We start from the raw sequence: 112,664 nt of genomic DNA, 5'->3' as shown, positions 1-112,664 counted from the left end.
CCGAGGGGCAGGTCCCCGCCGAGGTCGGCCAACACCTGTCCGCGCTGGGAGACGACGTCGTGGCACGCGGCTGGAACCTGACCACTCGATTGCATGTTGCCGTCTGGGGCGACAGGAGAGGCGTGTGAGCACAGTGAGCGGAGCCCCCGAACTGGACGTCCTCGACGACTCCGGGCCGCAGGTCCCGGACCCGCTGGAGGACGTCGCGCGCAAGCTGCTGATCGAGATCGGCGAGGACCCGGACCGCGACGGGCTCAAGGAGACGCCGGCCCGCTTCGCCCGCTGGTGGCGGGAGTTCTCCCGCTACGACGCGGGGGTGGTCGACACGCTGTTCCCCCTCCAGACGGAGGGACAACTGGTCATGGTCTCGGACATCAACGTGTGGTCGCTGTGCGAACACCACCTGCTGCCCTTCTCCTGCTCCCTGACCATCGCCTACCGGCCCAAGGGCGACGTGCTCGGACTGTCGAAGTTCGCCCGCATCGCCCATCGCCACGCGCACCGGCTCCAGGTGCAGGAGCGCCTGGTCCGCGACATCGCGGACGAGGTCACCAAGGTGACCGGTTCGGTCGACGTCGCGGTCATCGCCACCGGCGAGCACCTGTGCATGAGCATGCGCGGCATCCGCACCCCGGCGGTCATGACGTCCACGGCCTACTCCGGGGTCTTCGAGGAGTACGGGCCGGCCCGTCAGGAGCTCGTGGCGACGGTGTTCCCGCCGCGCAGGTGACCCGCCCCCCGTCCACGATCGACAGGAGTACGCACGTGGCAGTTCGCGACATACGCACCGGGCTCAGCCTGGACGACGTCCTGCTGGTGCCCCGCCGCACCTCGGTGGTGAGCCGTTCGGCGACCGACACCAGCACCGAGCTGGCCGGGATCACCCTGCGGGTACCGGTCCTCTCCGCCAACACCCCCTGGTGCACCGGCCGGCAGATGGCCGTCGCCATGGCGGTGGCCGGCGGGCTCGGGATCGTCCACCGCATGCAGACCGCCGAGGACCAGGCCGCGGAGGTGGCCGCGGTCAAGGCGACGCCGGTGCCCGAGGGCACGGAGCGGGCCACCGTCGACGGGCAGGGGCGGCTGCGCGCCGGGGCGGCGGTGGGGGTGACCGACGACTATCTGGAGCGGGCCGCCCGGCTCGTCGAGGCGGGCGCGGACGTGCTGGTCACCGACGTCGCCCACGGCCACGCGGACTACGTCCTGGCCTCCGTCGAGAAGCTGCGGGCCCGTTTCCCCGACACGCCGCTGATCGCCGGGAACGTCGCCACCGCCGCCGGCACGAGGGACCTGATCGAGGCCGGCGCGCACGCCGTGAAGGTGGGCATCGGCCCGGGCGGCATCTGCACCACCCGGCTCGTCGCGGGCAGCGGGGTGCCGCAGCTGACCGCGGTCCTCGACTGCGCCGAGGAGGCGGCCGCATCCGGCGTCCCGGTGATCGCGGACGGCGGGATCAAGGCGCCGGGCGACGTCGTCAAGGCGCTGGCCGCGGGCGGCCACGCGGTGATGCTGGGCAGCGCCCTGGCCGGCGCCGACGAGAGCGCGGCCCGCCTGGTGGAACGCGACGGCGTCCCCGTGAAGGTCAGCACCGGCTTCGTCACGTTCGGCATGCAGCTGACCCTCAAGCGGGCCCGCGGCGAAGAGGTCAGCCGCGAGGAGCTGGACGCGTACACCCCCGAGGGCGTCGAGGCGACCTTCGCCCACACCGGGCCGCTGGCCGCCACCCTGCGGCCGTTCGTCGGCGGACTGCGGTCGGGCATGAGCTACTCCGGGGCGCACACGCTGGCGGAACTGCGCGCGCACGCCGAGTTCGTCCGGATCACGCCGGCCGGACTGTCGGAGAGCCGCCCGCACGCCCTGGGGCGGACCCAGCAGGTGGCCCTGGACTACGCCCGGGAGGCCACCGGATGACGAGCCCTTGGGAGGACGGCCGCTACGGCAGCCCGGAGATGCGCCTCCTGGTCAGTGACCGCAACCGCTACCAGCTCTTCGTACGGGTGGAGGGGGCGTTGGCCGCGGAGCAGGGCCGGTTGGGGGTGATCCCGTCCGAGGCCGCCGGGGTGATCGCCGCCCGGGCCGGCGACCACCGGTGCGACCTGGCGCGGATCGCCGAGATCGAGACGGTGAGCCGGCACGAGCTCTACGCCGTCGTCCAGCAGTTCGCCGAGACCTGCGCGCCCCACGGCCGCTACGTGCACCACGGGGTGACGAGCAGCGACGTCATCGACACCGCGCTGGCGCTCCAACTGGACGCGGCGATCGGCCTCCTGGGCGAACGGCTCGGCGTCCTGATGGCCGCGCTGTGCCGGCAGATCGCCGAGGAGGGCGGGCGGGTGATGATCGGCCGGACCCACGGCCAGCACGCCCAGCCCGTCACCCTGGGGTTCAAACTCGCGGTGTTCCTGGACCAGTTGACCCGGTGCCTGGCGCGACTGGCGGAGCTGCGCGAGCGCGCCGTGCGGGGCAAGATCGCCGGTGCGGTCGGTTCGCTGGGCGGGCTGGGACCGCAGGGCATGGCGGTGCAGCGGGCGGTGCTGGCCCGGCTGGGCCTGCCGGAGCCGCAGATCTGCGCCCAGGCGGTGGCGCGGGACCGGATCGCGGAGTTCGTCTCCTGGGCGGCGCTGACCGCGGCCTGCCTGGAGAACCTCGCGACCGAGATCCGCAACCTCCAGCGGACGGAGATCGGCGAACTCGCCGAGTCCTTCGCCGAGGGGGACCAGATCGGCAGCTCGGCCATGCCGCACAAGCGCAACCCGGTGCGCAGCGAACGCATCTGCAGCCTGGCGCGGCTGCTGCGGTCGCTGGTCGGTCCCGCGTTGGAGAACGTGGTGACCTGGCACGAGAGGGACCTGGCCAACTCCGCCAACGAACGCTTCACCCTGCCGCAGGCGTGCGTGCTGCTCGACGAGATGCTCCTCACCACCACCGCCGTGGTGGACGACCTGAAGGTCTTCCCCGAGCGGATGCGGGAGAACCTCGACCGGTCGCGCCACAGTCACCTCAGCGAGGCGGTGCTGTTGGCGATGGTCGACCGCGGGACGGACCGGCTCGACGCCTACCGGGCCCTGCAACGGGCCAGTGCGCTCGCCGCCCGGGACGACCGCGACCTGGTGGCGGTGCTGGCCAACGACGCGTCGGTGACCGCGGTGCTGCCCGCACCGGACCTCGCGGCCCTGGCCGAGGCGGCCGCGGACACCGGCTTCTGCGACACCCTGGCGCAGGAGACCGTGCGCCGGGCCGAGGAAGCGCTCGCAAAGACGACGGAAGGAGCTCGGACATGCCCGGCACGGTGATCGTCGGTGGCCAGTGGGGCGACGAGGCCAAGGGGAAGATCTCCAGCTATCTGGCGATCCGTGACGAGCCCGCGGTGGCGGTGCGCGCCGGACTGGGGCCCGGCGCCGGCCACACCGTGGTGCACGCCGGACGCACCATGAAACTGCGCCAGTTGCCCAGTGCGGTGATCCGCCCGGCCACCCGCCTCCTGCTGGGCGCCGGCGTGTTGATCCGCCCGGAGGTCCTGTTGCGGGAGATCGCGGAGTTCTCCGCCGAGTCCCGGGTCGGCGTGGACTTCCGCGCCACCGTCATCGACCCCGAGCACGTCGCCGCGGAGGCGGCCGACGCGGGGCTGACCGAACGGGTGCGCAGCACCGGCAGCGGCCACGGCCCGGCCCTGGCCGCCCGTGCCATGCGTGCGGCGCGCCGCGCCGAGGACGTCCCGGAACTCGCCCCCTACCTCACGGACACCGTGCGGGTGGTGAACGACGCGGTCGACGCCGGGGACCGGGTGCACGTCGAAGGCACCAACGGTTTCGGCCTGTCGGTGCTGTACGGCACCTATCCCTACACCGTCGGCAAGGACAGCACGGCGAGCACCGCGGCGGCGGACGCCGGACTGGGCCCCACCGCGATCGACGAGGTGGTGCTGGTCTTCCGGGCCTACCCCACCCGGGTGGGCGCGGGGCCGTTCCGCACCGAGATGACCGAGGCGGAGGCCGAGCGGCTGGGCATCGTCGAGTACGGCACGGTGACCGGGCGGCGGCGCCGGGCCGGCACGTTCGACCTGGACCAGGCGCGCGAGGCGGTGCGCGCCAACCGGCCCACCCGGATCGCGCTGACCTTCCTGGACCACGTGGACGCGTCGTGCCGTGCGGTGCGCACCGGGGAGTTGCCCGAGGCGGCGGCGGCGTTCGTGGCCCGGGTCGAGGAGGGCCTGGGCCGGCCGGTCGACCTGCTCGGGACCGGTCCGGGCACCGCCGACGTGGTGGACCGGTGGAACGGCCGGCCCGCCGGCACGGCCCGCAACGTGACGAGCGGCCAGGGAGGCGACCGATGAGCGGCACACCGATGTGGCGGCGGGACCGGCTGTTGACGATCAGTTGGGAGGCGATGGGCCGGATGCTGGCCGGCCTGGCGGACGACGTCCGGGCCAGCGGCTTCGCCCCGACCGTGGTGGCGGGCATCGCCCGCGGCGGGCTGCCACCGGCCATCGCCCTGGCGAACCTGCTGGCGATCGAGGACTTCCGCATCCTCGGCATCCCCCGCAACACCTCCAACTCCCGGTACAGCGAGCGCGGTGCGGCGGTGCTCAAGTACGTCGTCCCGGAGCGGGAGTTCGGCGGCGCCCGGGTGCTGCTGGTCGACGACATCATGGGCGACGGCGGCACCATGGCCCTGGCCAAGCGCACCGTGGAGGAGCTCGGCGCCGCGGAGGTCCGCACGGTCGCGGTGGTACGCAACCTGGGCGCCGCCCAACGGGCCGACTTCCAGGCGGTCGAGGTGGACGACTGGACGGTCTTCCCGTGGGAAGCGCCGCCCGGGGACAACGAACTCGCCGTACCGTTGCGGGTGTGAGCGACATGGTTGAGGAAATGGGTCGGACAGGGCGGACCACGGTCGTGCTGGACCGGGACGGCACCCTGTTGGACTTCTACGAGATGTTCCACCGCTTCGTCCTGGACCTCCACCGGCAGGAGGGGGTGATACCGCCGCCCCGCGAGGAGATCCTCGGCTTCGGCTACTGGTCCTCGATCACCAGCGGGGCGCTGCACATCGGGTCGGTGCGGGTGCGGGACCGGGTCGACGAGGTGGCCCACCGGTACATGGCGCACGGCACGCTCTACCCCGGGGTGGTGCCGATGCTGTCGGCGCTGTCCGGGGCCGGGGTGCGGCTCGCGCTGGTCAGCTCCTGGGTCGGCACCGAGGCCACCGTGGCCCTGCTGGAGCGCTACGCGGTCCGCCCGTGCTTCGGCCCGATCCTGACCCGGGACGACCTGGACGCGGGGGACGGCCCGGTCTCCGACGCCGACTGCAAGACCGCGTTGGCGCGGCGGGCGTTGGACGGGCTCGGCCACGCGCCCGACCACCGGCTCTACGTCGTCGGCGACACCCCGTCGGACATCGCGTTGGGCCGCCGGTTGGGGGCCGTCGTGGTCGGGGTGCGCACCGGCAACGGCGGCGGACTGCCGGCCGAGGGCACGCCGGAGGGGCCGGACGTCCTGCTCCCGTCGGCCGCTGACCTGGGCGGGTTGATCCTCCAGGCGGAACCGGTGGGGTGAGCCCCCGCCGCCCACCGCGGGCGTGCCGACGGGCCGGACTCCGTGCGGAGTCCGGCCCGTCGCGGTGCTCGGCCCGTGGGCGGGGCCGGGCGGGCCCGGGGCGTCAGGGCGCCGGGTACGCCGTCACGTCGTCGAGGTAGCCGGTCGGGTCGGCCAACCCGGCGTTGCGGAACGCCTCCCGCCGCTCGTAGCAGGTCCCGCACGTCCCGCAGTGCCGGTCCCCGCCCTTGTAGCAGGACCAGCTGAGTTCCAGCGGGGCGCCCAGCCGGACGCCGTGCGTGGCGATGTCGGTCTTGGCCCAGGAGAGGAACGGTGCCTCGACCTGGGGGACCGCGAAGCCCTCGTTGGCCGTCGCGACCAGTTCGCGCAGCGCGGCGACGAACTCCGGCCGGCAGTCCGGGTAGATGAAGTGGTCGCCGGCGTGCATGCCCAGCGCCACCACCGACGCGCGGTGCGCCACCCCGATCGACACCGCGACGTTCGCCAGCACCGCGTTGCGGTTGGGCACGACGGTGGCCCGCATGGACTGTTCCGCGTAGTGCCCGTCGGGGACGCTGACCCGGTCGTCGGTCAGTGCCGAACCGCGTAGCAGCGCCCCGTAACCGCGCAGGTCGACCACGTGGTGCTCGGCGCCGAAGTGGGCCGCCACCGCCCGGGCCGCGTCGATCTCGCGGTGGTGGCGCTGTCCGTAGTCGACGGTGACGGCGATCAGCCGGTACTGGAGGGCGGCGTAGTGCGCCATCAGGGTCGTGGAGTCCAGACCTCCGGACAGCACCACCACGGCGGTGAACGGGTCGGTGCGGCTGTCGTCTTGGTCCATCACAAACCTCCGGAGTGGGAAGGGAAACCGAACGACCGGGACGCGGGACGGCCCGGCGCCCGGGGCCATCGTGGGGCCCGGCCGGGCCGCGGGACATCACGGCCGGTGCCGTAGCGCGGGCGCCCCGGTACCGAGGGGTGGGTCCCGCGCGCCGGTCAGGTGGCGGCGGAATCGACCAGCAGCGGCCACAGCCCCGCGGTCCGGAACAGGTGCGGGAAGTCCTTGCGGCCGGTGATGTCGAGCTTGCGGTAGGCACTGGACAGGTGGAGCTCGACCGTGCGGCGGGTGATGTGCAGGGTCGTCGCGATCCGTTCGTTGGTCGAGCCGCGCACGGCGTCGATGAGGATCTGCTTCTCCCGCTTGGTCAGCTTCAGCACGCCGCCCAGCGGCGACCGGTCGGCAAAGCGTCCCTCCGCGGCGGCGAGCCGCTGCCGCACCCGCAGCGCGAGCGGTCGGGCGCCGCAACGGTCCGCCAGCTCCAGCGCCGTGCTCAGCTCCGCCGTCGCCTCCTCGTAGCGCCCGTCGTCGAACAGCAGCAGGGCCAGGTCGGCGGCGGCGTGCGCGAGGTCGAAGTCGGCCTCCGCCGCGGCCAGCAGGCGCATCGCCTCGCGCAGCAGCTCCTCGCCCTCGGGGGCGCCGCCCAGTGCGCCGAGCACCCGCAGGGCGATGCCGCGTTCCCGCGGCGTGCCCATGGCCTCGGCGACCCGCAGCAGCGTCCGGGCGGTCTCCCGGGCCTGCACGTGCCGCCCCACCTGCGTCAGCAGATCGACGGTGTGGACGTAGGTGTGCACGCCGCCGGTGGGTCCCCCCGGGGCGTCGGTGAGCTCGGCCAGGTCCGCCGCCACGCCCGCCAGGTCGCCGCCGTCGGCCCGCAGCCTCGCCCGGGTCAGCCACACCTCGCGGTGCGGTCGGTCCGGTGCCGGGCCGTCCAGGCAGCCGTGTTCGTGCAGCAGCGCGCGGGCCTCGGGGCCGCGCCCCATGGCCAGGCGGACCTCGGCCAGCATCCCCACGAGCCAGATCAGCAACGGGTGTTGGGGCCGGGTCCCGTAGTGCGCCAGGGCGTCGAGGGATGCGCCGAGCCGGTCGTGCGCGGTGCGCAGCCGGCCGCGCAGCAGGGCCAGGTGGGCGGTGACCGGCAGCAGCAGGGCCCGGTGCAGCGGGTGCGCGTGGCAGTGCCCGCAGTCGTGGTGGAGCCGCAGGTGGGACGTCACGTCCCCGTCGCGGCCGTTCCAGGCCAGGATCATCAGCGCCATCAGCCGGAGCACCGGGTGCAGGCACAGTCCGCCCTCCGCCCGCAACGCCTCCTGCGCGCCGTGCACCGCGTCGGCCGGCCGACACGTCAGGTGGCTGCGCAGGGCGCGCACGACGGCGTCGGCGGCCGCCCGGTCCGCGCCGCAGCAGTCGGCCCTGCCGGTCTCGGGGCACCCCGGCCCGGGCTCCTCGGGCGCGAGGCGCTCCCCGGTGCGTCGGGCGGTGTCCGGCAGCGGGTAGGCGGCCAGGCCGTCGAGGAGGGCGTGCACGGGATGCCAGTCGGGCCGGGCGTAGTCCGGGACGGGCGTCGTCCGGGCGGTCGCGCCGGGGTCGGTGCCGAGGTAGCGCGCGGTGCTGATCCTGGCCAGCAGCGGGAGCCGGAGGGCGTCCTCGGTGGTCTCCTCCAGGGTCCGGACCGCCTCCCGCAGCCCCGCTTCCAGGTCGATGCCGATCTCGGCGTCGATGAGCTCCAGCACCGCGGTCCGGCGGTCCGCGCCCGATGCCGCGCGCACGGCGTGCGCCAGATAGCGCCGGGCCCGTTGCGGTTCCCGGGCCGCGAGGGCCTTCTGCCCGGCCCGCAGCAGCACGGGGGCGGCCCATGGCTCGTCCAGGGTCACCGTCGACGCCGCGAGGTGGTCGGCGATCCGGTCGGCGGGCGCCTGCTTGCCGTGCAGGTGGGCGGCGGCCGCGAGGTGGGCGGCGTTGCGGGCCATCAGCGTCATCCGGCCCAGTAGCGCCTCGCGCACGACGCGGTGGCGCAGGTACAGCGTGTCGTCGTCGGCGACCAGGTGCATGCACACCAACAGGTCGACCGCGGCCAGGGTTTCGGCCAGGGTCAGCCCGCTGAGGTGGGAGACGAGCAGGGGCTCGGCGGCGGAGTGGGTCTCCGCGACGGCGATGGCCAGGGCGACCTTGCCGGCGTTCGGATCGAGCCCGGCCAGCCGGGTGCCGATCAGTTCCGCGACGGCCGCGGGCCGCAGCGCGGCGGCCAGCGGCGCACCGGCGCGATCCGCCGGCCGATCGCGCAGTACCCGGGCGACTTCGGTGAGGAGGGCGGGGTTGCCGGCGCAGGCGTGGTGGCACTCCGCGGCGACGTCGGGGGCCGGTGCCCGGCGGGCGACCCTGCGGACCAACGCCGCGGACTGGGACGGGGCCAGCCCGGTGAGCGGCAGTTGCCGTGCGCCGGCGAAGAGTTCGGGCCGCGTGCCGGGGCCGCCGCCGCTGCGGTCCTCGCCGTCCCGGGCGGAGCCGACCAGGACGACGCGGGCGAGCGGCGGGGCGAGCAGGGCCCGGTGCAGGAAGTCCAGCGAGGCGGTGTCGGCCCGGTGGGCGTCGTCGAGGCAGAGGAGCAGGGGTGCGCCGGCGGTCAGCACGGTGAGGGCCGCCCTGACGTGGCCCAGCACCACGTCCACCTCGACCGGTGTCGGGTCGGCCGGTCCGGTGCGGCCGGCCGGCGGGTGCGCGACGGCGTCGAGCGCGGTGCGGCGGGGGTGCTCCGGCGGCAGCAACGCGGCCAGTCGGCCGGCGAGGTGCCGGGCGAGGCCGAACGGGGGCAGGTGTTCGTGCGGCGGGCACCGCACCTCGACGGTGATCCAGCCCCGGGCGCGGGCCGCGGCCGCGCATGCCTGGAGCAGGGTGGTCCGGCCGATGCCCGGTTCGCCGGTGACCAGGGCGCGGACGGTCCCGCCGTGCGCGCCGTCGTCCAGGGCCGCGCCGAGCCGGCGCAACTCGTTCTGACGCCCCGTCATGGATGTCTTCGGTCCGTCGTCTGTGCGATGCATGGAGTTCCCCTGTTCACGGCTCACCGCTCTACCCGAGTAGCACCGTCTCTCTTCTCGGTGCGGCCGCCCGCCGAACGGGTTGCCCCATTGCCTCTCGCAAGAGGCAATGGGGCAACGCGGCGGTGCGCGGCGCGAGCGCCGTCGGCGGGCGGGTGGGCCGTCGCGACGTGCGGGCGGGCCTGAGGGGCGAGGTCGACGCCGTTCCCGGGGCGGTGGAGTGCCCCGTGCTCCGGCCCGAACCGGCCGGTAATCGACGTCGCGCTTGTCACTTACCGTAAGCGTATTGCCGTTACGCCCCTTTGGCTCATGTTTGCCCCTCCGTGCATCTTGCTGCATGGCAACAAGATGCACCTCGCCCCGGCCGCATGCACATGCCCGAAATGGCATTGTGATCCGGGCCTGCCCGCCCGGCACATGCACAGATTCCGGGCCGGCCAGTGAACAGTCAGCAAACCGGGGGTGCACTATGAACCACGCGTCGCAGAAGTTATGCGCTGTGCAGGGGGCGGCGATCCGCCCGCGCGGCACCGACGCCGCGGCCGGCCCGACCGGCGACGACACCGGGTGGGGTTAACCCACCACCCGGGTCCACCAGTTCCTCCACGGGCGTGGAACACCTCCGGACGCAGAACACCTGCGCACGTCGGCTTCCTCCGGGCACGGGTCCGCGTCACGCACAGCTCGCCCTCACGCCGTCTTGCCCCCTCCTGCCCGCCGCGCGGGCGCCGGCCCCTCCCGGCCTCCGCGCCGGCCGCGCCAGGGAGTACGCGAATGGATGACCATGATTCTCACGGGTAACGAGATTGAGCGGGAACGGGCGAACGGCCGCATCACCATCGAGCCGTTCACCCCGGAACAAGTCAATCCGAACAGCTACAACTTCCGCCTCGGGAAGACGCTGCGGGTCTACCAGGACATGCCCCTCGACGCACGGACCATGAACGCGTACGAGGAGATCGAGATACCCGACGACGGGTACGTCCTCGAACCCAACCGGCTCTACCTGGCCCACACCATAGAGGTGCTGGGCAGCGAGCACTACGCGCCGACCTTCGCAGCGCGCTCGTCCGTCGCCCGCCTCGGGCTGTTCATCAACCTCTCCGCCAGCCTCGGCGACATCGGGTACACCGGGCAGTGGACACTCCAGCTCTACTCGATGAACCGGGTGCGGGTCTATCCCGGGATCAACATCGGCCAGATGATGTGGTGGCGACCCCAAGGCGAGATCGTCCTCTACGAGGGCAAGTACCAAGGGGCGGTCGGGCCGCGGTCCAGCGACATCCACGTCGACTTCGACAAGCAGTTCGCCCGCCAGCGCTTCCCCGGGCTCGCCGCCAGCATCGAGGTGTCGGAGGTCGGCCCCAAGTTCGCCGAACTCGCCCGCGCCAACGGCGACTTCCGGGTGCCGTCCGCGTTCTGCGTACCGGCCGGGGAGTTCGTCGACGCCCTCAGCGACGGACAGCGCGCCGAACTCGCCGACGCCTTCGCCGACCTCAAGGCCACCGTCGGCGCCTTCTTCACCGACGCCGTCGAACGGATCGAGAAGATCGGCGGCCAGGTCCGGCTCCCGGAGGACGCCCGCACCCTGCTGCGCGCCCGCCTCAACGAGGTCTTCAAGGACACCCAGACCGACGTCGCGGTGCGCTCCTCGGGCCTGGACGAGGACACCGAGGGCTCCAGCCTGGCCGGCGTGCACAGCTCGATCCTCAGCGTGCGCGGCGCCGACGCGGTGATCGCCGCCGTCGAGCAGTGCTGGCGCTCCCACTACGAGGCGCCGGCGGTGGCCGCCCGCGTGCGGGCCGGCGACTTCGACCCCACCCCCCGCCTGGCCGTCATCGTCCAGCGCATGGTGCACCCCCGCATCGCCGGCGTGGCCTTCACCGGGCTCGACGGCGCCGCCGACCAGCGGGTGTCGATCGAATACGTCGAGGGCCTCGCCGACGAACTGGTGGCCGGCGTCGCCGTGCCCCGGAGCACCGACTCCGACCGACTGGGCGCCGAACCGGCCCCGGACGACGACGCGGACGGCCCGGCGCTGCGCCAGGTCGTGGAGATGGTGCGGGCGCTGCGGGAGCGGCACGGCCACGACGTGGACGTCGAATGGGCCGTCGACGCCGACGGCCCCCACCTCCTCCAGGTCCGCCCGCTCACCGCCACCCGCGGGCAGCGCAACAGCGTCCCCGAGCCGGTGGCCCAGACCCACCAGCTGTACTTCGACGACCTGCCGCCCACCTTCCACCTCGGTGACGTCGCGGGCGTCTACGGCAGCTACGTGGCCAAGCGCGGACCGGCCCACCGGATGGCGCACGACTGCGGGGTCTCGGTGGGCGCCGGCTGGATCCTCCAGTTCAACGGCCGCGGCCTGCGCGACGCGACCACCGCCGACGCCCTGCGGGCCGCGCTGGCCGGCGGTTCCGCGGAGTGCGTCCTGGACCTCGGCGACACCCTGCGCCAGATCGTCGTCCCCAAGGAAGAGGTCCTCGACCGGCTGGCCATGACCGCCGGCGGCGACGGCTCGACCCTGCACGCGGCCGTGGTGCGCGACTTCATCCGCGGCGACCTCGGCGTCATCTCCCGCCGGGCCGGCGACGGACTGATCGTCGAATACACCCCCGAGGGCCTGATGGCGCTCAACCGCGGCACCGCCGGCGGCGAGACCATCGTCGTCACCGACCTCGACCGCGGTTTCGAAGCGGCCGGCAACGTCGTCGCCGCACCGAGCGGCACCGCGCTGCTGACCCACCTCGACGAGATCGCCCGCTTCACCACCGCCATGCACGCCAAGCACGGCCCGGTCACCATCGAGTGGGTCTTCGACGGCGGACGCCTGTACTTCGTGGACTACTCGGTGCTCGGCGGCGACGACGCCGTCGTCCTCGCCCGGGGCGAGGTGTGCATCTCGCCCGGCACCGCGAGCGGACCGCTGCTCCGCCTGGACGACGACGCCCTGCTGCGCCGGCTCTCCATCGGCCCGGCCGTCAGCATCGACAAGTCCCAGGACGTCAGCGAGCACGACGGCCTGGCCCGCATCCTCGACCAGGTCAAGGCGTACGACGAGAAGCCGATCATCTGCGCGGCCCGGCCGTACGCCGTCCTCTCGGTGCTGATCGACCATGTCGCGGGCTTCGTCTTCGACCAGGGCTCGGCCCTGGGGCACCTGGCGATCCTGCTGCGCGAGGCGGGAGTTCCGGCCGTCACCGCCGCCGGCGTCACCGGGACCGCAGCAGTGATCAGCGACGGCACGGTCGCCACCACCGGCCACAAGGGAGACTGACATGACCACCCACCACTCCGACGCCGCCGCCTGGCTCGTCCTCGGGGGCCTGCACCTGCTGAACGGCACCGCGCCGCTCGCCGACACCGACCCCCTGGTGCTGGTGTCGCTGACCGCCCCGGTCGAGGAGCCGTTCCCGGCCAACACCGTCATCGTCACCTGGGCCGACCTCGGCACCGTCACCCTGCACGCCCGCACCCCGTCGGGCCCCGCCGGCCCGGCCGTCGAAGCGCGCGGCGGGGACCTCTTCCCGCGCATGCTGCCCGGTGCGCCGCTCACCGACGCGGTGGCCGCGCTCGGTTCCGGCGAGCCCACCGGCGGGCCCCTCGTCCCGCTGTTCTACGTGACCGCGCGGGACGGCCGCGCCCACGTCCACAGCCAGGTCCGCTTCCTGGCCGAGGACGCCTGCTTCATCCGCCTCACCGAGGAGCCGCTCGCCGCCGCCGACGTGCCGGACCTCGGCTGGCTGCCGGCGGCGGTCGGCCGCCACGCCGAGCAGTTCCTGTTCCTCAACAACCACCAGCGCTACTACCGCAAGTGCTTCAGCGGCCAGGAGCTGGAGTACAAGTACACCCTCCAACCGCCGGTCGACACCTGGACGCTGACCGTGGAGCTGCACCACCGGGTGCTGGACGGCGCACTGCCCGGCTACGTCATGGAGTACCGGGACGAGTTCCAGGCGTGGGACTACCTCAACCACCTCTTCGAGGTCACCGGGCCGGGCGAGGCGGAGCGCGGCTACGCCTCCTTCATCCCCACCACCGACGGCAAGCACCTGATGAAGCGCAAGTGGTACGCCGAGGACGCCTTCCAGCGCCGCGAATCCCACACCTACGGCCTCGACCTGGCCGACGACGGCGGCTTCGAACGGCACCTCACCGAGGAACTGCGGGTCGACGCCGTCCGCCTGCCGTCCTTCCGGCGGGTGCGCTACGACATCAACTTCGAGTCGGTGCGCAGCGGACACGTCTACGGGATCTTCTTCGACCACTGCAGCCTGGTGGACGCCCGGGACGTCACCCTCAACCAGTGCGAGCTGGAGTACCTGCGCAGCCGCACCGCCGTCGAGCCCGACGAGGCGCTGGTCAAGGAGGAGATGGCGCAGCTCGCCGACTGGCTGGAGTCCTTCCTGCGCGAGCACGGCCTCTCCGACGACCGCGGCGTCTACTCCAAGCGCACCTTCCTCAAGGACGCCGTCGCCGCCCGCCCCGAACTGGCCCGGCCGGTGGTTCGATGACGGGCACGCCGATCCGCGCCGCGCTCCTGGACCTGGAGGGCACGCTCTACGCCAACGAGCGGGTCATCGAGGGCGCGGTCGCCGCCATCGGCGCGCTGCGGGAACAGGGGGTGGCGCTGCGCTTCCTGACCAACACCGACTCCCGGATGACGGCGCAGATCCACGCCCGGCTCACCGGCTACGGCCTGCCGGTCCGGCCGGAGGAACTCTTCACGCCCGTGGTGGCGGCGCGGCACCTGCTGACCGCCCCCGGGGTCCGCACCTACGCCCTGGTCTCGCGGGCCCTGCGCGACGGGGTGCCGGGCCTGGTGTCCGAACCGCCGTACACGCACGTGCTGATCGGCGACTGCCGCGACGTGCTGGACTACCCGGCGCTGGACGGCGCGTTCCGGGCCGTGCGGGACGGGGCCGAACTCCTGGCCCTCCAGCGCGGCCGGTACTTCAAGCGCGCCGACGGCGACCACCTGGACACCGGTGCGGTCGTCGCGGCCGTCGAGTACGCGGCCGGGACCACCGCCCGGGTGCTGGGCAAGCCGGCCGTCGACTTCTTCGCGCTGGCCGTCCGCTCGCTGGGCGTGTCCGTCGAAGAATGCCTGGTGGTGGGGGACGACGCGAGCACCGATGTCGCCGGTGGGAACGCCGCGGGACTGCGCACCGTGCAGGTGCGCACCGGCAAGTACGCGGACCAGCATGCCGAGGGGCTGACCGGGTCGGCCACCCACACCTGCGACACCATCGCCGAACTGCCCGACCTGATAGCGAAGTTGGGGGAACGGTGACGGTCTACTGGGTGGTCTGGGACGCCGCCGCGCACTGGGTGGTGGACCGACTCGAACGCGAGGGCGCGCTGCCCGCCGTCACCCGGATGCGGGCCCGCGGCACCTTCGCCGCGGCCCGCCCGGCCCGGCCCAACTGCCAGACGCCGCCCTCACTGGCCACGCTCTTCACCGGTGCCTGGCCGGGCGAGCACGGCGTCACCGGCTTCACGGTGCCCGGCGCCGGCGACGGGCTGGTCAGCCACGTCAGCGGCTTCGCCCCGCGGTTCCCGGCCGTGCCACCGGTGTGGGAGTCCGCCTCGGAGCACGACCGCAGCAGCGCCTTCGTGCACGCCCCCTGGGTGTTCCGGGAGACCGGCGGCACCGGGCACTACGTCGACGCGGCCGTGGAGGCGTACAGCCGTCGGCTCACCCGGCACGCGGTGTGCCCGGTCGTACCCGGCGCCGGCACCCAGACCTGGGACCTCGGCCCGTTCCGCGCCGAGGTGGAAGCGGCGCCGCAGGACGGGCGGGTACGGGTCCGCACCGCCCGCACGGACCTGCGGCTCGACGTCGGCGGCGACTGGCAGCCGCTGCTGCTGGACGACGCCGGCCACGGCACCTGGGTGTGCTGCGTGCGCACCCCGCAGGGCCTGCTGCTGGTGCACACCGGCGTCTGGGACGTGCGCACCGCCGGCCGGAACGCCCCGCTGGTGCAGGCCCTGGCGGCCGGCCCGCCGTTCGCCGGCGAGGGGGTCGGTCCGCTCTACCGGGCCGGCGTCTTCGGGCCGCGGCTCGCCGAAGGGGGCGACGGCACCGCCGAGGAGGTGTTCCTGTCGTCGGTGCGGTGCGTGTCCCGGTCCTTCGGTGCCGCCGCCGACCAGGTGCTGCGCGCCCACGACGCCGACCTGGTCGTCGTCTACCTGCCGATGACCGACGACGTCGGCCACGAACTCCTGGGCTGGTGCGACGAGAAGAGCGCCGCGCACCGCCCGGACATCGCCGACCAGGTGTGGTCCTGCCTCCGTCGCTGCTACCAGGACGCCGACGCGGTCCTGGGCCGGGTGCTGGACCGGGCGGAGGACGACGACACCGTGGTGCTCGGCGCCGACCACGGCATGGTGGGCAGCACCCACCTGGTGCACGTCAACGACCACCTGGTGCGGGCCGGACTGACCGCGACGGACGCCGACGGCGCCCTGGACACCCACCGCTCGTCGGTCCTCTACCACCCGGCCAACAACGGCTCCCTGTGGGCCACCGACCAGGCGGACCCGGTCCGGGCCGGCTCCGCCGTGGCCCGCGCGGTGGCGGCCCTGCGCACTCTCACCGACCCGGACACCGGCCAACCGGTGCTCAGCGCCGTCCTGGACGACCGCGGGAACGTCCTGTCCGAAGGGGCCGCGTTCCCGCCCGTGGTCTTCCTCGCGCTCGCCGACGACTACCAGCCCTCCTCGGTGCTGCTGGGGGAGGGCCCGGCGGTACGGCGGACGCCGAAGTCCGGGGCGCACGTGGTCTACACCGGGGACGGCCGGCTGCACGCCGTGCACGCCGCCGTCGGCCCGGGCATCCCGGCGGGCGGCCAACCCGACGTCCCGGACGTCATCGACAACACCGCGCCGGCCCGCCTGGTCCTGCGCCAACTGGGCGTGGCGCCGCCCTGGGCCGAGTAGTCGTCGCCCGCCCACGAATCCCACCGAAGCAGACCGAAGAAGGACGGACCCGATGGGTGCACCCCCCGGATTCCCGCACGCCCTGTCCCCGGCGGAGCTGACGGCGCGCCGCCACGCCCACGTCGCGGAGTTCCTCGCCGGCCGCGGACTCGACCCGCACTGGCTCACGGCGCTGATGCGCGAGCGGGTCGGCGAAGGGCAGTTGCTGCTCACCAGCTCGCCCGTGCACGGCCTGGCGAACGCCACCAGCGACCTGGACTTCATCCGCATCCAGGCCGACGAGATCCACGGCCCGCGGATCTCCACCAAGATCTTCGTCGACGGGCACCACCTGGAGGTGGTCTCCTTCAGCGAGGCCGAACTCGCCTCCAACCTCACCGAGTTGGACCGGTTGGCCGCCGCGCCGCCGGCCGCGACGGTGGCCGGCTTCCGCAGCTGGGACAAGCAGCGCGAACCGCGCCGCAAGCAGACCGAACGCATCGTCAACGGCATCGCCCTGGACGGCACCGCGCCGCACCTGGCCGCACTGCCCGCACTCAGTACCGTCTGGTCCCGGGCCTCCTTGCACACCGCCCTCGAACACGTCGTGCACACCGCGCTCGCCGAGGCCGCCGGGGAGAGCAGGGGGCGCGTCGGCTACGCCTACAACGCCCTGCTGCACCTGATGGACGCGCTGCTCTCGCACCACGGCGACGTCTACACCACCCGCAAGTGGTACCTGCTGCGCTGGGCCCGGTTCGTGGCGGAGGACGCCTGGCCCGACGACGCGGTGCGCGCCGCCGGCGCGGAGCTGGAACGGCTGCGCAAGGACGTCGCCGCCGCACTCGATCCGACGGCCGGCGCCCGGCCGTTGGCGGGGGAGTACGTGGCGCTCGCCCACGAGTGCCTGCGCGCCACCGGCACGGCCGCCACGGCCACCGTCCGGCTGGAGCTCACCGGCACCCTCCAACCCTTCCTCCCGGGCGCCGCGCTGCTGGTCGCACCCGGCGGCAGCGTCGTCCTGCCCGGTGTGACGGACACCCTCCCGCTCGCCGGCGAGGCGATCGGGCTCGACGCGCTCGGCAAGCTCGACCCGCACGACGCCGCCACCCTGCTGCGGGCCCTGCGGGCGGGCGCGGCGCGACTCGACATCGGCTACCACGGCGAGGAGACCACGGCATGACCCCCAACCGGAACCAGGAACCGGACGCGCCCGGGCGCCCCGGCATCGGCGACCGGCTCCCGGTGTTCCCCACGGTGCGCGGCGGGCACGCCATGCCGGCCCCGCAGTCCGTCGAGGCGTGGGTGCAGGCCGCCTGGCTGATGCTGGCCGAGGGCCGGGCCTACATCGAGGACCTGGAGGGCGGCACCGACCAGCCCCAGATGCAACAGGCCGCAAAAATACGGCTGTTGGAGCAGCTCCTCGACATCGACCAACGGCTCGCCGGCCGCGCCGCGGTCGACGACGCGCACTGCCTGGCGGTGGCGCTGGAGTATGGGATGGGGGAGGTGCTTGACGCCTCCGGTCCCGAGCTGATCGAGGCGTTCGGCCTCGCCGAGGAGTTCGGCGGGGACACCTGCCGGGTCGAGGAGATCCACGCCCTGTGGGAGCGGATGCTGGCGGCCTTCCCCGGCGAACTGCCCGACCGGCTGGTCGCCGAGGGGCAGCGGGACATGCTGCGGACCCTGCGGGTGTGGACCCGACTGGCCCGGGCGGCCGGCCTCGACATCGGATTCCTCGCCCCCTTCATGAAGGCCGCCTGAACAGAGAGGTCTGACCACCGTGCCCGAGATCCATGCAGAGACCCGGCTCGCCGGGCGGTCCGCGGACCAGGCGTGGGCGATCGTCAAGGACGCCCGGACCTTCGCCCCCGCCGCCGACCACGTGCTCGCCGTCCGGCAACTGCCGTCCACGAGCGAACGGCACCGCTCGTCGGAGTGGACCGTGCTGTTGAACGGCAGCGAAGTGACCTGGGTGCAGGACGAGGCCGCCGGCCCCGGCCTGCAACTGCACTTCACCCAGACCGCCGGTGACCTGGAGGCGCTGACCGGCGCGTGGCGGGTCGAGGAGACGCCGACCGGCGCGCGGATCTCCCTCGCCCTCGCCTTCGAACTCGGCATCGACGGCCTCGCGCCGCTGCTCGAACCCATCTGGGCCCAGTCCTTCCAGGCCCACGCCGACGCCCTGCTGCGGGCGGTCGCCGCCCACCCGCCCGCCGACGGAGAGTGAGCTCCACGTGATCCAGTACCTCAACTTCCTGCACACCACCGTGCAGTTCGACCTCGCCGACGACGCGGTGGACGCCTTCGCGCCGATCCACCGCTTCTTCCGCCACCTGATGGGCGACGCCCCCGCGCAGCAGCCCACCTTCCGCATCGCGGTGCACGGCTACGACCCGTCCACCGACGTCGACGCCGAGGTCTGGCGGCTGCCGCTCTCCGTCATCCGTCGCAGCAACGCCGCGGAGTTCAACTTCGACGCCCATGTCGTGGACCGCGGCGGTCGCCGGCTCTACGTCAACCGTGCGACGCTGCTCGACGCCCCCGTCGACGCCCGCAAGGACGACACCTTCCACCTCCGTCTCACCGAGGGCTCGGTGGTGCAGGTCCTCGACTTCGTGCGGGACCTCGTCATCCGCCACGAGGAGGACCTCGGCACGGTCGTGCTGCACGCCTCCGGTGCGCACCGGGACGGCGAAGCGGTGATCATCGCCGGGCCCAAGGGCGCGGGCAAGACCACCACCCTGCTGTCGGTGCTGCGCCGGCCCACCTGGCAGTACTTCACCGGCGACAAGCTCTTCTGCACCCTGGAGGACGGCCGGATCACCGTCCACCCGTGGCGGGACTACCCGTACGTGGGGGTCGGCACGATCCGGGCCGACGCCCGGTTGGAAGCGCTGGTGCGCGAGCGGGTCGACCCGCAGCTCGACGCCCACGAGCCGGGGCACAAGATCCTCATGGACCCGGACGTCTTCGAGTCCTGGTTGGGCTCGGAGTTCTCCGCCGAGCCCAAGCGGTTGACGGTGCTGCTGCTGCCCGAGGTCGCGCCCGGCCAGCCTCTGACGACCCGTCACCTCACCGACGACAACGAGCGCTGGGCCCACCTCAACAAGATCGTCGACCGCCAGCTGGACACCACCTTCTTCACCTGGCAGACCCACCTGGTCCCCGACTACACGCGCTTCTACCAGTCGCTCGCCGCCCTCCGCACCGCCCTGGACTCGATCGACATGGTGCGCCTGCACGGCACCCTCGACGTCGACCCGGACGCGGTCCTGGACCGCACCGCCCACCCCGCACCGTCGAAGGAGACCCGATGAGCACCGCGTCCGGCCGCACCCTGCGGGTGTCCGTGATCGGCCTGAGCGGGGCCGGCAAGTCCACCTGCGCCTCGATGATCGAGGAGTTCGCCCGGGAGCGCGGACTGTCCCACACCCGCGTGAAACTCGCCGCGCCGCTCTACGACCTCCAGGCCGAGGTCTACCGCACCGCCGGCGCGGAACTGGCCGCCGGCGCCCAGGACCAGCTCCTGATGGAGGCGCTGGCCGGCGCCCTGCGCCGAATCCGCCCCGCCTCCCTCGCCGACGACTTCACCCGCCGCCTGGCCGGGACCGACGCCGACGTGGTCATCAACGACGACCTGCGCGACCCGCACGTGGACGCCCCGGCCCTGCGCGCCCAGGGCTTCCGCGTGCTGCGCATCGTCTGCGACGAGGGCCTGCGGCAGAAGCGCCTGGCCGAACGCGGCGACCCGACCCGGGCCGACGCCTCGACCCGGGAGCTCGACCGCATCGAGCCGGACGCCGTCCTCGACAACGGCGCGGACCTCGACACCTACCGCACCGCCGTCCACCAGGTGCTGGAGGGCTGGCTGTGATCCTCAGCGGACCCGAGATCCTGTCCGAGGTGCGCGCCGGACGCATCCACATCGACGACTTCGACCCCGAGCGCCTGGAGCCCAACAGCTACGGCTTCCGGCTGGCCGAGGACATCCTCTGGTACGACGACGACGTCATCGACTGCTTCACGCCGCCGAAGGCCCGGCACGTGACGATGGGCCCCGACGGCATGGTCCTGGAACCGGGGCGGTTCTACCTCGGCGGCACCATGGAGGCCATGGGCAGCCCGCACTACGCGGCCACCCTCTACGCCTGCCGGTCGGCCTCCACCCTCGGCATCTGGATCCAGTTCTCCGCGCCGCTCGGGCACAGCGGGGCGGTCTTCCCGTGGACGCTGGAGATGAAGGTCGCCCACCCGGTCCGCGTCTACCCGGGCATGCTGATCGGGAAGTTGGCGTTCTGGGCGATGCAGGGCGACGCCGTCGGCTACCTCGGCAAGTACACCGGGTCGTCCTCGGCGGTCGCCTCCCGGCTGAGCCTGGAGGACCCGCGTGTCACAGGGTGACCTGTGCCGGGCCCTGGCCGCCCTGCTGCTCCTGCTGCTCGCGGCCCACCTGGTGGGCCGGCTCTTCGCCAAGTTCCGGCAGCCGCCGGTGATCGGTGAGATCCTCGGCGGCCTGCTGCTCGGCCCCACCCTGCTGGGCCAGCTCGCCCCGCAGGTGGAGCAGTGGCTCTTCCCACGCCAGGGCCCGGTGGCCACCTGCCTGGAGCTGGTCTACCAACTCGGCATGCTGCTGCTGATGTTCCTCGCCGGCCTGGAGATGCGGTCCGTCTTCTCCCGCCGGGACGGCCGGGCCGTCGCACTGATCGCGGTGGTGGGCATGGCGGTGCCGTTCGCATTCGGCCTGCTGCTGGCCAAGGTCGTCGACCTGTCGGGCCAACTCGGCCCGGCGCGGAACACCACGGCCCTGACGCTCATCATCGCCTGCGGCATCGCGATCACCAGCATCCCGGTGATCTCGCGGATCATGATGGACCTGGGCCTGATCAACACGCCCTTCGCCCGCGTGATCCTCTCCGTCGCCGCGCTGGAGGACATCGCCCTCAACGTGGTGATCTCCATCGCCGTCGGCATGGTGAGCAGCGCCGGGCCGCGCGCCTTCGGCCTCGCCCCCGAACTGGGGATCACCTCGGCCGGCGCCTCCGCGGCCTACCACTCCGTCGCGTCGCTGGCCTTCCTCGGCGCCGTCGCCCTGCTCGGACTGGTCATCCGCCGGCTGGCGCCCGGCGGCGGCCCGGGCCCGGTGAACGGACTGGCGGTGCGCGTCGCCGCCGTCCTGGCCGCCGCCGCCCTGTGCAGCTACCTCGGCGTGGCGCCCATGTACGGCGCCTTCGTCGTCGGGCTGATGTCCAGCGTCGGCGGGCGGACGGCGCCGGCGGCCGCGGACGCCCTGCGGAGCGTGCGCGGCTTCGCCACCGGGTTCTTCATCCCGATCTACTTCGCGGTGGTCGGGCTCCGGCTGGACCTGGTGCGCGCGTTCAACCCCGGCTTCACGCTCGCCTTCATCGCGGTGGCCTGCGCGGTGAAGGCGGTCAGCGTCTACCTCGGCGCCCGCCTCGCGCAGCGGCCCGCGGCGGACTCCCGGCACCTCGCGGTGGCCCTGAACGCCCGGGGCGGCCCCGGGATCGTCCTGGCCACCGTCGCCCTCGACGCGCAGATCGTCAACTCCGCTATGTTCACCACGCTCGTGCTCACCGCCGTCATCACCTCGCTCCTCGCCGGCTGGTGGCTGGAACGGGCCATCGCACGAGGGCAGTTGACGACCGAACCGACACCACTCGCACCAGCACGGCAGCCACAGGAACAAGGAGTCCCGACGTGAGCCACGCATCGACCCCGCGCCCCGTCGTCGCCCTCGTCGACGCCTACTCCACCGCCAGTCACCTCGCCCCGCTCTTCCACGCCCAGGGGTACGACTGCCTGCACGTGCAGAGCATGACGTCACCGCCGGCCGCCTTCACCGCGTCCTTCCGACCGGAGGACTTCATCGGCACGGTCCTGCACGAGGGTGACGTCGACGCGACGCTGCACGCGATCCGCGCGTACGCGCCGACCGCCCTGCTCGCCGGCGCCGAGATCGGCGTCGAACTCGCCGACGTCCTCAGCGAAGCCCTGGGACTGCGCACCAACGGCACCCGCCTGAGCAGTGCCCGACGCGACAAGTTCCGGATGCAGGAGACCGTCCGGGCCGCCGGCCTGCCCGTCGCCGACCAGATCCTCGCCACCGACCTCGGCGCCCTCCTCGACTGGTACGGGCCCGCCCCCCGCCGGGTCGTCCTCAAGCCGGTGCGCAGCGCCCTCAACGACGGGGTGACCTTCTGCGACGACGTCGACGAGGTCCGCGCCGCCTTCGGCCGCCTCATGGGTATGCAGAGCGCCGTCGGCCAACGCAACGACGCGGTCCTCGCCCAGGAATACCTGGTGGGCGCCGAGTACTACGTGAACACCGTCAGCCTCGACGGCAAGCACTACGTCTGCGACCTGTGGAAGACCCAGCACCTCGGCATCAACGGCGTGCGCGACCTCCTCGGCGGCTCCCAACTGATGCTCCGCGACGGTCCCGAGCAGGAGCAACTCGTCGCCTACGCCGGCGCCGTGCTGGACGCCCTCGGGGTGCGCAACGGCCCCGCGCACACCGAACTCAAACTGACCCCGCAGGGCCCCCGGCTCATCGAGACGGGCGCCCGGGTCTGCGGCGCGATGCTGCCGTTGCTCACCCGCGCCGCGCTCGACGAGAGCCAGTTGGAGTGGACCGTGGCGGCCTACGCCGACCCGGCGGACTTCCTGGCCCGGTGGGAGACCGGCTACGAGGTGAAGCGGCACGCCGTCTGCGTGAACATGATCGCGCCGAGCGCCGGAAAGCTCGCCGGCTACCCGCGGTTGGCCGAACTCCAGGCCCTGGAGAGCTACCACGACGTACTGCTGAAGGTCGCGCCCGGCGAGGAGATCTCCCGCACCGTCAACGACATGACCTACCCGATGCTGGTCCACCTCCTCCACGAGGTCGAAGGCACCGTCACCCACGACTACATGACGGCCCGCTACCTCGACGGGGAGGGCTTCTACGATGTCGTCTGACCGCCCGGCGCCGACGGTGCTGGCCCACCTCAGCGACCTGCACCTGGACGGCGGGCCACGCGCCACCGAACGGACCCGGGCCGTGGTGGCGCACCTGCTGGACCTGCCCGGGACGCTCGACGGCGTACTGGTCACCGGCGACCTCGCTGACCACGGCACCGACGACGAGTACCGGTTGGCCGCGGAGCTGCTGAAGCCCCTGGCCGACCGCCACCCGCTGCTGGTCTGCCCGGGCAACCACGACGCCCGCGAGCCGTTCCGCCGCCTCCTGCTCGGCGGCGGCGAGCCCGGCGACGCACCGGTCAACCAGGTCCGGGACCTCGCCGGCACCCGCGTCGTCCTGTGCGACTCGTCGATCCCCGGGCGCGCCGAGGGCCGGCTGGCGCCCGAGACGCTGGCCTGGCTCGACGCGACGTTGGCCGCCGCACCGCGGCTGCCCGCCCTGGTCGCCCTGCACCATCCGCCGGTCGACCTCGGCCTGCCCTACATCGACCGGATCGGCCTGCGCGAGGCCGAGGGGCTGGCCGCGGTGCTGGACCGCCATCCGCAGGTGACCGCCGTGCTGTGCGGCCACGCCCACACGGCGGCGGCCACGACCTTCGCGGGCCGGCCGCTGCTGTGCGCCCCCGGCGTCGCCTCGACGGCCCTGGTGCCCTGGGAACAGGAGCCGGGCCAGTCGTGGAAGACCGAGGACGCCGATCCGGCGCTCACCTTCCACCTGCTCCACGAGGGGCGCCTGACAAGTCATCACCGGACCGTGCGCACCGCTTGACCCGACTTTCGGACGCCGGCCGCCCCGCACCTTCCCGCACCACCGCACCAACCCCTCTCCTGGAGACTCGATGCAGCAACCCCGACCGCGCGCCGCCGAGGACCGCCCCCTGCTGGTGCTCATCTCGACCGGCCCGCACAAGTACCGGGAATACCTCCTGGCGGCCATCAGCACGCGCTACCGGATCCACCTGGTCAACACGTCCGAGCCCAGCTGGGAGCTGCCCTACCTGGCCGGCAGCACGCTGGTGCCCTCCACCGAGCTGGCCGTGGTGTCCGAGGCGGTCGCCGCGGTCGTCGCGCGCGAGCCGGTGCACGGCGTGCTGAGCTGGGACGAGGCCCGGGTCCACCAGGCCGCCGCGGTCGCGGGCGCGTTGGGGCTGCCGACCACCCCCGCCGACGACGTCTGGCGGTGCCGCGACAAGCACCAGAGCCGCACCGCGCTGGCCGCCGCCCATCTGCCCCAGCCCGCGTTCGCGCTGGTGGGGACGGCCGCCGAGGCGCTGGCGGCGGCCGAGCGGATCGGCTACCCGGTGGTGGTCAAACCCCGTGCGGCCGCCGCCAGTTACGGGGTGTCCCTGGTCCGTTCCCCGGAGCAGATGACCGAGTTCTTCGGCTTCGCGGACCGCGCCACCGTGCCGCACATGCCCGACTACGACCAGGGCGTCCTGGTCGAGGAGTACCTCGACGGGCCCGAGGTGAGCGTGGACTCCGTCGTCGTCGGCGGCAAGGTCCGCCCGCTGTTCGTCGGCCACAAGCGCACCGGCTACCCGCCCTACTTCGAGGAGACCGGCCACGTGGTCACGCACCGCGACCCGCTCCTCGCCGACCCGGCGTTCCTCCAGGTCCTCCAGGACACCCACACCGCGCTCGGCTTCACCGACGGCTGGACCCACGCGGAACTCAAGCTCACCCCCGAGCCCAAGGTCATCGAGGTCAACGCCCGGCTCGGCGGCGACCTGATCCCCTACCTGGGCAGCCTGGCCTCCGGCATCGACCCGGGGCTGGTCGCCGCCGCCGTGGCGTGCGGCCGGGAACCGGAGATCACCGTGGACCGGGACCTGGTGGCGGCCGTGCGGTTCCTGCACGCCGACCACGACGACACCGTCATCGACAGCGTGGACTTCGACACCGCCGCACTGCCGGCCGAGATAGACCGGGCCGTGGTGCTGGTCGGCCCCGGCGACACGGTCTCCCCGCCGCCGCGCGGGCTGCTGACCGGCCGGGTCGCCTACGTCACCGCGGTCGCCCCGACGGCCGAGCGGTGCGAGGCGGCACTCGACGCGGCGGCCGCGGCCCTGCGCATCGTCGAACGCCACCCCGGTGCGGGCCGATGAGCGACGTCACCGAGGCCAAGCCGGCACCGGGCACGGCCGACGCCGGAGTGCTGGCCACCTTCGCCGGCTCGCCGTTCGCGGTGAAGGCGCTGCTGTTCGGCGTCCTGGTCAACAAGCTGGGCGGCTTCCTCCAGGTCTTCCTCGTGCTGTTCATGACCGGCCGCGGCTTCACCGCCGTCCAGGGCGGCACCGCGCTGGGCGTCTACGGCGTCGGCTCGGTGCTCGGCGTGCTCCTGGGCGGGACCCTGAGCGACCGCATCGGGGCCCGCCGGACCATCGTGCTCGGGATGGCCGGCACCGCGGCGCTGCTGGTCGCCGTGCTGCACGTCACGCTGTACCCGCTCCTGCTGGTGTCCGTGGGACTGGCCGGACTCATCAGCCAGGTGTACCGGCCGGCCGCCGCGGCCTACATCGCCGAACTCACCCCCGGCAACCGCCAGGTGATGGTGACCGCGATGTACCGCCTGGCCCTCAACCTCGGCACCACGGCCGCCCCGCTGCTCGGCACGCTGCTGGTGGCGGTCTCCTACGACCTGCTGTTCTACGGGGAGGCCGTCGCGGCCCTCGCCTACGCGGTGGTGGTCCTGGTGGCGCTGCCGCGCACCGCGACCACCCCACCGCAGGCGCCGCCCACCGGATCCGCGGCTCCCGCACCGCCCCGGGCCACCTACCGCACGGTCCTGCGCGACCGCCGCTACCTCGCCTACCTGGTGGCGGTGTTGCTCAACTCGGCCGTCTACATCCAGTACCTGAGCACCCTGCCGCTGGCCCTGCGCGCCCAGGGCTACAGCACGTTCTGGTACGGGGCGATGGTCGCCGTCAACGGAGCGGTGGTCATCTGCTTCGAGCTGTTGATGACCAAGGTCGTGCAGAGCTGGCGCATCCGCACCGTGCTCACCGTGGGCTTCGTCCTGCTCGGCGCCGGCATGGCCCTGTACGCGCTGCCGGGCGGTCTGGCCGTCTTCTTCGTCGGTACCCTGCTGTGGACGCTGGCGGAGATCATCGAGGGGCCCACCATGTTCGCCTACCCGGCCGTGGCCGCCCCCGCCCAGGCGGGCGGCCGGTACGTCGGGGCGGCCCACGCCATGTTCGGCATCGGTACCGCCATCGGCCCGGTCGTCGGTGTCGCCCTGTGGACCGGCATGGGCCGGGCTGCCTGGCTCCTGCTCGGCGCGGTCTCCGCGCTGGCCCTCCTCCCGGCCTGGTTCGGGGTGGGCCGGCTGGGCGCCGTGGCCTCCCTGAAGGACGACACCACCACCAAGGCCGAGGACGACGGCTGACGCCGCGTCCCCTGCGACCACCGCGGAACGCGTCCACCGACGTGCCCTCCGCCATCCCCGCGTCGGCCCCGCGGAGCACCCTGCCGCCGCCGGCCCCACCTCACCCCACAAGGGAGAACGCCGTGTCACCCACCACCGCCACCGAGGCCGGCACCGCAGCGCCCGCGCGGATCGCCACGCCCCGCCGGTTCCTGATGTGCCCGCCCCGGCACTTCGACGTGACCTACTCCATCAACCCGTGGATGGACCCGGGCAAGCCGGTCGACGGCGATCTCGCCCTCACCCAGTGGACCCAGCTCGCCGATCTCTACCGGAAGTTGGGGCACACCGTGGAGGTGATCGAGCCACTCCCCGGGCTGCCCGACATGGTCTTCGCGGCGAACGGCGCCACCGTCGTCGACGGCCGGGTGTTCGGGGCCCGGTTCCGGCACGTCGAGCGGACCGCCGAAGGCCCCGCCTACCTCTCCTGGTTCGTCGCCCAGGGCTACACCGACGTCTACTGGCCCGAGCACATCAACGAGGGGGAGGGCGACTACCTGGTCGTGGGGCGGAAGGTGCTGGCCGGCACCGGATTCCGGACGGACCCGCGGGCGCACGCCGAGGCCCAGGAGTTCTTCGGCCTGCCGGTCATCGGCCTGACCCTGGTGAACCCCGAGTTCTACCACCTGGACACCGCGCTCGCGGTGCTCTCCGACGACGAGGTCATGTACTACCCCGAGGCGTTCACCCCGGGCAGCCAGGCCGTGCTGCGGGAACTGTTCCCCGACGCGATCCGCGCCACCGCCGAGGACGCCGCGGTCTTCGGGCTCAACGCGCTCTCGGACGGCCGGCACGTCCTGCTGCCGGACGCCGCGGTCCACCTCAAGCAGGAGCTGAGCGCCCGCGGGTTCCTCCCGATCGGCGTGGAGCTGACCGAACTGCTCAAGGCCGGCGGCAGCGTGAAGTGCTGCACCCTGGAGCTCCGTCCGGCGCGCTGACCGGCCGCGCGCCGCAGCCCCGTGCACCCCGCCGGGCGTCGCACGGGGCCCCGGCGCGGGCACGTCGCAGGCCGTCGCCCGCTCGCCCTCGGCGATGACCGAAATTCCTCCCCATCCACCGTCACCGCCGAGGCCACCTCGTGCACCGGGCCCGTCCGTCGGCTGCCGTGCCCTCACCCGTGGCACGGTCGCGACGACGGACCGGGGGAACCGATGCGGAAGGCGGTGCGGGGCGCGGCGGGGCGTCGCCGGGCCGAGCACTCGTTTTCCGCCCTATTCGTGCACGGCCAACAGATATCCGGCCTGAAAGCGACTTTCGGCACCCAGCGCGGCCATGATTTCCGCCACGTGTCTGCGGCAGGTGCGCACCGACATGCCCAGCCGCCGGGCGACCGCCGCATCCGTCAACCCGGCGGTGAGCAGCCGAATGATGGCCTCCTTCACGTCATGGGTGATTTCCGGTTGCGTATCCGCGTCGACCGTGAACGGCACGGCCGTCAACCACATGCGTTCGTACACGTCGGTGATGAAGTCCACGACATAGGGATCCCGGACGAGCACCGCCGCGTCCTGGCTCTGCGGAACCGCGAACACCGCGCATTCCCGGTCGAACACCAAAAAGCGCATGAACTGGTCGTCCAGGGTGCGCACCTGCGCGCCGAGCCGGGTCACCTGCTCCACGTACGACTGCGTGCCCAGGCTCGACCGGGCCGTGTGCTGGTAGAGCATGCGCATCGTGACGCCCCTGCGCAGCGTGTCGTAGTCGCGGGGGGCCGCCTCCACGAGGACGTCCTCACGGCGGCCGCCGCCCGGCTGCGCGGTCAGGATCTCCCGCTTGGCCCGCGCGCTGAGTTCGGCGATCGTCCGCCGCACGTCCGCGAGGTCCTCGATCAGCTCGATCTGCCCGCCGCCGCCGCGGGCATGGGCGTCGAACGTCGAGGCGAAGGACATCATGCGCCGCCGCGCCCGCTCGATCTGGAGGCGCCGGGTGTGCATCTCGTGTTCCAGTGGCCCGATGACCCGGCTCACCGCTTCGTGCGGGGAGACCGCGACCCATCCCTGATTCGGTCCGTTCCGCAGTAATCCCAGTGCGGTGAGTTCGGTGAGTGCGGCAGTCGTTTCGGTAAGGGGAACGCCGAGTTCGGTGGCTATTTCCGCGGCGTCGGTTTCCTCGCCGAACGGGCCGCACACGGCGCCGTAGACTAATTGCAGGAATGCGTCATCGGGTGAATTCTGCCCAACGTGCGGCGTGGCGTTCATCATTCCCCTTTCGTGATCGCGACAACGGTCCACCAGGTGGCCTGTGCGGCCTCCTCCCGGTATGCGGACCTCGTTGTTCCGCGGCAGTGGTCAGGGTAAGCGATCATGTTCGAAGGCGATCGGGCCGATTCTGGCCGAGATTCGCCGGCGTTCTGCGGGGCAGGTATCGCCGCCCCGCACGACTCCCGCCACGCACCGGACCGGGATGTCCAAAGGCCACGGATTTCCCAACATCCCACTATGAAGAGGCAGTTAAGTCTCCCTTTCGGCGGCGTGCGGGAGCGCCGTCGGCACCGGTCGGGGCGAGCGCCGCGAGGTGGCGGTCCGACCACCCCGGGGCGGCGCGTACGATCGGCTGCCCGCCCCTGCCCCGCCCTGGAGCCCGCCCGGTGACCGCCGTTCTCCCGCCGCCCCGTACCCGCGCCGGTCTGCTGCCCGCCGGGCGCACGTCCCGCACCGAGGACGGGGAGCGCCTGCACGCGCTGCTGTGGGTCGCCGGTCCGGGCTGGCGGATGATCAGCACCGCCGTGCTGGGCGGCGGCCTCGGCGAACGCGCCTGGGTCCTCAACGCCCAGGTCGCCCACGGCTACCGCCGCACCGACCCGGACCGCCACCTCGCCGAACTCGCCCGCGACGCGGGCGCGCGGGGCGCGGGCGTGGGGCTGATGACGGCCGCCGACGTCACCCGTCACGGTCAGGCGGCGGACGGGGGCGTCGAAGCCGTCGCGAGCGCCGGCATCACGGTCCGCGGCTGGGCCGCGGTGCCGGCCGCACGTGCCACGGCCCCGGCGGGACCCGGCACGATCAACATCGTGGTCGCGCTGCCCGTGCCGCTGACCGACGCCGCCCTGGTCAACGCGGTGGCCACCGCCACCGAAGCCAAGGTCCAGGCCCTGCTGGAGGCCGGCCACGACTGTTCGGGCACCCCCACCGACGCGGTGTGCGTCGCCGCCCGCACCCCGTGCCCCGGAGAGCAGGCGCACGCCTTCGCCGGGCCGCGCTCGCTGTGGGGGGCGCGGCTGGCCCGGGCCGTCCACCGCGCCGTCGGGGGCGCCCTCCCGCCGTCCTGACCCGGTCGGCCGGTCGCCCGGGTGTCACAGGCGGACGACGACCAGGGCGACGTCGTCCCGGGCGCCGCCGGACACGCCCAGCCGCGCGAGCACGGCGTCGGCCAGCCGTTGCGGGCTGAGCCGGCTCAAGTCGGCCAGCGCCGCGGTGAGCTGGCCCAGGCCGGCGTCGATGTCCTCGTCCCGGCGCTCGATCAGGCCGTCGGTGTAGAGCACCAGGGTGTCGCCGGGGTGGTAGGCGGTGCCGGCCTGGGGGCGCGGCACATGCTCGGGCCGGGCCCCCAACGGCGGGTCGGTGGCCTGGTCCAGCAGCCGGCAGGTGCCGCCCGCGCTGACCAGTACGGGCGGCGGGTGACCGGCGCTGGAGTAGACGATCAGCTTCGAGCGGGAGTCGATCAGGGCGGTGACCGCGGTGGTCGCCAGGGCCCCCTCCACCGAGCGGGCGTACAGGCCCAGCACCTCCAGCGCCTGCGCCGGCCCGGACACCGCCCGGCTGGCCGCGGAGAGCGCGCTGCGCAGCATGCCCATGACGGTGGCGGCCTCCAGACCGTGGCCGACCACGTCGCCGACGGCGACGGCGAAGCGACCGTCGGGCAGGTCGACGGCGTCGTACCAGTCGCCGCACACGTTCAGCGAGCCCACCGCCGGCAGGTAGCGCACCGCGACGTCCTCGTGCCGGGCCAGGTCGGGGGAGTGCAGCATCGCCTCCTGGAGGGTGACCGCGACCCGCCGCTCGCGGGCGTGCGCGGCCCGCAGCTCGTCGTTGAGCCGTTGGAGCTCGCGGGCCCGCACGTACAGCTCGGCCTCCATGCTCTGTGCCCGCTGGGCCAGCGGGCCGCCGTGGAAGCGGCGGGTGCGCACGAAGTCGGTGACGTCCTCGACCCGGTGGATGATGTAGGCCACCTCCCCGTCCGATCCGTGGACCGGCGTGTTGATCGGGGACCACCAGCGCTCCTCGAAGGCGCCCGGCCGGTGCACCACCGGGATGTCGTAGCGCTGCACCGGCATGGTGTCCGCCCGGCCGGACTCCAGCACCCGGGCCAGTGAGGCGCCCAGGTTGCGGACCCCGTCGGCCATGCTGTCCGCGGGGTTGTCCGGGAACGCGACGAACAGGTGCTGCCCGACCAGTTGCTCGGGCGTGCGGTTGGTGGCCCGGCAGTACGCGTCGTTGACGTCCACGACGACCAGGTCCGTCCCCAGCACCAGGTACGGACTCGGTGTCGCGGCGAACACCGCCCGGTAGTCGAGTTCCGGCTTCACGTGCGCGCCTCCTGGGAAGGGCCGCTCCCTCTCAGCCACCACGCTACGCACCACCGGCCCGCCCCGCCCGGCTACGGGCCCGGTTCAGGCGACGTCCAGGACCGCCTTGCCGTGCAGTCGCCGGCCGGGCAGGGCGTAGACGGCCCCGGCGGCGTCGTCCCAGGCGCCGCGCCAGGCCAGGTGCGGGGTGAGGCCGCCGGCTGCCTCCCGCTGCGCGAACGCAAGAAGCTGCGGACCCGGGAAGCGCTGATCACCACCGCCCCGGAACTCTTCACCGAGCGCGGCTTCCACCTTCTTCCGCCACTTCACCAGCAAGGAAGACGTCACCATGGCGCCGCTGGAGGACCTGTGGCGGACCTTCCTGGACGACCTGGAGACCCGCGAGCCCACCGGCGGCCCGCTCCCCGTCCGAACGCGGCGCCGCCGTCGTGTGAAGATGCTCGGCAGGCACGAGGAAAGGGCGACGATGGACCTCCTTCAGCTGCGCTACTTCCAGGTCGTGGCCCGCTACGAACACATCAGCCGGGCCGCGGACGAACTCCGGGTCGCGCAGCCCTCGCTCAGCCGCGTCATCGCCCGCCTAGAAGCCGACTTGGGCACTGCGCTCTTCGACCGACGGGGCCGCCGGATCCGGCTCAACGCGTACGGCGTGACGTTCCTGCGGCACGTCGAGCGCGCGCTCGGCGAACTCGACGACGGGCGGCGTGCGGTGCGGGACGCCCGCGACCAGGTCCTGGGCCGGGTCGCCCTCGCCGCCGAGACCCTGCTGACCCTCACCCACCTCCTCGGCGACTTCCGTGCCGCGCATCCGCGTGCCGACGTGCTGCTCCGCCAGGCCACCGCGCCGGAGATGGAACGCCGACTGCGCGCCAGGGAGGTCGACTTCTGCCTGGCCTCCCAGCCGCTGACCGGCCCGACCCTGCACAGCGTCGAACTGGCCCGGGAGGAGGTGCTGCTCGCCGTGCCGCCCGGCCACCGGTTGGCCGGCCGGGAGCGCGTGACCGTCGCCGAGATCGTCGACGAGCCGTTCGTCACCACCCGCATCGGCACCTGGCCGCGCGCCCTGCTGGAGCGGCTGTTCGCCGCCGAGGGCCGTACCCCGGTCCTGTCGTGCGAGGGCGACGAGCCGGGCGCCACCGGGGATCTGATCGGCGCCGGCCTGGGCATCGGCCTCGTCCCGGAGATGTCCCGCCGGCTCCCCACGCGCCTGCCCGCCGCCTGGCTGAGCCTCGACGCCCCCGACTGCCACCGGGTCCTGAGCCTGGTCTGGGACCGGGAGGCATATGTGTCCGCGGCCGCCCTGAAGTTCAGGGAGTTCGTCATCGGCCGGCCCTTCGCGTCGCACGGGTTCCCCGGTGCGCCCGAGTGGTCGGGCGACGGGCGCCCCGCTGACGGAGGGGTAGGCGGTCGGCCGGAAGGCGTAGCGCCGTCCGGCGGCGGCGTGTGACGCACCGACTCGTCCCGTTCGGTGGCTACATTTCGGCTCCGAACGGTCCCGCGTCCGCCGCGTGGGGCACGTGTGCGCCGCCGATGGAGGAGGGGTCCGTGCTGGGCCAGCGTTCCGTTGAGGAGACCGGCAGACGGGTCGAGGTGAAGCTCGGCGGCCTCCCGGTGCACCACGAGCAGATGGCGTTGGTCACCGGCATCCACCGCGCGGCGGCGGCCGTGCGGCAGCACGTCGAGAACTCCGTGCTGCGCGGCCCGGACCTGACGTGGACCGCGTTCGTGGTGCTCCGGGTGGTGTGGGTCCGCGGCGAGTCGGAGACCCGGCACGTCGCCGAGGAGGTCGGGATCTCCAAGGGCACGCTCACCGGTGTGGTGCGGACCTTGGAGTCCCGCGGCCTGCTGCGGCGCGCCGACCATCCCGCGGACGGCCGGCTGGTGCTGCTCCGGTTGACGGCCGACGGCGAGGCCCTGATGGGTCGGGTGGTGCCGGAGTTCAACGCCGAGGAGGCGTTCGTCACCGGGCGGCTGGACGACGCGGAGTGCCGCTGCGCGGCGGAGTTGCTGCGCCGGGTCGTGGGGCAGGTCGAGAGCCACGGTGCGGAACGGCGGTCGAGCCTGCTCGGCGGCGCCGATCCGGCGCCGCGGCGTAGTGGCCGGCGCCGGTCGAAGGCGTGAGCGGCCCGCCGCGGTCCGCGGGGGCCGGTGGCGTCAGGGGGCGGTGGCGTCGGCGGTGTGGCCGAAGGCGTCGAGCAGGCGGGGCACGCCGCCCGCGTGAAACGCCGCGAGCATGCGGTCGGCGGGGGTCTCGCGCCGGTCCAGGCGGCTGAAGAGCGGCGCGAGGAAGGTCTCCTCCCCGGCGCCGCGGGCGCGCAGGCCGTCGGCGGCGAGTTCCAGCAGCTCCCGGATCCGGGCCAGCGCATCGGCGTCCTCCGCGGCGAGGCCGTGTGCGCTGGCGCGGACCCACAGGGTGCGCCAGTCGTCCCACGCGACCTTGTGCAGCAACGCCTCGGCGTCGTCGAGCCGTTCCACGAGACCGAGGGTGAGGGCCGCGGCCACGCCCTCCTCGCCCGGTGGGGCGACGCCGCTGGTGCGGTTCTCCACGTAGCAGCGGACCGCGTGTTCCTCGAAGTACGGCCCGAGCCGACCCCGGGTGAGGGCGGTGCGGACGTCGTCGAGGTCGGTGCGCGCGTCGAAGCCGTAGTGCAACTTGGCGGCCGGCCAGCCGTATTGGTGGATGCGGTCGAGCATCTGCCGGTCGGGGGCGATCATGATCCGTTCGCCGTCGACCCGTCGGGCCGGCACCGGCTCCGGGGACATGAGGAAGTCCCGGAAGGAGCGGCCGCCGAGCACTTCGCAGCCGCTGGTCTTGCCGTCGGTGAGGAAGTACAGGCGGGACGCCCAGAAGTGTTCGAGGTACGCGCCGACGTCCGGGTAGGGGGTCGGCGGAATGCCGTTGGAGGTGTAACGGGCCTCCTCGGCCGACACCTTGCCGCTCCGCTCGTGCCACACCCAGTTGCGGGTCTCCTTCCACGGCTGGATCCGCCCCCGCGCGATCGGCGAACCGGCCGTGAGGGCGGTGAAGACCCCCGCGAAGCCGCTGAGTACGTTCACCGCCCGGGCCGCCTCGTCCGGTGCGACGTCGACCGCCACCTGGTGGGAGGCGATCGGGACGAACCAGTGGTGGTAGTGCCAGCGGCGGGCCAGCAGCAGGTACCAGTCCTTGCGGGTCTTGCGGGCGGCGTCGAACCAGGTGTGCGGCTGGATGCCGGCGCCGAGCACGGTGAGGCCGAGGGGGTCGAGGAGCCGGTGGAGGTCGCGCAGGATCGCGTGGGCGCCCGCCACCGCCCGGCCGATGGTCTCCGCGGGGGCCAGGGAGAGTTCCACCGTGCAGATGCCGGTGTCGGTGTCCACCTGGTCGACGAACGCCCCGTTGGGGCGGGTCACGCCGAGGGTGACGCCGGTGACCTGCTCCCGGGTGAGGGACCACCCGGGGTTTCCGGCGACGAAGGCGGGCCACAGGCGCGCCGCCGTGCCGCGGTCCATGCCGCGGCCGGTGGCCCGTGCCACGACCGGGAATTCGAGCTCCAACCCGATGCGGCGGCGGGGCGCGGGGGCGGTGACCCCGGCCCGGTCGGCGGTCGGCCGGCTCATCCGCGAGGCCGCGCGTCGAGGGCGCGGCAGGGCTGTGGGAGCCAGCAACTGCCTTTCATTTGCGGCGTGTTGAGAAGACGGCTGATGGATGCGGCGGGAGTGCGGGCGCGGTGGTGGCGCGGTGACCGTGGGATGGCGGTGGGCGGTGCGGTGGGCGGCGGCACGTGGGGCATGGGCTGGCATACCTTTCCTCGCCTGATGACGTGCTCGACGGCGCGGCCGGGGCCGTTCGCCCGGTGCGCGGGGCGCGTCGCGGAGCGGCTGGCGCCGGGGCGGTTGATTCATGTTCCGGGCGCGCTCGCCGCAAACCTGGGCGTCGTTCCCATGCACCGCATCGGGCCATCGCGGGCCGCGGCGTGCCCCGTCGGGGCGGAGCGAGGTGCGGAAAGCGCTGGACAGGCACCCCCCATGACTGCAAATGTATGCGATATGACGCATGACTATTCTGTCGAGGGTGCGGCACCGGCATGGCCGACCGGCTTTCGCGCGTACACCGGCCACGGGGGACTGCGGGACCAGGGCGACGACGTCTCGATCGTGGCCTCCGACCGCCCCGCCGTCAGCGCCGCCATGTTCACCAAGAGCCTCTTCGCCGGACCCGCGGTCGTCCTCAGCCGCGCCCACGCCGCCGGACAGCGACTGCGCGCCGTGGTCACCCTGGCGCAGAACGCCAACGTCGCCACCGGCCGGCAGGGCGCCGAGCACGCCGCCGAAGTGGTCGGCCGGGTCGCCGGCCTCCTCGGCCTCTCCGACGACGAGGTGCTCATCGGGTCCACCGGCGTGATCGGGCGCCCCCTGCCCATGGACACCATCCGGGCGCACTTCGACGGGGCCGCGCAGCGCGGACCCGACGCCTTCACCGCGGCGCCGCTGGACGTGGCGCGGGCCATGATGACCACCGACACCCGCCCGAAGACCGCCGTCCGCACGGTCGGCGCCGCCCGGCTCGTCGGCGTCGCCAAGGGCGTCGGCATGCTGGAGCCGAACATGGCCACGATGCTGGCCTACGTCGTCACCGACGCCGAACTCGCCGCGACGGACCTGGACCGGGCGCTGCGGACGGCCGTCGACGCGACGTTCAACTGCCTGAGCGTGGACACCGACACCTCCACCTCCGACACCGTCGCGGTGCTCGCCAACGGCGCGGCCGGCCCGGTCGATCCCGAAGAGTTCGCCGCCGCCCTCGCCGACCTCTGTCTGGACCTGACCCGGCAGCTCGCCAGCGACGGCGAGGGCGCCACCAAGCTCCTGCGGGTCACCGTGACCGAGGCGCGCGACGCCGCGCAGGCCAAGCGCATCGCCAAGAGCGTCGTCAACTCGCCCCTGGTCAAGACCGCCGTCTACGGCGCGGACCCCAACTGGGGACGGGTCCTGATGGCCGTCGGCAAGAACACCGACGACCGCGACATCGAGCCGCACCGCGTCACCGTCGCCTTCGGCGGCACCGAGGTCTACCCGACCGAGCCGACCCCGGAACTGCTCGCGGAGCTCACCGCCGCGCTGCGCCGCAGCGAGGTCGACCTCGCCGTCACCCTCGGCATCGGCGACGGCGCGGCGACCGTGTTCGGCTGCGACCTGTCCCCCGGGTACGTCCGGATCAACGCGGACTACACGACGTGAACCGGCCCGCCCACGGCCCCGGCCCGTTGCTGGTCGTCCCGCAGTGGCAGGGGTCGGCGGCCGGCGCGCCGCAGCGGGTGGCGGCCGGTGCGCACCGCCTGGGCGCCCTGCTGCCCGCGACCCGCCGCACCGTCGTGCCGATCGGCCCCGACCCCGGCCGCACCGAGGACGGGGTGCGCCATCTCGACGTCCTGGCCGCCTCGTTGCGCGCCACCCGGCAGGCCCTGGCGGAGTGGGGCCCGGGGTCGCTGCGCACGGTCGGCGGGGACTGCGGCGTCGAACTCGCGCCCGTGTCGCACGCCGTCGCCCGGCACGGCGCGGACCTCGCCGTGGTCTGGTTCGACGCCCATGCCGACCTCAACACCCCGGCGAGCTCGCCCTCCGGGGGCTTCCACGGGATGGTGCTGCGCACCCTGTTGGGGCAGGGCCCGGCGGCGCTGCTGCCCCCGCCGGACGGGCGCCTCGACGCCCGCCGGCTGGTCCTCGCCGGGGTGCGTGCGCTCGACCCCGAGGAGCGGCGGTTCCTCGCCGCCGCGGGCGTGCCGGCGCTGCCGGTCGCCGCGCTCGACGACCCGGACCGGTTGATCGCCGCGGTGGCCGCCACCGGCGCCCGGCACGTCTACGTCCATCTGGACCTGGACGTGCTGGACCCCGGCCACTTCGCGGGACTGTCCTGCCCGGAGCCGGCGGGCCTGCACCCCGAGAAGTTGGCCGACGCCCTGACGGCGCTCGCCGGGAGCTTCGCGCTCGCCGGGGTCGGGGTCACCGAGTACGCACCGACCGCGGCCGGTCCCGCGCCGGCGGAACCGGCCGTCGAGGAGGGCGTGTTGCGCCGGCTGTTCGCCGGTCCGGCCTTCTCGTAGGGCGCCGGTGCGCGGGGTGGGTCCGCTCAGGCGTCGAGCGGCTGCCAGGCCGTTCCGTCGCCGTCCGCCCGGACCCGCCCGAAGACCACGTCGGCGAAGTGGATGCCGAAGCCGACGGTGTCCGGCTCCTGGAGCTCCGCGATCAGGCGGCGGCGGGCGGCGACGGCCGCCGCGGGGTCGTGGTCGGGGGCCGCGCGCCACTCCGGGTGGCCGATCTGGATCGGCGAGTGCAGGGCGTCGCCGAAGGCGATCAACCGCCGCCCGCCCGCGGTGATCTCGTAGCCGGCGTGCCCCGGTGTGTGGCCGCCGTAGAACCGGATCCGCACGCCGGGGAAGACCTCCTCGCCGTCCGCCACGGTCCGGACGCGGGGCGCCAGTGCGCCGAGGATCTCCGGGCCGATGCCGTGCGCCGCCATCAGGTCGCGGTGGGCCCACTCGGGCTCGGCGATCAGGTAGTCGGCGTGCGCGAAGGCGGGGCGGTCGCCGCCCGGGGCGGGATGCCAGGCCCAGCCGAGGTGGTCGGTGTGGAGGTGGGTGACGGCCACCGCCTCGATGTCGGCCGGCGCGCGGCCGAGGGCGGCGAGGTTGTCCAGCAGCGCGCCGCCGTGCAGGGCGCCGTGGGCGTTGCCCGGTTCGGCCGGGAACGACTGCGGCCCGACGCCGGCGTCGATCAGCAGCGCCCGGTCGCCGTGCTCCACCAGAAGGCCGCCGACGCCCGCCACCAGGTTCCCGGTCGCGTCCAGGTACTCGGGGTGCGCGGCCCAGGTCGCGTCCGTGGTGTCCGGCAGCCAGCGGCGCGGGATCAGTTGCGCCGCGCCGTCCGGGACGTAGGTGACGGTGGTCGCGCCGAGCTGCAAGGAGCGGCGGACGGCGGGTCGGCGCAGTCGTTCGTCGGTGCTGGGTGCGGCGGTGCTCATGGTCGCGGTCCTTTCGGAAGGCGTGCGGGGCAGGGGTGTTGCGGCGCTCCCCACTACGGCGGGGCGCCGGCGCCGCACCGGAATGCGGCGACACCGCCACCATAAGCGTCAAGCTTTAATGATTCAAGCTCGGATTATTTAGGCTAGGGGTACTTGGTAGGATGCCCCCATGACGACGAACCCGGAAGAACAGGCCCTCGCGGAGCGCCAGCTGTGCGGCCTGGTGAACGGGTTGGCCCAGCAGATCGCCGACCACATCCGCCGGCGCGCGGCCACGCTGGGCCTCACCGCCCCCCAGGCCACCGCGCTGCGCGAACTGGCCGGGCCGTTGACGATGCGGGAGCTCGCCGAGCGGATGAGCTGCGAGCCCTCCAACGCCACGTTCGTCGTCGACAAGCTCGAAAAGCAGCAGCTGATCGAGCGGCGACCGCACCCCAACGACCGTCGCGCCAAGCAGCTCGTCCTCACCCCGCAGGGCGCCGAACTCCGCGACCGGCTGCTCGCACTCCTGGAGGCCGAGTCCCCGCTCGCCGGGCTCGACGACGAGGAACGGAGCACGCTGCAGGGCCTGTTGGCGCGTGCCGTGGCGCACCCCGCGAAGGGTGTGCCGCCGGCGCGGCGGTGACGCGCGGGCGGTTCAGGGTGCGGCGCCGATCGCGCGCCGCGCCGCACCGCCCTCAGGCCCACTCGACGAGTTGCAGCACCACGCCGTTCGGGTCGGTGACCTGGAACAGGCGCTCGCCCCAGGGCTCTTCGCGCAACGGCATCGTGAGCGGTATCCCGGCCCGGCGCAGGCGCTCCTCGTGGCCCGCGAGGTCGGTGACGGTGAAGGCGAGGATCAGGCCGCCGGCCCGCTGGTCGCGCTGCGCGGTGGGCAGTACCTCGGTGCCGCGCTGCAACAGTACGAGGTCGACGGCGGCCGCTTCGTGGGTCAGCTTGGCGAAGCCGTCGGCGGCCGCGACCTGCGTGTAGCCGAAGTGCGCGGTCAGGAAGTCGCGGGAGGCGGCCACCTCGTCGACGGTCAACGAGACGGTGGAAGCGGTGATGTTGATGGGGTCTCCTCGGGGGTGGGCGGTGACGCGCACCGCAAAAATTACGACGGGCGTAAATTTAGAATGAGGGCATGGAGGGGTCAAGGGGCTTTTTACGTCGGAGGTAAAGTCGTGCCATGGATGTCGAGCCCCCCTTGGGCCTCCGCGAGGCCAAGAAGCAGGAGACCAGGCAACTGATCTCCGACCACGCCACCCGCCTCTTCCAGCGGCAGGGCTTCGAGGCGACGACGATCGCGGAGATCGCCACCGCCGCCCGCGTGGCGAAGAAGACGGTCACCAACTACTTCGCGCGCAAGGAGGACCTGGCGCTCGACCACCACGAGGAGTTCGTCGCGAGCCTCGCCCGCGCCGCGGACGCCCGGGAGCCGGGGGAGTCCGCGCTCGCCGCGGTGCGCCGCGCCTTCGGCACCGCCCTGCGCGAGCGCGACCCCGTCGCGGGCTTCGCCGGGCCGGCCTTCGCCCGCATGGTCGCCGACAGCCCCACCCTCACGGCCCGGCTGCGGGAACTGCACGAGCAGCGGGAACGCGCGCTGGCCGGCGCGCTCGCCGCGGCCACCGGCGCGCCGGCGGACGACGTCCTGCCCCGCGCCGCGGCCGCCCAACTGGCCGCCGCACTCCGCCTCTTGTTCGTGCGCATCCAGGAACGCACGCTGGCCGGCGACCCCGAAGCGGAGATCGCCGCGACGATCGGCGCCGAGGCCGAGCGGGTCTTCGACCAGCTCGAACCGGCCCTGGGGCGCTACGCGGTCCGGTAGTTCCACGGGCCGGCCGCCGCGCCCCGGGTGCGGGGCGCGGCGGCCGGCGCGGGGCGTCAGAGCCGGTCGAGGAGTGCGGTCATCTCGGCGACCTCGGCGGCCTGGCCGCGGACGACGTCGTCCGCGAGCTTCTTGGCGGTGGCGTTCCGGCCGCGCCGCTGCTCGTCCTTGGCCATGTCGATCGCCCCCTTGTGGTGGGCGATCATCATCGTCGCGAACGCGCGGTCGAACGCGCGGCCCTTGGCGGCCTTGAGCGCCTTCATGTCCTCGTCGGACATCATCCCGGACATGCCGGAGCCGTGACCGCCGGCCCCGGAACCGTGGTCCATGGAGCCGGAGCCGTGGTCCATGCCCGGCATGGCGCCGGCGGACTCGGGCTTGCCCCACGCCTTCAACCAGGCGCGCATCCGCTGAATCTCGGGGTCCTGCGCCTGCTCGATCGCCGCGACCAGTTTCTTGACCTCCGGGTCGGCGGCGCGGCCGTCGGCGAGCCGGGCCATCTCCAGAGCCTGCTGGTGGTGCGGGATCATCATCTGCGCGAACCTCACATCCGTGTCGCCGACCGGCCCCGGGGCGGGGTTGCCGCCGGCGGTGGCGGACGGGGTGCCGCCGTGGTCCGCGGTGCCCCTGCGGTCGGCTTCGGTGGCGCCGCCGCAGGCGGCGAGGAGCAGGGCCGCGGTGGCGGCGAATGCGGTGAGGGCCAGTCGCCGGGCCCCGAGACGGGGAGTCCGGCGGGCGGGGCGGTCGGTGCGCCGATGCGCGGTCATATCGATACCTCGTGCTGTCTGTGCGGTGGACTACTCGGACGAACGCGGGGGCGTGCGGGCAGCGCGGGGCGCCCGCGGTGGCGTTCGGCCTAGATCCGCAGGATCGACAGCTCGGCGAGGTCCGGGGGCCGCGGCGGGGGATGGGGCCGCAGCCGGGCGAGCGTGCCGGCGCGCAGCGGGACCAGCCAGTCGGTCCGGCGGCGCAGCGCCCCGTACAGCAGGGCGGCCAGGGCCCAACTCCCCAGGACGGCCAGGCACAGCGAGGTCATGTCCATCCCCGCGCCGGGCCCGTGTGAGGAGGGTCCGGGCGAGGGGGCCCCGGGGTGCGCGGTGGCGTGCCGCTGACTCGCGGCCGGTCCGGCGGCCGGGGCCGGGTGGGTGCGGGCCGCGGCGCCGTGCGCGGCGGTCGCCGCACGGGCGTCCGGCGTATCGGAGTGGCCCGTGGGGTGGCCCAGGGTGTGCATCGCGAAGACGCCCAGGGCGAGCACGGCGACCAGCAGCAGGTGCCCCCAGGCACCGGCCGCCCGCATCCGCCGGTTCGTCCGCATCTCCTCGACCTCCCGGATCCGAGGGTAGGGCAGGCCGCGTCCGGCGGGCGGCGCACCCCCCACCCCTCGCCCGCATACCCCCCGGGGGTCGCGTCGCGGAGTGCCGGCGCCGGACCCGCCCGGCCCGTCGCGGCTGCGCGCGGCACCGTGCGCACGCCGACGCCCTCCCCACCGTTCGGGGTGAGGAGGGCGTGGCGGGCGCCGCCCGGCCGGCGCGCAGCGGCCGTCAGGCCCGGACGAGGGGGAGGGGATTCGGGAAGTCTCCCGGGCCTCCCCGTGCTCGCCGCCGGCGACGAGCGCCTCGGTGCCGCAGGCGTCGCAGTGCCGTCGGGGCCTTGGCCCCCTTCGTCGGTGCCTCACGTGTCCGCGGCCTGGAACCCCCGCAGTCGCAGGCTGTTGCCGACGACGAAGACCGAGGAGAAGGCCATCGCGGCCCCCGCGATCATCGGGTTGAGCAGCCCGGTCGCGGCCAGCGGCAGTGCCGCGACGTTGTACGCGAAGGCCCAGAAGAGGTTGGACTTGATGGTCCCCAGGGTGCGGCGGGAGAGCCGGATGGCGTCGGCCGCGGCCCGCAGGTCACCCCGGACGAGGGTGAGGTCACCGGCCTCGATGGCGGCGTCGGTCCCGGTGCCCATGGCCAGCCCGAGGTCCGCCCGGGCCAGCGCCGCCGCGTCGTTGACGCCGTCGCCGACCATCGCCACGGTCCTGCCCTCCTGTTGGAGGCGCCGGACCACCTCGACCTTGTCCTGCGGGAGCACTTCGGCGAACACCCGGTCCGCGTCGATGCCGACCTCGGCCGCGACGGAGCGGGCCACCGCCGCGTTGTCGCCGGTCAGCAGCACCGGCGTCAGGCCGAGCGCGCGCAGCCGGCGGATCGCCTCCGGGCTGCTGTCCTTGACGGCGTCGGCGACCTCCAGCACGGCCCGGGCGGCGCCGTCCCACGCCACCGCGATCGCGGTCCGCCCGTTCGCCTCGGCCGCCGCCTTGGCCCGGGCCAGCTCCTCCGGGAGCGGGATCGCCGACTCGGCCAGCAGCTGCTCCCGGCCGACCAGCACGGCGTGCCCGTCGACGACGCCCTGGACGCCGCGCCCGGCGATGTTGGCGAAGTCCTCCGGCACCGGCAGGGTGCCCACCTGCGCGCTCGCGCCCGCCGCCACGGCCCGCGCGATCGGGTGTTCCGAGGAGTGCTCCAACGCGCCGGCCAGCCGCAGCACTTCGGCCTCGTCGGTGCCCGCCGCGGGGTGCGTGGCCAGCAGGGTCATCCGGCCGGTGGTGACGGTGCCGGTCTTGTCCAGGACGATGGTGTCGACCTTGCGGGTGCTCTCCAGGACCTCCGGGCCCTTGATGAGGATGCCGAGCTGGGCGCCGCGGCCGGTGCCGACCAGCAACGCGGTCGGCGTGGCGAGCCCCAGCGCGCACGGGCAGGCGATGATCAGCACCGCGACCGCCGCGGTGAAGGCGGCGGTCAGGCCGGCGCCGCTGCCGATCCAGAAGCCGAGGGTGGCCAGGGCGAGCGCGAGGACGACCGGGACGAAGACCGCGGAGATCCGGTCGGCGAGTCGTTGGGCCGCCGCCTTGCCGTTCTGCGCGTCCTCCACCAGCTTGGCCATCCGGGCCAGTTGGGTGTCCGCGCCGATGCGGGTGGCCTCGACGACGAGCCGGCCGCCGACGTTGAGGGTGGCACCGGTGACGCCGTCGCCGGCCGTGACCTCCACCGGTACCGATTCGCCGGTCAGCATCGAGGCGTCCACGGCGGACGCGCCGTCCACCACCGTGCCGTCCGTCGCGATCTTCTCGCCCGGGCGGACCAGGAACCGGTCGCCGACGCTCAACTGCCCGATCGGCACGGTCTCCTCGCGGCCGTCGCGCAGCACGGTGACGTCCTTGGCGCCCAGTTCCATCAGCGCCTTGAGCGCCGCGCCGGCCTTCCGCTTGGAGCGGGCCTCGAAGTACCGGCCGGCCAGGATGAAGGCGGTGACGCCGGCCGCCGCCTCCAGGTAGATGTTCCCCGCGCCGTCGGTGCGGGCGATGGTCAGCTCGAACGGGTGGGTCATGCCGGGGGTGCCGGCGGTGCCGAAGAACAGCGCCCACAGCGACCACAGGAACGCGGCGGAGGTGCCGACCGAGATCAGGGTGTCCATGGTGGCCGCGCCGTGCCGGGCGTTGGTCCACGCGGCGCGGTGGAACGGCCAGGCGGCGTAGGTGACGACCGGTGCGGTCAGCGTCAGCGACAGCCACTGCCAGTACGTGAACTGCAACGCCGGGACCATGGCCAGCACGATCACCGGGACGGCCAGCGCGACCGCGGTGACGAGCCGCTGCCGCAGCGGCCGCAGGGGGTCGGTCTCCGCCGTGCCGCCCGTGTCGCCCCCGGTGCCGCTCGCCGTGCCGTCCCCGCCGGCGGGGACGAGCGGCGCGGGCTCCTGCGCGGTGTACCCGGTGGCCTCGACCGTGGCGACCAGATCCCGGACCGACACGTCGTCCTGGAAGGTGACCTTCGCCTTCTCGGTGGCGTAGTTGACGGTGGCCTCGACCCCGTCCATGCGGTTGAGCTTCTTCTCGATCCGGGCCGCGCAGGAGGCGCAGGTCATGCCGCCGATGGCGAGCTCGACCTCGGTGGCGCCGGGGCTGGTGGTGGTCATGTCTGCTCCTCGCAGCTCACGGAAACAGGGGTGCGGACGGGGGTGCGTGCGGGCCGGTCAAGAGGGGCTGCGACCCTGCCGTAAATACCCTTGGGGGGTATTTGGTGGCGTAGCTCATGTATACCCCCCACCCGTATTCATGGCAAGCGTCTCCGGCGGGTTGACCAGATACCCCTAGGGGGTATTGTGTGGGCGCATCGATCGGCCGCGACATCGGCGGTACCCGCCACCGGCGGCCCCTGAGGAGGGATTGCGCCATGCACATCGGACTGAAGGTCGGGATCTTCGCCACCGCGCTCGCCGCGACATTCGGCTCCGCCTACGGCGTGGGAAAGGCGGTCGGCCCCGTGCTGCCGGACGCCCCCGCGGCCCGGCACGCCGGGCACGCCGGGCACGCCGGGCGGAGCGGCGGGGCGACGCCCCGGCCGCGCCCGGCGGACTCCAGGTCGCCGAGGGCGGCTACGCCCTCGACCTGAAGACCCCGACGGTCACCGCCCGACACCCCCGCCGCCCCGGCCTTGACTCTTTCCACCACGAGAGCAGCCGGGAGCTTTACTGCACATTGGTTGCAAGTAAAACCAACCGGCAGGAATGTAGGGGGGTGCTCCGGTAGAGGCCGGTGCCGAACGGAAGAAAGCAGTACCAGCCATGCCTACGCCCCCCGCCCCGACCCTGGCCGGACAGGCCCCGCCGTCGCGCCGGCAGCGGATCGCGCGGTCCATGACCCGCGCCGAGTGGGGGCGGATGGCGGGCATGGCCGGGTTCATTCTCGCGCTGCACGTGATCGGCTGGTTCACCCTGGTGGCGATCGTGGCCCCGGAGCACTACAGCCTCGGCACCAAGAGCTTCGGCATCGGCATCGGGGTGACCGCGTACACCCTCGGCATGCGGCACGCCTTCGACGCCGACCACATCGCCGCCATCGACAACACCACCCGCAAGCTCATGCACGAGGGGCAGCGGCCGCTCTCGGTCGGCTTCTGGTTCTCGCTGGGCCACTCCAGCATCGTCTTCGGCCTGGCGTTCCTGCTGTCCCTCGGCGTCAAGGCGCTCGCCGGACCGGTCAAGGACGACAACTCCCAGCTGCACGCGGTGACCGGCCTGATCGGCACCACCGTCTCGGGCGTCTTCCTCTACGTCATCGCCGCGATCAACATCGTGATCCTGGTCGGGATCTGGGGGGTCTTCCGGCGGATGCGGGCCGGCGACTTCGACGAGGCCGCGTTGGAGGACCAGCTCAACAACCGCGGCCTGATGAACCGCCTGCTCGGCCGCGTCATGAAGTCGATCACCAAGCCCTGGCAGATGTACCCGCTGGGCCTGCTCTTCGGCCTCGGCTTCGACACCGCCACCGAGGTCGCGCTGCTGGTACTGGCCGGCTCCGGTGCCGCCTCCGGACTGCCCTGGTACGCCATCCTCTGCCTGCCGGTGCTGTTCGCGGCCGGCATGAGCCTGCTCGACACCATCGACGGCTCGTTCATGAACTTCGCCTACGGCTGGGCCTTCTCCAAGCCGGTCCGCAAGGTCTACTACAACCTCACCATCACCGGTCTCTCGGTGGCCGTCGCCCTGATCATCGGGACGGTGGAGCTCCTCGGCCTGCTCGCCGACAAGTTCGACCTGCACGGCGCCTTCTGGGACTGGGTCGGCGGCCTGGACCTCAACGTCATCGGCTTCGCCATCGTCGGACTGTTCCTCCTCACCTGGATCGTCGCCCTGGCCGTCTGGAAGTTCGGGCGCATCGAGGAGAAGTGGACGGCCCACGTCCGCCCGGCGGAGGAGCCGGCCGCGGACTGATTCCACCGTGCCGCCCCGGGGCCCCGCGGCCCGCTCTCCGGGCGGGCCGCGGGGCCCCGGCGTCAGGGCGCGGGGGCCGCGGCGTCGCCGGAACCGGCGTCCTCGGCGGCGTGCGAGGCCAGCACGCCGGTGCGGTGCCGCTGCACGAACCAGTAGTAGGCGAACCCGCCCAGCCCCACCACACCGATGAACACGAACGCGCCCCAGCGCAGGTACCAGTGCTGCGGGCCGGTGGCGTTGTAGACCGCCGCGCGCGGCCAGGCGAGGTTGATCGACATCGCCAGGCCCCAGAGCACCGCCAGCACGTTGATCGGCAGCCCGAACCTGCCCAGCGAGAAGCTTCCCTTCGGCACCGACCAGTTGCCGCGCAGCCGCTGCACCAGCATCGGCAGCGTCACCATCAGGTAGGCCAGGTAGATCATGATGATCGCGATGCTGGTGATCACCGAGAAGATCTGCGGCTGGTCGACGTTGATCAGCAGGATCACGATCCCGACCAGCCCGATCACGATCGCGGGCACCACCGGCGTCTGGAACCGCGGGCTGACCCGGGCCAGTCGTCCGGACGCCGGGAGGTTGTTGTCGCGGGCCATCGCGAACGCCAGCCGGATGGCCGCGGTGTGCACCGCCAGCTCGCAGACGGTGATCGCGATGACCACGCACCACAGCACGGCCTGACCGACCGTCGACCCCAAGGTGGCCAGGACCACGTACTGCAGGCCGTCCACCGACAACCGCTCGTCGTGCAGGTCGGGCACCGCCAGCAGCGCGAACAGCAGGATCAGTCCGCCGATGAGGAACGAGGCGACCAGTGCCCGCAGGATCGCCCGGGGCGCGTTGCGGGCCGGATCCTTGGACTCCTCACCGAGCGAGGAGGCGGTGTCGAAGCCGTACATGACGTAGGCGGAGGCGAGCGAGGCGGTCAGGAACGCACCCAGGTACCCCAGGCTCTGGCCCTGGCCCTTGCCGAAGGTGTCCGTCAGCGCGGTCGCCGGGCCGCGGGTGACGTGCGCCGCCAGCAGCAGGATCAGCACGACGGCGGCGATCAACTCGATGGCCACGCCCGCCGAGTTGATCCGCGCCATCAGCTTCACGCCGAAGGCGTTGACCAGGGTGGTGAAGGCGATCAGGACGGCGCCCAGGAGGACCGCGTTGGCGGCCGCGTCGGTCTTGCCGGTGCCGTCCCCGACGAACTGGAACCACGACGAGATCTGCGGCAGCGTCACCTGGTACGCCAGTGCCACCGCGGCCAGCGACACCATGGACGCGGTGAGCATCATCCAGCCGCCGATCCAGCCCACGTGCGGACCGCCGAGCTGCTTCGCCCAGTTGTAGATCGACCCGGCCACCGGATAGCGGCAGGCCAGCTCGCAGAAGCAGAGCGCCACCATCAGCTGGCCGACGAAGACCATCGGCCAGGACCACCAGTACGCGGGACCGCCGTGGCTCACGCCGAAGTAGAACAGCTGGAAGGTGCCGGTGAGGATGGAGATGTAGCTGATGCCGGCGGCGAAGGTGTGGAAGTTGCCGAGGGTCCGCTTGAGTTCGGGCTTGTAGCCGAGCTCGGCCAGCGCCCCGTCCTCGTGCCCCGCGTCGTGCCCGCCGTCGTCGGACGGTCCGCCGGCGCCGGAGCCCGGTGGCACGGAACCACTCACTCGAACCACCTCTGCGGGACCGGCGCGGTGTTCCGCCAGACGTGCTTGGCCTCCTGGTACTCCGCCAGCCCGGCCGGCCCCAACTCCCGGCCGACCCCGGACTGCTTCATCCCGCCCCACTCGGCCTGCGGCACGTACGGATGGAAGTCGTTGATCCACACCGTGCCGGCCCGCAGCCGGGACGCCACCCGGTGCGCACGCTCGGCGTCCTGGGTCCACACCGCCCCGGCCAGCCCGTACACCGTGTCGTTGGCCAGCGACACCGCCTCCGCCTCGTCCCGGAACCGCTCCACGGTCAGCACCGGCCCGAACGACTCGTCGCGCACCACCGACATGTCCGGGGTGCACTCGTCGAGCACCGTCGGCAGGTAGTAGAAGCCGTCCGCCAACTCCGGATCGTCCGGTGGCGCCCCGCCGCAGCGCAGCACCGCACCCTCGGCCAGCCCGGCCGCCACGTACGCCGCGACCTTCGCCCGGTGCTCCGCGGAGATCAGCGGCCCGGTGCGGGCCCGCTCGTCGAACGGGCCGCCGAGCGGGATCCGCCGGGCCCGGGCGACCAGTTCGTCGACGAGGCGGTCGTGCAGCTCGTCCTGGACGAGCAGCCGCGCGCCGGCCGAGCAGACCTGCCCGGAGTGCAGGAAGACCGCGGTCAGGGCGTAGTCGACGGCGGTCTCGAAGTCGGCGTCCGCGAAGACGATGTTGGGGTTCTTGCCGCCCAGTTCGAGGGCGATCTTCTTGACCGTGGGGGCCGCCGCGGCCATGATCCGACGGCCGGTCACCAGCCCGCCGGTGAACGACACCAGGTCCACCCGCGGATCCTCGGTCAACGGCGCCCCCACCAGCGGGCCGGTGCCCAGCACCAGGTTCGCCGCGCCGTCCGGCACCCCGGCCTCGGCCAGCAGCCGCATCAGGTGGATCGCGGTGTGCGGCGTCAGCTCGCTCGGCTTCAGCACGAAGGTGTTCCCGGCGACCAGGGCCGGCGCGACCTTCCAGGCGGTCTGCAACAGGGGGTAGTTCCACGGCGTGATCAGCGCGCAGACCCCGACCGGCTCGTGTCGCACGGTGCTGTCCACCTCGGGCGTCCCGGCGTCCACCACCCGGTCGGTGCCGCCGGACGCGCCGAGGTTGCCGAAGTACCGGAAGCAGCCGGCGATGTCGTCCATGTCGTAGCCGCTCTCCACCAGCCGCTTGCCGGTGTCCAGCGACTCGGCCCGGGCCAGCGCCTCCCGGTCCCGTTCCAGCAGCTCGGCGACGCGGAGCACCACCCGCCCGCGCTCGGCGGCCGGGGTCCCGGGCCAGGGCCCGTCGTCGAACGCCAGTCGGGCGGCGGCGACCGCGGCGGCCGCGTCCTTCGGGCCGCCCTCGTCGACCGTCGCGACCAGCGCGCCGTCCGCCGGGCAGCGGATCTCCCGCACCTGCCCTTCGGCCGCTGCGGTCCACTGACCGCCGATGAACAGCTCCGGCATGGGTGCGCCTCCGGTCTCGTCTCCGGGCGGGTGCCGGCGGGGCACGCACGGGACGGGCGCCCTGCCGCGGTGATCTCTGATGGTGGTGATCTCGGTACCGAGCGTAAGGGGGCCACCGGGGGAGTGCACGGTGCGCGACGGCGGCGCGCGCGGGCGGGGCGCGGGGTGGGGCCGATGGGGTGACCGAGCGGCGCTGTCCGACAATGGGGGCATGCATCTGGTCCCCGACGCCGCCGCGTACCTCGCCGGCCGCTGGCACATCGAGCGCACCGTGCACGACCTGCGGGCCGACACCGCCGGTACCTTCCGGGGCACCGCGGACTTCACCCCGGACGGCCCGGACGGCGCGCTGCGCCATGCCGAGGAGGGCGTGCTGACCTGGCAGGGCGTCGAGCACCCGGCGACCCGCACGCTGTGGCTGCGGCCCCGGCCCGACGGCACCGCCGCCGTCACCTTCGAAGACGGCCGGCCCTTCCACGACCTGGACCTGCGCAGCGGCCGGTGGACCGCCGTCCACCCCTGCGCCGCGGACCACTACGAGGGCACCTTCACCGTCACCGCCGCGGACCGTTGGGACCTGACGTGGCGGGTCACCGGCCCGCACAAGGACCAACTGCTGCGCTCGGTCCACCGCCGGGCCGACTGACGCCCGCACCCCACCGGCCGAGCCGCCCCGCGCTCCGCTACGGCTTGACCGCCTTCAGCGCGTACAGCATCGGAATGATGGGTTCCGAGTCCGGCAGCCGCCACCAGCCGTCGGCGTCCGGCACCATCGACGGGAAGCGCGGCCACGGCAGCACCTCCGTCTCCCGCACGCTCCGCACGGTCAGCCCGGCCCCGACCACCGCGGTGACGACCTCGCCGACGCCGTGCCGCCACTCGTAGCTCGTCGTGGCGCCCGTAAGGGGCGGGCCGTCGGTGTAGGTGGTGGGGGTGTCGCTGCGCAGCGCGCCCCGACCGGCCAGGTAGTCGTTGCGGAGCAACAGCGGCGGGGTGGCCGGGTCCGCGGGCGGCGTCGCGCCGAGGGCGTTCAGCAGCGGGTGGAACTCCACCAGGTAGAACGTCCCGCCCGGCCGCAACAGTTCGGCGACGGTCCCCGCCCAGGCGGCGAGGTCCGGCAGGTAGCAGACCGCGCCCTTGCCGGTGTAGACCACGTCGAACCGACGGTCGCCCAGCGCCTCCACCGCGCGGTACACGTCCGACCGGACGAACTCCATCTCCCGCCCGGTCGCCGCGGCCAGCTGCCGCGCCTGCGCCACCGCTTCGGCCGAGAAGTCCAGCCCCACCGCCCGCGCCCCCCGGTCGGCGAACGCCGCGGTCTCGGTGCCCAGGTGGCACTGGAGGTGCAGCACGTCGCGTCCGGCCACGTCCCCGAGGTCGGCCCACTCGAACGGCGCGAACCAGTCCTCGGCGCTCCGCGTCCCGTCCAGCCCGTAGAAGGCACTGGCGACGTGGACCGGGGTGCGCGCGTCCCAGTTGGCCTCGTTGGCACGCACCATCTCCGCGGTGCCGGGCGGCCCCGGTCGTGCGCCGACGGGCCGGGCGGGCACCGCCTGGTCGGTGGACTCGCTCTGTTCTGTGGTCATGCCCCCTCTTCTACCTGTCGACGCCGCCCGCACACCAGGCCCTGGCCCCGCCCCGACCGGTACCGGCCACCCGGCCGACCGCCGCCACCCGGCCGCCGGCGAGCGCCAGCCGCCGGGTCGCCCGCCCGGCGAGCGCCTCGTCGTCGGTGGCGACGACGCACGTGAGCCGGTACTCGCCCCACACCCGCACCAGCAACGCGGCGAACTCCGCCCGGGCGGCCGGCGGCAGCCCCTCCGTCGGCCGGTCCGCGAGCAGCACCGCGGGCCGTTTGACCAACGCCCGGGCCAGCGCCGCCCGCCGCCGCGCGTACCGGTCCAACTGCCCCGGCAGCAGGTCGCCGTGGTCGGCCAGCCCGACCTCCGCCAGCGCCTCCCCGGCCAACTCCCAGCGGTCCACCGGCCGCAGTCCCAACGGGGCCAGCGTGGCGGCCACGCCCTGCCGCACGGTCGACCCGGCGAGCGGCCCGAGGGCCTCGTCGTCGCCGGTGCCGAGCAGCCCGATCGATTCGGTGCGGATCCGGCCGAGCCGGGACGCGGTGACCGTGGCCAGATCCGTACCGTCGAGCAGCACGCGGCCCCGGGTCGGGCGCTCCAGTCCGCCCAGGATCCGCAACAGCGTGGAGGAGCCCGCGCCGGGTGGCCCCTGGACGGCGAGCGCACCGCCGGCCGCCAGGGAGAAGCCGACATCGTCCAGGGCCCGCACCAGGTCACCGCCGCGTCGGTAGTGCTTGGTCACGCCGCTCAGGTGGTACACGGTGCCGTCTCCTCACGGGCCGCCGGGCCGCGGCTCCGGGATCGACCGTAACCACCCCGTGTGACCGACCCATGAGCGGAACGTGAGAGCCGGATGAGAACGCCTGCCCGGATCACCCGCCGGCGGCGTCCCGGCGGCGGCTCGACGACGTCCCGCCGCTGGCGCGGGGCGCGCGGCCCGCGCCGGTCGGTGCAACCGGTCGACTGCCCACGACGTCACGGCAGTTGGAGACGGGGCGCGGCAGCCGTACGGTGGCCGTCACCGCAATCCGACGGGAAGAGTGGGGAATGAGCCAAGAAACCCGGCCGCTGTCCAGCGCTGTCGACGTGAGCATCCCGAGTGTCGCGCGGATGTACGACTACTACCTCGGCGGCAAGGACAACTACGCCGTGGACCGCGAGGCGTGCGAGGAGCTGAGCAAGGTCGTCCCGAGCACCCAGGTGCTGGCGATCAACAACCGGCGCTTCCTGCGCCGGGTGGTCCGCTGGCTGGCCCAGGAGCAGGGCATCCGGCAGTTCGTCGACCACGGCTCGGGCCTGCCGACGCAGGACAACGTCCACCAGGTCGCCCAGCAGGTCGACCCGCAGTCCCGCGTGGTGTACGTCGACAACGACCCGATCGTGCTGGCGCACGGCCGCGCGCTGCTGGAGGAGAACGACAACACCGCCGTCATCCAGGCCGACATGCGGGACACCGACGGCATCTTCGACAGCCCGGAGGTCCGCCGGCTGATCGACCTCGACGAGCCGGTCGCCGCTCTCTTCGTCTCGGTGCTGCACTGCATCCCGGACGCCGACGACCCCGCCGAGCTCGTCCGCCGGGTCGCCGAACGCCTTGCTCCGGGAAGCTTCTTGGTGGTCTGTCAGCTCGTCAGCGAGGACGCCGCGACGCGGGACTTCGTCACCGAGTTCATGCGGGTCAGCACCCAGGGGAGCTGGGGCCGGGTCCGGCAGCAGCACGAACTGCGGTCCTTCCTGGACGGGCTGGAGATCCAGGAGCCGGGTCTGGTGGAGGTCTCGACCTGGCGGCCGGACGCGGCGGACGCCGGCCCCAGGCAGCTGACCCAGGAGTGGATCGAGTACGGCGGCGTGGCGCGCAGGCCGTAGCGGAACCGACGGAGTGCGGGGGCGGCGGGCGGGGCGGGCCGGGGTCGGCGGTCCGCCCCGCAGCCGTCACCCCAGCTGCTCCAGCAACTCCTCCAGCATCGCCAGCGAGCGCCGCGGGGACTCGGCCTGGGCGCTGAGCCGGTCCATCACCGCCAGGTAGTGGTCGACGTCGTCGCGCTTGTCCAGGTAGAGCGCGCTCGTCAGCTGTTCCAGATAGACGATGTCCGGGAGGTCGGGCTCCAGGAAGCGCAGGATGGTGATCGGTCCGCCCGCCGCGGCCAGGCCGCCGAGGGCGAACGGCGCTATCTGGAGGGTGACGTTGGGGCGCCGCGCCATCTCCAGCAGGTGCCGGAGCTGATCGGCCATCACCTCCGGTCCGCCCAACGGCCGGCGCAGGCACGCCTCGTCGAGGATGGCCCACAGCCGCGGCGCGTCGGTGAGCGCGAGCAGTTCCTGCCGCTGCATCCGCAGCGCCACCCGCTGTGCGGTCTCCTCCGGCGCGGACCCCGGGTGGCCCAGCAGCGCCACCGCGCGGGCGTACTCCGCGGTCTGCAACAGGCCCGGCACGAACTGGACTTCGTAGGTGCGGATCACCGAGGCGGCCGACTCCAAGCCCAGGTGCGTCTCGAACCAGCTGGGCAGCACGTCGCTGTACTGGTGCCACCAACCGGGCGTGCTGGTCCGGCGGGCGAGGGTGAGGAAGGTGGCGCGGGCGGTGCTGTCGAGGACGCCGTACAGCGTCAACAGGTCCGCGACGTCCCGCTCCTTGCAGCTCACCCGGCCCAGTTCGAGGCGGCTGATCTTGGCGTGGGAGGCGCGGATGGCGTCGCCGGCCGCCTCGCGGGTGATGCCGGCGGCCTCCCGGAGCCGGCGCAGCTGGGTGCCCAGCACGATGCGCAGGACGGTGGGGCCGCCGCGTGGATGTTCCAGATAGCGGCGCAGGGACAGATCGCTGTGCGGCTGCGCGGCGCTCATAACTGACTCCCCTGAGTGGTCGGGCCGACGCCCAGTGTCCCATTGCCCCGAGGAGGCGTACACCTACGCCTCAGTCGTTGCTCCCGAAGGCGGTCATCCGCTCAGTCGTGGGGGAACAGATCGTCGAATTCGCCGTCCTTGGCCCCCTGGACGAAGGCGGCGAGTTCGGCACGGGTGTAGATCAACGCGGGGCCGGAGGTGTGTCGCGAGTTGCGTACCGCGACCCCGCCGTCCGGAAGAAGCGCCAGTTCAACGCAGTTACCACTGGGGTTGCTGCGGCGGCTCTTGCGCCAGACCGCGCCCTCGATGGCGCTCGCCGGCATTCCGTTGGTCATCGATTCCATCACGGCTGCTCCCTTGGTGGGGGGTGTGCTCGGGACCGATCCGGGCGGTGATCACGGTTGGCGTGATCCTGCCCCTGGCTGGCCGTCCGTACCGATGTAATTGCAGATGCACTTGCAGCGATGGACGGCCGACGAGGATATTAGCCCTCCGGGGCGGCCCCGCCCAGACCGTCCCCGAAGCGCCCAACTCGCTTGCCCCTCCGCGGAGATCGTGATGACCACACACCCGGCACAGTCCGAGCGCGACGTCCTCCGGGAAGGAGGGGAGCCAGTGACCGGCGACACCGCCCGGGAGGCGTGGTGGCTGCCGGGGCCCGACGGGTTCGCGGCCTGTGCGCTCGGCAGCGCGGCCTGCACCGTGGCCGAGGCCCGCCGCTTCACCCGGACCACCCTCGACGCCTGGCGGATGTGTCCGGGGCTCGCCGAGAGCGCGGTCCTGATCGTTTCGGAGCTGGTCAGCAACGCGCTGCGGCACGGCGCCACCGAATCCGCCGAGACCGTCTTCGACTCCCTCTTCGAGAACCGTTTCTGCCACGGCTGGTTGGCGTTGACCCGACAGGAGCGCGGGGTGTTGTGCGCGGTCTCCGACGGCGGCACCCAGTCACCCGTGCTGCGGCCGCAGCACGCGTTGGCCGAGTCCGGGCGCGGGCTCCACCTCGTCGATCGGCTCAGCGACTCCTGGGGCTGGACGCCGCCCGACCGGTCGGGGAAGACGGTGTGGGCCTCGGTGGTCACGACGGCCCGCGACTGACGCTTCAGCCGCCGCCGCGCAGCAGGTAGCCGTCGCGGATCGAGGAGGGGGTGGCGAACGGTCCGCTGCCGTACGGGTGCAGGGTGATGGCGAGTTCGTTGGCGGCCGGGCCCGCCTCCGGATGGGGCGCGAAGTCGCCGTCCCTCGCGTCCAGTTGACGCTGCACGCCCCGCTGGCAGCTCTTCGCCAACTGGTCCGCCGCGACCGGGGAGAGCGTCAGGCCGGGCCGCAGCTGCACGTGGACGACGGGCCTGGCCTCCAGGTCGCCGGACGCGTCGAGGGTGAGGCAGAACCCGGCGATCAGCCCGGCCAGCGGATTGCCGTCGAAGAGTCCGCGCTCGACGTCGCGCGGATAGCTGTTGGCCCCCATGGCTGACTCCCAGGCGCCGGACGGTGGGTTGCTCCGCCATCTTCGGGGCCCGGCAACCGGGCGTCATGAGTCGGGCTACTCAGGTCCGCGGGTGAGTACCCTCGCCCGGCCCACGCGCGCCCGACGGGTGAGTGACGCACCGTCAAAAATATTGCTGCGAGCTTATTTTGACGAGCCGCCGACGGTGGTCGGCGCACGTGTCACCGGCCGACGGGTCCGGCAGCTCGTCAGTCCGTCAGCCCGTCAGTCCGTCGCCCAGGCCGAAGGCGGCGAGCAGGCGTTCCGCCGCCAGGGTCGCGGTCAGCTCGCCCGCGCGGACCGCGGCCTCGACCTCCGGGCCCAACCGGCGGACGTCCGGATGCTCCTGGAGCCGGTCTACCAGGCGCTCGCGGACCATCGACCACGTCCAGTCGACCTGTTGGGCGCGGCGGCGCTCGGCGAGCGCACCGGTGGCGTCCAACAGGGCGCGGTGCTGCTCGATCCGCTCCCACACCGCCTTCAGCCCGGTGCCCTCGCGGGCGCTACAGGTCAGCACCGGCGGCGTCCACGCCGCGTCGGCCGGCTGCAACAGCCGCAGGGCGCCGGCCAGTTCACGCGCCGCCGAGCGGGCGTCCCGCTCGTGCGGGCCGTCCGCCTTGTTGACCGAGACCAGGTCCGCCAGCTCCAGGACACCCTTCTTGATGCCCTGCAACTGGTCGCCGGTGCGGGCCAGCGTCAGCAGCAGGAACGTGTCGACCATGTGGGCGACGGCGGTCTCCGACTGGCCGACGCCGACCGTCTCCACCAGCACCACGTCGTACCCCGCGGCCTCCATCACCACGATCGACTCCCGGGTCGCCCGCGCCACCCCGCCCAGCGTGCCGGACGTGGGGGAGGGGCGCACGAACGCCGCCGGGTCGGTGGCCAGCCGCTCCATCCGGGTCTTGTCGCCGAGGATGGAGCCGCCGGTCCGGCTGGAGGACGGGTCGACGGCCAGCACCGCGACCCGGTGGCCCAGCCCGGTCAGCAGCGAGCCCAGGGCGTCGATGAAGGTCGACTTGCCGACGCCCGGGACCCCGCTGATGCCCACCCGCCGGGCCGCCCCGGAGTACGGCAACAACCGCACCAGCAACTGCTGGGCCGCTGCCCGGTGATCGGCGCGGGTGGACTCGACCAGGGTGACCGCGCGGGCGATCCAGGCCCGGGAGCCCGCCCGCACCCCCTCGGCGTACCGGTCGACATCGATCCTCGCAGGCATGGCCCTCCGTCCTACAACTCGTGGCCGAGGACCGACGCCAGGTCCCGCACCAGGTCGTGGGCCGCGTCCGGGATGACCGTGCCGGGCAGGAAGACCGCGGCGGCGCCCATGTCCCGCAGCGGCTGGACGTCCTGGGGCGGGATCACCCCGCCCACCACGACGGTGATGTCCTCCCGGTCCTCCGCCGCCAACGCCTCCCGCAGCGCCGGCACCAGCGTCAGGTGGCCGGCGGCCAGCGAGGACACTCCGACGATGTGCACGTCGGCCTCCACCGCCTGCCGGGCCACCTCGGCCGGGGTCTGGAACAGCGGGCCGACGTCCACGTCGAAGCCCAGGTCGGCGAAGGCCGTGGCGATCACCTTCTGGCCGCGGTCGTGGCCGTCCTGCCCCATCTTGGCCACCAGGATGCGCGGCCGGCGGCCCTCGGCGCGCTCGAACGCGGCCACCAAGTCCCGGGTGCGCTCGACCCCCGACGAGGGGCCCGCTTCGTCTCGGTACACACCCGAGATGGTACGGATCTGGCCCGAGTGGCGGCCGTAGACCTCCTCCAGGGCGTCCGAGATCTCCCCGACGGTCGCCATCGCGCGGGCCGCGTCCACCGCGAGCGCCAGCAGGTTGCCCTCCAGCCCCGGGCCGGGCGCGGCCTTCGCCGCCTCGGTCAGCGCCCGCAGCGCGCGCCGGCAGGCGTCCTCGTCGCGCTCCGCGCGCAGCCGCCGGAGCTTCTCGATCTGCTGCGCCCGCACCGCGGAGTTGTCGACCTTGAGGACCTCGATCTCCTCGTCGGTCTCCACTCGGTACTTGTTGACGCCGATCAGCGCCTGCCGCCCCGAGTCGATCCGCGCCTGGGTGCGCGCCGCCGCCTCCTCGACCCGCATCTTCGGGATGCCCGCGTCGATCGCCTTGGCCATCCCGCCGGCCTCCTCGACCTCCTCGATGTGCGCCCAGGCGCGGCGCGCCAGATCGTGGGTGAGCCGCTCGACGTACGCGCTGCCGCCCCACGGGTCGATCACCCGGCAGGTGCCCGACTCCTGCTGGAGGAAGAGCTGCGTGTTGCGGGCGATCCGCGCGGAGAAGTCGGTGGGCAGGGCCAGCGCCTCGTCGAGGGCGTTGGTGTGCAGTGACTGGGTGTGGCCCTGGGTCGCGGCCATCGCCTCCACGCAGGTGCGGGTGACGTTGTTGAACACGTCCTGCGCGGTCAGCGACCAACCCGACGTCTGCGAATGGGTGCGCAGCGACAGGGACTTGGGGTTCTTCGGCTCGAACTTCTGGACCAGCCGCGCCCACAGCAGCCGGGCCGCGCGCAGCTTGGCGACCTCCATGAAGAAGTTCATGCCGATCGCCCAGAAGAACGACAGCCGCGGCGCGAACGCGTCCACGTCCATCCCCGCCGCCAGCCCGGCGCGCAGGTACTCCACCCCGTCGGCGAGCGTGTACGCCAGCTCCAGGTCGGCCGTCGCGCCCGCCTCCTGGATGTGGTACCCGGAGATCGAGATGGAGTTGTACCGCGGCATCTTCTGCGAGGTGTACGCGAAGATGTCGGAGATGATCCGCATCGAGGGCTGCGGCGGATAGATGTAGGTGTTGCGGACCATGAACTCCTTGAGGATGTCGTTCTGGATGGTCCCGGCCAGCTTCTCGGGTGCTACGCCCTGCTCCTCGGCGGCCACGATGTAGAGGGCGAGAACGGGCAGCACCGCGCCGTTCATCGTCATCGACACCGTCATCCGGTCCAGCGGGATGCCCTCGAAGAGCTGCCGCATGTCGTAGATCGAGTCGATCGCCACGCCCGCCATGCCGACGTCACCGGTCACCCGCGGGTGGTCGCTGTCGTAGCCGCGGTGGGTGGGCAGGTCGAAGGCGACCGACAGGCCCTTCTGCCCCGCCGCGAGGTTGCGCCGGTAGAAGGCGTTGGACTCCTCGGCGGTGGAGAAGCCCGCGTACTGCCGGATCGTCCAGGGCTGGTTGACGTACATCGTCGGGTACGGGCCGCGCAGGAACGGCGCGATGCCCGGGTACGTGCCCAGGAAGTCCAGGCCGTCGAGGTCGGCCGCGGTGTAGAGCGGCTTGACGTCGATGCCCTCCGGCGTCTCCCAGGTCAGGTCCGCGACGCTCTTGCCGGTGGCCTGCTGGACCGCGTCCGTCCACCGGTCCCGATCGCCGGCCTCGGCCGTCCCGGACAGGTCGCCCAGCTCCACCGTGCTGAAGTCGGGGACGGCTCCCGCGTGCCCCGGGGCGTGGCCTGACGCAGCGTCCATGGCGCCCTCCTGCCGTGCCGTCTCCGTCATCCCGCCACCTCCGTGACATCCAGGGCCGAGGACAGCGCCCCGGCCGCGTCGCAGCCCACGAACACGAACGTGTCCACTCCGGCCGCCACGAACTCCTCGCGGTGCGCACCGGGCTTGCCCGCCAGGTACACCCGCACCGCGCCCGCCGCCTTCAGCGCCGCGGTCACCTCCGCCGCCTGCTCGGCGTAGACCGCGTCACTGGCGCACACGCACGCGATCCGCGCGCCGCTCGCCGCGAACGCCGCGGCCACCGACTCCGCCGTCACCTGCTCCGGCACGGTCTCGATCCCGCCCGCCTGGAAGAGGTTGGCGGCGAACGCCACCCGCGCGGTGTGCGCCGCGACCGGACCCAACGCGGCCAGGAACGCCTTCGGCCGCGTCCCGGTCGCCGCCAGGTGCCCGTCGGACCGGGCCCGCAGCGTCTCGAAGGCGTCGTCCCGGCGGACCCGCGGCAGCCCCCCGCCCGCGCGCGCCGGCGCCGGCTCGCGTTCCAACGGCGCCTCGGCCAGGTGCGGGAACTCGCTGACCCCGGTGATCGGCTCCCGCCGGTGCGCCAGGTCCGCACTGCGTCGCCGCCAGGTCTCCGCCAGCCGCTCGCCGACCATCCCGGACCGCAGCGCGGCGGCCTGACCGCCCGCCCGCTCGATCTCCTGGAAGAACGCCCAGCCCGCGCGGGCCAGTTCGGCGGTGAGCTGCTCGACGTACCAGGAGCCACCGGCCGGGTCGATCACCTTCGCCAGGTGCGACTCCTCCAGCAGCACCGACTGGGTGTTCCGGGCGATCCGCCGGGCGAACGCGTCCGGCAGGCCCAGCGCCGCGTCGAACGGCAGCACGGTGACCGCGTCCGCGCCGCCCAGGCCGGCGGACAGCCCGGCCACCGTGGTCCGCAGCATGTTCACCCACGGATCCCGACGGGACATCATGACCGCCGAGGTGACCGCGTGCTGGCGCTGCCCGGCCGCGGCCGGCGACACCCCGCAGACCTCGGTGACCCGGGACCACAGCAGCCGCGCGGCGCGCAGTTTGGCGATGGTCAGGAACTGGTCGGCGGTGGCGGCGTAGCGGAACTCCAGCTGCCGGCAGGCGTCGTCGAGGCTCAGCCCCCGCCCGTCCGCGGCCAGTTTCCGCAGGTACGCCACGCCGGTGGCCAGCGAGGCGCCCAACTCCTCGGCCGCCGAGCCGCCCGCCTCGTGGTACGGCAGCGCGTCGACGCTCACCGCGCGCAGGCCCGGGGCGCTCCGGGCGACCTGACCGGCCAGTTCGGCGGCGGTGGCCAGCCCGTCGGCCAGTGCGCGGTCGTCGCCGGTGCGGGCCAGCAGCCCCAGCGGATCGGCACCCAGGACGCCCGCCGTCTCCGACGGCGCCACCCCGGCCTCCCGGTACAGCCGCAGCAACTCCTGAGCCGCCGCCGGGAATTCCGCGCCCGCGTCGAGCACCACAGGGGCCAGGTCCAGATAGACGCCCCGGAGCGCGTCCGCCAGGCCGGACACCGGCACCCCGCCGTCGCCGACGGTCAGCCACACGGAGGTGCCGCCGTTCTCCAGGTCGGCGAGGAGCGCCTCGTTGACCCGCTGCGGATCGGTGCCGACCTGGCGCTGGCGGACGTCCCACCCGAAGGCGGTGCCCTCGGGCCGGGCCGCCCGGACGAACGGCGCGAAGCCGGGCAGGCCCGCGGCGGGCGGCGCGTCCTCGGCGGTGTACAGGGGAGGGACGCGGATCCCGTCCTGGAGATCCGTGGCGAGCGCGTCCTCGGCGGCGGCACCGGTGGCCTCGGACGCGCCCGATTTGCGGAGCACGCCTTCGACGAGACGCTGCCACTGCTCGCGTTCGGCAGCCGGGAAGGCGGCGGCCAGGGGGAGTTCGGGGGACTCGGCGGTCATGGCAGCAGGCTAGGCGAACGGCCGTTAGCCGGAGCAGGGGCCCGAGCTGTGACCTTGCACTCGTTGAGCGCGGCGCCGATCGCCGTGTACAGGGCGAATCCACCCCGGACGGGCAGCGCCGGGCCCCGCCGACGGCTCCCGGAACCCGATCTTCCGGCGCGCTACGGTGGCCCCGGCACCCCACCGAGGAGCGCGATGCGCACACCGCCGATCCCCCGCACCACCCTTGCCGTCGCCCTGCTCGTCCTCCTGGTCCTGACCGCCACCGCGGCCCTGCTGGTGCCGGCGCCGGCCCGCGCCCCCGAGGAGCCCACCGCCTGCCCGGGGCGCGCCCCCGGCAACTGGTCCACCGACCCGGCCACGACCGGGGCGTTCGCCCGCTACGGCGACGACGTCTCCCGCACCGACGACTGGACCGGCGGCGACGGCACCCACTCCGTGCGCCTGCCGGACGGCCGGACGCTCTGGCTGTTCTCCGACACCTTCCTCGACCTCGTCCACCCGCCCCCCAACCCGCAGGGCGCGCCCACCCGTTGGCGCACCACCGTCACCGGGGGCACCCCGTTCCTGCGCCACAATTCGCTCGTTGTGATGACGCCGGAGGGCCGACCGGAGCGCACGCTGACCGGCGGGACCCCCGCCGCGCCCGGGCCGTTCTTCCCCGACCCGCCCGGCGGCGGCTGGCGCTGGCCGGTCCACGCGACCGTGGAACCCCGCACCCCCGGTGCCGCGGAGCGGGTCGTCCGGGTGCTGCTGTGGAACCGTGTCCCCGGGACCGGCCCGTGGGTCTTCGGCATGCCGCACGGCACCGAGGTCGCCACCCTCGCGCTGCCCGACCTCCGGCTGGAATCCCTCACCCCGGTCGCCGACCAGGGCGCCGTCACCGACCCGGGCCGCCGCGTCCTCTACGGCACCGCACTGGTCCGCGTCGGCGACGTCACCTACGTCTTCGGCGGCGACGACCCGCCCGGGTCCCCGGCCGACAGCGCCTACCTGGCCAAGGCCCCGGCCGGCCGGCTCGCCGACCGGGCCGCCTGGCGGTTCTGGGACGGCGCGCGTTGGCGGCCGGACGCCGCGGGCGCGGTACCGGTCCTGCGCGGCGGCGGTCGGCGCGGCGTCGGCAGTGCCTTCACCGTCGTCCGCGACGGCCGGACGTGGGTGCTGCTCACCATGGACACCGCCGGCGGCGGCACCGCCGGGCTGCGGACCATCACCGGCTACTGGGCCTGTGCGCCCCAGGGCCCCTGGCACGGCCCGGCCGGCCGGATCACCCCACCGCGCCCGGCCGGCCCCGACCCCGACCACGTCGCGGTCTACAACCCGCAGGCCCACCCGGAACTCACGGACGGCACCGGCCTGTTGCTCAGCTACGACGTCAACTGGCTGGGACCGCCCGGTGCCGCCGCCGACCCGGTGGTCAACGGCGACGTGGAGCTGTACCGCCCGCGATTCCTGCGCCTCCGACTGGCACCGGCGGGGGAGTGACGCGCGGCCCCGCCGACGCTCACTTGCCGTGCCTCTCCCGCCAGGCGCGGGCCTGCTCCTCGACGTCGAACGGGACGCGGTTCAGCGGCGGTCCCTCGGGCGGGCTGGCCAGCGCCGCCCGGATCCGGCCGTTGATCTCGGTCAGGACGCGGCGCAGCGCGGCCTCGCTCGGTGCGTCGGCGGCGGCCGCCTGGGCGTCCTCGATCTCCTTGCGCAGGACGAGGCTGGCCGGGAGGAAGGACACCTGCTCGCGGTCCATCTTCTCCTTGATCCACCACATCTCGTCGTAGGGCCGGTCGAGGTTGCGCAGCGGCTTGCCGAAGCCCGGCAGGTCCTCGAACCCGCCGCGCTCGGTCGATTCGCGGATCTGCTTCTCGACCCAGCTCTCGTAGCTGACACCGGGGGGCTTGCGCTCGGTCATCGTGGGGGTCTCCCAAGGTGTGGCCGGACGGTCCTCGTTCCTCCACGGTAGTACAACCCGCCCCGGCCGGCCGGGCCTCGGGGCGAGGCGCCCGGTCAGCCGCCGCCCTCGGCCGGGCCGGTCGGGCTCGGCTGCACCAGGGGGAAGGCGTTGCTGCCGCCGCACACCATCGGGCCGACCCGGACGCCCCCGCCGACGAGCGTCACGGTGACCTGGCCGGGCGGCCTGTTGCCGGGCACCCGGGCGTTGGCCGCGGTGCACACCAGTTGGTTGAGCGAGGCAGGGTCCAGCAGTTTGGCGTTGACCGGCAAGGTGATGGTGACCTGCCCGGTACCGGACGTGGCGGTGAGCGGGGCCGGGAACTTCGGCACCACGCTGGACAGTCCGCGCATCCGCTCGGCGTGGTTCGGCCCCTGCACCAGCAGGTCGATCGCGGCCTGCGGATCCAACGGCTCGCGCGCCGGACGGGTCGCCGGGTGCAGTCCGTCCGGACCGTAGAAGAACAGCTGCACGTTGACGGTGGGCTTGCCCGGGGCCCGCACCCCGGTCGCCGGCTCACCGGCGTCGATCACGTCGGTGGGCTCGATCCCGCAGCCGGCCAGCGTCGCGGTGAGCACCCCGGCCAGGGTGCCCAGGACGACCCGGCGGCCGGGGGTCCGGCCCGGGGCGGGGCGGCACGCGGCGGTGCGGCGTGCGGTCGGGCGTCGGTCGGTCATGCGGTGTCGTTCCCCTTCCCGGCGTCGCCGGGCTCCTCGCCGGGCTCGTCGGCGGACCCGCCGGCCGGTGCTTCCTCCTGGTGCAGCGGCAGTTCCACGGTGAACACCGCACCGCCCTCGGGCGCGTTGGCGGCGCGCAGCACGCCGCCGTGCAGCCGGACGTTCTCCTGCGCGATGGCCAGGCCCAGGCCGCTGCCCTCGGACCGGGCGCGGGCCGAGTCCGCCTTGTAGAACCGGTCGAAGACGTGCGGCAGGACCTCGGGGTCTATCCCCGGGCCGCTGTCGCGGATCTCGATCAGCAGCACGGCGTCGGCGGGCTCGGGCGCGTGCAGCTCCACCCGGACCGGTTCGCCGCCGTGGTGCAGGGCGTTGCCCACCAGGTTGGCGACCACCACGTCCAACCGGCGCGGGTCGAGCCGGGCGCGGACGTCCGCCGGCAGCTCCGCCGTCACCCGGCTCTGCCAGGCCCGGGCCTGGAGGGTCTTGCGGATCGTCTCGCCGACGTCCACCTCGTCCAGGTGGAGGGCGGCGGCGCCGGCGTCGAACCGGGACACCTCCATCAGGTCCTCCACCATCCGCGCCAGTTTCCCGGTCTCCTGGCTGATCAGCCGGACCGCGGAGGCGGTGTCCGGGTCGAGCGAGTCGGCGTCCTCGTCCAGGACGTCGGTGACCGCGGACATCGCCGCCAGCGGAGTCCGCAGCTCGTGCGAGACGTCGGCCGCGAACCGCCGGGCGTTGGCCTCCATCCGGCGCAGCTCGGCCATGCTCTCCTCCAGCTTCGCCGTCATCTCGTTGAACGACCGTGACAGGTCGGCGAGTTCGTCGGCCCCCTTGACCTCCAGCCGGGTGTCCAACTTTCCCTCGGCGATCCGGCCGGCGGCCTGCCGCAGCCCCCGCACCGGTCGCAGCACCCCGCGCGCCGCGAACAGCGGCAGGATCACCGCCAGCGCGAACGCCGGCAGCGCCCCGCCGCGCGCGGCGGTGACCAGCGCCTCGACGTTGGCCTCCTCGGCGCGCAGCGGCAGCTGGGCGTAGACCGTCAGCGGGGACGGCTGGTTGTCGGTCTGCCGCACCGGCATCCCGATCAGCAGCCACGGCGAGCCGTCCCGGTCGACGCGCTGGAACGCCGGCACCCGGCGCTTCTCCACCGACGCCTTGAAGTCGGCCGGCACCACCATGTCGCGCCGCAGCCCGCCCTCGTCGTCGTCCGGCACGCCGTTGTAGTGCACCGAGACGTCCCAGTCGCGGGACTTGCCGGAGCGCTCCAGCTTCACCCGGAAGAAGTCCAGGTCCGACCGGGACGGCGGCACCGCCAGCTCCGGCGCCAGCGAATTGACCTGGGCCCGCAGGTCGTTGACGGCGCCGTCCTGGGACCGCTGGAGGATGGCGTTGCGGGCCTCCCGGTAGGTCAGTCCCGCGGTGGTCAACGCACTGACCGCGGCCACCAGCAGGAACGCCACCACGAGCCGGGCGCGCAGTCCGCGCACCGCCGAGACGCCGGGCAGCAGGCGGCGGAGGCGGCTCACAGGGGTCCGAAGCGGTAACCGAAGCCGCGTACGGTCTGCACGTACCGGGGGCTGCGCGGGGTGTCCTCTATCTTCGTCCGCAGCCGCATCACGCAGGCGTCCACCAGCCGCGCGTCGCCGTGGTAGCTGTGCTCCCAGACGTGTTCCAGCAGCTGCTGCCGGCTGAAGACCTGTCCCGGGGTGGCGGACAGGAAGAGCAGCAGCTTCATCTCGGACGGCGCCAGCGCCAGGTCCTGGCCGCCCTTGCTGACGACCAGTCCGGCCCGGTCGACGGTGAGTTCGCCGTAGGTCTCCACCGGCGCGGGCCCCGGCTCGGTGGCCGGGGCGCCGTCGGTGGGCAGCGCGGTGCGCCGCAGCACCGCGCGGATCCGCGCCTCCAGGACCTCGCCGCGGGCCGGTTTGACGATGTAGTCGTCGGCCCCGGCCTCCAACCCGAGGACCACGTCGAGGTCGTCGCCGCGGGCGGTGAGCATGATGATCGGCAGCTGGCGCTCGGCGCGGATCAGCCGGCAGATCTCGAAGCCGTCCTTGCCGGGCAGCATCAGGTCCAATAGGACGATGTCGGGGCGGAAGCCCGGCAGCGCCGCCAGCCCTTCCTCGCCGCTGGCCGCGGCGGCGACCTCGTGGCCGCGCCGCCGCAGCGCGAGGGACACCCCGTCCCGGACGGCGGCGTCGTCCTCGATCAGAAGTACTCGTGGCATGGGACCAGTATCAATAATTTTCATGATGGATCCGTAACAGGAGCAGCCCGCCCCGACTCCTGTGCATCTGTGGAGGTGCGGGCGGCGTCCGTGCAAAGGGGCACACCACGCCGCCGGCAGGCAGACCAGCACAGCACACGAGGGGCGGGATCGACATGGCAGGGCGCTTCGGCACGGGACGGCGCTTCGGCATCGAGGGCGGGATTATCGGCGTGGCCACGGCGGCGGTGGCGTCGCTGGCGGCGGTCGGAGCGTTCGTGCTCCTCCAGCCCAGCGCCGAGGCGGACACGGTCAACCAGGCGCGGAAGCCGGCCCAACCGCCACGCACCGCACCGGTCGACCCGACCATCGTGCACGCCTCGGACCGCCCCGGGCGCAGCCTGAACATCACCATCGACGACGGTCCGGACCCCGTCTGGACGCCGAAGGTCCTCCAGGTCCTCAAGGACAACGGGGTCAAGGCGACCTTCTGCATGATCGGCCCGCAGGCCGCGGCGCACCCCGCCCTCGTCAAGAAGGTGGTGGCCGACGGCCACCGGCTCTGCGACCACACCGTCAACCACAACACCGCCATGGACCACCGGCCCGACGACTACCAGTCCCGGCAGATCCTCGAAGCCAAGAAGATGATCGAGGACGCGGCCGGCGGCGCCAAGGTCGAGTACTACCGCGCCCCCGGCGGCGCCTTCACCCCCTACAGCCGCAAGCTCGCCGCCGACCACGGCATGCGCCCGCTGGGCTGGAACGTCGACAGCAAGGACTTTGAGGGCGGTTCGGTCGCGACGATCGAGTCGACGGTCCGCGGCGAACTCAAGAACGGCCCCACCGTCCTCTTCCACGACGGCGGCGGCAACCGGGCCCGCACGGTGGAGGCGTTGGAGCGGCTGCTGCCCTGGATGAAGCAGCAGGGCTACGGCTTCGGGTTCCCGCAGCGGTAGCACCCCCGTACACAGTCGAACGGGCCGGTCACCACCGGCCCGTTCGTCGTGTCCTGCCCGTTGCCCGCCCGCGGCGGCGTCCCGCACGCCGCCGCCTCACGCGGCGCCGAACAGTTCCGCCAGCCCCTGTTCCACGCCCAGGTGCTCGTGCTCGCGACCGGCCGGCACCGCCTCGTAGGAGCGGGCCAGGAAGCGCCGGACGTCCGCGGTCCGCAACTGGACCATGGCGATGCCCTCGTCGGCGTGGAACTCCATCACCGTGCGGTCCGGGCCCGACGGCCGCACCCGCACGTCACCCCGGCCGACCGCGCTGCCCAGTCCGTCGGCGAGCAGGTCCCGGGCGAACGCCCAGTCCACCGCCGCGCCGTCGAGGGAGATCTCCGGCGGGAAGGTCATCCGCACCGCCAGCGGGTCGGTCCGCTGGTAGCGGAGCACCGCCGGCACCGCGTGGCCGACCGACGTCGCGAGGAGGCGGACCTGGACGGCTTGGTCGATGGCGGTGTGCATCGCGGCGACTCCCTCACGGATGGGCGACCCGCGCGGGCGCGGGCGTGGTCATCCTGTAGGACGGTGTGCCCGGCCCGGCCGTGCATGCGGCGGGGGTGTGATCTGCGTCATGTCGACGGCGTCCGGTCGCCGTGGCCCACAGGGCGGGTGAGGAATTCGTCCAGGATGCCCGGTGTCGCCGTCGCCGCGAAGCCGGCCGCCGCGCCCTGCGCGAGGTCGGGCACGCGATAGCCTTCCTCGCCCGCCGCCACCGCCGCGGTGAGCGTCACCAGCCCGGACCGCCGGGTGAACGGCGAGGTGGTGAACGTCCAGGCGGCGACGGCCTCGCGGCGCAGCACCAGGGTGTCCCGGCTGAAGGTGCCCGCCCGGATGACCAGGTGCTCCCCGACGATCCGGTGCCCCAGGTTCCGGTACGCGTCCCGGGCCAGCCATAGCACGGCCGGCGTGGCGAGCACCGCGTAGATCCACGCGGCGTGCAGCAGCACGGGGGTGAACGCCGCCCCGAGACCGGCCAGCAGCGCGCTGACCGGCAGCACGGCGAACAGCAGCCCGCGCGTCCGCCGCCGGCGCAACGCGGCCCGGGGATGCCGCACCAGCTGGTGATCACCTTCGAACTGAGGCCCCGTCACCTCCGGGTCCGGGAACCGGGCGCGTAGCGTCCCACCGGCCACCCGGACCGCCTCCCGCCGGGGCGCCGGCGGAAGCAGCCCGCTGCGCTTGCGGTTCTCCTCCTTGTTGCCCAGGCCGCCCGCCACCGCCCGCACCGTCGCCCCGCCACCGGCCCGCAGCAGCAGCGGTTCGCGCAGCACCACGCCGCGCAGCCGGGCCCGCTCGATGGTCACCGAGCGGGTGGTCAGCAGCCCGCGGTGCACCCGCAGGGTGCCGGCGTCGGCCCACTCCAGGCGGTAGCTCCACCAGTTCTCGACGTAGAGGACGAGCGCGCCCACCGAGCCCAGCGCGATCACCGCCAGCAGCGCCGCGGGGAGGGTCAGCCACAGCATCCCGTTGCCGAACTCCTCGAACGCCCGCCGGACGAAGCCGAGCTTCCACGGCTCGATGCCCATCTCGTGCAGCGCCCGGTACGCCGACCCGCCGGCCACGAACACGCCGCCGACCACCCAGAAGGTGAGCGGCGCGTACCGCAGCCAGCGCCAGTTGATCCGCGCCAGCACCGGATCCTCCGCGACGGCCCCGGTGGCCGCCCGCGCCAGCAACTCCCCGCGCAGCCGCTCGCCCTCGACCACCGGCAGGGCCTCCAGGGAGAGCTCGCCGGCGCCCTCCCCGGACCCCGCCGTGCCGGCGCGCAGTACCGTGACGCCCAGCAGCCGGTGCAGCGGCGACGCGGTCAGGTCGACGGTGCGGATCCGGTGCAGGGGCACGCTCCGCAGCCGCCGGGTGAGCAGGCCGCTGCGCACGTCCAGGCTCTCGGCGGTGACCCGGAAGTCCGTGCGCGCCCAGCGGACCAGCCCGGCCGCGGTGACCACGGCGAAGGCGGCGGCGATCGCGGCGAGGGTGACCCACGCGCCGGCGGTGATCCGTCCGCCGGTGGCCAGCGCGGTCAGCGCCAGCGAGCCGAGCGGCGCGCCCAGCCAACCGCAGTGCACCAGCAGGGTGCGCGGGCTCAGTCGCCGCCACTCGGCCGCTCCGGGCACCGAGGGCTTGTCGTCGGTGTGCGGCGCGGGGGTCGGCGCGTCGCCGCCGGTGCCGGGCCCGTCGGGCCGTGCGGCGCTCATGCGGCGTCCCCCGGCACGTCCTGGGCGACCTCGCCGATCCGCCGGGAGAGCGCCTCGGCGTCCGCGTCCGACAGTCCGGCGATCTTGATGTCGCCGGCGGTCGAGGCGGTGGTGACGGTGACCGTCGCCAGCCCGTAGCGCCGCTCTATCGGCCCGCGCACGGTGTCCACCGTCTGCACCCGGGACAGCGGTGCGATCCGCCGCTTCTGCCAGAACCAGCCGCCCGCCGCGTAGACCGCGCGCTCGCCCAGCTCCCAGGCGTGCACCGCGTACCGCATGCGCGGCATCACCACGAGGTAGGCCACCGCCGGCAGGACCAGGACGACCAGCAGCAGCGGGCCCAGCCACGGCAGCGCGCCGGGGAAGAAGAGGAGCGACAGCGCCGCCATCACCAGCGCGGTCAACAGCATCGGCCCGCTGAGCGTGAGCAGTGCCTGCACCCGCCACCAGGTGCGGGCGCGGGGATCGACGCGGTGCCGGGGCGGGCGCAGGAGCGGTGCGGCGTGCTCGGACATGAGGGGTCACCGTTTTCCAAGTCAAACGTATTGTGTGGCGGTACGTTATAACGGTACGAGCGACTTGTAAAAGTGCGCCGGTCGGCGGGGGCGAAGGGCCGCCGGGCCCGTCGCGGCGCGATGTCGGGACCGGGTGTCGCGACACGGTGCCGGGGCGGGGTGTCGCGACGACAGTGACGTACGGAAGAAGGGAAGCCACCCGTGCCGAAGAAGGTGGATCACGAAGCCAGACGCCGGGAGATCTCGGCGGCGCTCTGGCGGCTCGCGAACACCCGGGGCGTGGACGGGGTCAGCCTGCGCGACGTCGCCGCCGAGGCCGGCATCTCGCTCGGCCGGATCCAGCACTACTTCCGCAACCGCGACGAGCTGTTGCTGTTCGCCCTCCGGCACATCAACCACCAGGCCACCGAACGGATCCGGCACCGCATCCTGGCCCTGGAACAGGACCCGACGCCGCGCACGGTCATCCGCGCCTGCTGCGCCGGGATGCTCCCGCTGGACGCCGAGAGCCGCGCCGGCCTCCTGGTCGCCGCCGCCTACTACTCCCGTGCGGTCCACGACCCCGCCCTGGGCGCGGAGGCCCGCGACGGCATCCCCAAGCTCCGTGATCTCTTCGTCGACCAGCTGCGGTTGGCCGCCGAGCGCGGCGAGGTCCCGCCGGAGCGCGCCACCGCGGACGAAGCCATGATCCTGATCGCCCTCGCCGACGGCCTGGCCTCCTACGTCCTGCTGGGCATCCACGGCCCCGAGCAGGCGCTCGCCCTACTGGACCGCCAACTCGACGACCTCTTCGGGACGGCGGGCGCCTAGGGCTGTGACCGCGTAGGTTCGCCGGGTTGGTGGTCGTGACGGTTGGATGTGCGGTGACGTCCATCCGACCGCTGGAGGCGCGGTGGCTGAGCCTGTCCGTGTACGCAGACCGGGTCTTCGCCTTCGACGAGTTCGGGCCGTCGGGGATCCGGCCCACCGCAGGCTCCTGCTGGGCGAAGCAGGGCAAGCCGAACCGGCTGCCGGCGACCCACCGCCGCACCCACGGCGTCACCCCCTTCCACGGCTGCTACTCCGTGGGCGACGACCGCCTGTGGGGCGTCCACCGCCGCCGCATCCTGGGCCAACCCGATGAGGCCCACTTCGGCCCGCTGCGGCGTTCACCCTGGCCAACTCCCACCACCGCAGCCACCCCACGCAAACCCAGGCACTGCACCGCTACCTGCGCTGGCGCAACGCCAACGCCCGCCACCCCGACGTACTTGTCGCCCAACGCAAGGAACGCGCCCGCATCCGCGGCGAGAAGGGCATCCGCTGGGGCGGACGCCCCCTCACCGCCCCAGCCTGACCGACCGCGAACCGCAGCCCGGGGTGCCGAAAGGGACGAGTTCACGAGAAGGACAGCGACAGAAGGACGACTCAGGAGGCGGACGGCTCGATCTCCCCCGCAAAGACGATGACCTGGTCGATGAGGCTCCGCCGCAGATGGACGACGTCCGTTCCCGCCAGGCGGGGGCCTCCGTCCGGCGTGGTGAAGACCCACTGGTACCGGGCCCACTCGTGCGGCATGTCCACCGCTGAGCAGCGCACCATCGTGCCGGTCCCCGCCGGGTGGCGCCGGATGTCCAGCACGAACCGCTCGACCGCCGCGATCCCTTCGCTGCGACCCAAGGGCCCCCAGAAGACCACGTCTGAGGTCAGGGCCTGGGAGAGCAGGGCAGTCACATAGCTGTCGTCCGAGGCGTTGAACGCGGAGATGAACGTGTCGATCGCGGAGCGTGCCGTCTCTTCCTGCATGCCCCAGTAATACCAGCCGTTGCGCGTGCGCTCGTCCCGCGAGCCGCCTTCCGATCACGGTGGACCAACCCGGTCACGACACTAGGGCGGACGGGGCGGGGGTCGGGTGAAGTTGACGCGGAAGCGGGGCGGCCGCGGTCCCGACCCGAGTCGACCTGAGGGACAGTCAGTCGATGGAGGCGAGGCCCCTCGGCCGGCTTTCCGCGCTTTCCCGCCACCGCCATCCGGCCCGTTCGCGAGGTCTGCCATTCTGCTGTCCGACCGTCGCGCTGGACCCGCCCCCGCCGCACCCCGGTGGGGCGCTTCCGCGCGTCACCGGCACGACCAAGGGGAGGCGACCATGCCGTACATCGGGGAGACCTGGCGGGTGGAACGGGGTGCCGACGTGGTCGGCGAGATCACCGTCACGCAGGCGGACTTCCCTTGGTTGAACGGGCGCTTCACCCCCGGTCCGGCCTTCGCCGAACTGCGGCCGCACTTCGCCCGCGAGTTGGCGCTCGTCGACACCATCGACGACGACCTCTCCGCCTGGGAGGACGCCTACGCGCGCGCCAGCGACGGCGTCCGGCTGATCGCGCCGGGCGGTCCGGTGGCGGAGTTCCTGCTGCACATCGAGGACGACGCGGCGTGGTTCCGCTGGAGCGACGAGCCGTTCCCGGCCGTGTGACGAAGGGGACCGCGGCGCGCCGGCCGGAGATGCTGCCGCGGCGCGCGTGCGTGGCGATGCGGCCAGTGTTCGTGGTGGCGCTGGCCGTGTTCGTGGTGGTGCGACGGGGCGCCGCCGGGCGGTCGCCGGCGCCATCACCCGTCAGTCCATCAGGCTCCCCAGCCGTCCCTCCAGTACCACCAGCAACTCTCCCAATGCCGCGGAGAGTTCCTCCTGTCGCTGTGCGCCGATCCCCTCCAGCAGCGCTGCCTCGTAGCGCAACTGCTCCGGCAAAAGCCGGTCGATGGTGTCCCGCCCCTCCTGGGTGAGCGAGAGGTGGGTGACCCTGCGGTCCCGGTCGTCCGGGCGGCGGCTGATCAGCCCGCGCTCCTCCAACTGCCGCAGGCGTTTGGTGACCGCCGCCCCCGAGGCGAAGGTCTCCCGCGCCACCCGGCCCGGGGTCAGCTCGCGGTCCATCCGGCGCAGCGTGCCGAGGACGTCGAACTCGGGCCGGGTCAGTCCGGCCCGCCGCAGCGGTGCGTCGGCGGCCTGTTGCAGCAGCGCGGAGCAGCGGTTGAGCCGTCCGATCACCGCCATCGGGCCGGTGTCCAGCCCCGGGTGCACCTGTTGCCACTGGCGCAGCACCCCCGCGACGATGTCCTCGGTCACCCGCACGCTCCTCTCCGCCCCGTCCGTCCGCCCGGCACCCCGGTCGCCCACGGACTTCATTGTGCCTGCCCAGGGCCGGCCGGAGGGTACGTCAGGCGGCCGGCGCCAGCGGGCGGCTCAGGCGGCGAGCGCGGGCGTGGTCAGGCGCCGCACCAGCACCGCCAGGGTCCGGTGCCCCTGCTGTTCGGCGCCGGCGATCCGCTCCTCGGGCAGCGCCCGTTGCCACCACTCGCCGTTCGCCACGTCCACGGCCTCCCGCAGCTCGACCAGGCACCCGGCGAGCCGATCGCGCGCCCAGCCGGCTTCAGGCGCCCAGTCGGCTTCGTGCGTCCCTTCGGACTTCGGTGCCCCAGCAGCTTCGTGCGCCTCGCTCGCCGTGGTGCGCCGACCGTCCGCTCCAACGGGCGCGTGGCCGGTTCCGGTGCGCGGTGTGCCAGCCCCCGTAGGCGGTGCACCCGGTCCCGCGGGTACGGCACCGGTCCCGGCGCGTGCCGCGTTCGCGCCCGATCCGGCCGCCAGCAGCCGGGCCGCAGCCGCCTCGGCCTCCGCGACCCGCTCCAGCGCCAGATCGATCCGGTCGGCGGCCCGCCGATTGGTGACCAGCACGCAGCAGGCGAGCCCGACCGCCGCGCCCACCACGGTGTCCAGCCACCGGTCGGCGATCAGCGTGCCGGCCGGCAGCGGCCGGCCGAACTCGGTCAGCAGCAGCGCCATCGGCGTCACGCACACCGATCCGAGCCAGTAGTTCCGGGTGATCGTGGCCTCCGCGCCGAGTTGGAACGCCAGCGCCAGCGCGACCATCGTGACCTGCCCGGTGTGGATCAACGGCAGCAGCGCGGTGAACAGGACCAGTCCCAGGAGGTTCCCGAGGGTGCGTTGGAAGGCGCGCTGCCAGGAGAGCGTGGTGTTGGCCTGGTAGATCGACGCCGCGGTGACCACGGCCCAATACGGATGCCCGACGCCCACCGCCAACGACGCCCAGCCCGCCAGGACGCACCCCACCGCCACCCGTGCCCCGATGGGCAGCAGGGGCGACCCGGGACGGAGCCGACCGACCACCGCCCGCAGGCCCCGTGGCCGTCCGGGCGCCGGATGCCGTAGTCCGCCGCCGGCCACGGCCCGTCCGGCACGGGACCCGGTGGCCGCGGCGACCTCCGGGGATGTACCGAAACCCGCCGTCCCGCGGGCCGGCGCAGCCTCACCGGCTCGGGCCCCTTCGTCCTGCCGAGCCGCCCGTGCCCGCCCCATGGCCCCGGACCGTGATGCCACGCCGGACCGCAGCGCCATGCCCGGCTCCAACGCCACCCCGGCCTCCCAGGCAGCCCTGGCTTCCCACGCCACTCCGGCCAGTTCCTCGGCCTCCGCGCCGGTCAGCGTCACCTCGGGCAGCGGGCGTCCGCTCCGGAGTTCCCGCGCCCATCCGCCGAGCCGCCCGGCCTCGGCCGCGGCGTCCCGCGGCTCGCCGCCCAGCGTCGACTCCGCCCGCACCAACAGCCGCTCCAACCCCTCCCGTGCCGAGGTCTTCGCCGGCGTACGGGTCGGCACCAGGAACAGCGCGTGCCAAGCGGCGTTCACGGCCGCCGCGGTGGCGTGCCGGGCGTGCACCACGCCGGGCGGTTCGGCCTCCCCGGCCGACGGGGCGCCGGCGGCCTCCGCCCGCGCCCGCAGCAGCCCGGCGGCGGCCTGAAGCGCCCGAGCGGTGGCGATCCGCTCCGGACCCTGCGGCCGCACCAAAGCCGGCGCCATGCACACCAGCCAGGCGAACGCCCCGGTGGCCAGCGCCAGCGCCGTGTGCGGCAGCACGTCGGCCGGTCGCTGCGGCACGAAGAACGCCGAGGCCGCGATGAACGTGAGGATCAGGTTTCCGGGCGGCCCGATCCGCGTGGCGTCGCACACCACCTTGTGCGCCGCGGCGACCAGCGAGGCCAGCACCACCAGCACGGCGGCGGAGGTGACCAGCGAGGCCGCGGTCAGCGCCACGGCCAGGCTCGCCACCATCCCGAGCACCACCCACGGCAGGGTCCGGGCCCGTGCCGCGTACGGCAGGCCGTGGGCGTACAGCGCGCACATCGCGCCGGCGGAGGTGTAGAGGACCAGGTCGAGCCGCCCCAGCCCGAGCAGCACCAGATCCGGGACGGCCAGCGCCACCATGGCGCTGAGCGCGGGCTTGTGCCAGATGTCGACCGGCCGTCGCAGCCGCACCGTGCTCCGGACCGGCAACGGACGGAACCGCACCGCGCCCGTTCCGTCGGGCGCCGTCTCCGTCTTCCACCACCCCGTGGGCCTGGCGTGCTTGGCGTGCTTCCCCATGTCAAAAGATTAGCAGGTGTTTTACCTGTAAAAGATATGCGCCGAGTCACCTCACGGGCGCGCGACAATGACCCCGTGCCCACCGCGAAGAACGTCAAGAACACCGAGAACGCCGAGAACACCGCGACCGCCGAAGCGACCGAGTCGATCGAGCCGACCGAGCCGACCGAGTCGACCGAACCGACCGAACCGGACGAGTCCGCTGAGGCAGTCGGGATGACCAAGACCACGAAGACCGCGAAGGCTACGAAGACCGCGAAGGCTGCGAGGGCAGCGAAGGCCACCGACGAGACCAAGCGCCCCCAGAGCACCAGGAGCGCCAAGGGCACCAGGCCCGCCAAGGGCACCAGGCCCGCCAAGGCAGCCAAGAGTGCCGGGGGCGCCAAGAGCGGCAAGGGCGTCAAGGGCGTCAAGGGCGCAGGGGGCACCGGGGGTGTCAAGAGTGCCCGGAGCGCCCAGGGCGCCACGAGGGGAGAGGCGGCCTCCGCGCCCGCTTCGCCCGACCGCCGCCGTGAACTCCTGGACACCGCGGCGGAGGTGTTCGCCGCGCAGGGCTACAACGCGACCACCGTCCGCCAGATCGCGGACGCGGCCGGGATGCTCGCGGGCAGTCTCTACTACCACTTCGATTCGAAGGAATCGATGGTCGACGAGATCCTGGCCACCTTCCTGGACGAGCTGTGGGCCGGTTACGACGCGGTGCTCGCGGCTGACCTGGAGCCCCGGGAGACCATCGAGGCGCTAGTCACCGAGTCGTTCCGGGAGATCGATCGGCACCGCGCCGCGGTCGCGATCTATCAGAAGGAGGCCCGGCACCTCGCCACCCAGCCCCGCTTCGACTACCTCGCCGCCTCTCGCCGGAAGTTCGAGCGGGCGTGGCTCGGCACACTGGAGCGCGGAGTGGCCGAGGGCGTCTTCCGCGGCGACCTCGACCTCCGGCTCGCCTACCGCTTCCTGCGCGACACGGTCTGGGTCGCCGCTAGCTGGTACCGCCCGCAGGGCCGACACACCCCCGAGGAGATCGCCCGCCAGTACCTCGCGATGGTGCTCGACGGCATCGCGCTCCCCGGGACCGCATGACGTCGGACGGACACAATGACGTCGGGCGGACGCGATGACGTCGGGCGGAGCGCCCGGCCGTGACCGGTCGGGAGTGGGCCGCGGTTCACGGAAGTGCGGCACCGCCCGCGGGCCCCGTCGCTTCAGCAGGCCACGTTCTTGACGTACAGGGCCCGCGATCCGGCCGTCGTGCCGTACCGCACGTCCTTCGTCGTTCCCTGGGGGAGCCTGCCCCGCGGATCCGCCTGGTGCGGGATGACGATGGTGTAGCAGGCCGGTCGCTGGGCGCACAGGTTCGTCAGCCGGACGTAACGCTGCCCGCCCTGGTCGAAGAACTTGCGTACCTTCACACAGCGCGGCACCTGGTCGGCCATCGCCTGCGTCGCGGTGGCCAGCGTCAGCGAGGCACCGCACACCGCACCCGCGAGTGCTATCGACATGATCTTCCGCATCCAGTTTCCCCCGTTCCTCGCGCGGTGACGGTCCGCTTCCCGGCCCTCATCGCTGCCGGTCGGTCGTCCGCCCCGTCGCGCTCTCGGCCTTCTTCGCCTTTCCGGCTGTCCGGGCTGCCCACGCCTTCGTCGGCCCCGCCCCATTGTCCACACCCGCACCCCGATTTTCAGCCCCCGGCTGCCGCCTGGAGTTCGTCCACCCGTAGGTAGGTCAGTGCCCGCCGCGTGAGTTCCGCCACGTCGTCCGGCTCCTCCTGCCACGCCCAGTGCTCCATGGCCACCGACAGCGCATCGATCAACGCGCAGGCCAACAGCCGTACTTCCATGCTGTCCGCGGACGCCCCGGTGCGCACCGCGAGTACGGGGACCAGCTGGTCCTGCATGTCCCGCCCCGCCGCCAGCCACCGCATGCGAATCGCCGGCACGCTTCCCATCACGCGGATCAGCCGCCGGGCCTTGTCCGGGTCGGCCAGCCGCCGCGCCGCCTCCGCGTCCTCGAACGCCGCCCGTACCGCACTGGTCAGCGGCTCGTCGACGGGCCGACCGGCGAGCTGCTGGACGAGCGCCCCCACGCTGGACGTCAGCACGGGCGTGAGTGCGTCCTCCTTCGCCGCGCAGTACCGGTAGAACGTGCGCAGCGAGATCCCGGCCGACGCGGCGATGTCCTCGACGGTGGTCGCCTCGTAGCCCCGCTCGGAAAACAGCGTGGCCGCGGTCTCGGCGATCTCCAGCCGGGTCTCCTGCCGCCGCCGTTCGGTCAACGAGGGCCTGCCTCGTCCTGCCGTCATGCGCCTCTCCCACTCCCGGCGGCCGCCCGGCCCGCCTCACCCGATTCCTCATATTGTCACGAACCAGCACCTTGGCACGTCATGCCAAAAAAGCTATGTTGGGCCTGTCTGATCGCCAGGCGCCGCCCCACCGCAACACCCGACCCCGCCCCTTCCCACGCACCCGCCTCTCCCTCTCGCCGCCTCCCCGACTGCCCGCCCGGCCCACCGGCCCGGCCCGCCGTGCACCGCAACCACGAACCCGAGCCCGAGAACCCGGCCGCGAGTCCGTGCGCGAAGCCCGAGCCCACCAGACCGGGGCCACACGCACCGACCCTCACGGGCCGCCCGTCTCCCACCGCCTGTCTCGCCGCCCCACCGTCGCGCCGCCCTGTCGTCTTGCCGCCCTGTCGTCTTGTCGTCTTGAGCTGGCCGTGCTGCCTTTCCCCTCCGGCGCCGGCTGTCGTGCCCTCCGACCGTGCCCTGGTCCGTGGCGAACAGCCCATGCCGGCCCCCACGACGGACCCCGAGCCGTTCCCCCTTTCGCCTGCGACGTTTCACCGTGACGTCCCCTCTTGACGTTCCCACCAGGCATTTCACCTGCGCGTTTCGCGCGTTCCGCACCACGAGGGATCGAAGGAGCCAACCATGCCCCGCCGTACCTACCTCGTCACCGGCGCAGCCTCCGGCATAGGCCGGGCCACCGCGGCCCGCCTCCGCGACGGGGGCCACACCGTGATCGGCGCCGACCTCAAGGGCGCCGACATCTCAGCCGACCTCGCCACGCCCACCGGCCGAACCGAACTCGTCCAGCGCGCCGACGAGTTGACCGGCGGCCGCCTGGACGCAGTGATCGCCTGCGCCGGGCTCGCCCATCCCGACCCCGTCACCCTCCGGGTCAACTACTTCGGCATGGTCGCCACCCTCGAAGGGCTGCGCCCCCTGCTCGCCGTCGGCACCGACCCCCGCGCCGCCCTCGTCTCCTCCGCCATCGCCATCCACCCGTCGGACCCGGCGATCGTCGACGCCGCCCTCGCCGGTGACGAGGACGCGGCCGTCGCCGCCGCCCAGGCCGCCGTCGACCGGGGCGAGGGCCACACCATCTACGGCTCCTCCAAACACGCCATCGCCCGTTGGCTGCGCCGCACCGCCGTCACCGAGGGCTGGGCGGACGCCGGCATCCCGCTCAACGCCGTCGCGCCCGGCACGGTCGTCACGCCGATGACCGCACCGCTGCTCGACGACGCCGCGATGCGGGAGGTCGTCGACGCCAGCCTGCCGATGCCGTTGAACGGGCACGCCCGCCCCGAGCAGATCGCCCCCGTCCTCGCCTGGCTGACTTCCGCGGACAACACACACGTCACCGGTCAGATCCTCTTCGCCGACGGCGGGGCCGACGTGACCCTGCGCGGCGACACCGGTTGGTGACGCACCGGCCCTGGTGAGGAACCGGCCCTGGTGACGCACCGACCGTCGCGCTGCCCGGATACCGCCCCGGCCGGAATTCCGCCCCCGACGCCCTGCGGACCGATGTCCCGCCGGCGCCGGGGGCCGGTCCGCGGCGGCGCCGGGTCAGTCGTTTCCCGACGGGCGGGCCGCCACCACCTTCAGTCCCCGCTCCGCGAACTCCCGACGGGTCTCGTCGGTCACCGCGCCGTCGGTGATGAGGGTGTCGAAGACATCGGCGTCCCCGACCCGCGCGAAGCACCGCTCGCCGATCTTCGACGAGTCCGCGACGACCACGGCCCGGCGGGCGCGCTCGGCCATGAGCCGGTTGATCCGGGCCTCGGCCTCGTCGTGCACCGTGGCCCCCCGCAGCGGATCCACGCCGTTGGCGCCGATGAACGCGATGTCGATGGAGATCTGCTGGAGCACCAACTCGCTGAACGGGCCGACCAGTTCGTAGGACCGCGAGTGCGCCACGCCACCCGTGAGCACGATCTTGATCTGTGGTCGGACCGCCAGCTCACTGGCGATGTTCAGCGAATTGGTGACGATGGTCAGATGCGCCTGCGGGTCTGCCTCCGCGAAGTCCGCCCGGGTGGCGAGCACCCGCGCGATCGCGGTGGTCGTCGTCCCACCGCTCAGCCCGACCACGTCCCCGCGCTCGACCAGCCGTGCGGCCGCCTTTGCCACCGCCTCCTTCTCCGCCGACCGGTGCCCTTGCTTGTAACGGATCGGAAGGTCGTACGCCACGGAGCTCAGCACCGCCCCGCCCCGGGTGCGGACCAGTAGCTGCTGCTCGGCGAGCGTGTCCATGTCGCGCCGCATCGTGGCGGCCGAGACCTCCAGCTCTGCCGCCGCCTCCTCGACCTCGACCCGGCCCCGGTCCCCGAGCAGCTCAAGCAGTGCGTTCATCCGTTCATGGCGCTTCATGGCGCGAGCCTAATTCGTTTCCCCGCCCGCACCGGCCCCGGCCCGAACTGATCCCGTCACCTCGATCTCACTTCTCCCGCCCGCTCGCCCCACACTTCTTCCTCCGCCTTCGATCACCTGCCGTCCGTCCCATCGGAGTTCTGGCGACGGGACGGCGGTGGGCAGGAGCCTTCACCCGCGGACCGTGGCCTCCACCGTCTGCGGGGTGGGCACCGTCACCGGGGTGCTGAGCACCTCCAACAAGCGGGCGGCCTCCTGCGCCACGGCTTCCCGGGCCGGCTTGACGTACTTCCGGGAGTCGATGAGCGCGGGGTCGGCGTCCAGCGTGCGCCGTATCGAGCTGGTGAAGACGGAGACCAGATGCGTAGAGATGTTGATCTTGGTCATGCCGGCGGCGATGGCCCGGCGGAGCTCGTCGTCCGGCACTCCGGACGAGCCGTGCAGGACCAGGGGCACCGGGAGGGTCCTGTGCAGCGCCGTGATCAGGTCCTTGTCCAGCTCGGCGGTCCGCTCCCGCATCGCATGGGAGGAGCCGACGGCGACCGCGAGGGCGTCTACGCCGGTGGCCCGGACGAAGGCCAGGGCCTCCTCGGGGTCCGTGCGCACCCCCGGCGCGTGGACCCCGTCCTTACCGCCGACCTCGCCGAGCTCCGCCTCGACGTAGGCGTCCCGCTCGTGACACCAGGCGGCGAGCGTGGCGGTGGTGGTGACGTTCTGTTCGTAGGGGAGGGCGGAGGCGTCCACCATGACCGACCCCACCCCGGCGGTGATCCCCCGGTGGACCAGCTCCGCCTCGGTGATGTGATCGAGGTGGACCGCGATCGGGGCCGTGGACTCCTCGGCGAGGGCGAGCGTGGCCCGGGTGATGGGGAGCAGGCTTCCGTGGTAGCGGATGCAGTTCTCGCTGAGTTGCAGGATCAGCGGGTGTCCGGTGCGCTCGGCGGCGGTCACCAGGGCTTCGGCGGTTTCCAGATGGATGACGTTGAAGGCCGCGGCGCCGACCCGCGCGGCGCGCGCGGCATCGACGATCGACGCGGTGGGAACGAGTGGCATGGTGTCCTGACTCCCTTGGGAGGAAGGGTGAGTTGGTGTCGGCGCGGGCGGTGCGGCGAGGAGATCGCGGCTTCGGCGCGGACGGGGCGCCGCTTAGGGGACGGCGGGCTCCTGGAGCATCACGGAGCGGGTCAGGCTGCGCGGATTGTCCGGGTCCAGGCCCCGGGCGCGCGCCCGCTCCAGCGCGACCCGCTGCACCAGCACCAGATCGGCAAGCGGATCCCTGACATGGGACACGAAGTGCGCCCCGGTGCGTGCCACATCGGCCTCCAGCCCCTCGGGAGCCTCGCCGAAGAGCCAGGTCACCCGGCCCGGTGCCGCTATCGAGATGGGACCGTGGCGGTACTCCATCGCGGGGTAGGACTCCGTCCAACTCTGCGACGCCTCACGCATCTTGAGCGCCGCCTCATTGGCCAGGCCGTACGTCCAGCCGGAGCCGAGGAACGCGAACTGCTCGGCGTCCACCCACTCCTTCCTGACCGGAACGGTAAGGGCCTCTTCCGCGTCGGCCACCGACCGCGCGACGTCTTCGCCCAGGTGGGCACGGAGCAGCGTCAACGCCGTCGTCGCGAACCGGGTCTGCACCACCGATCGTTCGTCCGCGAAGGGCAGTGCCACCGTCTCGTCCGACAGCTCGACCGCCGGAGTCTCGGGATCGCCGAGCACCGTCACGGTGGGGATGCGTCCCTTGACCGCCTCCAGTACGCGCAGCACCTCGGTCGTCGTCCCCGAGCGGGTGATCGCCACCACCGCGTCGTACCGCCGGTCGGCGCCGAGGAACGCCTCCGAGGCCGGGAAGGGGTCGGTGACGCCCAGCCCCGCACCTTCGCGCAGGGCCGCATAGGACTGCGCCATGAACCACGACGTGCCGCAACCGACGACGGCCACCCGCTGACCGGCCTCGGGCAGCGGGCCGCCGCCGGCGCCGATCCGGGCGGCCTCCCGCCATGTGTCCGGCTGGCTGTGCAGCTCCTGCTCCATGTACGAGGTCTCGCTCATGGCCACCCTCCCGTGATGCGTGCTTAGTGTTTACCGATCGATTGCAGTGTGGCTGCAACTTTCTGCTTCGTTGGGGGCAACTCTACGCAGGTTCGTGCATGCGTTCCATCCCTCGCACGGGTGATTGCGACGGAGGGGGCGTGCGGTTACCGGCAAGTGGGTGGCTGATTGTGTGCGGTGCGACGGCGTGGCGTGGAACGAAAAGCGGGTAAGTGACTGTTGACATCTGCGTGAAAGGTGCCTGATATTCGCAAGATCAGTCATGCCGGGTGCCCGGTGATGGCCGACGACGCGGTGTCCAGACGCCCGTCACGCAGTCATGCAGTCACGCAGCAAAGACGCTCCGTCGCACGAAGGACTCCCGATGTCCACTGCCTCACGCTCCACACCGCGCCCGTCGCCCCCGACCTCACTCCGCACCGGCCGGATGTTCGCGCTCACCGGCGCCGTCGTCGGTGTCATCTACGGCTACGACACCGGCAGCATCTCCGGCGCCCTGGTGTTCCTCAGCAAGGACTTCGGCCTGACCGAGACGGAGAAGGGCCTGGTCAACAGCATCCTGGTGTTCGGGTCGATCCTGGGTGCGCTGATCGGTGGCAAGCTCGCCGACGCCCTGGGCCGCCGGGTCGCGATGCTGATCGTCGCCGGTTCGTACGCGGTCTTCGTCGCATTGTCCGCGGTCGCCCCCACCGTCGAGGTGCTCGACGCCGTCCGGTTCCTGCTCGGGGTCGCCATCGGCATCTCGATCGTGGCCGCGCCGCTCTACGTCGCGGAGTCGACCCCGGCCCGCATCCGGGGCGCCTCGGTCGCCGCGTACCAAGTGGCCACGGTCGTGGGCATCGTCCTCACCTACTTCGTCAACTGGGGCCTCTCCGGCGGCGGCCACTGGCGCTGGATGCTCGGCCTGTCGGCGATCCCCGCGGCGCTCGTCGTGATCCCGCTGCTCCGCCTGCCCGACACGCCCCGTTGGTACGTCCTCAAGGGGCAGACCGAACGGGCCGTCGAGGTGATGGCGGTGACCGACCCGGAGGTCGACCCGCGCGCCGAGGTCGCGTCGGTGCGCGCCGCACTCGACGAGGAGAGCGGCGGGTCGGTGCGCTCCCTGCTGCGCAAGCCGTACGCCCGCGCCGCGTTCTTCGTGGTCGGCCTCGGCTTCTTCTGCCAGATCACCGGAATCAACGCGGTGACGTACTACAGTCCGCAGATCTTCGAGGAGATGGGCTTCACCGGCAACGGCCAGAACTTCCTGCTGCCGTCCTTCGTCGAACTGGCCTCTCTGGTCGCGGCCGTGCTGGCGATCCTCATCATCGACCGGATCGGCCGCCGGGTGGTGCTGCTGTCGGGGATCGGCACGATGGTGGTGATGCTCGGGGTCCTGACGGCCGTCTTCAGTGCCGGAAAGCTGCACGGGACCACCACCTGGGTGGGCTTCGTCGCGATCCTCCTGTTCACCGCCGCCTTCAACTTCGGTTTCGGGTCGCTGATCTGGGTCTACGCGAGCGAGGCGTTCCCCGCTCAACTCCGTTCCACGGGCGCCTCGGTGATGCTCACCGCCGACCTCGTCGCCAACCTCCTGATCGCCCAGTTCTTCCCGTCGCTGATGGCGAAGGCGGGGGCCGCCGCGACCTTCGCGGGACTGGGCGTGCTCGCACTCGGCGCCCTGGTCTTCGCGGCCTTCACCGCCCCCGAGACCAAGGGCCGCCAGTTGGAGGAGATCCAGGACTACTGGCGCAACGGCGGCCGCTGGCCCACCACCTCCGCGCCCGGACCGGCGGCCGCCACCACCGGCCCACTCGATGACTCCGCAGTTCAGCCGACATAGCCCTAGTGGGGCAGGACCCCGATCGCTGGTCTATCGGGGTCCTGCGGTCACGCCGCCTCGGGAACCTGGGGAGGAACTGGGGAGTTCGGTCAGGATGGGGCGTGGGATTTCGCTGAGGGCGGTGCCGATGCGTTCGGCTTTGAAGTCCGCGCGGTCCCCCTGGGCGTTGGCGCTGAGCTGATGCCCCTGGTGATGCTCGTGCCGACGCGGCACGTCTCGGTCGCGGCCAGCTGGGGCTGCCGAGTTGGGGGTTCCCGGAGGGGTAGTCGCGTGACAACGGAATTTCATTGTGGCCCACTAGCGTGCACCGGGAATTGACCATGCGATATTCCGGTAATCGCGAGTATCGCCTCCGGCCATGGAGAATTAGTGCGTAAACTCGCTTCAAAGCTGACCCTGGTGGGCGTGTCCGTTGCTTTCCTCGGAGGGGCGCTCCTGTCTCCGCAGGCGCAGGCGGCCCAAGTCGCGGCAGGAGTGCCCGGGCGCTTCATCGCAGACGCCGACATCCTGGCGGCCCCCGACGGAGCGGTCGTGGGTAAGGGCCGGAACGGTCAGCCCGTCACGGTCAACTGCCAGACGGCCGACGGTAACTGGTGGAACCTCAACGCCCCCGAAGCCGCCGGCTGGGTGTGGCAGCCGAACCAGGTGTTGCGCGACTGGGGCACTCCCAATCCCCCGGTCTGCTGACCGTTTTCCGGCTTGATCAACCTCTCGGGCTCCCCGCCGGTCACAGGCTGACGGGGACCCTTATAGGCAGGGGATCGAGGGCCGGGCAACGCCCTGCCAAGGGAAGTGGCCGCAAGGCCCACTCCATGGTGGCGTCGATTCCGGGCGTGGGCGTCGGGCCTGTGGCCGGGGTGCGTCCATGGCCCGTGCGGCGCAGGGCCCGGTCCGCCGGACGGTTCCGGTGGGCCGGGCCACGGGTGCGACGGAGGTTCAGGACGGGAGTTGCTCCCGGTATTCCGCCAGCGCCGGTGCCGTCTTGGTCGCGGTGAACTCGGTGATCCGGTACTCGCAGACCCCGGCCCGGACGAACGGGTCGTCGGCCGTGAGTTCCTCGACGGTCGCCCGGTCGCTGCCGGCGGCGATGATCACTCCTCCGTCACGCGGGTTCTTCCGCCCGGACGCGAGGAAGTGTCCGGCGGCGTACGCCCGCTCCAGCCACGCCACGTGGTCCTGGAGGGCGGCGTCGACGCGGTCGAGGGGAGCGGTGTAGGTCAGTTCCAGTACGAACATGGCTGCAATATAGAGGAGGGGTGGTGGGAGCCCGCGGGCGGTACGCGGCCGCCCGCAACCGTGCACCGGTTCGATAGCGTGACGCCACCATGGACACTTCCGGAACCCTCTCCCGTGCCGACGAACTGCGGCACTGGCCCACGGACGAAGCCGGGGCCCGCGCGGTCCAGGACCGACTGCGCGGCCACGTGCGGCTCGACGAGCCCGGCCCGGTACCGGGTTTCGAGGGCACCGCCGTCGGCGTGGACGTCGCCTACGACGACGAACGCGACATCGTCGTCGCGGCCGCCGTCGCCCTCGACGCCCGCACCCTCGCGGTCGTCGACCGGGTCACCGCCGTCGGTCCGATCTCCTTCCCCTACGTTCCCGGCCTGCTCGCCTTCCGGGAGATCCCCACCGTCCTCGACGCGCTGGACCGGCTCGCCCGCACCCCCGACCTGGTGGTCTGCGACGGCTACGGGCTGGCCCACCCGCGGCGCTTCGGTCTCGCCAGCCACCTCGGTGTGCTGACCGGGCTGCCCACCATCGGGGTCGGCAAGACGCCGTTCACGTTCCGGTACGAGGCGCCGGGGCCGGAGCGCGGTGCCACCTCGCCCCTGTGGGACGACCGGGCGGCGGACGGCGAGCCCGAAGAGGTGGGACGTGCCCTGCGCACCCAACGGGGCGTCAAGCCGGTCTTCGTCTCGGTCGGCCACCGGGTGGACCTGGACCGGGCCTGTGCGCACACCCTCCGTCTGGCGGCCTCCTACCGCCTGCCGGAGACGACCCGGGCCGCCGACTCGCTGTGCCGCAAGGCCCTGGCGAGCCTCTGACGGGCGGCCCGGGCTAGCCGCGGACCACCCGGAAGACGATCCCCGCGTCCTGGAGGCGCCGGGTCAGGGCGTCGCCCATGGCGACGGCCGTCGTCACCTGGCCCGCGGTGTCCGGGAGGTCGTCGAAGGCGAGGCTGAGCGCTCCCTCGGCGAGCATCTTCGCGGTCTCGTCGTAACCGGGATCGCCGCCCCTGACCTCGGTTACCAGGTGCGCACCTCCGCCCGACGCCACGAACCGCACCGCGAACCAACTCCGCGCCCGGCGCTGCGGACTCGGTCCCTCGCCCGGTTGCAGCCGTCCGGACAGCCATCGCCGGACGGGTGGTACCTGGGCGAGTGCCGCAAGGGCCCCGGCGCCCGCCGTCGCGGCCACCGCGGTCGGCAGTCGGCGCACCCCCGCGTAGTGCCGGTAGCGGAAATCGGGGCCGTACTGGTCGAGGGCGGCCGCGGAGCGGGCCACGACCTGCGGGTCCAGGGTCGGCAGTGGCAGGCCCCAGGTGCCGGTGTCCCGGCTCCGTACGGGCGGCCCGAACGGGGCGCGCACGATGCGGCCCGCGGGCTGCGGTTCGACCCGGCGACGGGCCCGCGCGGCCCGCGCCATGGCGGCCGGCCGGGAGGCCGCGGTGAGCGCGGAGGAGAGCGTCCCGCCGGAGAACGTGGCGTCGGTCCGCACGAATCCGTCGATGCGCAGCGGCACCCCCTTGGGGAGCAGGCCCACCGTGTAGTGCACGCCGAGGTCGTACGGGACGGAGTCGAAGCCGCAGGCGTGGACGAGCCGTGCCCCGGTGGCCCGGGCGGTGGCGTCGTGGCGCAGGTACGTCCGGTCGACGAACTCCGCCTCGCCCGTGAGGTCCAGGTAGTCGGTGCCGGCCTCGGCGCACGCCGCGACCAGGGGTTCGCCGTGCCGGAGGTAGGGCCCGACGGTGGTGGCCAGGACGCGGGTGGCGGCGGCGAGGGCGCGCAGCGACCCGGGGTCGGCACTGTCGGCCCGCAGCAGCGGGAGGTCCGCGCAGTCCGGGTTGACGGTCGCCAACTGGTCGCGCAGTCGTTCCAGTTTGGCGGTGCTGCGACCGGCGAGCGCCCAGCGGCAGCCTTCGGGGGCGTGCCGCGCGAGGTACTCCGCGGTGAGGGCGCCGGCGAACCCGGTCGCTCCGTACAGGACGAGGTCGTGGTCCCGTCCTGAGGTGTCCTGCCGTGACATCTGCGTCCTCTCTGGTCCGAGGTCCGGACCCTAAGGACTTGTTGACGGATACGTCAACGACGGGGCGGGTCGGCGGGGTTGCCATGGGCGATCCGAGAGGCGGTCCGCGGTGCGTCCGGTCTTGACGCGGCGGGGGAGGCCGGCCAGATTCATGCGGTGAGGTGGGACATCCGATGTCCGGCTTGTCCCGGGGTGTGGGGCGGGCGAGTCGGGCCGCTCCTGGAGGAGGCCGGCTCCTGTGACGACGCAGTCCGCGGATCCGGCTGGCCGGGGCCCGCGCAGGGCGTGGTACCGCGAGGTCACCCCGCGCCAGTGGAAGGCGCTGTCCGCCGCGTGGATCGGCTATCTCCTCGACGGCTTCGACTTCGTGCTGATCACCCTGGTGTTGACCGAGGTCGCCGACGACTTCCGACTGGACACCGCGACCGCCGCCTCGCTGGTCTCCGCCGCCTTCATCACCCGTTGGTTGGGCGGTGCCCTCCTGGGGGCGATGGGTGACCGCCACGGCCGCAAGGCAGCCATGATCGCCAGCATCCTGCTCTACTCGCTCGGCACCTTCGCCTGCGGGTTCGCCTGGGACTACACCAGCCTGTTCGTCGCCCGACTGGTGATCGGGCTGGGCATGGCGGGGGAGTACAGCACCAGCGTGACGTATGTGCTGGAGAGCTGGCCCGCCCGGTTGCGCAACCGCGCTTCCGGGTTCCTGATCTCCGGCTACGCCGGCGGTACGGCCGTCGCGGCGCAGGTCTACGCCTGGGTGGTGCCCGCGTGGGGCTGGCGCTGGATGTTCTGGCTAGGGGTGCTGCCCGTACTGGTCGCACTGTGGATGCGCCGGTCGCTGCCGGAGGCCGGGGACTGGCACGCGGAGGTCGCCAGCGCGCGCGGCGGCGACGGTGCGGCGCCCCCGGACCGGCCGCATCCGATCCGCCCGCTGTTCACCGGTCGCCTGCGCCGCCGGGCGAACGCGGCCCTGGCGACGCTCGCGACGGTCGCACTGTTCTGCGCGTTCACCCCCTGGGGTGCGGGGTTCGTGCCGTGGTCGGCCGGGCTCGCCGCCCTGTGCCTGCTGGCCTTCGCCGCCCAACTGGGCGGGCGTCGTGGCTGGCTGCTGCACGTCTCCTTGATGGTGACGGTGTTCTGCGCCTTCCTCTACAGCTGGCCGGTGCAGGCCCTGTTGCCGACCTACCTCAAGACCGACCTGGGATACCCACCCGCGCAGGTCGGCGACGTGATGTTCGTCGCGGGCTTCGGCGCCATGGCCGGCTGCTGGCTGGCCGGCTTCACCGGGGACCTGCTCGGGACCCGGCGCGCCTACGCGTGCACCCTGCTGGCCTCACTGGCCTTCGTGTTCCCGGTGTTCGCGGTGCGCGGGAGCGTACTGGGGCTGGGCGTGTTGCTCTTCGTCCTGCTGGCGCTGGGGCAGGGCATCTCCGGGATCCTGCCGAAGTACATCGCCGGCCATTTCCCGACCGGGACCCGCGCCGCGTCGCTGGGCTTCGTCTACAACGCGGGGGCGCTGGGCGGAGCGGTGGCACCGGTCCTGGGGGCGCAGCTCGCCCGTGACATGCCCCTGGGGCGGGCGCTGGCGGTCCTCACCTTCGGGCTGACGCTGCTGGTCGTGCTCCTCGTGGGCGGCGACGTCCCGCGGCGACTCGCACGGCTGGTGGACCGTCAGGTGCCCGGTGACCACCTCGTGCCGCAGACGGCGGGTGGCGCGGAGACGGCCGAGGGGCGTGGGCGCGGCGCCCCGCGCGGCGAGTCGTCTTCCGGTGCGGCGTAGCGCCGGAACGGGGGCGGGCCGGTGCCGCCGGCCGCGGGCCCGGCCGGATTCATTCGGTGCTGTCGTCCCGCCGTCCCAGCGCCACCCCGCGGACCCCCTCCAACTCCGTCAGCGCCTCCACCAGGGGATGCGCGGAGCCGTCGCCCTCCAACCGGAGCAGTACCTCGGCCGCCACCTGGGTGTCGTCCGGGCGGGTCTCCACCTGGACGTCGGTGACGCGGAACCCGCTGCCGGTGCACAGCTCCAACATCCTCCCGAGCAGACCGTGTTGCGTCTGATAGGTGAGGCGCAGGTCTATCCGGTTGTGGGACGGCCCGGCGGTGATCCGCTCCGACACCTTGGAGAAGCCGCGCACGATCAGGAAGTGCACGGCCGTCGCGCCGATCGCGAGCAGCGGCAGTCCGCCACCGCAGGCCATCCCGATGGCGCAGGTCAACCAGATGGTCGCGGCCGTCGTCAGCCCCCGGACCGCGTCCTTGCGCACGAAGATGAGACCGCCGCCGATGAACCCGATGCCGGAGACGACCTGCGCGGCGACCCGGGACGGGTCCAATGCCACGCCGTCCGCGCCCAGCAGCGCGCCGAAGCCGTGGATCGACACCTCCATGAACAGCGCGCTGCCCACCCCGACGAGGGTGTGGGTGCGCAGCCCGGCGCTCTTCTGCCGGGCCTCGCGCTCCAATCCGATCAGCGAGGACAGCAAGAGGGCGATGGCCAGCTCGGCGAACTGGCGCGGGCCCTGGCCGGCATGGACGTCGAAGAGTGCGGCGGCGAGGTGTGACATGACGGCATTGTCCCTCCGCCGGACCACCGCGGGGCGCTCCACGGGCCGTTGTCAGTGGTCGCGGTTAGCGTGGGGGCGATGGGCGGTGCGGGCTCCCGCGCGGCCCGTCCCGGGTGCCGAGGACGGCGTCGGACGGGGGAGTGGACGTGGAGGACGGGATGGCGCAGGCGGCGCGGTCGAGGACGGTACCGGCGCGCAGTCGCGTGCGCCCGCCGCGGATAGCCCCCGAGCTGCTCATCGGCCGGCTCGGCGGGGGATGACGGCGCGGCGACAGGCGCGCGAAGGCCCGTGACGGCGGTGGCAGTTGAGCACCGTCGCCACGGGCCTTCGTCGTTCGCGACCACGGGGCACGGGGGCTTGTGGAAAGTGGAACACGTTCTTAACATCACGAGTGTTACATCAGAAGTGTCACAGTGTGGAAGGCGTGGGGCGCGATGACGCAGTCAGGCAACGGCCCGCTCGGCGGGGTGCGGGTGGTGGAGCTCGCCGGCATCGGCCCCGGCCCCTTCGCGGCCATGCTGCTGGCCGACCTCGGCGCCGACGTCGTGCGGGTCGACCGCCCCGGAGGCGCCGGGCTGGGCATCGATCCGGCGTGTGACCTCACCAACCGCAACAAGCGCTCGATGCTGGTGGACCTGAAGCAACCCGCCGGAGTCGCCCGCGTCCTCGACCTGGCCGAGCGCGCCGACGTCCTGATCGAGGGGTACCGGCCGGGAGTGGCCGAGCGGCTGGGCGTCGGGCCCGAGCCGTGTCTGGCGCGCAACCCCCGCCTGGTCTACGGCCGGATGACCGGCTGGGGCCAGGCGGGGCCGCTCGCCGGCACCGCCGGCCACGACATCGGCTACATCGCCCTCACCGGCGCCCTCGGCATGATCGGCCCGGCCGACGGACCGCCCGCGATCCCCGCCAACCTGCTCGGCGACTACGCCGGCGGTTCGCTCTACCTCGTCATCGGCGTGCTCGCGGCCCTCCAACACGCCCGCACCGAAGGCGGGACGGGCCAGGTCGTGGACGCCGCGATCGTCGACGGCACGGCCCACCTGACGGCGATGATCCACGGCATGCTGGCCGCCGGTGGCTGGCAGGACCGGCGCGGCGCCAACCTCCTCGACGGCGGCGCGCCGTTCTACGGCACCTACGAGACCGCCGACGGCGGCCACATGGCCGTCGGCGCGTTGGAGCAGCGGTTCTACGCCGAGTTCATCCGGCTGCTCGGCATCGAGGACGAAGTCCCCGGCCGGGACGACCTCGCGGCCTGGGGCGACCTGCGCACCGCCATCGCCGCCCGTTTCCGGACCCGCACCCGGGACGAGTGGACCGCGGTCTTCCAGGAGTCCGACGCCTGCGTCGCCCCGGTGCTCTCCCTGCGCGAGGCCCCGGGGCACCCGCACCTCGCGGCCCGCGGGACCTTCACCGAGCACGCCGGTCTGACCCAGCCCGCCCCCGCGCCCCGCTTCTCGGCCACCCCGGGGGCCCTCCGCAGGGCTCCCGCCCTCCCCGGAGCGGACACCGAAGAGGTCGTCCGCGACTGGCAACTGCCCGGCCTCGCCGAGCCGGCCGACGACCCGCACCGCACCGAGCCGAAGGAGACGGCCCGTTGACGCAGCAGTCCACCGCCCTTGCGGACGCGACCGCTCCGCGCCGCCGCGCCCGAGCCGTCGCCGCGGCACGCCGCCCGGCGCGGGACACCGCCCGACCCCACGGCCGCCAGCCGGCCGCGCTCCCCCTTGAGGCGCCCGGCTCCGTCCACGGCCGCAAGCGGAGGGCCGGGGCCACAGCGCGGGAGGGGTTCCGTGCGCCCTGGACGCCGTACGGCACCGACGGGTTCGTCCGCGAGCCCGGTGCGCGCCAGCCACCGCCGGCCGACGCCCCCAGGCCGCCGCGGGCAGGCGCCCGCGGCGGCCGGATCCCCGCGCACCGGGCGGCCGCCGCCATGGTGCGCACCGTCCAGCCCATAGGCCCCGACCCCGCCGAGCTCACCGAGACCGTCGAGCACCGGCTCTGAGGGGACGCGCGCGCCACGCCCGCCCGGGGCGATCCCCGGCCCCGTCCGAGCAGCCCGTCGACCATCCAGGCCCATCCCCGAAGGGACAGCAGAGTGGAGCGCCAGATCTTCACCGAGGACCACGACGCCTTCCGCGCCACGGTGCGCACCTTCCTCGCCAAGGAGGTGACGCCGCATTACGAGCAGTGGGAGAAGGACGGCATCGTCAGCCGGGACGCCTGGCGGGCGGCCGGCCGACAAGGTCTGCTGGGCCTGGCCGTGCCCGAGGAGTACGGCGGCGGGGGCACCACGGACTTCCGCTACAGCGCCGTCCTCGCCGAGGAATTCACCCGCGCCGGCACCCCCGGCTTCGCCATCGGACTGCACAACGACATCGTCGGCCCCTACCTGACCTCGCTCGCCACCGAGGAGCAGAAGCGCCGCTGGCTGCCGGGGTTCTGCAGCGGGGAGACGATCACGGCGATCGCGATGACCGAGCCCGGCGCCGGCTCCGACCTCCAGGGCATCCGCACCACCGCGGAGGACCGCGGCGACCACTGGGTGCTCAACGGCTCCAAGACCTTCATCTCCAACGGCATCCTCGCCGACCTCGTCATCGTCGTCGCCAAGACCACCCCCGAGGGCGGCGCGCACGGCCTGAGCCTGCTGGTCGTCGAACGGGGCGCGGAGGGTTTCGAGCGCGGCCGCAACCTCGACAAGATCGGCCAGAAGTCGCAGGACACCGCCGAACTGTTCTTCCACGACGTGCGGGTGCCCAAGGAGAACCTCCTCGGCGATCTCCACCGCGCCTTCGTGCACCTGATGACCAACCTCGCGCAGGAGCGGATGGCGATAGCGATCGCAGGGATAGCCGCCGCCGAGCACCTGCTGGAGACCACCACCCGGTACGTCAAGGAGCGCGAGGCGTTCGGCCGCCCGCTGGCCAAGCTCCAGCACGTCCGGTTCGAGATCGCCGAGATGGCCACCGAGTGCGCGGTCACCCGGGCCTTCCTCGACCGCTGCATCACCGACCACTCCGAGGGCACCCTCGACGCCGTGCACGCCTCCATGGCCAAGTGGTGGGCCACCGAGCTCCAGAAGCGGGTGGCCGACCGCTGCCTCCAGCTGCACGGTGGATACGGCTACATGACGGAATATCCGGTCGCCCGGGCCTTCACCGACGGCCGCATCCAGACCATCTACGGAGGGACGACCGAGATCATGAAGGAGATCATCGGCCGCTCCCTGCTCGGCTAACCCTCCCCGACCGCGCCGTCCCGGGCCCCGACACCAGCGGCCGACACCGCGATCCCGACCCCGGCCGGAAAGAAAGGCTTTTCTGTGAGCACCGAAGCGTACGTGTACGACGCGATCCGCACCCCCCGCGGTCGCGGCAAGGCCAACGGCGCCCTGCACGGCACCAAGCCGATCGACCTGGTCGTCGGCCTGATCCACGAGGTGCGGCGGCGCTTCCCCGACCTGGACCCGGCCGCGATCGACGACATCGTGCTGGGCGTGGTCGGACCCGTCGGCGACCAGGGCTCGGACATCGCCCGGATCGCCGCGATCGCCGCCGGACTGCCCGACACCGTCGCCGGCGTACAGGAGAACCGCTTCTGCGCCTCCGGCCTGGAAGCCGTCAACATGGCCGCGGCCAAGGTCCGTTCGGGCTGGGAGGACCTGGTCCTGGCGGGCGGCGTGGAGTCGATGTCGCGGGTTCCGATGGCCTCCGACGGCGGCGCCTGGTTCGCCGACCCGATGACCAACTTCGACACCGGCTTCGTCCCGCAGGGCATCAGCGCCGACCTCATCGCCACCATCGAGGGGTACTCCCGCCGCGACGTCGACGAGTACGCCGCGCTCTCCCAGGAACGGGCCGCCGCGGCGTGGAAGGACGACCGCTTCGCACGCTCGGTGGTCCCCGTCCAGGACCGCAACGGCCTGGTCGTCCTCGACCACGACGAGCACCTGCGCCCCGGCACCACCGCCGACTCGCTCGCGGGCCTGAAGCCGTCGTTCGCCGCCATCGGCGACGCCGGCGGCTTCGACGCGGTCGCGCTCCAGAAGTACCACTGGGTCGAGAAGATCGACCACGTCCACCACGCCGGCAACTCCTCCGGCATCGTGGACGGCGCCGCGCTGGTCGCCATCGGCTCCAAGGAGGTCGGCGAGCGGTACGGCCTCACCCCGCGGGCCCGCATCGTCTCCGCCGCGGTCTCCGGCTCCGAGCCCACGATCATGCTCACCGGCCCCGCGCCCGCCAGCCGCAAGGCCCTGGCCAAGGCCGGTCTGACCATCGACGACATCGACCTGGTCGAGATCAACGAGGCGTTCGCCGCGGTCGTCCTGCGGTTCGTCAAGGACATGGGCCTCAGCCTGGACAAGGTCAACGTCAACGGCGGCGCCATCGCCCTGGGCCACCCCCTCGGCGCCACCGGCGCGATGATCCTCGGCACCCTCGTCGACGAACTGGAGCGGCAGGACAAGCGCTACGGCCTGGCCACCCTCTGCGTCGGCGGCGGCATGGGCGTCGCCACCGTCATCGAGCGCCTCTGACCCCTCGTCCCACCCACCACGGAGTACTACCCATGAGTGAATCCGCTGCTGCGTCGACCATCCGCTGGGAACAGGACGAGACCGGTGTCGTCACCCTGGTCCTCGACGACCCCCACCAGTCCGCCAACACCATGAACAACGCCTTCAAGACCTCCCTGACCGCGGTCGCCGACCGCCTGGAGGCCGAGAAGGACAGCATCCGCGGCATCATCGTCACCTCCGCCAAGAAGACCTTCTTCGCCGGCGGCGACCTGCGCGACCTGATCGCCGTCACCCCCGCCCAGGCACAGCAGGCGTTCGAGGCCGGCAACGGCATCAAGCGCGACCTGCGCCGGATCGAAACGCTCGGCAAGCCCGTGGTCGCCGCCATCAACGGCGCCGCGCTGGGCGGCGGCTACGAGATCGCCCTGGCCTGCCACCACCGCATCGCCCTGGACACCCCCGGCACCAAGATCGGCCTGCCCGAGGTCACCCTCGGCCTGCTGCCGGCCGGCGGTGGCGTCACCCGCACCGTCCGGCTGCTGGGCATCACCGACGCGCTGCTGAAGGTGCTCCTCCAGGGCACCCAGTACGACGCCGCGCGCGCCAAGGACAACGGGCTGATCCACGAGGTCGCCGAGACGCGGGACGAACTGCTCGCCAAGGCGCGGGAGTTCATCGACGCCCACCCCGAGTCCCAGCAGCCCTGGGACGCCCCGGGTTACAAGATCCCCGGCGGCACCCCGGCGCACCCGAAATTCGCCGCCAACCTCCCGGCGTTCCCCGCCAACCTCAAGAAGCAGCTCAACGGTGCCCCCTACCCGGCGCCGCGCAACATCCTCGCCGCGGCCGTCGAGGGGTCCCAGGTCGACTTCGAGACCGCCCAGACCATCGAGGCCCGCTACTTCGTCGAGCTGGTCACCGGCCAGGTCTCCAAGAACATGATCCAGGCGTTCTTCTTCGACCTCCAGGCCGTCAACTCCGGTGCCAACCGCCCCAAGGACGTCGCGCCGCACACGGTCCGCAAGGTCGCCGTCCTCGGCGCCGGCATGATGGGCGCCGGCATCGCCTACGCCTGCGCCAAGGCCGGCATCGAGGTCGTCCTCAAGGACGTCACCCTGGAGGCGGCCCAACGGGGCAAGGAGTACTCCGAGGGGCTGCTCACCAAGGCGTTGGCCAGGGGGCGCACCACCGAGGCGAAGCGCGACGCGCTGCTGGCGCGGATCACGCCCACCGCCGAGCCCGCCGACCTCGCCGGCTGCGACGCGGTCATCGAGGCGGTCTTCGAGGACGTCGCCCTCAAGCACAAGGTGTTCAAGGAGATCCAGCACGTCGTCGAGCCCGACGCGTTGCTGTGCTCCAACACCTCCACCCTGCCCATCACGTTGTTGGCCGAAGGCGTCGAGCGGGACGCAGACTTCATCGGCCTGCACTTCTTCTCGCCCGTCGACAAGATGCCGCTGGTGGAGATCATCAAGGGTGAGCGGACCGGTGACGAGGCGCTGGCCCGCGCCTTCGACCTCGTCCGCCAGATCCGCAAGACCCCCATCGTCGTCAACGACTCCCGAGGCTTCTTCACCTCCCGGGTCATCGGCCACTTCATCAACGAGGGCGTGGCGATGATCGGCGAGGGCCTCGACCCCGCCTCGGTCGAACAGGCCGCGGCCCAGGCCGGCTACCCGGCCAAGGTGCTGTCCCTGATGGACGAGCTGACCCTCACCCTCCCGCGCAAGATCCGCAACGAGACCAGGCGCGCCGTCGAGGAGGCCGGCGGCACCTGGCAGCCGCACCCGGCCGACGCCGTCATCGACCGCATGGTCGACGAGTTCGACCGCCCCGGGCGCAGCGGCGGGGCCGGCTTCTACGACTACGGCGACGACGGCCGGCGCGTCGGCCTGTGGCCCGGGCTGCGCGAGCACTTCCAACAGGAGGGCGCCGCCGTCCCGTTCCGGGACATGCAGGAACGGATGCTGTTCTCCGAGGCGCTGGACACCGTCCGCTGCCTGGAGGAGGGCGTGCTGACGTCCGTCGCCGACGCCAACATCGGCTCCATCTTCGGCATCGGCTTCCCCGGGTGGACCGGCGGCGTGCTCCAGTACGTCAACGGCTACCAGGGCGGGCCGGGCCGGGAGGAACTCGTGGGCCTGCCCGGGTTCGTGGCCCGCGCCCGTGAGTTGCAGGCGGCCTACGGCGACCGGTTCGCGCCCTCCGCGCTGCTGGTCGAGAAGGCCGAGCGGGGCGAGAAGTTCAGCGACTGAGCCGGACGCGCGGGGGCGGGCCGGCGCGGCCCGCCCCCGTCACCGGCCGGTCGCGCCGTCGGCCCCGTTCGGGCCCGTGCAGTCCGCCCGGCCGTCGTGCTCGCCGGTGCCCAGCCACTCCCGCAGCTCTTCCTTCATCGACCGTTGGAAGGCGGTGACCAGTGCTTGCACCACCATCGGCTGCATGTGCGCGGAGAGCGACTTCATCCGCGCCACCTCCTCGGCGTCCGGCCCGCCGTCCTGGTAGGGCTCCCACACCTCGTCCTTGAACAGCCGGCTGAGCTCCCGGGCGGCCGAGCGGGTGTGCTCGATGACGACGGTGCGGGCCGCCAGGATCGTCTCCAGGGCGATCGGCACGTCGAGCAGCCGCGCCCCCAGGTGCAACAGCCCCGGGTCGACCCGGAAGACGTCCGGCTCCTCGGTGCGGACCAGGACGTTCATCGCCGCCAGCCGGTCGAGGTCCTCCTCGGTCAGCTCCCGTCCGACCCGTCGTTCCAGCTGGTCCCGGGTGGCGTCCTCGGCCTTGTCCGGGATCCAGCTCGCCACCAGGGCGCGGTGGATGGCCAGGTCCTGGGCGCTCAGGTCGGGCGGCAGCTGCGCCAGGTAGCGTTCGATGGCGGACAGGGTCAGGCCCTGGTGCTGGAGTTCCTCGATCAGCGCGAGCCGCGAGAGGTGGTCCGGCCCGTAGCGACCGACCCGGCGCGGGCCGATCTCGGGCGGCGGGAGCAGTCCGCGGGTGCTGTAGAAGCGGATCGTGCGGACCGTGACGCCGGCGCGGGCGGCGAGTTCGTCGACCGTCAGGTCGGGGGCGGACTCCATCATGTTCAACAGTATTGCTGTCTCACCAGTCCTGTGAAACCTTCGTCACCGCTCAGCGCGCGGCCGGGCCCCCTTCGCGAGGGCCCGCATCCTCCGTACGGTCCGTAGCTCAGGCCCACGCCTTCGGGAGGCGCCATGACCACGCTCCTGCGCATGCCCGGCGCGCCGGGCGAACTCACCCTGCCGGCACTGCTGTTGCGCAACGCCGAGGACCACGGTGCCCGGCCCGCACTGTCCTGGCGCGCGCCCGACGGCGGCGGCTGGCGGACGCTCAGTTGGGCGGCGGCGCGCCGCCGGATCGGCGAACTGGCCGCCGGGTTCCGGGCGCTCGGCGTCCGGCGCGGCGAGATCGTGCTGCTCATGATGGGCAACCGGCCCGAGCACTGGCTCGGCGACCTGGCCCTGGTGCACCTGGGCGCGGTGCCGGTCACGGTCTACGGCACCGCCGCCCCCGAGCAGATCGCCCACGTCGTCCGGCACAGCCGGGCCCGCCTGGCCGTGGTGGAGGGCCCCCGGGAGCGGGCCCGCTGGGAGCCGCTGCTCGACGATCCGGCGGCGCGGCTGGAGCGCCTGGTGGTCGTCGAGCCGGCGGACGACCCGTCGGGCACCGGGGGTGCGACGGCCCGGTGCGAGGGCTTCGCCGCGGTGGCGGCCCGCGGCGCCGAGGCGTACGACCCGGTGTCCTTCGAGGCGGCCTGGCGGCAGGGCGACCCGGACGACACGCTCACCGTCGTCTACACCTCCGGCACGACCGGCGACCCCAAGGGGGTGGTGGTCAGCCACCGCCACGTGCTGCTCAACGCGGTGGCGCTGGACGGCGTCGTCGAGCTGCCGGACCACGCCGTGCACCTGTCCTACCTCCCGTTCGCGCACATCGCCGAGCGGATGCTGGGCCTCTACCTGCCGGTCTTCCGGGCCGCGCACGTCCACCTGTGCCCGGATCCGGCCCAGGTGGCGCCGCTCGCGCGGGAGCTGCGGCCGGCGCAGTTCTTCGGGGTGCCGCGGGTGTGGGAGAAGCTGGCGGCGGCCGTCGGCGGCGCCCTCGCGGAGTTGCCCGAGGAGCACCGGGCGGCCGTGGCGGCGGCCGCCGAGACCGCCCGGGCGCACGTCGCCCACCGGGAGCGCGGGCAGCGGCCGCCCGACGGGCTGGCGGCGGCGTACGCCGCGGCGAAGGCGCAGGTACTGGACCCGCTGCTGGCGGCGGCCGGTTTCGACCGGCTGGTGTGGACGGCGAGCGCCTCGGCGCCGATGCCCCCGGAGGTGGTGCGGTTCTGGGCCGGCTTCGGCATCGTGATCATGGATGCGTGGGGGCTGACCGAGACCGTGGGGGTGGCCACGACCAACGCCCCGGGCGGCTTCCGGCTGGGTTCGGTGGGACGGCCGCTCGCCGGTCTGGAGGTGCGCACGGCCGCCGACGGGGAGATCGAGGTGCGCGGCCGGACGGTCTGCGCGGGCTACCTCCGGGAGGACGGGACGGTGGAGCCGGCCACCGGCGCGGACGGCTGGTTCCGCACCGGCGACGTCGGGCGGATCGACGCGGACGGCTACCTGTGGCTCACCGACCGCAAGAAGGACATGATCGTGACGTCGACCGGCAAGAACGTCTCGCCCGCGCTGGTCGAGAACGCCCTCAAGGAGCATCCGCTCATCGGGCAGGCGCTGGCGCACGGCGACGGCCGGTCGTACGTGGTGGCGCTGCTGGTGCTCGATCCGGAGCTGGCTCCGGCCTGGGCGGCCCGGCACGGCATCGAGGGGAGCCTGTCGGAACTGGCCCGGCACCCGGACGTCCGGGCGGAGGTCGAGCGGGGCGTCGAAGCGGCCAACTCGCGACTAAACCGCACGGAACAGGTCAAGCGATTTTCCTTGTTGGGCGAGGAATGGCGGCCGGAAACTGGCGAACTCACCCCCTCGTTGAAGCTCCGTCGCCGTGTCATTCGCCACAAATATGGACAAATCCTAGAGCGAATGTACGCCATGTGATCTCTCACACAGACGGGGGGCCACTCTTCGGGGAAGGTGTGCCGACTGGCCGTTCGCGCGATCCGCGGTGCCGGTCACGTGCAAGCTCTCCGAAAGCGAGATGAACCACCAGTGAGCACAGAAACCGTCGTGGATGAAGCCCAGCGGCCATCGGACGGGGGGAGCGGGGTCCAGCAGGACGCGGGGGACGCCGGCTACAGCAAGGCCCTCAAGGGCCGCCACATCAACATGATCGCCATCGGTGGCGCGATCGGCACCGGCCTCTTCCTGGGCGCCGGCGGGCGCCTGCACTCGGCCGGCCCCGCGCTGGCCATCGCCTACGCGGTCTGCGGCCTCTTCGCCTTCTTCGTCGTCCGGGCCCTCGGCGAACTGGTGGTGCACCGCCCGTCGTCCGGCTCGTTCGTCTCCTACGCCCGGGAGTTCCTGGGCGAGAAGGGCGCCTACGTCGCGGGCTGGATGTACGTCGTCAACTGGTCGACGACCGGCATCGCCGACATCACCGCGATCGCCCTGTACACCCACTACTGGAGCGCGTTCACCAGCATCCCGCAGTGGGTGATGGCGCTGATCGCGCTGGCGGTGGTGCTCACGATCAACCTGATATCCGTGAAGATCTTCGGTGAGATGGAGTTCTGGTTCGCGATCGTCAAGGTCGCGGCACTGGTCGCCTTCATGTTCATCGGGATCTTCCTGCTGGCCACCCAGCACCCGGTCGACGGACACACCCCGGGCCTGAACCTGATCACCGACCACGGCGGCTTCTTCCCGACCGGTCTGATGCCCGTGGTGATCGTGCTCCAAGGCGTCGTGTTCGCGTACTCCGCGGTCGAGCTCGTCGGCGTCACCGCCGGTGAGACCAGCGAGCCGCACAAGGTCGTCCCCAAGGCCGTGAACTCGATCATGTGGCGGGTCGGCATCTTCTACGTCGGCTCGGTGGTCCTGCTGGCCATGCTGCTGCCGTGGAACGTCTTCAGCGCCAACGAGAGCCCCTTCGTCACCGTGCTGTCGCACGTCGGCATCCCGCACGCCGGCGACGTGATGAACCTCGTCGTGCTCACCGCGGCGATGTCCAGCCTGAACTCCGGGCTCTACTCCACCGGTCGCATCCTGCGCTCGATGTCCATGGCGGGCTCCGCGCCGAAGTTCGCCGCGCGGATGAACCGCAGCCAGGTGCCGTACGGCGGCATCATGCTCACCTCCACCGTGTGCGTGCTCGGTGTCGGGCTCAACGCCTGGTTGCCGAGCCAGGCGTTCGAGATCGTGATCAACATCGCGGCGCTGGGCATCATCAGCACCTGGTGCACGATCATGATCTGTCACATGGTGTTCGTCCGTCGGTCCGAGGCCGGCCTGGTCGAGCGTCCGCGCTTCCGCCTGCCGGGCACGCCGATCACGGACATCGCCACCATCGTCTTCCTGATCGGCGTCATCGTGCTGATGTGGTTCGACGACGGCGTCGGCCGGCAGACCGTCCTGTTGATCCCGGTGCTCGCCGCCGCGCTGGTCGGTGGGTGGTTCGTGGTCCGCGGTCGGGTCCGCCGGATCGCCGAGGAGCGTGAACTCGCGAAGTAGTACGGGGGAAGCCCCACGCCTGCACGCCGGAGGGCGGCCGCGGTGGACCGGAAGGTCGCCGCGGCCGCCCTCCGGCGTGCGGGATCAGCCGCCGATCAGCGGATAGTGGTCGGAGAGGTTGGTGTAGGTGTACTGCTTGCCCCAGCTGGAGACGGTCCAGGGCGCCGACTCCTCCTTGACCACCGTGTTCTGCCAACCGGCGGGCCGGGCATGGCCGTTGCGGAAGAGCACGTAGTCCAGGTCCTCGCGGGGGTCGTTCGGGTAGCGGTACTTGGCGATCGAGTTCTCCGCGGTGTCGAAGGAGTACGGGTGGCCCGTGCGCCGGTCGGCGGGCGCCAGGTCCGCGTTGGCCAGCAGGGCCGCGTACTCGCTGCCGTGGAAGTCGATGTTCAGGTCGCCGGCGACCATGACCTCCTCGTTCGCCGGGATGTTCTTGGCGTCGAGGAAGGTGTCCAGTTCCTTGAGCTGCTTGGCGCGGTCGGCGGCGGCCTCGCCGGCCTTGCAGCCCGAGTCGGTGGACTGGGTGTGGGTGCCGACGACGTGCACCTTGGTGCCGTTGACGTCCAGCACCGTGTAGACGAAGCCCTTGTTGGAGAAGGCGTCCGAACCACAGGCGTCCTTGTAGATGTACTGCTCCTTGCGCAGCACCGGCCACTTGCTCAGCAGCGTCACCCCGCCGTCCTCGGGCGTGACGGCCGAGTAGGCGCCCGAGGTGGCGTCCCAACCGCTTCGGCTGCGGCCGACCACCGGGGTCTGGTGCGGATACTCCGTGGCGGCCTGTGACGTGAGCGCGTCGGAGGAGGAGTTGTCGAAGGCTTCCTCAAGCACCACGACGTCGTTGCCGTGGAAGAAGTCCGCTGAGGCGATGGCCTGGGCGCGGTGGTCCTGGCCCCAGTTGGGATACAGGTTCTTGCTCATGAGGAAGGTGTTGTAGGTGAGCACCTTGAGTCGGGGCGCGCTCGCGGCGGCCCGGGGGCCGGTGGGGCCGGCTGGGGTCGAGGTCGTGGCGGCCGACGCGGTGGGGGTCGCGACGGCCAGCGCGGCGGTGAGGGCCGCGCAGAGCGCGGCGGCACGGGGAGTGCGCAGGGGGGAGTGCGGCACGGAAACTCCCTGGGAAGAGGGGGGACATGGGGTGTTGAACCGGCGACGCACATCAAACCAGCTGGGGTTACTTCTAGGTAACCTCCCGGCGGGCAGCAGATGTACAGACCGCAGCTCCAGTCGAGGGCGTCGCGTCCGCGCGCCGTGCTCCCGGGGCCGTGGAATCCCTCTGGGCAGCGGCTCGTTACAAAGTTATTCAGTTAGTGTCACTGTTGCTGACGGAGGGTGCGCCGGCCGGTGACGGTGTGCGGAGGGGGGCCGATGACGGACGAACAGCGGGTGCCAGAAGGGGTGTTGGCGGGGACGCCGGAAGCCGGGGGCGGGCCGTCGGAGAAGATCCTGGACGCCGCGCGGGAGCAGTTCATGACCTTCGGGCTGCGCCGATCCACCGTCGACGACGTGGCCAAGCGCGCCGGGGTCTCCCGGGTCACGGTGTACCGACGGGTCGGCAACAAGGACGAGTTGGTGCAGCGGGTGCTGCTGCGGGAGTACCGGCTGTTCGTGGCCGAGGTGGACGCGGCGGTGGCCGGGCTGCCGACGATGGAGGAGCGGATGGTGGAGGGGTTCGCCGCCATCCTGCGCCTGATCCGCGGGCATCCGCTGATCGGCGGGCTGCTGCGGTTGGAGCCGGAGACGATGCTGCCCCACCTGACGCTGGAGAGCGGGCCCTCCTTCCTCGCGATGCGCGGGTACCTGGCGGGACACCTGCGCCGGGCGCAACGGGCGGCGCAGGAGGGCGCCGACGGGGTGGGCGAGGAGCGCGCGGACCGGGACGCGGAAGGCGACGGGGACCCCACGGCGGTGGCCGAGCTGATGGTGCGGATCACCGTGTCGTTCCTGCTGAATCCGGTGAGCTGCTTCGCGTTGGACGACGACGAGCAGGCCCGGCGGTTCGCCCGGCGGTACCTCGCACCGCTGCTGCACCGGTGAGCGGCCGGACGGCCCCCGCCGGAGGCCGCCCCGCCGGGTGACTCCGACAACAAGGCCCGGCGCGAGAGGTGCCGCCGGTCAGCCGGTCAGAGCCGACTGTGCAGCCAGCGCCCCGCCGCGACGGCCCGGTCCACCCGGCGCGCCGGCGTGCTGAAGGAGGTCAGGTCCACGGGCGGGCGGAAGCGCCGGACGGTGAGCGCCTGCGGGGCGGTGAAGCCGCGCAGGCCCTCGGCGCCGTGGACCCGGCCGTGCCCGGACGCGCCGGACCCGCCGAACGGAAGGGCGGGGACGGCGGCGAAGCCGAGGACCGAATTGACCGATGCCGCCCCGGAGTCGAGGCGCGCGGCGACGGCGAGGCCGGTGCGGCGGCTGCCGGTGAAGACCGCCGCGCCCAGCGCGTAGGCGGAGGCGTTGGCGCGGGCCACCGCCTCGTCGAGGTCCCGGACGGCGTTGACCACGACGACCGGGCCGAAGGTCTCCTCCCGGACGGCGGGGGAGTCCTCGGGGACGTCGACCAGGACGACGGGGTGGGCGTGCGGCGGGGCGATCGACTCCGGTCCGCCGTGCAGGGCCCGCCCGCCGGCGGCCAGGGCGTCCTTGACGTGCCCCTCGACGGTGGCGAGTTGGGCGGTAAGGGTGAGCGGACCGTAGGCGGCGTCCGGTCCGGGGCCGGTGCGCAGGGCGCGGACGCGCCGGACGATCCGGTCGCAGAGCGCGGCGTGGACCGGCTCGGCGGCGTAGACGCGCTCCACGCCGGCGCAGGTCTGGCCGGCGTTGGCCAGGGCACCCCAGACGATGGCGTCGGCCGCCGCGTCCAGGTCGGCGGAGGCATCGACGAGGACGGCGTCCTTGCCGCCGCACTCGGCGAGGAGCGGGGTGAGCCGCTCCGCGCAGACCGCGGCGACCCTGCGCGCGGTCGCCGGGGAGCCGGTGAAGGCGATCTTGTCGGCGCCGGAGCGGACCAGCGCCTCGCCGGTGCTGCCCGGGCCGGTGACGGCCTGGAGGAGGTGCGGCTGGTCGGGGACCGCGTCGGCGAGCGTGGCGGCGAGCAGGACGCCCACGCCCGGGGTGAGTTCGGAGGGTTTGAGGACGACGGCGTTGCCGGCGGCGAGGGCGTGGCCGACGGAGCCCATGGGCGTGTAGAGGGGGTAGTTCCAGGGGCCGATGACGCCTATCACGCCCAGCGGCCGGTGGACGAGCAAAGCGCGCTGGTGGCATGCGAGCGGGCCGGAGGGGACGCGGCGGCGGCCGAGCACGCGACGGGCGTTGCGGGCCGCCCAGTCGAGGTGGACGAGGGCGAGCAGCACCTCGGCCCGGGCGTCGGCCGGTGGTTTGCCGGTCTCGGCGACGATCAGCTCGGCGAGTTCGTCCATCCGGCGGGCCAGCGACCGCTTCCAGACGAGCAGGCGACTGCGGCGGCCGGCCCAGCCGCAGGCCGCCCAGGCGCGGGCCGCCGCCCGGCCCCGGTCGACGGCGGTGCGGACCTCCTCGGGGCCGTGCACGGGATGTTCGCCGACGGGCTCGCCGGTGAGCGGCGAACGGGAGATCAGTACGGTCATCGGTCGTCCTCGGAGGGCAGGGGGCGCAGCGGGCGGTGCTGGGCCCAGGCGGGCCCGAGGTCGTCGAGGGCGTAGCCGAAGGGGTAGGAGCGGGGCCGCGACAGGCCCGGTCGCCCCTCGGGTCGTGGGGGCAGCAGCCGCACGAGGGCGGCCCGGGCGCGCAGCGTGCGGTGGGCCAGGGCCCGCAGCCAGGGCGGCTGCGGGGGGAATCCCAGGGCGTGCAGCAGGGGGTCGTCCAGCAGGGCGAGGGAGAAGCGGGCGACGGCGGGGCGCAGGACGGCCGGGTACCACGACGCCAGTACCCGGAAGGTGGCGTTGGCCACCCGGTGGTTGGCCGGGTGGTAGGCGAACGCGGCGGCCTCGTGGTCGTCGAGGAGCTTCTCGTAGTCGGCCATCGTGCGCGGCGCGTCGGCGATGCCCATCAGCGCGGCGAGCCGGTGGCCGACCAGGGCGAGGGCGGCCTTCTCGTTGGCGCACAGGGGACGCCAGCCGTAGCGGTCGATCCACCGCTTCGGGCCGACGACGGTGGTGGCCAGGACGTAGCGGAAGTCGTCGTCGGGGATGCGGTACTTGGCGTGGATGCGGTTGAGGTGGCGGGCCGCGGCGCGGCCCCGCTCCGAGTCGAAGCCGTCCGCGGACATCTCGTAGCCCAGGAGCACCGTGTCGTCGTAGCGTTTCTGTCCGTGGCGTTCGAACTCCTGGGTGCGGTCGAGGAGTTGGGAGATGCGCGGGACGCCGTAGTCGCGCAGGAACGCGACCGACACGCCCCGGGCGTAGTCCCAGGGGAATTCGTACTGGGTGATCCAGCGGAAGATCTGCTCGAAGTCCCGCTCGGGGTCCATCCGGCGGATCTCCCGCAGTCGGGCGTAGCGGCCCATGGCGCGTGCCTCCTGACGTGGGGTGGCGTGCGGTGGTCTCCCGGCGGCCGGCCGGGAGTCGGTGCGCGGGCCCGCCGGCGGGGCGGCGTCGGACGGGCCCTAGTGGCCGCCCAGCACCCGGTAGCGCACCTCCGCGGCGTCGACGAGGACCTGGCCCGCGGTGACGGGCCGCAGGGTGAGGGAGGGGAGCCGGACGGCGATCGGGAGGTTGGCGGGGACGACGTCGGCGCCGAGGCACAGCTGCGGGGTGCTGACCTTCAGCCAGGGGATGACGAGGGCGCCCCGCAGGAAGGTGGCGTAGACGTCGACGTCGCGGATGTCGAGTTGCACGTCGAGGACGTGGTCGAAACCGTCCGGTCCGGTGACCCGCAGGCGGTAGTCGTCGGCGACGATCCGCCCGGCGTGCACCCACAGCACCTTGATCCGGCCGCCGCCCGCGGTGGGCAGGTAGGTCGCGCCGTGGACGAGGGCGTCGGTGGCGGTGAGCCGGGTGGCGCCGACGGTCGGGTAATAGGGGCTGACGGGGTAGGCGGCGCGGCCCGGGCCGGGCTGTGCGCCGACGACGACGGGCGGTACCAGGGGCGTGCGGTCGTCGGGGGCGCCGATCGCGCCGGGACGGGCCGTCCGGGTCGGCGGTGCGGGGCGGTCGCCGCCGGAGGGCGGCGGGCCGGTGGGGGCGGGGTCGTCCGCGCCGCCGGTGTCGACGCCGGTCAGGCAGGGCAGCCGGAGCGCGCCGAGGGCGTCGCGCGGGTCCGGGTCGGCCGCGCGGGCCGGTGCGCCGCTGACCAACCCGGCGGCGAGGACGAGCGGCAGCGCCAGGGCGAGGGCGGCGCCGGGCGGCGCCGGTCGGGCGCCCGCGCCCTCAGGCGCTTTTGGGTGCGGGCCCACCGCCCCGGACACCGCCCCGGACACCGCCCCGGACGCCGCGCCGTCCACGCCGTCTGCACCGTCCGCGCCCGCCGCAGGCCCGTCCGGCAGCCATCCGAAGGCCATCGACGAGCCCAACAACCCGAGCCCGCAACCGATCCCGAAGCCGCCCAGGTTGGTGGTGGCGAGCGAGACCAGGGAGGCGATGGCGGTGACGACGGAGACGAACATCCGTTGGGCGGGGGCGAAGACGAAGAACAGCCCGCCGGCGATCAGCACCAGCCCGACCCCGATCGCCGACATCGCGCCGATGCCGACCTTCAGCATCAGCGGGAGCGGCGCCAGCGGCAGGGCGATCAGCTCCAGCCCGCCGGCCACCGCCCACAGCCCGGCCCAGAACGGGCGGCTGCGCCGCCAACGCCGCAGTGCTCGGCGCAGTCCGGGGGCGGGCAGGATCCGGTCGAGCCAACTGCCGGTCTCCTTGGCGAGTTCGGCGAGGAAGCCGAGGACGAAGGTGAGCACGGGGCCTCCTGGCGGCTAGTAGCACTCTTTGCCGGTGCGGCTCAGCTCGATCTCGACCTTGTCGAGGGTGAGCGATCCGCCGTTGGAGGCCCAGGCGGTGCTCTTGACGTCGCGCGCCAGCGCGGTGTCGGCCTGGACGCCGAACAGTCCGCGCGGTCCGCTCACGCCCGACGCCCCGGTGAGTGTGGCGGCGTCCCGGCCCGCCTGCACGCCGGTCACCCGGCCGCCGCTGCTGGTCAGCGCATCGGCGTCGACGACGAGGTGCTCGCCCCGGACGGGCCGGTCGCCGCCGGAGCGGACCAGCAGCGAGACCTCGCCGACCAGCGGCAGTTGCTGCTTCATCGACAGGCACACCCCGCGGGCGGTGCCGGACTCGATGCCGGCCAGCAGCACCGGGTGGCCGCTGCCGTCCGCGCTGCCGAGCGAGGAGGGGAAGCTGGAGATGCCCCGGCCGGTGATCTCGTCGGCGGAGACCTTGAAGTTCTTGCCGGACACCGCGAAGGACGCCGCCATCGCGCCCTGCGCCAGGGCGATGACCACGGCGCCGACGCAGGCCACGCCCGGCACCAGCATCACGGCGGTGCGCTTCCAGTGGGTCCGTCCCTGGGTGCTCAACTCACGTGCTCTCGCAGCCATTTCGGGAACCTCCCGAGGGAGTGAGTCAATGTTACAAGGACTATTGACTTGTTTCACGAGCCGCGTCAACACTGCTGACACGGATTCAGTGACGCGGCGGGAGGGACACCGTGGCAGCAGCCGACACCCCCTTCGACGACCCGACGCAGCGACCCCCGGCGCAGGTCCGGGCGCCCCGCCGGGGCGGCGTCGCCTGGCGCCACTTCGGCGACACCCGGGCCTTCCTGACGTCCCCGCAACTGCTGTTGCTCCAGGTCGCGCACCCCGTGGTCGGCGCCGGCGTCAGCGACCACTCCACGTTCCGCACCGAGCCCTGGCAGCGCCTGCTGCGCACGGTCGGCTCGCTGGGCACGGTGATCTACGGCGGACAGGCCGCGGCCACCGCCGAGGCCCGGCGGCTGATCGAGGTCCACCGGCGGATGAAGGGCACCGACGCGCGGGGCCGCCGCTACCACGCCCTGCACCCCGAGGCGTACCACTGGGTGCACGCCACCCTCGTCCGCGGCCCGGTCGAGGCGCTGCGGCTCTTCGGCCCGGGGCTGACCGCGGCACAGACCGAGGAGTACTACCGCGAGATGCGGGACGTGGGACGGGTCTGGGGTCTCAAGGAGCACCACCTGCCACCCGACTGGCCGGCGTTCTGCGCCTACTACGACCGGATGGTGGCCGAGCGGCTGGAGCTCAACGACGCGGTGCGCGACGTCCTGGCGGAGCTGGCCCGGCCGCAGAAGCCGCCGGTGCGGTGGGTCCCGGCGGTGCTCTGGCGGCCGTGCGCCGCGCTCGCCGCCCGTTACGCCCTGCTGGTCACCGTGGGTGTGCTGCCCCCGGTCCTCCGCGAGCGGTTCCAGCTGCCCTGGACCGCCCGGCACGAGCGCCGGCTGCGCCGGTTCGCCCGGGTGGTGCGCTGCCTGATGGCGCTGGTGCCGCCCCCGCTGCGGATCGCCCCGTCGCTCTTCCTCGCCTACTGGCACACCCACCGGCCCGGCACCGACCCGCGGACCCGACGCCCGCTGGGAGCCACCGTATGATGAGTAACCGTATGAACACGGTACGCACAGTCACGGAGCGCACGGACCCGGAACCCCCGCCGCCCGGAGGGGTGCTGTGGACGCTGGTCGGCGACGTCAGATCGCTGCTGACCCTGCCCGCAGCCCTGACGATGCAGGTCGCGCACCCCGCGGTGGGCGCCGGCGTGGACGACCACTCGGTCTTCCGCACCGACCCCTGGGGACGCGGCGAACGGTCGCTGACCTCGCTCCAGCTGTGGGTGTACGGCGGGCCCGCCGCAGCCGAGGAGGGCCGCCGGCTGCGGAAACTGCACCGGTCCATCCAGGGCACCGACGCCCACGGCCGCAGGTACCACGCGCTCACCCCCGCGTACTACGCCTGGGTGCACGCCACCGGCTACCCCGTCTTCCGGCACGCCCAGCGCTACCTCGGCCGCCCCTTCACCCCCGCGCAGGAACGCCAGCTGTACGCGGAGTGGCTCCAGGTCGGCCGGATCCTGGGCATCCACGACCGGGACATGCCGCAGACCATCGAGGAGTTCTGGCCGTACTACCGCGGTCTGCTCGACACCGAGATCCAGCAGACCGCGGTGGTGCGGGAGTTGACCGCCACCGACCGGCCGCTGCCGGCCCCGGACCGCGGCCCCTGGTGGGTGCGGCTGCCGTTGCGCCTGGTCTGGCCGCTGCTCTTCCCGGGCTTCGCCCGCTTCCGCCGGTTCGTCACCATCGGGCTGATGCCGCCGGACGCCCGGCGGGCCATCGGCCTGCCCTGGACCGACGCCCAGGAGCGTCGGCTGCGCCGCCTGGGCCGGGTGGTGCGCCTGGTGGTGCCCCTGCTGCCGGAGCGGGTGCGGTTCCTGCCGCTCGCCCGCCGCGCCCGCCGGGCTCGACGGGCGAGCGCCCGCTAGCGACGCGGACGGGCGGAGCCGGACGTGCCGGACCCCGCCCGCCGCCATCGGTCAGTGACCGGCGTGCACCTCGTGGGTGGCCTGGATCTGCTTCCACGACTTGGGCTGGGCCACCGGGCCGCGCGCGACGAACGCCCGCGCGCCCGCCGCGGCGGCCGGCCGGGTCGGCTGGTACAGCCAGGTGTCGAAGAACTCGGCCAGCGGCTTCCCGGACTTCTTCTCGGCGAACTTCACGAAGTCCCCGACCGCGGCGTTGCCGTACCGGTGCTCCGTCGGCCACGACTTCAACAGGTCGAAGAAGACCTCGTCACCGACCTTGTTGCGGAGCGCCTGGAGGGCCAGCGCACCCCGGTCGTAGACCGCCGAGTCGAACTGCTTGTCCGGGCCCGGGTCGCCCGGCTTCACCGTCCAGAACGGGTCGTCGGCCGGGTGCTGGGCGTAGGTGTAGTCCGCCAACTGCTGTGCGGTGCCCTCGCCCTCCTTCTCCGACCACAGCCACTGGCTGTACGCGGCGAAGCCCTCGTTGAGCCAGATGTCCTTCCAGTCCTTCAGCGACACGCTGTCGCCGTACCACTGGTGCGCCAACTCGTGCACGACCACCGAGACGTTGGCGCCCTTGTCGAACGCCTTCTTGCCGTAGAACGGGCGGGTCTGGGTCTCCAGCGCGTACCCGGCCGGGACGTTGGGCACGTAACCGCCGACCGAGTTGAACGGGTACGGACCGAAGACGCTCTGGAGCCACTCGGTGACCTCGGTGGTGCGCTCGATGCTCGCCCGCGCCGCCCCCAGGTTCGCGCCCAGGTCCGGGCTGACCGCGTTGATCACCGGCAGGCCGTCGGCGGTGGTGTCGGTGGTGATGTCGAACTTGCCGATCGCCAGCGTGGTCAGGTACGTCGCCTGCGGCTTGTCCGAGCGCCAGTTGAAGCGCGTCCAGCCGAGCTTGGAGGACTTCGAGGTCAGCACGCCGTTGCTGAGCGCCTGGGTGCCGTCCGGCACCGCGACGGAGATGTCGTACGTCGCCTTGTCGGTGGGGTGGTCGTTGCTGGGGAACCACCACACCGCGGACTCGGGCTCCTGCGCGACCACGCCGCCGTCCGGCGTCCGGGCCCAGGCGGTGAAGCCGTCGATCTTCAGCTCGGAGGGCTTGCCCGCGTAGCGGACGACCACGCTGACGTCCTTGCCCTTCTCCAGGGGCGTGGCCGGCGTCACCTCCAGCTCGTGCTTCCCGGACGTGGCGAAGGTGGCCTTCTTGCCGTTGATCCGGATCTCGCTGACCTTCAGGCCGAAGTCCAGGTTGAAGCGGGAGAGGTCCTGCGTGGTCCGGGCGAGCAGGGTCGCCGTGCCCTCCAGCAGGTCCGTCGCCGGCTGGTACTTCAGCCGGAGGTCGTAGTGGGAGACGCGGTACCCGCCGTTGCCGCTCTCGGGGTAGTAGCTGTCGCCCGCACCCGGGGCACCCGGCGTGAAGTCGGCGGCCGACGCCGGGATCGCCAGCATCAGGCTGAGCGCGGCCGCGCCCGGGACCAGGAGTCTGTGACGCACGAGTCCTCCAACTCGTAGGGGAGGTCGATCTCTTACGGAGCTTATGTACGCATCGCAGGCCGCGTCATGTCCATGGCCACATCTGACACATGACCGACATCTCACCGACACGAGCCCCGGACGGGCCCCTTCTGCACGGGAGTTGACCCGCGCTACGGTCCGGCCGTGACGATACGCACGGGAACCCCCCACCCCCCATGGAAGACCCTCGTCCTGACCGCCGTCCTCGCCCTCCTCGCCCTGGTCGCCGTCCCCGGCGCGGCGGGCGCGGCCCCCGCTCCCCGGGAGAGCAAGCCGGTCTACTCCTACGCCCACGCCGTCCGCGAGACGGTCTGGGTGGACACCGGTCTCGACGGCGACGGCGACGGCCGCCCCGACCGGGTCGCGGCCGACATCGTCCGGCCCGCCGAACCCGCCCGGCAGGGCCGCCGGATACCCGTGATCATGGACGCGAGCCCCTACTACTCCTGCTGCGGACGCGGCAACGAAAGCCAGAAGAAGACCTACGACGCCCAGGGCCGCCCGGTCCAGTTCCCGCTCTTCTACGACAACTACTTCGTGCCGCGCGGCTACGCGACCGTCCTCGTCGACCTGGCCGGAACCAATCGCTCGGACGGCTGCATCGACGTCGGCGGGCGCTCGGACGTCCAGTCGGCCAAGGCCGTCGTCGACTGGCTCGGCGGGCGGGCGCGCGGTTACACCGCCCGCAGCGGCGGGAAACCCGTCACCGCCGACTGGTCCAACGGCAACACCGGCATGATCGGCAAGAGTTGGGACGCCACCGTCGCCAACGGGGTCGCCGCCACCGGCGTCCCGGGCCTGAAGACCATCGTCCCGATCGCCGGCATCTCCTCCTGGTACGACTACTACTTCGCCCAGGGCGCCCCCCTCTACGACGGCGGCCCCGACGGACTCGCCAGCGCCGTCGAGAGCCCCGGCGCGCACAAGAACTGCGCCGCGGTGCAGAAGAAGCTCGTCGCCGGCGCCCCGCGCAACGGCGACTGGACCGACCTGTGGACCGAACGGGACTACGTCCGCAACGCCGACAAGGTCCGCGCCAGTGTCTTCCTCGTCCACGGCATGCAGGACCTCAACGTCCGCACCAAGCACTTCGGCCAGTGGTGGGACGCGCTCGCCAAGCACGGCGTCCAACGCAAGATCTGGCTCTCCCAGACCGGCCACGTCGACCCGTTCGACTACCGCCGCGCCGACTGGGTCCGCACCCTCCACCAGTGGTTCGACCACTACCTGATGGGCTACGACAACGGCATCGAGCGCGCCCCGATGGCCGACGTCGAGCGCGCCCCCGACACCTGGCGCACCGACGCACGGTGGCCGGCCCCCGGCACCGCCGCGGTCACCCTGCACCCGCGCACCGGCACCACCGCCGGCGTCGGCGCCCTGGGCACCCGGCCGACCCCGGCCGGCCAGACCGCGTCCTTCACTGACGACCCGCAACTCGGCGAGGCCGACTGGTCCGCCGCCGTCGACCGCGCGACCCCGGCCAAGGCCGGCTTCACCACCGGTCCGCTGACCGCACCGCTCCGGCTCTCCGGCGCCGGCACGGTGACCGTCACCGCCACCCCCAGCACCACCAGCGCGCACCTGACCGCGGTCCTCGTCGACCTCGGCCCGGACACCATCCGCAACTACGGCGGCGACGGCGAGGGCATCGTCACCCGCGGCAACAGCACCTGCTGGGGCGCCGGCACCACCGGTGACACCGGCTGCTTCAAGGAGACCGCCGCCGACACCAGCACGGTCGGCTTCACGGTCTTCAGCCGCGGCTGGGCCGACCTCGGCCACGCGACCGACCCGCAGCACGGCCACCCGCTGACCCCCGGCAAGCCCTACACCCTCACCCTCCAACTCGCCGCCAGCGACCACATCGTGCCGGCCGGGCACCGGCTCGCGCTGATCGTGGCCGGCACCGACGCCCACCTCATCGACCCGCCCGCCTCCCGCCCCACGCTCACCCTGGACCTGGCCCGCACCGCCGCCCGGCTGCCGCTCACCGGCGGCGCCCCGGCCCTCGCCCGGGCCACCGCCGGCACCCCGGCGACCGCCCACCCGACCGGGACCACCCTGACGGGCATCGCCCCGCCGCCGGCCCCGAGCCGGCTGCCGCACGGAGACTGACCGGCCCGGGGGCCGTCCCGCGCCCGCGGGACGGCCCCCACCCACGCTGCCGACACCCGGAGGCACCCTCGTGGCACCCCGCAGCCCGTTCCGCTCCCGCGGCCTCGTCCTCGGTGCGCTGGCCGCCGCCCTCACCGCCGCGTTCGCTCCCGTCCCGTCCGCCCGGACCGCGCCACCGCCCGTGCCGCGAACGGGATTCGAGGTCAGCCACGGCGCCCGCTGGACCAGCGAGCCGGAGGAGACCGCGTTCCTCGCCGCCGTCGCCCGCGCCCCGGGAGCCACGACGCGCGTCCGCGTCGACCGGATCGGCACCACCGTCCAGGGCCGTCCGCTGCGCCTGGTCCGCCTCGGCGCCGCCGCCCCCGCGGGACCCGCCGGTGTCCGACACGGCACCTCCGTGCTGCTGGTCTGCTCGCAGCACGGCGACGAGCCCGCCGGCCGCGAGGCGTGCCTGACCACCGTCCGCGACCTCGCCCTGGCGAAGGATCCGGCCACCCGGCGCTTCCTGGCGCGCACCAGCGTGCTGGTCGTCCCCACCGCGAACCCCGACGGCCGGGCCGCCGACACCCGCGGCAACGCCGACGGCACCGACGTCAACCGCGACCACCTCGCGCTGACCACCCCCGAAGCCCGCGCGATGGCCGCGGTGCTCCGCGAGGACCGCCCCGACACCGTCTACGACCTGCACGAATACACCCCCACGGCGCCCTACTACGTCAAGGACCTGCTCTCGCTGTGGCCGCGCAACCCGAACACCGCGGCCGCCCTCCACCATGCATCGACCGCGCTGTCCGAGGACTTCGTCGGCCCCGCCGTCCGGGCGGCCGGCTTCAGCACCGGCGTCTACGGCATCTGGACCGACCCGGCCACCGGCGCTCCCGTGAAACAGGTCGCCGGCGACGGACAGGAGCGGAT

Annotated in this window: 103 protein-coding genes and 1 pseudogene (2 of these 104 running past the window's edge); 58 read left to right on the top strand and 46 right to left on the bottom strand. The window is 73.2% G+C overall.

The features are described 5' to 3' along the window. The 7 genes in view from ACLJT4_RS11425 to ACLJT4_RS11395 are tightly spaced (at most 35 nt apart) and all read left to right on the top strand, a layout consistent with a single transcriptional unit that may run on beyond the window. Positions 1–128, top strand: partial view of a 7-carboxy-7-deazaguanine synthase QueE gene (locus ACLJT4_RS11425; protein WP_411122160.1) — the 3' portion only. It extends 544 nt beyond the left edge of the window; only the last 128 of its 672 coding nucleotides appear in the window; its start codon lies beyond the left edge, outside the window; its stop codon occupies positions 126–128. Positions 129–133: 5 nt separating this feature from the next. Continuing rightward, entirely contained in the window at positions 134–730 is a 597-nt protein-coding gene (folE, locus tag ACLJT4_RS11420) for a GTP cyclohydrolase I (RefSeq protein ID WP_411122365.1), read from the top strand. Between the two features lie 35 nt (positions 731–765). Beyond that, positions 766–1,911: an IMP dehydrogenase gene (gene guaB, locus ACLJT4_RS11415; RefSeq protein WP_411122159.1), complete on the top strand. Its 1,146-nt coding sequence runs from the start codon at positions 766–768 to the stop codon at positions 1,909–1,911. Further along, on the top strand, positions 1,908–3,293 hold the full coding sequence (purB, locus tag ACLJT4_RS11410; protein ID WP_411122158.1) for an adenylosuccinate lyase: 1,386 nt from the start codon (positions 1,908–1,910) through the stop codon (positions 3,291–3,293). The genes guaB and purB overlap by 4 nt, the downstream gene beginning before the upstream one ends. Next, positions 3,278–4,333 carry an adenylosuccinate synthetase gene (locus ACLJT4_RS11405; RefSeq protein ID WP_411122157.1) on the top strand — a complete coding sequence of 352 codons (1,056 nt, stop codon included), beginning with the start codon at positions 3,278–3,280 and terminating at the stop codon, positions 4,331–4,333. The genes purB and ACLJT4_RS11405 overlap by 16 nt, the downstream gene beginning before the upstream one ends. Next, entirely contained in the window at positions 4,330–4,851 is a 522-nt protein-coding gene (locus tag ACLJT4_RS11400; protein ID WP_275461973.1) for a phosphoribosyltransferase, read from the top strand. The genes ACLJT4_RS11405 and ACLJT4_RS11400 overlap by 4 nt, the downstream gene beginning before the upstream one ends. Positions 4,852–4,856: 5 nt before the next feature. Further along, entirely contained in the window at positions 4,857–5,555 is a 699-nt protein-coding gene (locus ACLJT4_RS11395) for an HAD family hydrolase (protein WP_411122364.1), read from the top strand. A gap of 103 nt (positions 5,556–5,658) precedes the next feature. Here the strand turns inward: ACLJT4_RS11395 and queC are convergent, their stop codons facing one another. Both queC and ACLJT4_RS11385 read right to left on the bottom strand, forming a co-directional pair. Next, entirely contained in the window at positions 5,659–6,375 is a 717-nt protein-coding gene (gene queC / locus ACLJT4_RS11390; RefSeq protein ID WP_233656385.1) for a 7-cyano-7-deazaguanine synthase QueC, read from the bottom strand. A 155-nt stretch (positions 6,376–6,530) separates the two neighbouring features. Further along, positions 6,531–9,374, bottom strand: a complete 2,844-nt coding sequence (locus ACLJT4_RS11385) for an AAA family ATPase (RefSeq protein ID WP_411122156.1) — start codon at positions 9,372–9,374, stop codon at positions 6,531–6,533. An 808-nt stretch (positions 9,375–10,182) separates the two neighbouring features. Here ACLJT4_RS11385 and ACLJT4_RS11380 point away from each other — a divergent pair. From ACLJT4_RS11380 to ddaH, 16 genes are all read left to right on the top strand, one after another. Then, on the top strand, positions 10,183–12,681 hold the full coding sequence (locus ACLJT4_RS11380; protein ID WP_411122155.1) for a dCTP deaminase domain-containing protein: 2,499 nt from the start codon (positions 10,183–10,185) through the stop codon (positions 12,679–12,681). 1 nt (position 12,682) lies between these two features. After that, a complete protein-coding gene (locus tag ACLJT4_RS11375) occupies positions 12,683–13,918 on the top strand; it encodes a hypothetical protein (RefSeq protein WP_411122154.1) in 1,236 nt (411 codons plus the stop codon). Continuing rightward, positions 13,915–14,697: a TIGR01458 family HAD-type hydrolase gene (locus tag ACLJT4_RS11370; protein ID WP_411122153.1), complete on the top strand. Its 783-nt coding sequence runs from the start codon at positions 13,915–13,917 to the stop codon at positions 14,695–14,697. Before ACLJT4_RS11375 ends, ACLJT4_RS11370 begins: the two co-directional genes overlap by 4 nt. Beyond that, positions 14,694–16,346: an alkaline phosphatase family protein gene (locus tag ACLJT4_RS11365; protein WP_411122152.1), complete on the top strand. Its 1,653-nt coding sequence runs from the start codon at positions 14,694–14,696 to the stop codon at positions 16,344–16,346. Before ACLJT4_RS11370 ends, ACLJT4_RS11365 begins: the two co-directional genes overlap by 4 nt. A gap of 52 nt (positions 16,347–16,398) precedes the next feature. Beyond that, the gene (locus ACLJT4_RS11360; protein ID WP_411122151.1) at positions 16,399–17,508 is read left to right on the top strand and encodes a DUF6001 family protein; all 1,110 of its coding nucleotides are present in this window, start codon (positions 16,399–16,401) and stop codon (positions 17,506–17,508) included. Continuing rightward, the gene (locus ACLJT4_RS11355) at positions 17,505–18,089 is read left to right on the top strand and encodes a DUF6031 family protein (protein WP_411122150.1); all 585 of its coding nucleotides are present in this window, start codon (positions 17,505–17,507) and stop codon (positions 18,087–18,089) included. The genes ACLJT4_RS11360 and ACLJT4_RS11355 overlap by 4 nt, the downstream gene beginning before the upstream one ends. A 19-nt stretch (positions 18,090–18,108) precedes the next feature. Further along, a complete protein-coding gene (locus tag ACLJT4_RS11350) occupies positions 18,109–18,555 on the top strand; it encodes a type II toxin-antitoxin system RatA family toxin (RefSeq protein WP_016575482.1) in 447 nt (148 codons plus the stop codon). Between the two features lie 7 nt (positions 18,556–18,562). Further along, positions 18,563–19,645: a hypothetical protein gene (locus ACLJT4_RS11345; protein WP_411122149.1), complete on the top strand. Its 1,083-nt coding sequence runs from the start codon at positions 18,563–18,565 to the stop codon at positions 19,643–19,645. After that, complete coding sequence (locus ACLJT4_RS11340; RefSeq protein WP_411122148.1) at positions 19,642–20,202, top strand: hypothetical protein; 561 nt, start codon at positions 19,642–19,644, stop codon at positions 20,200–20,202. Before ACLJT4_RS11345 ends, ACLJT4_RS11340 begins: the two co-directional genes overlap by 4 nt. Beyond that, positions 20,199–20,729 (top strand): dCTP deaminase domain-containing protein, encoded by a 531-nt coding sequence (locus ACLJT4_RS11335; RefSeq protein WP_275461962.1) that lies wholly within the window; start codon positions 20,199–20,201, stop codon positions 20,727–20,729. The genes ACLJT4_RS11340 and ACLJT4_RS11335 overlap by 4 nt, the downstream gene beginning before the upstream one ends. Further along, positions 20,716–22,047, top strand: coding sequence for a cation:proton antiporter (locus tag ACLJT4_RS11330; protein ID WP_411122147.1), 1,332 nt, complete (start codon positions 20,716–20,718; stop codon positions 22,045–22,047). Before ACLJT4_RS11335 ends, ACLJT4_RS11330 begins: the two co-directional genes overlap by 14 nt. Next, the gene (locus ACLJT4_RS11325; RefSeq protein ID WP_411122146.1) at positions 22,044–23,303 is read left to right on the top strand and encodes an ATP-grasp domain-containing protein; all 1,260 of its coding nucleotides are present in this window, start codon (positions 22,044–22,046) and stop codon (positions 23,301–23,303) included. The genes ACLJT4_RS11330 and ACLJT4_RS11325 overlap by 4 nt, the downstream gene beginning before the upstream one ends. After that, positions 23,293–24,075: a metallophosphoesterase gene (locus tag ACLJT4_RS11320; RefSeq protein ID WP_411122145.1), complete on the top strand. Its 783-nt coding sequence runs from the start codon at positions 23,293–23,295 to the stop codon at positions 24,073–24,075. Before ACLJT4_RS11325 ends, ACLJT4_RS11320 begins: the two co-directional genes overlap by 11 nt. 70 nt (positions 24,076–24,145) lie before the next feature. Beyond that, positions 24,146–25,411 carry an ATP-grasp domain-containing protein gene (locus ACLJT4_RS11315; RefSeq protein ID WP_411122144.1) on the top strand — a complete coding sequence of 422 codons (1,266 nt, stop codon included), beginning with the start codon at positions 24,146–24,148 and terminating at the stop codon, positions 25,409–25,411. Continuing rightward, on the top strand, positions 25,408–26,691 hold the full coding sequence (locus ACLJT4_RS11310) for an MFS transporter (protein WP_411122143.1): 1,284 nt from the start codon (positions 25,408–25,410) through the stop codon (positions 26,689–26,691). The genes ACLJT4_RS11315 and ACLJT4_RS11310 overlap by 4 nt, the downstream gene beginning before the upstream one ends. 194 nt (positions 26,692–26,885) lie before the next feature. Beyond that, on the top strand, positions 26,886–27,668 hold the full coding sequence (gene ddaH, locus ACLJT4_RS11305) for a dimethylargininase (RefSeq protein ID WP_411122363.1): 783 nt from the start codon (positions 26,886–26,888) through the stop codon (positions 27,666–27,668). 273 nt (positions 27,669–27,941) lie between these two features. Here the strand turns inward: ddaH and ACLJT4_RS11300 are convergent, their stop codons facing one another. Continuing rightward, positions 27,942–28,931, bottom strand: coding sequence for a helix-turn-helix domain-containing protein (locus ACLJT4_RS11300; protein ID WP_016575075.1), 990 nt, complete (start codon positions 28,929–28,931; stop codon positions 27,942–27,944). Between the two features lie 386 nt (positions 28,932–29,317). Between ACLJT4_RS11300 and ACLJT4_RS11295 the strand changes: the two genes are divergently transcribed. Continuing rightward, positions 29,318–29,998 (top strand): adenosylcobinamide amidohydrolase, encoded by a 681-nt coding sequence (locus ACLJT4_RS11295; protein WP_411122142.1) that lies wholly within the window; start codon positions 29,318–29,320, stop codon positions 29,996–29,998. Positions 29,999–30,022: 24 nt separating this feature from the next. Here the strand turns inward: ACLJT4_RS11295 and ACLJT4_RS11290 are convergent, their stop codons facing one another. Then, entirely contained in the window at positions 30,023–31,255 is a 1,233-nt protein-coding gene (locus ACLJT4_RS11290; RefSeq protein WP_411122141.1) for a PP2C family protein-serine/threonine phosphatase, read from the bottom strand. Between the two features lie 84 nt (positions 31,256–31,339). Next, a complete protein-coding gene (locus tag ACLJT4_RS11285; RefSeq protein ID WP_411122140.1) occupies positions 31,340–31,585 on the bottom strand; it encodes a hypothetical protein in 246 nt (81 codons plus the stop codon). 136 nt (positions 31,586–31,721) lie between these two features. On the opposite strand from ACLJT4_RS11285, the gene ACLJT4_RS11280 reads away from it, so the two are divergent. Together ACLJT4_RS11280 and ACLJT4_RS11275 are read left to right on the top strand one after the other, a co-directional pair. Continuing rightward, positions 31,722–32,702, top strand: coding sequence for a LysR family transcriptional regulator (locus ACLJT4_RS11280; protein WP_411122362.1), 981 nt, complete (start codon positions 31,722–31,724; stop codon positions 32,700–32,702). An 83-nt stretch (positions 32,703–32,785) separates the two neighbouring features. Continuing rightward, on the top strand, positions 32,786–33,376 hold the full coding sequence (locus tag ACLJT4_RS11275; RefSeq protein ID WP_411122139.1) for a MarR family winged helix-turn-helix transcriptional regulator: 591 nt from the start codon (positions 32,786–32,788) through the stop codon (positions 33,374–33,376). A gap of 33 nt (positions 33,377–33,409) precedes the next feature. Here the strand turns inward: ACLJT4_RS11275 and ACLJT4_RS11270 are convergent, their stop codons facing one another. After that, the gene (locus tag ACLJT4_RS11270; RefSeq protein WP_411122138.1) at positions 33,410–34,852 is read right to left on the bottom strand and encodes a glutamate-cysteine ligase family protein; all 1,443 of its coding nucleotides are present in this window, start codon (positions 34,850–34,852) and stop codon (positions 33,410–33,412) included. Positions 34,853–35,281: 429 nt separating this feature from the next. Here ACLJT4_RS11270 and argJ point away from each other — a divergent pair, with 429 nt between their 5' ends. After that, entirely contained in the window at positions 35,282–36,472 is a 1,191-nt protein-coding gene (argJ, locus tag ACLJT4_RS11265; protein WP_411122137.1) for a bifunctional glutamate N-acetyltransferase/amino-acid acetyltransferase ArgJ, read from the top strand. Next, a complete protein-coding gene (locus tag ACLJT4_RS11260; protein ID WP_411122136.1) occupies positions 36,469–37,335 on the top strand; it encodes an arginase family protein in 867 nt (288 codons plus the stop codon). The genes argJ and ACLJT4_RS11260 overlap by 4 nt, the downstream gene beginning before the upstream one ends. A 26-nt stretch (positions 37,336–37,361) precedes the next feature. Here ACLJT4_RS11260 and ACLJT4_RS11255 read toward each other — a convergent pair whose 3' ends face one another. Further along, complete coding sequence (locus ACLJT4_RS11255) at positions 37,362–38,252, bottom strand: MBL fold metallo-hydrolase (RefSeq protein WP_411122135.1); 891 nt, start codon at positions 38,250–38,252, stop codon at positions 37,362–37,364. A gap of 169 nt (positions 38,253–38,421) precedes the next feature. On the opposite strand from ACLJT4_RS11255, the gene ACLJT4_RS11250 reads away from it, so the two are divergent. Continuing rightward, on the top strand, positions 38,422–38,877 hold the full coding sequence (locus ACLJT4_RS11250; protein ID WP_411122134.1) for a MarR family winged helix-turn-helix transcriptional regulator: 456 nt from the start codon (positions 38,422–38,424) through the stop codon (positions 38,875–38,877). Positions 38,878–38,929: 52 nt separating this feature from the next. Here ACLJT4_RS11250 and ACLJT4_RS11245 read toward each other — a convergent pair whose 3' ends face one another. Further along, positions 38,930–39,304 carry a VOC family protein gene (locus tag ACLJT4_RS11245; protein ID WP_411122361.1) on the bottom strand — a complete coding sequence of 125 codons (375 nt, stop codon included), beginning with the start codon at positions 39,302–39,304 and terminating at the stop codon, positions 38,930–38,932. Between the two features lie 116 nt (positions 39,305–39,420). On the opposite strand from ACLJT4_RS11245, the gene ACLJT4_RS11240 reads away from it, so the two are divergent. Further along, positions 39,421–40,059: a TetR/AcrR family transcriptional regulator gene (locus ACLJT4_RS11240; RefSeq protein ID WP_411122133.1), complete on the top strand. Its 639-nt coding sequence runs from the start codon at positions 39,421–39,423 to the stop codon at positions 40,057–40,059. Between the two features lie 56 nt (positions 40,060–40,115). On the opposite strand, the gene ACLJT4_RS11235 is transcribed toward ACLJT4_RS11240, so the two are convergent. The 3 genes from ACLJT4_RS11235 to ACLJT4_RS11225 form a co-directional block, all read right to left on the bottom strand. After that, positions 40,116–40,826 (bottom strand): DUF305 domain-containing protein, encoded by a 711-nt coding sequence (locus tag ACLJT4_RS11235; protein WP_411122132.1) that lies wholly within the window; start codon positions 40,824–40,826, stop codon positions 40,116–40,118. 89 nt (positions 40,827–40,915) lie between these two features. After that, complete coding sequence (locus ACLJT4_RS11230; protein WP_411122131.1) at positions 40,916–41,374, bottom strand: DUF6153 family protein; 459 nt, start codon at positions 41,372–41,374, stop codon at positions 40,916–40,918. A gap of 356 nt (positions 41,375–41,730) precedes the next feature. Further along, the gene (locus tag ACLJT4_RS11225) at positions 41,731–44,016 is read right to left on the bottom strand and encodes a heavy metal translocating P-type ATPase (protein WP_411122130.1); all 2,286 of its coding nucleotides are present in this window, start codon (positions 44,014–44,016) and stop codon (positions 41,731–41,733) included. 257 nt (positions 44,017–44,273) lie between these two features. On the opposite strand from ACLJT4_RS11225, the gene ACLJT4_RS11220 reads away from it, so the two are divergent. Next, entirely contained in the window at positions 44,274–44,492 is a 219-nt protein-coding gene (locus ACLJT4_RS11220; protein ID WP_411122129.1) for a hypothetical protein, read from the top strand. Between the two features lie 172 nt (positions 44,493–44,664). Beyond that, complete coding sequence (locus ACLJT4_RS11215; RefSeq protein WP_411122128.1) at positions 44,665–45,813, top strand: HoxN/HupN/NixA family nickel/cobalt transporter; 1,149 nt, start codon at positions 44,665–44,667, stop codon at positions 45,811–45,813. A 62-nt stretch (positions 45,814–45,875) separates the two neighbouring features. Here the strand turns inward: ACLJT4_RS11215 and ACLJT4_RS11210 are convergent, their stop codons facing one another. Further along, positions 45,876–47,468: an APC family permease gene (locus tag ACLJT4_RS11210; protein ID WP_411122127.1), complete on the bottom strand. Its 1,593-nt coding sequence runs from the start codon at positions 47,466–47,468 to the stop codon at positions 45,876–45,878. Then, positions 47,465–48,934, bottom strand: a complete 1,470-nt coding sequence (locus tag ACLJT4_RS11205) for an aldehyde dehydrogenase family protein (RefSeq protein WP_411122126.1) — start codon at positions 48,932–48,934, stop codon at positions 47,465–47,467. The genes ACLJT4_RS11210 and ACLJT4_RS11205 overlap by 4 nt, the downstream gene beginning before the upstream one ends. A 211-nt stretch (positions 48,935–49,145) precedes the next feature. Between ACLJT4_RS11205 and ACLJT4_RS11200 the strand changes: the two genes are divergently transcribed. Beyond that, positions 49,146–49,580 (top strand): DUF6314 family protein, encoded by a 435-nt coding sequence (locus ACLJT4_RS11200; RefSeq protein WP_411122125.1) that lies wholly within the window; start codon positions 49,146–49,148, stop codon positions 49,578–49,580. Positions 49,581–49,617: 37 nt separating this feature from the next. Here the strand turns inward: ACLJT4_RS11200 and ACLJT4_RS11195 are convergent, their stop codons facing one another. Beyond that, a complete protein-coding gene (locus tag ACLJT4_RS11195) occupies positions 49,618–50,520 on the bottom strand; it encodes a class I SAM-dependent methyltransferase (RefSeq protein ID WP_411122124.1) in 903 nt (300 codons plus the stop codon). A 10-nt stretch (positions 50,521–50,530) separates the two neighbouring features. Further along, positions 50,531–51,274 carry an ATP-binding cassette domain-containing protein gene (locus tag ACLJT4_RS11190; RefSeq protein ID WP_411122123.1) on the bottom strand — a complete coding sequence of 248 codons (744 nt, stop codon included), beginning with the start codon at positions 51,272–51,274 and terminating at the stop codon, positions 50,531–50,533. 287 nt (positions 51,275–51,561) lie between these two features. On the opposite strand from ACLJT4_RS11190, the gene ACLJT4_RS11185 reads away from it, so the two are divergent. Then, positions 51,562–52,380: an SAM-dependent methyltransferase gene (locus ACLJT4_RS11185; RefSeq protein WP_411122122.1), complete on the top strand. Its 819-nt coding sequence runs from the start codon at positions 51,562–51,564 to the stop codon at positions 52,378–52,380. Between the two features lie 66 nt (positions 52,381–52,446). Here the strand turns inward: ACLJT4_RS11185 and ACLJT4_RS11180 are convergent, their stop codons facing one another. Both ACLJT4_RS11180 and ACLJT4_RS11175 read right to left on the bottom strand, forming a co-directional pair. Beyond that, the gene (locus ACLJT4_RS11180; protein WP_233656428.1) at positions 52,447–53,355 is read right to left on the bottom strand and encodes a helix-turn-helix domain-containing protein; all 909 of its coding nucleotides are present in this window, start codon (positions 53,353–53,355) and stop codon (positions 52,447–52,449) included. Positions 53,356–53,456: 101 nt separating this feature from the next. Beyond that, positions 53,457–53,699, bottom strand: a complete 243-nt coding sequence (locus ACLJT4_RS11175) for a DUF397 domain-containing protein (protein WP_411122121.1) — start codon at positions 53,697–53,699, stop codon at positions 53,457–53,459. Between the two features lie 271 nt (positions 53,700–53,970). Here ACLJT4_RS11175 and ACLJT4_RS11170 point away from each other — a divergent pair, with 271 nt between their 5' ends. Next, the gene (locus ACLJT4_RS11170; RefSeq protein ID WP_411122120.1) at positions 53,971–54,450 is read left to right on the top strand and encodes an ATP-binding protein; all 480 of its coding nucleotides are present in this window, start codon (positions 53,971–53,973) and stop codon (positions 54,448–54,450) included. 4 nt (positions 54,451–54,454) lie between these two features. On the opposite strand, the gene ACLJT4_RS11165 is transcribed toward ACLJT4_RS11170, so the two are convergent. The 4 genes from ACLJT4_RS11165 to ACLJT4_RS11150 all read right to left on the bottom strand — a co-directional run bounded on the left by ACLJT4_RS11165 (position 54,455) and on the right by ACLJT4_RS11150 (position 60,222). Beyond that, entirely contained in the window at positions 54,455–54,820 is a 366-nt protein-coding gene (locus ACLJT4_RS11165) for a coenzyme f390 synthetase (RefSeq protein ID WP_411122119.1), read from the bottom strand. Positions 54,821–55,055: 235 nt separating this feature from the next. Next, positions 55,056–56,057: a methylmalonyl Co-A mutase-associated GTPase MeaB gene (meaB, locus tag ACLJT4_RS11160; protein ID WP_411122118.1), complete on the bottom strand. Its 1,002-nt coding sequence runs from the start codon at positions 56,055–56,057 to the stop codon at positions 55,056–55,058. An 11-nt stretch (positions 56,058–56,068) separates the two neighbouring features. Further along, positions 56,069–58,312 (bottom strand): methylmalonyl-CoA mutase, encoded by a 2,244-nt coding sequence (gene scpA / locus ACLJT4_RS11155; protein ID WP_411122117.1) that lies wholly within the window; start codon positions 58,310–58,312, stop codon positions 56,069–56,071. Positions 58,313–58,338: 26 nt separating this feature from the next. Further along, positions 58,339–60,222: a methylmalonyl-CoA mutase family protein gene (locus ACLJT4_RS11150; RefSeq protein ID WP_411122116.1), complete on the bottom strand. Its 1,884-nt coding sequence runs from the start codon at positions 60,220–60,222 to the stop codon at positions 58,339–58,341. Between the two features lie 195 nt (positions 60,223–60,417). On the opposite strand from ACLJT4_RS11150, the gene ACLJT4_RS11145 reads away from it, so the two are divergent. Continuing rightward, on the top strand, positions 60,418–61,707 hold the full coding sequence (locus ACLJT4_RS11145; protein ID WP_411122115.1) for a hypothetical protein: 1,290 nt from the start codon (positions 60,418–60,420) through the stop codon (positions 61,705–61,707). A gap of 19 nt (positions 61,708–61,726) precedes the next feature. Here ACLJT4_RS11145 and ACLJT4_RS11140 read toward each other — a convergent pair whose 3' ends face one another. The 4 genes from ACLJT4_RS11140 to ACLJT4_RS11125 form a co-directional block, all read right to left on the bottom strand. Then, positions 61,727–62,128, bottom strand: coding sequence for a DUF1992 domain-containing protein (locus ACLJT4_RS11140; protein ID WP_020930034.1), 402 nt, complete (start codon positions 62,126–62,128; stop codon positions 61,727–61,729). Positions 62,129–62,223: 95 nt separating this feature from the next. Further along, entirely contained in the window at positions 62,224–62,844 is a 621-nt protein-coding gene (locus ACLJT4_RS11135) for a hypothetical protein (RefSeq protein ID WP_411122114.1), read from the bottom strand. Beyond that, entirely contained in the window at positions 62,841–64,370 is a 1,530-nt protein-coding gene (locus ACLJT4_RS11130; RefSeq protein ID WP_275461925.1) for a sensor histidine kinase, read from the bottom strand. Before ACLJT4_RS11130 ends, ACLJT4_RS11135 begins: the two co-directional genes overlap by 4 nt. Next, positions 64,367–65,071 (bottom strand): response regulator, encoded by a 705-nt coding sequence (locus ACLJT4_RS11125; protein ID WP_055584828.1) that lies wholly within the window; start codon positions 65,069–65,071, stop codon positions 64,367–64,369. Before ACLJT4_RS11125 ends, ACLJT4_RS11130 begins: the two co-directional genes overlap by 4 nt. A 155-nt stretch (positions 65,072–65,226) precedes the next feature. On the opposite strand from ACLJT4_RS11125, the gene ACLJT4_RS11120 reads away from it, so the two are divergent. Then, positions 65,227–66,009 (top strand): polysaccharide deacetylase family protein, encoded by a 783-nt coding sequence (locus tag ACLJT4_RS11120; RefSeq protein WP_411122113.1) that lies wholly within the window; start codon positions 65,227–65,229, stop codon positions 66,007–66,009. Between the two features lie 96 nt (positions 66,010–66,105). Here the strand turns inward: ACLJT4_RS11120 and ACLJT4_RS11115 are convergent, their stop codons facing one another. The 3 genes from ACLJT4_RS11115 to ACLJT4_RS11105 form a co-directional block, all read right to left on the bottom strand. Beyond that, entirely contained in the window at positions 66,106–66,516 is a 411-nt protein-coding gene (locus ACLJT4_RS11115; protein WP_016572127.1) for an SsgA family sporulation/cell division regulator, read from the bottom strand. A 107-nt stretch (positions 66,517–66,623) separates the two neighbouring features. Beyond that, positions 66,624–68,249 carry a PH domain-containing protein gene (locus ACLJT4_RS11110; RefSeq protein WP_411122112.1) on the bottom strand — a complete coding sequence of 542 codons (1,626 nt, stop codon included), beginning with the start codon at positions 68,247–68,249 and terminating at the stop codon, positions 66,624–66,626. After that, positions 68,246–68,764: a PH domain-containing protein gene (locus tag ACLJT4_RS11105; RefSeq protein ID WP_411122111.1), complete on the bottom strand. Its 519-nt coding sequence runs from the start codon at positions 68,762–68,764 to the stop codon at positions 68,246–68,248. Before ACLJT4_RS11105 ends, ACLJT4_RS11110 begins: the two co-directional genes overlap by 4 nt. A gap of 201 nt (positions 68,765–68,965) precedes the next feature. Between ACLJT4_RS11105 and ACLJT4_RS11100 the strand changes: the two genes are divergently transcribed. Further along, on the top strand, positions 68,966–69,574 hold the full coding sequence (locus ACLJT4_RS11100) for a TetR/AcrR family transcriptional regulator (RefSeq protein WP_411122110.1): 609 nt from the start codon (positions 68,966–68,968) through the stop codon (positions 69,572–69,574). 92 nt (positions 69,575–69,666) lie between these two features. Then, positions 69,667–70,100: pseudogene (locus ACLJT4_RS11095) on the top strand (IS630 family transposase); the annotation flags it as partial. A 71-nt stretch (positions 70,101–70,171) separates the two neighbouring features. On the opposite strand, the gene ACLJT4_RS11090 reads toward ACLJT4_RS11095, so the two are convergent. Then, complete coding sequence (locus ACLJT4_RS11090) at positions 70,172–70,549, bottom strand: nuclear transport factor 2 family protein (RefSeq protein ID WP_362027255.1); 378 nt, start codon at positions 70,547–70,549, stop codon at positions 70,172–70,174. Between the two features lie 340 nt (positions 70,550–70,889). Here ACLJT4_RS11090 and ACLJT4_RS11085 point away from each other — a divergent pair, with 340 nt between their 5' ends. After that, complete coding sequence (locus ACLJT4_RS11085) at positions 70,890–71,216, top strand: hypothetical protein (RefSeq protein ID WP_016575551.1); 327 nt, start codon at positions 70,890–70,892, stop codon at positions 71,214–71,216. A 141-nt stretch (positions 71,217–71,357) separates the two neighbouring features. Here ACLJT4_RS11085 and ACLJT4_RS11080 read toward each other — a convergent pair whose 3' ends face one another. Both ACLJT4_RS11080 and ACLJT4_RS11075 read right to left on the bottom strand, forming a co-directional pair. Next, on the bottom strand, positions 71,358–71,864 hold the full coding sequence (locus tag ACLJT4_RS11080; RefSeq protein ID WP_037633941.1) for a MarR family winged helix-turn-helix transcriptional regulator: 507 nt from the start codon (positions 71,862–71,864) through the stop codon (positions 71,358–71,360). 117 nt (positions 71,865–71,981) lie between these two features. Further along, positions 71,982–74,099 carry an FUSC family protein gene (locus ACLJT4_RS11075; RefSeq protein WP_411122360.1) on the bottom strand — a complete coding sequence of 706 codons (2,118 nt, stop codon included), beginning with the start codon at positions 74,097–74,099 and terminating at the stop codon, positions 71,982–71,984. A gap of 594 nt (positions 74,100–74,693) precedes the next feature. On the opposite strand from ACLJT4_RS11075, the gene ACLJT4_RS11070 reads away from it, so the two are divergent. Next, the gene (locus ACLJT4_RS11070) at positions 74,694–75,254 is read left to right on the top strand and encodes a TetR/AcrR family transcriptional regulator (protein ID WP_411122359.1); all 561 of its coding nucleotides are present in this window, start codon (positions 74,694–74,696) and stop codon (positions 75,252–75,254) included. A gap of 122 nt (positions 75,255–75,376) precedes the next feature. Here the strand turns inward: ACLJT4_RS11070 and ACLJT4_RS11065 are convergent, their stop codons facing one another. Further along, the gene (locus tag ACLJT4_RS11065; protein WP_411122109.1) at positions 75,377–75,673 is read right to left on the bottom strand and encodes a hypothetical protein; all 297 of its coding nucleotides are present in this window, start codon (positions 75,671–75,673) and stop codon (positions 75,377–75,379) included. 179 nt (positions 75,674–75,852) lie between these two features. After that, entirely contained in the window at positions 75,853–76,473 is a 621-nt protein-coding gene (locus ACLJT4_RS11060) for a TetR/AcrR family transcriptional regulator (RefSeq protein ID WP_411122108.1), read from the bottom strand. A gap of 627 nt (positions 76,474–77,100) precedes the next feature. Here ACLJT4_RS11060 and ACLJT4_RS11055 point away from each other — a divergent pair. Beyond that, a complete protein-coding gene (locus ACLJT4_RS11055; protein WP_411122107.1) occupies positions 77,101–77,880 on the top strand; it encodes an SDR family oxidoreductase in 780 nt (259 codons plus the stop codon). 144 nt (positions 77,881–78,024) lie between these two features. Here ACLJT4_RS11055 and ACLJT4_RS11050 read toward each other — a convergent pair whose 3' ends face one another. The 3 genes from ACLJT4_RS11050 to ACLJT4_RS11040 all read right to left on the bottom strand — a co-directional run bounded on the left by ACLJT4_RS11050 (position 78,025) and on the right by ACLJT4_RS11040 (position 80,880). Next, positions 78,025–78,828, bottom strand: a complete 804-nt coding sequence (locus ACLJT4_RS11050; RefSeq protein WP_037633946.1) for a DeoR/GlpR family DNA-binding transcription regulator — start codon at positions 78,826–78,828, stop codon at positions 78,025–78,027. 171 nt (positions 78,829–78,999) lie between these two features. Continuing rightward, positions 79,000–79,881: a class II fructose-bisphosphate aldolase gene (locus ACLJT4_RS11045; RefSeq protein WP_411122106.1), complete on the bottom strand. Its 882-nt coding sequence runs from the start codon at positions 79,879–79,881 to the stop codon at positions 79,000–79,002. Between the two features lie 93 nt (positions 79,882–79,974). Next, entirely contained in the window at positions 79,975–80,880 is a 906-nt protein-coding gene (locus ACLJT4_RS11040; RefSeq protein WP_411122105.1) for an SIS domain-containing protein, read from the bottom strand. Between the two features lie 364 nt (positions 80,881–81,244). On the opposite strand from ACLJT4_RS11040, the gene ACLJT4_RS11035 reads away from it, so the two are divergent. Beyond that, positions 81,245–82,702 (top strand): sugar porter family MFS transporter, encoded by a 1,458-nt coding sequence (locus ACLJT4_RS11035; RefSeq protein WP_411122104.1) that lies wholly within the window; start codon positions 81,245–81,247, stop codon positions 82,700–82,702. Positions 82,703–83,107: 405 nt separating this feature from the next. Further along, on the top strand, positions 83,108–83,389 hold the full coding sequence (locus tag ACLJT4_RS11030) for a hypothetical protein (RefSeq protein WP_331246457.1): 282 nt from the start codon (positions 83,108–83,110) through the stop codon (positions 83,387–83,389). Between the two features lie 249 nt (positions 83,390–83,638). Here ACLJT4_RS11030 and ACLJT4_RS11025 read toward each other — a convergent pair whose 3' ends face one another. Continuing rightward, complete coding sequence (locus ACLJT4_RS11025) at positions 83,639–83,938, bottom strand: YciI family protein (protein WP_411122103.1); 300 nt, start codon at positions 83,936–83,938, stop codon at positions 83,639–83,641. Positions 83,939–84,027: 89 nt separating this feature from the next. Here ACLJT4_RS11025 and ACLJT4_RS11020 point away from each other — a divergent pair, with 89 nt between their 5' ends. Beyond that, entirely contained in the window at positions 84,028–84,750 is a 723-nt protein-coding gene (locus ACLJT4_RS11020; protein WP_411122102.1) for an endonuclease V, read from the top strand. Between the two features lie 13 nt (positions 84,751–84,763). Here the strand turns inward: ACLJT4_RS11020 and ACLJT4_RS11015 are convergent, their stop codons facing one another. Further along, a complete protein-coding gene (locus tag ACLJT4_RS11015) occupies positions 84,764–85,951 on the bottom strand; it encodes a saccharopine dehydrogenase family protein (protein ID WP_411122101.1) in 1,188 nt (395 codons plus the stop codon). 238 nt (positions 85,952–86,189) lie between these two features. Between ACLJT4_RS11015 and ACLJT4_RS11010 the strand changes: the two genes are divergently transcribed. Next, entirely contained in the window at positions 86,190–87,731 is a 1,542-nt protein-coding gene (locus ACLJT4_RS11010) for a sialate:H+ symport family MFS transporter (protein ID WP_411122100.1), read from the top strand. Positions 87,732–87,780: 49 nt separating this feature from the next. On the opposite strand, the gene ACLJT4_RS11005 is transcribed toward ACLJT4_RS11010, so the two are convergent. After that, entirely contained in the window at positions 87,781–88,515 is a 735-nt protein-coding gene (locus tag ACLJT4_RS11005; protein WP_411122099.1) for an MgtC/SapB family protein, read from the bottom strand. A 434-nt stretch (positions 88,516–88,949) separates the two neighbouring features. Here ACLJT4_RS11005 and ACLJT4_RS11000 point away from each other — a divergent pair, with 434 nt between their 5' ends. From ACLJT4_RS11000 to ACLJT4_RS10980, 5 genes are all read left to right on the top strand, one after another. After that, positions 88,950–90,116: a CaiB/BaiF CoA transferase family protein gene (locus tag ACLJT4_RS11000; protein WP_411122098.1), complete on the top strand. Its 1,167-nt coding sequence runs from the start codon at positions 88,950–88,952 to the stop codon at positions 90,114–90,116. After that, complete coding sequence (locus tag ACLJT4_RS10995; RefSeq protein WP_411122097.1) at positions 90,113–90,520, top strand: hypothetical protein; 408 nt, start codon at positions 90,113–90,115, stop codon at positions 90,518–90,520. The genes ACLJT4_RS11000 and ACLJT4_RS10995 overlap by 4 nt, the downstream gene beginning before the upstream one ends. 93 nt (positions 90,521–90,613) lie before the next feature. After that, the gene (locus tag ACLJT4_RS10990; protein ID WP_016574814.1) at positions 90,614–91,756 is read left to right on the top strand and encodes an acyl-CoA dehydrogenase family protein; all 1,143 of its coding nucleotides are present in this window, start codon (positions 90,614–90,616) and stop codon (positions 91,754–91,756) included. 84 nt (positions 91,757–91,840) lie between these two features. Then, positions 91,841–93,055: an acetyl-CoA C-acetyltransferase gene (locus ACLJT4_RS10985; protein ID WP_016574813.1), complete on the top strand. Its 1,215-nt coding sequence runs from the start codon at positions 91,841–91,843 to the stop codon at positions 93,053–93,055. Positions 93,056–93,087: 32 nt separating this feature from the next. Then, entirely contained in the window at positions 93,088–95,292 is a 2,205-nt protein-coding gene (locus ACLJT4_RS10980) for a 3-hydroxyacyl-CoA dehydrogenase NAD-binding domain-containing protein (RefSeq protein ID WP_411122096.1), read from the top strand. Positions 95,293–95,331: 39 nt separating this feature from the next. Here ACLJT4_RS10980 and ACLJT4_RS10975 read toward each other — a convergent pair whose 3' ends face one another. Continuing rightward, entirely contained in the window at positions 95,332–96,114 is a 783-nt protein-coding gene (locus ACLJT4_RS10975) for a MerR family transcriptional regulator (protein ID WP_411122095.1), read from the bottom strand. Positions 96,115–96,246: 132 nt separating this feature from the next. Between ACLJT4_RS10975 and ACLJT4_RS10970 the strand changes: the two genes are divergently transcribed. Continuing rightward, positions 96,247–98,091 (top strand): AMP-dependent synthetase/ligase, encoded by a 1,845-nt coding sequence (locus ACLJT4_RS10970; RefSeq protein WP_411122094.1) that lies wholly within the window; start codon positions 96,247–96,249, stop codon positions 98,089–98,091. A 129-nt stretch (positions 98,092–98,220) separates the two neighbouring features. Continuing rightward, on the top strand, positions 98,221–99,663 hold the full coding sequence (locus tag ACLJT4_RS10965; protein WP_411122358.1) for an amino acid permease: 1,443 nt from the start codon (positions 98,221–98,223) through the stop codon (positions 99,661–99,663). 84 nt (positions 99,664–99,747) lie between these two features. On the opposite strand, the gene sph is transcribed toward ACLJT4_RS10965, so the two are convergent. Beyond that, positions 99,748–100,764: a sphingomyelin phosphodiesterase gene (gene sph, locus ACLJT4_RS10960; RefSeq protein ID WP_411122093.1), complete on the bottom strand. Its 1,017-nt coding sequence runs from the start codon at positions 100,762–100,764 to the stop codon at positions 99,748–99,750. 261 nt (positions 100,765–101,025) lie between these two features. On the opposite strand from sph, the gene ACLJT4_RS10955 reads away from it, so the two are divergent. Continuing rightward, positions 101,026–101,694: a TetR/AcrR family transcriptional regulator gene (locus tag ACLJT4_RS10955; RefSeq protein ID WP_411122092.1), complete on the top strand. Its 669-nt coding sequence runs from the start codon at positions 101,026–101,028 to the stop codon at positions 101,692–101,694. 86 nt (positions 101,695–101,780) lie between these two features. On the opposite strand, the gene ACLJT4_RS10950 is transcribed toward ACLJT4_RS10955, so the two are convergent. The 4 genes from ACLJT4_RS10950 to ACLJT4_RS10935 all read right to left on the bottom strand — a co-directional run bounded on the left by ACLJT4_RS10950 (position 101,781) and on the right by ACLJT4_RS10935 (position 106,156). Continuing rightward, positions 101,781–103,253, bottom strand: coding sequence for an aldehyde dehydrogenase family protein (locus ACLJT4_RS10950; RefSeq protein WP_411122091.1), 1,473 nt, complete (start codon positions 103,251–103,253; stop codon positions 101,781–101,783). Then, entirely contained in the window at positions 103,250–104,131 is an 882-nt protein-coding gene (locus ACLJT4_RS10945; protein ID WP_411122090.1) for an oxygenase MpaB family protein, read from the bottom strand. The genes ACLJT4_RS10950 and ACLJT4_RS10945 overlap by 4 nt, the downstream gene beginning before the upstream one ends. 99 nt (positions 104,132–104,230) lie before the next feature. Further along, a complete protein-coding gene (locus ACLJT4_RS10940; protein WP_411122089.1) occupies positions 104,231–105,520 on the bottom strand; it encodes a DUF6114 domain-containing protein in 1,290 nt (429 codons plus the stop codon). A 15-nt stretch (positions 105,521–105,535) separates the two neighbouring features. Next, a complete protein-coding gene (locus ACLJT4_RS10935) occupies positions 105,536–106,156 on the bottom strand; it encodes a DUF6230 family protein (protein ID WP_331246441.1) in 621 nt (206 codons plus the stop codon). A gap of 110 nt (positions 106,157–106,266) precedes the next feature. Here ACLJT4_RS10935 and ACLJT4_RS10930 point away from each other — a divergent pair, with 110 nt between their 5' ends. After that, a complete protein-coding gene (locus ACLJT4_RS10930; RefSeq protein ID WP_411122088.1) occupies positions 106,267–107,184 on the top strand; it encodes an oxygenase MpaB family protein in 918 nt (305 codons plus the stop codon). A gap of 11 nt (positions 107,185–107,195) precedes the next feature. Further along, positions 107,196–108,071, top strand: coding sequence for an oxygenase MpaB family protein (locus ACLJT4_RS10925; RefSeq protein ID WP_411122087.1), 876 nt, complete (start codon positions 107,196–107,198; stop codon positions 108,069–108,071). Between the two features lie 51 nt (positions 108,072–108,122). On the opposite strand, the gene ACLJT4_RS10920 is transcribed toward ACLJT4_RS10925, so the two are convergent. Then, positions 108,123–109,565 (bottom strand): M1 family metallopeptidase, encoded by a 1,443-nt coding sequence (locus ACLJT4_RS10920; RefSeq protein ID WP_411122357.1) that lies wholly within the window; start codon positions 109,563–109,565, stop codon positions 108,123–108,125. Between the two features lie 210 nt (positions 109,566–109,775). On the opposite strand from ACLJT4_RS10920, the gene ACLJT4_RS10915 reads away from it, so the two are divergent. Both ACLJT4_RS10915 and ACLJT4_RS10910 read left to right on the top strand, forming a co-directional pair. Beyond that, positions 109,776–111,749, top strand: coding sequence for a Xaa-Pro dipeptidyl-peptidase (locus ACLJT4_RS10915; protein WP_411122086.1), 1,974 nt, complete (start codon positions 109,776–109,778; stop codon positions 111,747–111,749). A gap of 70 nt (positions 111,750–111,819) precedes the next feature. Then, positions 111,820–112,664, top strand: the 5' portion of a protein-coding gene (locus tag ACLJT4_RS10910; RefSeq protein WP_411122085.1) for a M14 family metallocarboxypeptidase. Its footprint extends 511 nt past the window's final position; the window shows 845 of its 1,356 coding nt (coding positions 1–845); it begins with the start codon at positions 111,820–111,822; its stop codon lies off the right edge, out of view.

This window comes from Streptomyces sp. x-19, from assembly GCF_046549115.1.
Lineage (GTDB): Bacteria > Actinomycetota > Actinomycetes > Streptomycetales > Streptomycetaceae > Streptomyces > Streptomyces albulus_C.
This window is presented reverse-complemented; position numbering and strand designations above follow the sequence as displayed.

Bases quoted from the DNA above. Each gene is read 5' to 3' on its own strand.
- ACLJT4_RS11140 (WP_020930034.1), bottom strand. From the start codon at position 62,128: ATGACCGAGCGCAAGCCCCCCGGTGTCAGCTACGAGAGCTGGGTCGAG.
- purB (WP_411122158.1), top strand. From the start codon at position 1,908: ATGACGAGCCCTTGGGAGGACGGCCGCTACGGCAGCCCGGAGATGCGC.
- ACLJT4_RS10975 (WP_411122095.1), bottom strand. From the start codon at position 96,114: ATGATGGAGTCCGCCCCCGACCTGACGGTCGACGAACTCGCCGCCCGC.
- ACLJT4_RS11165 (WP_411122119.1), bottom strand. From the start codon at position 54,820: ATGGGGGCCAACAGCTATCCGCGCGACGTCGAGCGCGGACTCTTCGAC.
- ACLJT4_RS11185 (WP_411122122.1), top strand. From the start codon at position 51,562: ATGAGCCAAGAAACCCGGCCGCTGTCCAGCGCTGTCGACGTGAGCATC.
- ACLJT4_RS10920 (WP_411122357.1), bottom strand. From the start codon at position 109,565: ATGCTGGCGATCCCGGCGTCGGCCGCCGACTTCACGCCGGGTGCCCCG.
- ACLJT4_RS11065 (WP_411122109.1), bottom strand. From the start codon at position 75,673: ATGTCGATAGCACTCGCGGGTGCGGTGTGCGGTGCCTCGCTGACGCTG.
- ddaH (WP_411122363.1), top strand. From the start codon at position 26,886: ATGTGCCCGCCCCGGCACTTCGACGTGACCTACTCCATCAACCCGTGG.
- ACLJT4_RS11320 (WP_411122145.1), top strand. From the start codon at position 23,293: ATGTCGTCTGACCGCCCGGCGCCGACGGTGCTGGCCCACCTCAGCGAC.
- ACLJT4_RS10935 (WP_331246441.1), bottom strand. From the start codon at position 106,156: ATGGCTGCGAGAGCACGTGAGTTGAGCACCCAGGGACGGACCCACTGG.
- ACLJT4_RS11230 (WP_411122131.1), bottom strand. From the start codon at position 41,374: ATGCGGACGAACCGGCGGATGCGGGCGGCCGGTGCCTGGGGGCACCTG.
- ACLJT4_RS10980 (WP_411122096.1), top strand. From the start codon at position 93,088: ATGAGTGAATCCGCTGCTGCGTCGACCATCCGCTGGGAACAGGACGAG.
- ACLJT4_RS11300 (WP_016575075.1), bottom strand. From the start codon at position 28,931: ATGATGAACGCCACGCCGCACGTTGGGCAGAATTCACCCGATGACGCA.
- ACLJT4_RS11040 (WP_411122105.1), bottom strand. From the start codon at position 80,880: ATGAGCGAGACCTCGTACATGGAGCAGGAGCTGCACAGCCAGCCGGAC.
- ACLJT4_RS11195 (WP_411122124.1), bottom strand. From the start codon at position 50,520: ATGACCACAGAACAGAGCGAGTCCACCGACCAGGCGGTGCCCGCCCGG.
- queC (WP_233656385.1), bottom strand. From the start codon at position 6,375: ATGGACCAAGACGACAGCCGCACCGACCCGTTCACCGCCGTGGTGGTG.
- ACLJT4_RS11340 (WP_411122148.1), top strand. From the start codon at position 19,642: ATGAGCACCGCGTCCGGCCGCACCCTGCGGGTGTCCGTGATCGGCCTG.
- ACLJT4_RS11000 (WP_411122098.1), top strand. From the start codon at position 88,950: ATGACGCAGTCAGGCAACGGCCCGCTCGGCGGGGTGCGGGTGGTGGAG.
- ACLJT4_RS11355 (WP_411122150.1), top strand. From the start codon at position 17,505: ATGACCCCCAACCGGAACCAGGAACCGGACGCGCCCGGGCGCCCCGGC.
- ACLJT4_RS11240 (WP_411122133.1), top strand. From the start codon at position 39,421: ATGGATGTCGAGCCCCCCTTGGGCCTCCGCGAGGCCAAGAAGCAGGAG.
- ACLJT4_RS11385 (WP_411122156.1), bottom strand. From the start codon at position 9,374: ATGACGGGGCGTCAGAACGAGTTGCGCCGGCTCGGCGCGGCCCTGGAC.
- ACLJT4_RS11055 (WP_411122107.1), top strand. From the start codon at position 77,101: ATGCCCCGCCGTACCTACCTCGTCACCGGCGCAGCCTCCGGCATAGGC.
- ACLJT4_RS11050 (WP_037633946.1), bottom strand. From the start codon at position 78,828: ATGAAGCGCCATGAACGGATGAACGCACTGCTTGAGCTGCTCGGGGAC.
- scpA (WP_411122117.1), bottom strand. From the start codon at position 58,312: ATGGACGCTGCGTCAGGCCACGCCCCGGGGCACGCGGGAGCCGTCCCC.
- ACLJT4_RS11275 (WP_411122139.1), top strand. From the start codon at position 32,786: ATGGAGGAGGGGTCCGTGCTGGGCCAGCGTTCCGTTGAGGAGACCGGC.
- ACLJT4_RS11360 (WP_411122151.1), top strand. From the start codon at position 16,399: ATGGGTGCACCCCCCGGATTCCCGCACGCCCTGTCCCCGGCGGAGCTG.
- ACLJT4_RS11110 (WP_411122112.1), bottom strand. From the start codon at position 68,249: ATGAGCGCCGCACGGCCCGACGGGCCCGGCACCGGCGGCGACGCGCCG.
- ACLJT4_RS11145 (WP_411122115.1), top strand. From the start codon at position 60,418: ATGCGCACACCGCCGATCCCCCGCACCACCCTTGCCGTCGCCCTGCTC.
- ACLJT4_RS11215 (WP_411122128.1), top strand. From the start codon at position 44,665: ATGCCTACGCCCCCCGCCCCGACCCTGGCCGGACAGGCCCCGCCGTCG.
- ACLJT4_RS11380 (WP_411122155.1), top strand. From the start codon at position 10,183: ATGACCATGATTCTCACGGGTAACGAGATTGAGCGGGAACGGGCGAAC.
- ACLJT4_RS10970 (WP_411122094.1), top strand. From the start codon at position 96,247: ATGACCACGCTCCTGCGCATGCCCGGCGCGCCGGGCGAACTCACCCTG.
- ACLJT4_RS11180 (WP_233656428.1), bottom strand. From the start codon at position 53,355: ATGAGCGCCGCGCAGCCGCACAGCGATCTGTCCCTGCGCCGCTATCTG.
- ACLJT4_RS11405 (WP_411122157.1), top strand. From the start codon at position 3,278: ATGCCCGGCACGGTGATCGTCGGTGGCCAGTGGGGCGACGAGGCCAAG.
- ACLJT4_RS11375 (WP_411122154.1), top strand. From the start codon at position 12,683: ATGACCACCCACCACTCCGACGCCGCCGCCTGGCTCGTCCTCGGGGGC.
- ACLJT4_RS11015 (WP_411122101.1), bottom strand. From the start codon at position 85,951: ATGTCACGGCAGGACACCTCAGGACGGGACCACGACCTCGTCCTGTAC.
- ACLJT4_RS11120 (WP_411122113.1), top strand. From the start codon at position 65,227: ATGGCAGGGCGCTTCGGCACGGGACGGCGCTTCGGCATCGAGGGCGGG.
- ACLJT4_RS11205 (WP_411122126.1), bottom strand. From the start codon at position 48,934: ATGCCGGAGCTGTTCATCGGCGGTCAGTGGACCGCAGCGGCCGAAGGG.
- ACLJT4_RS11310 (WP_411122143.1), top strand. From the start codon at position 25,408: ATGAGCGACGTCACCGAGGCCAAGCCGGCACCGGGCACGGCCGACGCC.
- ACLJT4_RS11045 (WP_411122106.1), bottom strand. From the start codon at position 79,881: ATGCCACTCGTTCCCACCGCGTCGATCGTCGATGCCGCGCGCGCCGCG.
- ACLJT4_RS11175 (WP_411122121.1), bottom strand. From the start codon at position 53,699: ATGGAATCGATGACCAACGGAATGCCGGCGAGCGCCATCGAGGGCGCG.
- ACLJT4_RS11235 (WP_411122132.1), bottom strand. From the start codon at position 40,826: ATGACCGCGCATCGGCGCACCGACCGCCCCGCCCGCCGGACTCCCCGT.
- ACLJT4_RS11285 (WP_411122140.1), bottom strand. From the start codon at position 31,585: ATGGTGACGTCTTCCTTGCTGGTGAAGTGGCGGAAGAAGGTGGAAGCC.
- ACLJT4_RS11370 (WP_411122153.1), top strand. From the start codon at position 13,915: ATGACGGGCACGCCGATCCGCGCCGCGCTCCTGGACCTGGAGGGCACG.
- ACLJT4_RS11005 (WP_411122099.1), bottom strand. From the start codon at position 88,515: ATGTCACACCTCGCCGCCGCACTCTTCGACGTCCATGCCGGCCAGGGC.
- ACLJT4_RS10950 (WP_411122091.1), bottom strand. From the start codon at position 103,253: ATGACCGTACTGATCTCCCGTTCGCCGCTCACCGGCGAGCCCGTCGGC.
- ACLJT4_RS11020 (WP_411122102.1), top strand. From the start codon at position 84,028: ATGGACACTTCCGGAACCCTCTCCCGTGCCGACGAACTGCGGCACTGG.
- ACLJT4_RS11280 (WP_411122362.1), top strand. From the start codon at position 31,722: ATGGACCTCCTTCAGCTGCGCTACTTCCAGGTCGTGGCCCGCTACGAA.
- ACLJT4_RS10945 (WP_411122090.1), bottom strand. From the start codon at position 104,131: ATGGGCCGCTACGCCCGACTGCGGGAGATCCGCCGGATGGACCCCGAG.
- ACLJT4_RS11400 (WP_275461973.1), top strand. From the start codon at position 4,330: ATGAGCGGCACACCGATGTGGCGGCGGGACCGGCTGTTGACGATCAGT.
- ACLJT4_RS11225 (WP_411122130.1), bottom strand. From the start codon at position 44,016: ATGACCACCACCAGCCCCGGCGCCACCGAGGTCGAGCTCGCCATCGGC.
- ACLJT4_RS11125 (WP_055584828.1), bottom strand. From the start codon at position 65,071: ATGCCACGAGTACTTCTGATCGAGGACGACGCCGCCGTCCGGGACGGG.
- ACLJT4_RS11105 (WP_411122111.1), bottom strand. From the start codon at position 68,764: ATGTCCGAGCACGCCGCACCGCTCCTGCGCCCGCCCCGGCACCGCGTC.
- ACLJT4_RS11255 (WP_411122135.1), bottom strand. From the start codon at position 38,252: ATGAGCACCGCCGCACCCAGCACCGACGAACGACTGCGCCGACCCGCC.
- ACLJT4_RS11060 (WP_411122108.1), bottom strand. From the start codon at position 76,473: ATGACGGCAGGACGAGGCAGGCCCTCGTTGACCGAACGGCGGCGGCAG.
- ACLJT4_RS10925 (WP_411122087.1), top strand. From the start codon at position 107,196: ATGAACACGGTACGCACAGTCACGGAGCGCACGGACCCGGAACCCCCG.
- ACLJT4_RS11315 (WP_411122144.1), top strand. From the start codon at position 24,146: ATGCAGCAACCCCGACCGCGCGCCGCCGAGGACCGCCCCCTGCTGGTG.
- ACLJT4_RS10955 (WP_411122092.1), top strand. From the start codon at position 101,026: ATGACGGACGAACAGCGGGTGCCAGAAGGGGTGTTGGCGGGGACGCCG.
- ACLJT4_RS11395 (WP_411122364.1), top strand. From the start codon at position 4,857: ATGGTTGAGGAAATGGGTCGGACAGGGCGGACCACGGTCGTGCTGGAC.
- ACLJT4_RS11090 (WP_362027255.1), bottom strand. From the start codon at position 70,549: ATGCAGGAAGAGACGGCACGCTCCGCGATCGACACGTTCATCTCCGCG.
- ACLJT4_RS11135 (WP_411122114.1), bottom strand. From the start codon at position 62,844: ATGACCGACCGACGCCCGACCGCACGCCGCACCGCCGCGTGCCGCCCC.
- ACLJT4_RS11025 (WP_411122103.1), bottom strand. From the start codon at position 83,938: ATGTTCGTACTGGAACTGACCTACACCGCTCCCCTCGACCGCGTCGAC.
- ACLJT4_RS11270 (WP_411122138.1), bottom strand. From the start codon at position 34,852: ATGAGCCGGCCGACCGCCGACCGGGCCGGGGTCACCGCCCCCGCGCCC.
- argJ (WP_411122137.1), top strand. From the start codon at position 35,282: ATGACGCATGACTATTCTGTCGAGGGTGCGGCACCGGCATGGCCGACC.
- ACLJT4_RS11115 (WP_016572127.1), bottom strand. From the start codon at position 66,516: ATGCACACCGCCATCGACCAAGCCGTCCAGGTCCGCCTCCTCGCGACG.
- ACLJT4_RS11085 (WP_016575551.1), top strand. From the start codon at position 70,890: ATGCCGTACATCGGGGAGACCTGGCGGGTGGAACGGGGTGCCGACGTG.
- ACLJT4_RS11150 (WP_411122116.1), bottom strand. From the start codon at position 60,222: ATGACCGCCGAGTCCCCCGAACTCCCCCTGGCCGCCGCCTTCCCGGCT.
- ACLJT4_RS11200 (WP_411122125.1), top strand. From the start codon at position 49,146: ATGCATCTGGTCCCCGACGCCGCCGCGTACCTCGCCGGCCGCTGGCAC.
- ACLJT4_RS11220 (WP_411122129.1), top strand. From the start codon at position 44,274: ATGCACATCGGACTGAAGGTCGGGATCTTCGCCACCGCGCTCGCCGCG.
- ACLJT4_RS11250 (WP_411122134.1), top strand. From the start codon at position 38,422: ATGACGACGAACCCGGAAGAACAGGCCCTCGCGGAGCGCCAGCTGTGC.
- meaB (WP_411122118.1), bottom strand. From the start codon at position 56,057: ATGCCTGCGAGGATCGATGTCGACCGGTACGCCGAGGGGGTGCGGGCG.
- ACLJT4_RS11035 (WP_411122104.1), top strand. From the start codon at position 81,245: ATGTCCACTGCCTCACGCTCCACACCGCGCCCGTCGCCCCCGACCTCA.